Source organism: Anaerovibrio lipolyticus DSM 3074, assembly GCF_900141865.1.
Taxonomy (GTDB): Bacteria; Bacillota; Negativicutes; order Selenomonadales; family Selenomonadaceae; genus Anaerovibrio; species Anaerovibrio lipolyticus.
The window spans coordinates 1-81,081 of the sequence record NZ_FQYW01000017.1 but is presented as its reverse complement, the minus strand read 5'-3'; the positions used below and the strand labels follow the sequence as shown (position 1 = coordinate 81,081).

Sequence of the window (81,081 nt, the reverse complement as noted above, 5' to 3'; positions counted from 1 at the left end):
TCCCAATTTCTGAACAAGGCGTTGGACCTTCTTATGATTGACTAAAAAGCCCTCTTGGCGGAGCTTGCCATAAATTCGACGATAACCGAAGTCCTTGTCGCTCTGCCGAATTGCTTTGATTTTTGCCTCTAATTCGGCATCCGGATTTTCCCGGTCAAATCGCTTCTGCCAATACATATAGGTGGCTTTTGGAAGTTTAATAGCTGCAAGGATATCTTTTAATTTGAATGATCCTCGGAGACTGTGGGCGATCCTTGCTTTCGCTTCTGCGCCTCTTGCTCCAGGCGCAATCTCCTCAGTTCTTTTAAATAGGCTACCTCAATGCGTAGCTTGAGATTTTCTTCTTCTAGCTGCTTAAGTCTCTCATCTTGATTAATATTACATTCAGGTGTAATGCTGGTTTTGTCTGGCACCTTTGGCCGCCTGCCTTTCCGTTGCGGTTTGAGACCTTCTATACCAACAGCACGATAGCGTCGAACCCAGTTTACTAAAATCCCGTCAGATTTTAATTTTAGTCTAAGTGCTAATTCGTGGTAAGAAATCTCTGTACTTAAATATAACTCTACAGCATGTAACTTGAATTGGAAAGGATATGTTTCGTTTTTTCTTGACCGTTTAAGCCCTTCTTCTCCCTTTACTCGATATTGTCCGACCCAATGTCGAATGCGTTTTGTGCTAGGTATGCCATATTTATGGGCTAAAGCAAGGTATCCAATATCTCCTCTCAAATATTCCTGAACTATCTTCAATTTGAAATCAGCAGTATATTTTGCCATAAAAAGACCCCCATAAGTTAGATTACTTAGTCTAACTTATGGGGGTCTCTACACCTTGGAGGGCATTTTATTGTGTATACTTGCTTTTCTGATTAATTTGTTTGCAGGAGTTCTGGATGTCGTACAAGCCAACCTGTCAGCGCACTAAAGCCATCAGATTCTTTCTTGTATGGATTTTCTCCGTTAAAAGTATGGGTTTCCATGGTGGTGGTCTGAACAATTGTGGACTGATAGGTTAATTCCTCAATTTTTCCCACATTATCATTGTTAATCCAATGATATGGAGAAACAATGTGATCTAAAGGTGTCAGCATTGAGGGGAGGAGAGAATAGTATTTAAAACCCCTTGGGGCGATAAGTTCAAATATGGTTGGCAAAATATTCATGTGACTTGCAATGACATTGCCTGATAATATGGACTCATCAAAATCTCTGTGATACATTGCAAAGGAGGTACAAATGGTTTCTCTAAAGGAAAAGTCTCTGCGCTCTGTAACTGTAGCTGGAGGTATAGGAAGACTTGAATGATCACCGGTGACAATTACAAGACTGTCCGGATAGGTATCGATTATGTCATCTACAAATTTTTGTAGTGCCTTATCGGCATACCAGTATGTACCAGCGGCCTTATGCTCTCTTTTGCTAAGTTTATCTGCAATATCAGACATAACAGTTTTTGCGTCAAACCCCAGTTTTTTTAGTGGCATTTTGTAGGGACCGTGATTTGAAGTTGTGTAAATGTAATGGAATGTAGGTTCATCTATGTCTTTTAAAAGCTCAGCGGTTTTTTCGAGGAAGATATGATCATAAATGCCTACCCAAGTTTTAGGGGAATCTTTTGGGCAGAATTCTGTGGCCCCCATTACCTTGTCAAAGCCTACAGCAGGTGCAAATTTGTGAAAACTTCCATAGGTAGGATTGCCTCCATACCAATAAATGGATTTATAGCCTAGTTTTTTTAACTGAATTGGTAAAGCTGCCGGCGTTGCTCCAGCCCAAAAATTCTCCCGCTCATTCAATTCCAGTCTGGCATCAAAAATGCCGGACATAAGACTTACAATAGAGGGCCTTGAAAGGGGGCCGGCAGGGATGAAATTATCTACGGAAACGGTGTGAGGATTTTTGCGGAATTTTTTCCCCCCATCCATTATGTGCAGCTTTTCGTATGGTTTATCAAGAAGATATTGAGTATAGCTTTCACCAACAATAAGAAAGATGTTTTTTGGTTTTTTTATGCGTGGCCCCTGGGCCGTTCGGCAAAAGGCCTCAATAGGGGAACTAAGTTCTTTCCATTTTAGATTTTTGTATTTTTCTGGCATAATAGAATCAATAAGAGGCTCATCATCTTCATCGGTATGAGTTAGGAGAGCGTCCAATGGATTATGCCAAACATTTTCAAGGGCGCATAGGTCGTCGATGCAAGCTCTGGAAAGGAAAATATCTTTTTTTACGACACTTGGAATTTCATCCCATTCTGGCTTATCATCATGATTAAAGGTACCACCATAACGGCAGTAATAGAAAAAAAGAATGGTTCCAATAAAACAACAGGAATTAAATGTATAATATGAAACAGTACCCTCCTCAAAGATAGATGGTATCATAGGGATATTTAATAATAGGATAATAGCTCCATATAATAAGGCTCCAACAGGCAGATAGCTTAATAATAGAATGGCACCATGATATTGTTTAAAGAACACATCCAGCAGATTATGTTTTTCTGCGTTTCGTCCAAGCCATAGAAGTTTGTTGTATGTATCGTTAAACTGGCGGTAGAAAATCATCTTGCCTATAAAGGCTGTGTATAAAACTAAGGCATAAATCAATAGTCCGGTCAGTCGTAAAGAGTCACCTATCTGGAACCAAGTATTATTGAAGACTCCAGGTATGGTTACAAAGATCATGGATAGAAGCAGTACGTACGCATTAAAGTCCATGCCCCACCAGAAACCATAACGATAGCAATGATATAGAGCTACCTCTTTACCTTTAAAACTAGGATATGGTTTATACACTAAAATAAAAATGGTACGAAAAATGGCGCATAAAATAGGTGCCAATAAGAATATGTGGTAATCTTGCTGCAGCCCTTGCCAAAAATAATTCATTTGTTTCCTTCCCCTTGACTCTAAAAAAAATAATAGTAAAATCTATTTAGTATGTGAGTAAAAAACTCACGCCTTATTATAACAAAAAATAGTTGTTTTTGTTAGTCCAATATGGATTAGTAGTTGGATGTGAAAGGACTAAGTATGGCATACTATATTATGAAATTTGTTAGTTGGTTGGCTTGTCTTTTTTCTATGGAAAGCTGTAATGGCTTTGGAAAAGTGCTGGGGAAACTCACTTGGATTGTAGTGCCTAAAAAGAGAAAGTTCATGGCCTACGATAACATTATCCGTTGTCTGGGGGTGGATGCCGGGGAGGCAGAGAGAATTGCCAAAGCCTCTTGGGTACAGTTTGGACCCATGCTAATGGAGGTGCTTCGTTACCCTGAGCTTATTAAGGGTGATTACATAAAAAAATATGTTACTATTGATGGCCTGGAGTATTTGCAGGAGGCCATTGATAAGAAGCAGGGTGCTGTAATTGCCACATCCCACAGTGATAGCTGGGAGCTTATGGGGGCTGCACTGGCCCAGTATGGAGTACCACTTGTAGGTGTTGCCAGAAAGCAGAAGGATAGTGCCATGGATCGGTTTATAAATGAGTACCGTACTCTTGTGGGAATGCACATTACATACACCAGTGGAGTAAGGGAAATGTTTAAGATGATAAAGGAAGGTTGGATGATTGGTCTGATTACAGATCAGGATCCAAGCTTACGAGATGGAATAATCCTTAATTTCTTTAATAGAAAGACTAATTGCTTTGTTGGTCCTGCCACTATTGCTCGTTCCCAAAAGGCTCCAATTTTTCATGGGCAGATAACTCATCGTTCTGATGGGGGACATCATATTACTATTTACCCGCCAATATATGTGGATCAAACAAAGGATAAAAAAGCTGATATTGAAAAAGCAACCCAGCAAGTGATGAATCTTTTGGAGAGCCACATTCGGGAATATCCTGAGGACTGGTTTTGGCTTCATGACCGTTGGAAATCTGTGCGGAATATAGGACTGGACTAGGATTTTTGCACTATTGCCTATTATTTTGTATAATTGAAAATGAAGTATTGTGTCATTGAAAATAATGTATGATGTCAAGGAGGGCTGAATTTGATAAAACAGACTACCCTTAACTCCGAAATTAGTTATGTGGGAGTGGGGTTGCACTCTGGTGTAGATGTACATATGACCTTACAGCCGACGGAGGCGGATACGGGGATCGTATTTGTGAGAAACGACCTGGAGGGTTCACCTCAGGTGGAGGCCAAGGCGGTAAATGTTACCTCTACTCTCAGGGCTACTACGATTGAAGATAATGGCATCAAGATGTTCACTATTGAGCATCTCATGTCTGCATTTAATGCAATGAAAATAGATAATTGTCGTGTGCTTATTGACTCTGAGGAGCCACCGGTGGCTGACGGAAGTTCAAAGGTTTTTTGCGAGCTCATTGCTCAGGCCGGCGTAAAGGAGCTGGAGGCTCCACGCCATGAAATAATTATTGATAAGCTGTATCGGGTGGATGATGGTGACAAGTTTATTCTGGCTGTGCCTTATGATGGTTTCAGGGTAAGCTTCACCTCCATTAATCCTCATCCTCTTATTGGCATTCAGTATGGTGACTATGAGATTACCACTGAGGAGTATATCAAAGAGGTAGGGGCTGCCAGAACTATTGCCTATGAGGCAGAGGTGGAGGCCTTACGTAAAATGGGCTTGGGATTAGGCGGTACCATGGAAAATGTTATCGTCTATAATGATGAGGGCTGGATGAATAAACTGAGATACCCGGATGAGCTGGTTCGCCACAAGATTTTGGATATTGTGGGAGATCTCAGACTGGCTGGCTTCATCAGGGGGCATTTTATCGCCGTTAAATCAGGCCATGCCTTGAATACCACCATGTCAAAGCATTTGGCTGAGAAATTTTGCAAGTAAGATATTTTAGTAATAAACTTATTTAGAATTGGAAAGAGGAAGAAGGTATTAATATGGTATTGGAAATCGATGAAATCAAGAAAATTTTGCCACATCGCGCACCATTTTTATTGGTTGACCGTATTATTGAGATTGATCCATTTAAGTCTGCCACCGGCATTAAGAATGTAACCTATAATGAGCCACAGTTCCGTGGTCATTTCCCTCATCAGGCTATTATGCCAGGGGTGCTCATTCTGGAGGCTATGGCCCAGGTGGGTGGTATTGCTATGCTTTATCCTGAGGAAAATCGCGGAAAGATTGCTCTTTTCGGCGGCATGGATAATATTAAGTTCAAGAAGCCTGTTGTGCCTGGAGACCAGCTTGTGATGAAGGCTGAGCTGATGAAGGTTCATGGTGACTACGGCAGACTTCACGCTGAATCCTTTGTAGATGGCGTTTTTGCCGCTCAGGGTGATTTCACTTTTGCTCTGCAGCAGCCAGCAAATGAGTAATTTAGAAGAAAAATAGAGAAAAACAGAGAAAAGATTTAGTATTTGCCCGAAATTCGTTTAAAACGAGTGAAAATCACATGTAGCAATATGGGGCTGTTCCATGACTTATACACTATAGCAGTGAGTTTGGACTGTTTTAGGCCCTGGGGGCATACTAAAGGAGTGTAATTTTTTATGACAGATAATAATAATTCTGTTGCTGATATACATAAGTTTTCCGTGGTTCATCCCAACGCAAAGCTGGGAAAAAATGTAAAAATTGGGCCATTTACGGTTATTGGTGAACATGTAGAGATTGGTGACGGCACAGAGATAGGCCCTAACGTTGTTATTACGGGCTGGACAAAGATTGGTCAGGATTGCCATATTTTCCAGGGTGCCTCCATTGGCGAGGAGCCACAGGACCTTAAATTTAAAGGGGAGCGCAGCTTTGTGGAGATTGGTAATCGTACCAAAATCCACGAGTTCTGCACCATTCACCGCGCCTGTGGTGAGGATGAGGTTACCCGTATTGGTGATGATTGTCTGCTGATGGCCTATGTGCATGTGGCTCATAACTGTGTTTTAGGCAACAATATTGTCATGGCTAATGCCGCTATGGTGGCTGGTCATGTAATCGTAGAGGACAGGGCTGTTATCGGTGGTATGGCTGGCGTGCATCAGTTTGTGCGTATCGGCCGTAATGCTATGGTCAGTGGCATGTCCCGTAATATTCATGATATTGTTCCATTTACTATTGTGGATGGTTCCCCTGCAAGGGCCTGTGGTCTTAACAGCGTGGGGATGTCCAGAGCGGGCATTAGCGCTGAGAACCGCAGCAAGATAAAGCAGGCTTATAAATTCCTATATCGCTCAGGACTTCGTTTGCCGGAGGCTATTGAGGCCATTGAGGAGCAGGTTGACTCCTGTGAAGAAATTGAGCATTTGTTAAACTTCCTCAGAAATGCGGATCGTGGTATTTGCCGTCCGAATGTCAAGCACAGCTCCAAGGCTGGGGACGATTCTGAGGGATAATATCGGAGGATGGGTATGGAAAAGATTGGTCTTTTGGCTGGTGTGGGCAGATTGCCGGTGGAATGTGCAATGGCTGCTAAGGCTATGGGCTATGAGGTATATTGTGTGGGTCTGGTTCCTGGAGTGGATGAGGAGCTTAAAAGCTGTACTGCAGGCTATAAGGATATAAATGTGGCTCAGCTGCAGGCTATCATTGACTATCTGAAGGAAAATGGAGTTCAGAAGGTAACTATGATTGGTAAGGTTACCAAGGAGATTCTATACAGTGGACAGCACGTTCAGCCTGATTTGAGAATGCTCTCTTTGATATTTACTTTGCCTGACCGCAAGGATGATACTTTGATGCTGGCCTTTATTAAAGAGTTGGCCAAGGATAATCTGGAGGCTTTTGATCAGACAGCTCTTATAAAGTCCTTGATGCCGGAGGTGGGGGTTCTTACCAAAAGACAGCCTACTGATGAGGAAATCAAGGACATGAAGTTCGGTATGGAGATGGCCCGGGAAATCGGCCGTCTGGATGTGGGGCAGACTGCTGTGGTAAAACAGCTGGGTGTTATGGCCTTGGAAGCAATCGAAGGTACAGATGCCTGCATTCGCCGTGGTGGTGAGTTGGCCCGAGGTGGTGCTGTGGTGGCCAAGGTGGCAAAGCCAAATCAGGATTTGCGCTTTGATGTTCCAGCCGTGGGCACTACTACTCTTGAAAGTATGATTTCTGTGGGAGCCAAGGCTTTGGTTATTGAAGCCGGCAGAACCTTGCTGGTGGACAGGGCAAAGGTTATTGAAATGGCGGATGCCAATGACATTGCCATCGCTGTTATGGAATAAAATATTGTGCGGAATATTTTAGGGACTGGAAGATTTCGGTCCCTTTTGTGTTGTATGTAAGAATAAAATATGCGATAATATATTGTAATGCTTTTTTAATGGATTTTTATGCGCAAATTTAGGGAGGGGGGCTACAATGAAAATAATGTTTTCTGCGGGAGAACCCTCTGGGGATGTGCATGGGGAGAGTCTTGCCAGGGCTGTTTTGGAAAAATGTCCTGAGGCTGAGCTTATTGGCTTCGGTGGTCCTAAGATGGCGGCGGCAGGTGTTCGTATATGCTCTGATATGCGTGAATACAGTATTATGGGGGTTTGGGAGGTCATAAAAAACCTTCGCAGGATATTCGCTCTTTTGGATAAGCTGGAGGCTTTCATGAAGGCGGAGAGGCCAGACATTCTGGTGCTGATAGATTATCCTGATTTTAACTGGCGTTTGGCAAAAAAAGCCAAGGCTATGGGAATACCGGTATTTTCTTACATCCCACCGTCGGCTTGGGCATGGCGTAAGGGTCGTGCCAAGAAATGTGCCGCCATTGCCGATGAATTTGCGGCTATATTCCCCTTTGAATTGCCTGTATATGAGGCGGCAGGAGCCAATATTTCCTTCAATGGCAATCCACTGGTGGATACGGTTAAGCCGAGTATGACCAAGGCGGAGGCCAGAGAGTATTTTGGAGTAGCCGAGGGAAAAAATCCCGTAATTCTGTTGCCGGGATCCCGCAAGCAGGAGATTAATATGCTGTTGCCGGCTATGCTTAGTGCAGCAGAGCTTTTAAAGCAGGAAAATGACAGCCTGGAGTTTTATTTGCCGGTGGCACCGGGGATAGACAAGGGGCTGATTACAGATATTGCCTCCCAATATAAGGTGAATATTCATTACACTGAGGATAAGAATTATGATTTGATGATTATTGGGGAGTTTGCCATTGCTGCTTCTGGTACTGTAGTTATGGAGGCGGCTCTATTAGGGCTTCCATGCGTATGCCTTTATAAAATGGCAGCCTTGAACTATGCCATTGGCAAGCTGTTGGTGGATATTGAATTCTTTACTTTGCCCAATATTTTAGTGGGGCGTCAGGTGCAAAGAGAGCTTTTGCAGGATGAGGTTACCGGGGAGAGAATTTTTGATGAAGCAAGGAAATATTATGCTGAAGAAGGCTTCCGTGACAAGGTTCTTGATGGGCTGAAGGAGGCTGTGTCCAAGCTGGGGAAGCCCGGTGCGGCAGTCAGAGTAGCAGAGAAAATTTTAGCGGCGGCAGAGAGATATGGTAAAAGCCGCCTGGAGGTTAGTTAGTAAATGAAGAATTATAAGCGTTTGCTTATGTATATAAAGCCATATACCAGAAGACTGGTGGCGGCAGTATTTTGTATTATTATGGCTGCAGGAGCCAATCTGTATCTTCCATGGATTATCAAGGACATGATTGATAAGGTGCTCATGGAAAGGGATATGTACATGCTGAACCTTATTGCCCTTGGTATTTTGGTAGTAATGTTCATTAGAGGTGTGTTTTACTACGGCCAAAGCTATTTGGTTTCTTATGTTGGTGAGAAGGTTATTATCGATGTGCGCAGCATTTTGTTCCGCAAGTTCCAGAAAATGCCTCTTTCCTACTATGATAAGCAGCAGACTGGTACTGTAATGAGCTATATTACCAACGATGTATCGGCCATGCAAAGTGCCATTGTTAATAACCTGATTGAGATGGTTACAGAGGCCTCCATACTGGTGGGTTCCCTGGTAATGATGGTTTATTTGGATTGGCGTCTCAGCTTGTTGACTTTGATGACCATTCCTTTAGTTGGTTATGCCATGAAGATTTTTGGCCGGAAGCTGAAATCCTCCGGTTCTCTTATTCAGGAGCGTATGGCGGATATTACTTCCATGCTTCAGGAAAGTATAGCGGCCATTCGAGTGGTAAAATCCTTTGTTCGTGAAGCCTATGAGATTAAGCGCTTTGATCATCAGAATGTGCTGAATTTTCAGGCGGCCATGAAGAATGTTAAGCTCATGAGCTTACTTACCCCAACTGTGGAGTTTTTGGCGGCTGTGGCTGTAACCTTCATCGTGTGGTTCGGTGGCTATGAGGTTGTTAATGGAACCATTACCGCCGGTGAGCTGGTGGCATTCCTTACCTATGCCGTTAATTTGGCAAATCCTGTAAAGCGTCTTAGCCGTGTTTATGGTGCAATTCAGAAGGCTATGGCGGCAGCTGAGCGTGTATTTGGCGTTATGGATATGGACGAGCAGATTAAGGATGGTCCTGATTCCAAGGTTCTTCCTAAAATAGAGGGCAAGGTGGTATTTGATAATGTTACCTTCTCCTATAAGGAAGGGCAGGCGGCTCTTTCCAATGTGAGTCTTACTGCAGAGCCTGGTCAGATGATTGCCTTGGTGGGACCAAGCGGCAGCGGTAAATCCACTATTGCTAATTTGATACCTAGATTTTATGATATAGATTCCGGCTCCATTTCCATTGATGGTTATGATGTGCGGGAGGTTACCACTGATTCTCTTCGTGAGCAGATTGGTCTGGTACCACAGGAAACCATGCTTTTTAGCACTACAGTGATGGAAAATATCCGTTATGGACGATTAGACGCCACCGACGAGGAAATCATCGAGGCTTCCAAGGCTGCCAATGCTGATGAGTTTATTCAGGAGTTGCCTGAGGGCTATAATACCAAAATCGGTGAGCGCGGATTGAATCTGTCAGGTGGTCAACGCCAGCGTTTGGCCATTGCCAGAGCCATTTTGAAAAATCCACGGGTTCTGATTTTGGACGAGGCCACCTCTGCCCTTGATACAGAAAGTGAGAAAATCGTACAGGATGCTTTGGACAAGCTGATGGTGGGGAGAACCTCCTTCGTTATTGCCCATCGCCTGTCTACTATATTTAATGCAGACCAGATTTTTGTTGTGGAAAATGGCCATGTTATTGAGCATGGTACCCATGAGGAGCTGCTGGCCAAGGATGGTCTTTACAGTAATCTTTACAACATTCAGTTCCGCAACAGTAATGCATAACTATTGGTAATTTTGAGGAGAAAACTATTCTATGCTCCATTTAGTGTACAATATTGTAGGTGTACTGGTGGTCATTTTGATGATACCGGTATTCTGCATACGGGGAGTCCGGGAAAAGGGATTCGTGGAACGAATCAAACAGCAGCTGGGATTTTTGCCCAAGCATGCCCTTGATAAGGTTGCCCGCAAAAATTGTATATGGGTTCATGCCGCCTCCGTTGGGGAGATTGTGGCGGCCAGCCCACTGATAAAGGAATTTCACAAGGAATTTCCTCAGAGTCCTATACTTGTATCTGTATTTACAAACAGTGGCTATGAAATGGCTAACCGCATCATTAAGGATGCGGACAGCATAATTCACTTTCCGTTTGATTTACCATGGCTCTCGGCCAATCTTTTGTATAGAGTTCGTCCACGGGTTTTTATGCCGGTGGAAACGGAGCTGTGGCCAAATTTTCTTAGGGCCTGCAAAAAGCTGGATATTCCGGTGCTCATGGTAAATGGCCGCATCAGTGATAAGAGTACAAAACGCTATCGCTATATGATGGGCCTTTGGGATGAAATCCTCAGCTCCATAAAGGTATTTGCCATGCAGTCCAATGTGGACGCAGAAAATATTCTAAAGCTGGGGGCTGACCCGGATTTGGTAACCGTTACCGGAAATACCAAGTTTGACCAAACTTACACTGATGTCAGTCCAGAGGAAAAGCATAATTTGCTGTTAGAGCTGGGGCTCAAGGATAATCAGGGGGTATTTTTGGCAGGCTCCACCCATAAGGGGGAAGAGGAGCATGTGTTAAAGGCCTTTAATGAAATACGCCGTATTTATCCTAAGGCGAAGCTGGTAATAGCTCCCCGAGCCATTCTTCGTACAAACGCCATATTGGCACTTTGTGATGAGTATTGCTTTAAGGCTGTAACCAGAACTCAGCTGCAGGAGAATTTTACCACTGATCATGATGTGGTTATTCTTAACACCATTGGTGAGTTGGGAAAGATGTACAGCGTAGGTGATGTTATTTTTGTTGGTGGTACCTTGATTCCTCACGGTGGTCATAACATACTGGAGCCTGCGGCCCACGGAAAGGCTATTATTGTGGGAGAAAATATGCAGAATTTCAAGGATACTCATCTACTTTTTAAGAACCGCAATGCTGTAATTACTGTTAAGTCTGGGGATGATTTGGCGGTGGAGGCCTTGCACCTCTTTAGGGATGATGAGGAGCGCCATCGCATGGAAGCAGAAACCTTGGCCATATGTAAGGAAAACAAGGGTGCAGCCCATAGAACGGCTGTGATTCTCAATGATCTCCTTACCAAGGTGGAAATGAACAAGGTCAAGGCCACTGATAAATTGGAAAACTTCCAGACCTATTTCATGCAGATTATCCATAATAAGGAGCCACAGGGCTTTTTTACCCGTTGTGTAATGGCAATTCTGTTTATCCTTTCCAAGGTTTACAGTATGCTTGTAAACTTAAAGCTGGACAGCTATAAGTTTGGAATTTTAAAGACAAACAAGCTGGGCTGCTTTGTAATCAGCTTGGGTAATATTACTGTAGGTGGTACTGGTAAGACCCCTACGGCCCAGCGCCTGGCCAAATATATCCGTGATATGGGCTATAAGGTAGTTATTCTTAACCGGGGCTATCGTGCCAAGTGGCAGGGAGAGGTTGGTCTGGTATCTGATGGCAATCATATTTATATGGAGGCTGATCAGGCCGGTGATGAAGCCTATATGTTGGCCAAGCATTTGCCGGAGGTGCCAGTGTTGATTGGTCGTGACCGTTATAAAACCGGTCAGTACGCCATAGAGCATTTTGGGGCTGAAGTGGCTATTCTTGATGATGGCTTCCAGCATTGGAAGCTGGCCCGTGACCTTGATGTGGTGCTTATTGACTCCGTAAATCTTTTTGGTAATGGGCATGTATTGCCAAGGGGCACTCTCCGTGAGCCTATTACTCATTTGGAGCGTGCAGATGTATGTCTTATGACCAAGGTGGACCAAGGTCTGCCAGGGTTTAAGAAATATATTAGGGACCAAATTGCCAAGTATGGCAGCAATCCTACTGTAGTGGAAAGTATTCATCATCCTCAGTCCTGCATTGAGCTGTGTGATTGGAAGCGCAATGTGGCCAGTGAGGGAATGTCCATTTCTGCTATTAAGGATAAGAAGGTGGTGGCCCTTTCGGCAATTGGTAATCCTGCTTCCTTTGAGCAGACTGTGGCCAGTGCTGGTGCGGAAATCATTGAGAGCTTCCGTTTCCCAGACCATCATGAATACACCCAGGAGGAAATGGTGGATGCTATGGAGCAGGCTGTCCGTCAGGGGGCTGAGGCTATTGTAACCACTGAAAAGGATGCTGTTAAGCTGCCAATGGAATTTTTGGCGGCGGTGCCTGATGAAAAGCAGATTCCTGTACTTATCCTCACTGTTGAGGTTGTACTTCAGAATGGCAAGGATGAATTTGAAGAGATGCTGCGGAGAAAAATTGCTGAAAAGCTGGGGCAGCATAAGTCTAATTGATAAAGAGAGGCTGATATGTCAATGAATACACTTTGTGTTATTCCGGCTCGTTTTGCATCTACCCGTCTTCCAGGGAAACCTTTGGCGGATATATGTGGAAAGCCTATGATTTCCAGAGTTTATGAGCAGGCAGCCAAGGCAAAGCGCCTTACAGGTGTTATTGCGGCTGTAGATGATGAGCGGGTATATGATGCTGTGGTAAAAAATGGTGGTAAGGCCATGATGACAGCCAAGGACCATCCAACGGGCACCGACCGTTTGGCAGAGGTGGCAGCAGCCCACCCCGAGGCAGAGCTTATTATCAATGTTCAGGGTGATGAGCCAATGATAGAGCCTGCCCTTATTGACGAATTGGCAGCAGCCTTTGATGATGATCCGGATTTGCAGATGGCCACAGTAAAGTCGCCAATGACAAATCCAGAGGATATAAAAAATCCCAACAACGTAAAGGTTGTTACTGATAAAAATGGTTATGCACTGTATTTTTCCAGAAGTGTCCTGCCTTATCCAAGGGAGAATACGGGGGTAACGGTGTATAAGCACATCGGCATTTATGCCTACAAGCGGGACTTTCTGCTGAATTATGCCAAGATGGAGCCAACTTCTCTGGAAACTACTGAATCTCTGGAGCAGCTTCGGGCTTTGGAAAATGGTTATAAAATTAAGGTTATCAAAACTGACTTCCATTTCGTTGGAGTGGATACAAGGGCAGATCTGGAAGCAGTCAATAAAGCATATAAACAGCGTTTAAATGGGCAAAATGCCTAAGGAAGAAGGGTGGTAGCATTATGAATACTGTTCAGGTGGGTAATTTTGAAATTGGTAATGGCAAACCGCTGGCTCTGTTGGCTGGCCCATGTGTTTTGGAGGAGATGGACCGTTGTCTGCTGATTGGCCGCACAATCAAGGAAATCTGTGGCAAGCTGGGGATTCCGTACGTTTTCAAGGCTTCCTTTGACAAGGCCAACCGTTCTTCCTTTAACGGTTTCAGAGGTCCTGGTTTGAAGAAGGGACTTGAAATGCTGCAGCACATCAAGGATGAATTGCAGGTACCTATCGTTACGGATATTCACACCGAGGAGCAGGTGAAGCCTGTGGCCAAGGTGGCAGATATAATTCAGATTCCGGCGTTTCTGTGCCGTCAGACTGATTTGCTTTATGCTGCTGCCAAAAGCGGTGCTGTTGTAAATGTAAAGAAGGGGCAGTTTATGGCCCCGGCAGATATGCGCAATGTGGTGGACAAACTCCATGAGGGTGGCTGCTCCCAGATTATGCTGACAGAGCGCGGTGCCACCTTCGGCTACAACAATTTGGTTGTGGATATGCGCGCCTTCCCTATTATGCGGTCCTTTGGTTACCCTGTAGTTTTTGATGGTACCCATAGCGTTCAACTGCCAGGTGGTGCCGGTACCTGTTCAGCAGGCAACCGTGAATATGTGCCAAATCTGGTACGGGCTGCTGTCGGTGCAGGTGTGGATGCTCTCTTTATGGAGGTACATGATAATCCAGAGGAGGCTCTCTGTGATGGTCCTAATATGATTTATCTGGACAAGCTGGAGGAGCTTTTGAAGGATGCTATTGCGATTCATGATATTGTAAGAAAACAGTTGTAATTTTGTGAGGCTTTTATTAAATGATTAAGGATTCTGCAATTGAGACACTTCGTATTGAGGCGGACTCAGTATTGAAGCTGATTGATCATGTTGACGAGGAATTTGTCCAGGCAGTTCAGTGTATACTGGAGTGCAAGGCAAGGGTTATTGTTACGGGCATGGGTAAGTCCGGTCATGTGGGCAGAAAGATTGCTGCCAGCTTGGCCAGCACAGGAACTCCAGCCTTTTTCATGCATCCAGCTGAGGCATTCCATGGCGATTTGGGAATGGTTACAGCTGATGATGTGGTTATAGCTATTTCCAACAGCGGTGAAAGCACTGAGGTGGTAAATATTCTGCCGGTGGTAAAGCGCATTGGTGCTAAGATTATCGCCATGTCAGGCCGTAGGGAATCTGCTCTGGGGAGGAATGCTGATTTCTTTATTGATGTCAGCGTTGAAAAGGAGGCCTGTCCTTTGGGATTGGCTCCTACTGCCAGTACCACTGCAACCCTGGCCATGGGGGATGCCATTACGGTGGCACTGCTGGAGGCCAGAAACTTCACCAGACAGGACTTTGCCCTGTTTCATCCGGGTGGTTCCTTGGGACGCCGTTTGCTTTTGACTGTGGAAAATGTTATGCATAGTGGTGAGGACAATCCTATTATTCACTACAGTGCCACCGCCAAGGAAGCCCTCTTTATGATGACTGACAAGGGCCTTGGTGCAACATCTGTGGTGGATGATGATGGTAATTTTATTGGATTGGTAACAGATGGTGATATTCGTCGCTGTCTGGCCAAGGGCAGTCAGTTTTTGGATGAGCCGGTGGAGGAGCTTATGACCAAGAATCCTCATACCATTACCCAGGAGAAGCTGGCGGCATCAGCCTTAAGTATTATGGAAAAGCATAAGCCACGGCCAATTACGGTTTTGCCGGTGGTAAGTGCTGATAATAAACCCGTCGGTATTGTGCATTTGACAGACCTTTTGCGTCAGGGAGTTGTATAATATGAAAACTAAAAAAGGTGCTTCTGAAATTGCCAAGAAAATTAAGCTGATTATTTTTGATGTGGATGGAACCCTTACGGATGGATGTATCTATATGGGACCTGACGGGGAGGCCATGAAGGCTTTTTCTGCCCGGGATGGTATGGGTATTGCACTGGCTCACAAGTGTGATATTAAGAGTGCCATTATCACCGGCCGCAGCTCCAGAATTATGACCAAGCGTGCCAATGAGCTGAAGCTTGATGCCCTTTATCAGGGCTGCGTTGATAAGCGTGGTGCTTATGAAGAGATTAAGCTGAAATTCTCCCTTAAGGATGAGGAAATTGCCTATGTGGGAGACGATATCAATGATATTCCTCTTATTCAGCAGGCAGGTCTTGGCTGTTGCGTAGGAGATGCTGTGGCAGAGGTTAAGGATTTGGCCCAGGTGGTGGCTGAATACCCTGGCGGCAAAGGGGCAGTTCGGGAAATCCTTGAGTTTATCTTAAAGGAGCAGGGGAAATGGGATTCCCTTGTGGGCACTTTTACTGGGAAAAAAGCAGTTGACGGTGTAAGACAGTAAATAAAAGTATTCTTTGTAATAGGGATAGGAGATTTGGATTTTTATGGTATACAAGCTTCTTATGTTTCTGAGCTGGGTGTCCTGCAGAACTCCTTATAGCTGGTTGTTGGCAGCGGGCAAGGGATTGGGCATTCTGTATTACAAGTTAATAAAGAAACAGAGAAATCTGGCGATAAAGCAGATGCGGGAGTCTTTAAAAATATCTCAGGAAGAGGCTGAAAAGCTGGTTCGTGAGTCCTTCATCAATATGGGCCGTAATTTCTTTGAAGTGCTGTATATGCCTGCCCTTAACAAGGATAATTTTAAAGAGCATATTGAAATTGACCATCTGGAAAGGATGGAGGCGGCCTTGGCAGAAAAGCACGGTGTTGTGGTGCTTACAGGTCATGTGGGCAATTGGGAGTGGCTGTCCGCCGCTTTTACCATGAATGATATGCCTGTAAGTGCAATTGCCAAGCAGCAGCCTAATATGGATTATACAAACGCCCTAAATGATTTGCGGGCAACTATTAACGTAGAGATATTTTCCCGTGGTACCAGTGAGCTTCTGGCAGCAGCCAAGGCACTGAAAAAAGGGAGAATACTAGGATTTTTGGCAGATCAGGATGCTGGTCCTGGTGGTGCCTTTATTGAATTTTTGGGTAAGACGGCTTCAACTCCCATGGGGGCTGCGGTTTTTGCAAAAAAATTTAATTCTCCGATTTTGCCAGCCTTTATATTACGCCAGCCCGATGGCCATCACAAGGTTGTGATTGGTGAGGTGCTTCGTTATGAAGACACTGGGGACAGCGATAAGGATTTGTTTGATTTAACCTATAAAATGACTAAAATTCTTGAGAAAATTATTATTGAAAATCCAACTCAGTGGCTCTGGTTCCAGAAACGCTGGAACACAGCTCCTGAACAGCAGGTGCATAAGCATCATATAGTAAAATCAGAGGTAACTGACAATGAATAAAAAAGGAAAGGCCTTGGCAGGTATATTTGCAGTTTTGTTGGTAGGCCTTATTGTATGGGCTGTAAATGGTATACCAGAGCCACCTGATGTGGTAGACACGCCATCACAGCGTATAGTTAATTTTGATGGCAATACTATCAGCGAGGAAAAAAATGGTAAAATCATTTGGACAGTAACTGCCGAAAATATAGAAATGGATATTGATACCAAGGATGCTTCTCTTATCAACGTGAAGGCTGTATATAATTTTGAGGACGGCCGCACTGTTGAATTGAAGGCTCCAAAGGCTATATATAAGGAAAAGGATCATCATTTGGAAATTACCGATGGTGTTGAAGGAAAATCCAGTGATGGCGGAAAGTTCTCCTGTAAGGAAGTGGAGTGGCTGTCCGATAAGGATATGCTGGCCATGAAGGGAGACGCAAAGATTGAGTACGAAAAGGAACATATAAAGGCTTCTGGCGACCGCATAGAGAGTACTAACGGTTTTACCAAGTTCAAGGCCATTGGAAAAGCCCATCTGGAAAAGGGTAAAAAGGAATAGGAGAATAAGCTATGAGAATGAGATTGAACATAAAAAAAGCAATTGTTATGGCTGGTATTGCTACCATGGCGGTTTCAGGCACTATTTATGCAGCAGATAATAACGAGCCGGCAACCCTTGATGCAGAGGAAGTAGAATATGATATGGCAAGTGGTCTGGCCTCTGCCAAGGGTAATGTGGTAATGACCAAGGGTAATGCCACTGTTACAGGTAATTATGCAGAGTATAATTCCAAGACCCAGGAAGGCAAGGTAAGGGGCAATGTGGTGGCCACAAAGGAAGACATGCGGGTAACTGCTGATTTGGTAACCACTGATGGTCCTGACCACATGATTGCCGTAGGCTCTGTAAACGGCACCAAGGCTGACAAGCATTTTATGGGGCCTAAGGTGGAATACTTCCAAAAGGATGAGTATGTGTTGATTCCAAGTGGTGGCAGCATCACTTCAGCGGATGGGACCTTTAGAGCTGATCTGATTCGCGGATTTATGAAGGAAGATCACATCGTAGGTAATGGTAATGCATATATGGTAAGCCCTAAGAATAACATGGAGGCCGGTGGCGACCAGGTGGATTATTGGGGCAAGGAAAAGGGCAAGGCTATTATAACTGGCAACGCCTGGGCTGTTCAGGATAACAATACACTGAAGAGCAAAAAACTGACCGTATATTTGGCTGATGACGGCAAGACATCTGTGAAGTAACTGGGAGGTCTATTGAGTTGCATATTGAGGCCAGAAATTTAGTTAAAACATTTAAAAAAAGAAATGTGGTGGATGGTGTTTCCCTTAAGGTAAGTACGGGGGAAATCGTAGGCTTGCTGGGGCCAAATGGTGCTGGTAAAACCACCACTTTCTATATGATTGTTGGTTTGGAGCGACCAACCTCCGGAGAGGTTTTTTTATCTGATTTTCCCATTGGTGATATGCCAATGTACAAGCGTTCCCGTCTGGGAATCAGCTATTTGGCCCAGGAGGCATCAATTTTCCGTAATATGACCGTTGAGGAAAATATTATGTCCATTCTGGAGGGCACCATCAAGGATAAGGCCACCCGTCAGAAGAAGGTTAAGGAGCTGCTGGAGGAATTCCATGTATCTCATGTTATTGACAGATTGGGTACAGAGCTTTCCGGCGGTGAGCGTCGCCGCGTGGAGATTGCCCGTTGTCTGGCGTTGGAGCCACAGTTTATTCTGCTGGATGAGCCCTTTGCCGGTGTAGATCCATTGGCAGTAGCGGATATTCAGGGAATTATAAAATATCTTCAGGAGCGTGGAATGGGAATTCTCATTACTGACCATAATGTAAGAGAAACTCTGCACATCGTTGACAGGGCATATATCCTTAATAACGGTAAGATTCTCCTGGAGGGTGACAGCAACACTATTGCAAACAGTGAGCTGGCCAAGAAATTCTATCTTGGTAATGATTTCACATTATAATAGAGGTAAGAAGATGCAGATTAGAATATTAGATAAATACATATTTAAAGAGGTTTTTAAGACCTTTATATTTGGTATATGTGCATTTTCTGCCGTATTTATCGGTTCCGGAACCTTGTTCCGAATTGCACAGTATATCACTGAATATGGTGCCTCACTGGCATCAGTGGCCAAGATTTTTGTGCTGAGTCTTCCAGGCGTTGTCATCTGGACTTTTCCAATGTCCATGTTGCTGTCCGGCCTGTTGACCATTGGCCGTTTGTCCGGCAATAGCGAAATAACAGCCATGAAGTCATGCGGTATCAGCTTTTATCGCATTGCGGCACCAGCCATTGTTTTAGGCGCATTTGTAAGTGTATTTGCTGTTTATTTCAGTGAATACATAGTGCCATGGTCCAATGAAGCGTATAGTAATGTGCTCAATTATGAGATTAAGGGAAATTTGGCACCCCAGTCTCAGGAGCATATCATTATCAAGGACATAAAGAACGGCAATATTGAAAATCTTATCTATGCCCGTCAGTATGACGCTACCACCAATCAGATGCTGGGCATAACCATGCAATCCTTTGAGAAGGGTGAGCTGAGTCATGTGGAAAATGCGGAGTACGCTGATTGGAAGGACAATCAGTGGACCATGCATGAAGGCATTATTTATGATGTATCCCAGGGAGAGTCCCGCCATACCATGCATTTTGATACCCAAGTGCTTCCCGTAAATGAAAGTCCAAAGGAAATTATCCGTGAGCAGAAGAAGCCAGAGGAAATGTCCATGGCAGAGCTGACGGCCCAGATAAAAATTATGAAAAGCCAGTATGTTAATACTGCAAAGCTGGAAACGGAGCTTTATCAGCGTGTTACTATACCAATGGCCAGCCTTATATTTACTTTGGTGGCGGTTCCGTTGGGTATGCAGCCAAATCGCAACAGTTCATCTCGTGGCTTTGTTATAAGTATAGTAATAATCTTTATTTACTATAGCTTAATGACCATGGCCGGGGCCATTGCCCAAGGGGGAACTGTTCCACCGATTATAGCTGTATGGCTGCCTAATATAGTAGGCCTTATTGCAGGTGGCTGGCTTATGCACAGGGCTTCCAAGTGATGAAAACTATGTAGTCATTAAATGATGCTTCTGTTGTTTGTATTTTTTGAAGGGATGTGACTTCGCCGTGTATGGTCTGTTTTTGATTATGGTTCTGGTTGTAGTGGGCGGAGCCATAGCCTTTATTGGCGATAGATTAGGGTCCAAGGTTGGCAAGAAAAAGCTGACTATTTTTGGGCTTAGACCGAAGCATACATCTGTTTTGGTAACAATTCTTACAGGTATCAGCATTACCACCATGACCTTGGCAGTAATGACCACTGTGTCTGACAATGTTCGTACTGCTCTTTTCGGTATGGAACAGCTTCGCCAGACCATGGCGGAAACGGAAAACCGTCTGGCTTATGCTTCCAAGGAACTGGAAAATTCCAAAGCAGAGCAGGCCAAGACTGATGCGACCTTGGCTCAGACCCGCAAGGATTTGGATCAGCTTATGGAACAACGTCGTGAGCTGGAACAGAGAGCAGATGAGCTGCAAAGGGGCAATGATGCTTTGGAGGCAGCCAAGGCGGAACTGATGGCAGAAAATAATAATTTGGCCTCCCAAAATCAGGGCTTGGCAGATGATAATGCCAAGCTGGTTAACGATAATAAGCAGCTTGAGGACAGAAATGACTATCTGACTACAGGCATTCAGATTATGCGCGAAGGGGATATTACCTTCCGCGCCGGAGAAGTTTTGTCCGGTGGAGTAGTTAAGTGTGGTCGTAGCACCGAGGACACCATGAATGATCTGAGCGTGCTTACAGATATGGCAAGAGAGAATATTGCCCATCGTTTGGGTGATAAGGCTACGGAGCAGGAAAAGCAGATATGGATTTTGCAGTCTGATTATGAACAGGCAGCCCAGATTATTTCTGAAAGTCAGGATGATATGATTGTGCGTATTGTATCCATTGGCAATCTAGTTCGTGGTGAGGATGTTCGCACAGTGCTGCAGCTTTATCGTAATAAGCGGGTATTTAATGACGGTGAGCTGATTGCTACCAAGAGACTCCATGTCAACGTTAATAACGAGGAGGAAGTGGATGCAGAAATAACCAGCTTCCTTCAGGAGGTTAACGGCATTGCTACCCAAAAGGGTGTATTGCCTGATCCTATTTCCGGTAATGTGGGTATTATCGAAGGTGAAGAAATTTATAATACCATTAATGACCTTAGGGCAGCCCGTGGGAATGCAACAATCTATGCCTACGCCAAGGGGGCCTGTGAGGTATTCGGCCCACTGCGGGTAAGATTGAAGATTATAGCCTCCGGGGTCATAGGGGCATTTTAAACATTATGATAATTAACTATAAATTATAAGTATAAGGTAGAGGCTGATTGTCTTGAGCATTAAGTTTCAGAGCGTTAAAAAGCGATTTTTTGCTTACTTACACAGCGAGAAAACATCCGTTGTTTGAGCGAAGCGAGTTCGGATTTTTCTTGCTGCTAATTATTATGCAAAAAATAGCTTTAGCGATGAAACTGAGCGAAAGACAACAGCTTCTACCTTTATTTCATTAGGAGTAATTGTCTTGAATATGGAAATATTAGGGAAAAGTATATTGGCAGTTGATCCGGGACGGGATAAATGTGGTGTGGCCGCCTTGTCAACAGATGGTACAGTCCTTTATCAGCGGGTGGTGGATACGGCGTCCCTGCCCAATATTATTGGCAATTTGAAGAGAGACTATGAAGCTGATATACTTGTAATTGGTAATGGTACTACCTCCGGTGAGGCACAGGCCCGTATAAAAAATGAGTGCCCGGAGCTTCACCTGGAGGAGGTCGATGAGTACTATACCACACAGCTGGCCCGTGGTGAATATTGGAAGGTAAAGCCCCCAAAGGGGTGGAGAAGGCTGATACCTACAAGTATGCAGGTGCCACCAGAGCCAGTGGACGACTTCGTGGCGGTAATTTTAGCCAGAAGATTTCTGGAAGAACATAAATAATAAAGAGAATGGGAAAAGAAACAAGAGAAGGGGAGAAAGAAATGGCTGATGCTTCAAAGAGACCGGAATGGAATGATTATTTTCTTGATATTTCAAAGGCAGTAGGAAAACGCTCCACCTGCCTTAGACGCAAATATGGGGCAATTATCGTTAAGGATAAAATTATCATCAGCACAGGATATAATGGCGCACCTAGAGGTGAGGCCAACTGTATTGATACGGGCCTTTGTGAGCGTCAGCGCCTGGGGATCAAGCCAGGACAGAATTATGAGCTGTGCGTGGCGGTTCACGCAGAGCAGAATGCCATTATTAATGGTGATCCTGAGAAAATGAAGGGTGCCACAGCCTATATTGTGGGCTACAATGCAGACGGAACCCTGGCCAGCGGCAAGCCATGTCTGCTCTGCAGGCGTATGCTTAGAAATGCCATGCTGGATAAGGTAATTTATTTGGAGTCAGACGGCTCTACAGTGGAAGTGGCACCAAAGGATATAAAGTAAGCCAATAGATGGGCATACTAGTGGAACAATTAGGGCATGAGCCGTTAAGAAGCTCTTTTGTCCGTTCCTTTGTATTAGTGGAAAAAATCATTTGTTTGAGCGAAGCGAGTTATGATTTTTTTCACTATATAAATCGGACAAAAAGCTTTAGGCTCATGACCGACGTTACACTAGTATGCCCATCTATTTTTCCTTTATACCTGCTTTTAATCTTGTTGACAGAGCGTATTTAGTGCAGTAAAATTGGTATGTTCTAAAGAAAGCAGGTGACTTTTTATGCCAAATTTCGTTTGGGCATTACTTATAGCTTTGGTGGTATCACTGGTGATTACCCCGGCTGTTATATTATTTGCAGATAAAACTGGTGCTATGGATGCACCTGATGCCAGAAAAGTACATAAAAAACCTATTCCCCGTATTGGAGGTTTAGGTATTTATATTGCCTTTATGGCAGGTGTGCTGGCTACGTTACAGTTGGATATGCTGCCTGAGGATGTTCAGTCAGGTGTTATTGGCCTTTTGATTGGTGCAACCCTGATTGTTATCCTTGGTTTAGTGGACGATTATAAGAATCTTCCCCCTAAGGTGAAGCTGCTGGGGCAGATTGTTGCTGCGGGAGTGCTGGTTGCCTTTGGGGTACAGATTGATTTCATAGCAGATCCCTTTGGTGATTATTTCTATCTGGAATACTTTGCCATTCCTGCAACCCTTTTTTGGATTGTGGGTCTGACCAATACTGTTAATCTTATTGATGGTTTGGATGGTTTGGCCGCAGGTGTGGCCACTATTGCTTCCATTACGATACTTTTGGTGGCTATTCAGAATGCCTTTGTGCTGGTGACTATTATTACGGCAGCATTGGCCGGAGCAGCTATTGGATTCCTTTGGTATAATTTTAACCCGGCAAAGATTTTTATGGGAGATACAGGCAGTATGCTCCTGGGTTTTGTGTTGGCGGGAATTTCTGTAATTGGTGCGGTTAAGAGCGCGGCGACCATCGCCCTTATTGTGCCTATTTTGGCCTTGGGTGTGCCAATTCTTGATACATCATTCGCTATTATCCGCCGTTATCGCGGTGGTGTTCCTATTTTTAAGCCAGACAAGGGACATTTGCATCATCGTCTTTTGGATATGGGCTTTAACCAGCGTCAGGCTGTGCTGTTGATGTATGTTATCAGCGCCATGCTGGGACTTAGTGCTGTTCTTCTTAATGAAGTGTCCGGTGGTATTGCTGTTGCCATTGTAGTGGCTGTTATACTGCTGGTATTTTTCGGTGCCAAAAAACTTGGTATTCTTAGAATGAAGAATCCTTGATACTTAATAATATATTCGTAATTATCTCATGTGTGGAAGGGGATTAAGATGGGGAAAAAGATTAAAGTAATGACTGTGTTTGGTACCCGTCCAGAGGCAATTAAAATGGCTCCTGTAGTGCTGGAGCTGGCCAAACATCCTGAGGAGATTAAGCCAGTAGTGGCTGTTACTGCCCAGCATCGTGATATGCTGGATCAGGTATTAAATCTTTTTCATATTAAACCAGATTATGATCTGGATATTATGGCCGCTGGCCAGACATTGTTTGATATTACATCCAGGGCTATGATGGGTCTGGATAAGGTATTGCAGAAGGAAAAGCCTGATATTGTGCTGGTGCATGGTGATACCACCACCACCTTTGCCGGGGCTTTGGCTGCATATTATCATCAGACTGCTGTTGGCCATGTGGAGGCAGGTCTGAGAACTCACAACAAGTATTCACCATTCCCAGAGGAAATGAACCGCAAGCTCACTGGCTCCATCGCCGATATGCATTTTGCTCCTACTAACACCTCTGAGAGCAACCTTTTGGCAGAATCCATCAATAAGGAAGGCATTTTTGTTACAGGTAACACTGTTATTGATGCTCTTCATAAAACTGTTCGGGAGGATTTTGTATTTGAAAACGAAAACCTTCAGAATATTGACTACAAAAATAAACGGATAATTTTGGTTACTACTCACCGCCGTGAGAATCTGGGTGAACCAATGCGCAACGTATACAAGGCTCTGCGTCAGCTCACTGAGGAATTTGAGGATGTGGAGATTGTCTTCCCTGTTCATAAGAACCCGAAGGTGCGTGAGGTAGTTAAGGAAGAACTTGGCGGACACGATAAGGTTTATCTCATTGATCCGTTGGACTATGAGCCTTTTGCCAACCTTATGCACAGAGCTTATATGATTCTCACTGACTCCGGTGGAGTTCAGGAGGAGGCACCAGCTTTAGGCAAGCCGGTTCTGGTACTCCGTGATACCACAGAACGCCCTGAGGCGGTGGAGGCAGGTACTGTCAAGCTCATTGGTACTGATGAAAAGGTTGTATATGAGGAAGCCAAGAAGCTGTTGACTGATAAAAACGAGTACAACAGTATGGCAGAGGCATGCAACCCTTATGGTGATGGCCAGGCATCCCGCCGTATTGTGGAGGCTATTCTCCATAAATATGGAAAGGGCCATGCAAAGCCAGACAGCTTTGTGGCCAAATAATTTTATAAATTTTAGGACTGCGTTATTCGTAGTCCTTTTTTTTATTTGTTACAATGTGGGTCCTGTCATGGAATAGGCCATTCATTTTCTTCGCTAGTGCCACATCAATTTATTTATCGGCTTAAAGATGGTATGGACGGACTTCGTAACCGTCCGCCACATCACAGTGGCTTCGATGAGTTTATTACGGATGTGTCATTTTGAGCTTCGCATGCTTCATGTCCTTATTCCATGCCACCCACAGTTATTGCACATAAGGACAGGGGTGCTTACTGGAGCAATTAGGTCATGAGTCGTTAAGAAACGCTTTTGTCCGCACATCTATTTTAGTGACAAAAATCATCTGTTTGAGAGAAGCGAGTTATGATTTTTTTCACTATTTAATTAGGACAAAAAGTTTTAGGCCCATGACCGTCGCGACAGAAAACAGCCCTTCCCATTTGCATAAAAGTATAAATAGAAATTATGAAAACATTAGCATGAAATTATTTTCATAAATTTAACAGAATTGTTTCACAATGGAGGAATATTTGCTATAATTTCAAGTGTTGTTGATATTTCAAGGGGCAGAGGAAGGTGAAACACTTGAAGGCGGCGAATAATAACAAAGATAAGCATAAAGAGAAAGAAGCCAGTGGCTTGGCTCAGGCTTTGAAGGCCTTCGGTGTTTTAGGGGGCGTAGGAATTTTCTTTGCTGTAGTCATCGGAATCTGTATTTTTATAGGGGCTATGGTAGATGATTTTCTGGGTCTTGAATACGGTGGAAAGCTGACGGGAATTGTTCTTGGATTCCCCATTGCCTTTTATCTGACCTACAAACAGCTTAAAGGAATTATTTAGGTTACAACGCAGTTCAAGTTCATAGCGTGTTGAAACGCTAATAATGAATATTTTGCTTATAGCAAAATATGAACAACTGCGTTATAATTATTCTGTATCGGATTTTTTCTGGTGCAGAGAATACTATATTCAACGAAGACGGGTAAATATAAAACTTGTCGGAGGAGGAATATGCGGGAAGTTATATTGACTAACATCATCAAGATGTTAAAAATACTGGGAGTGTTGACTGCCATGGTGGCGGTTTCGCTTTCGGTATATCAGCAGATGGTCCTGCTTTGTGGCTTGGCAGCCGGTTATCTCATGGGCTTTGCCTGGTATGGTGTCATGCTGGGAAGACTGTGGCGCAGTGCAGATATGACTGTGGCACAGGCGAAAAGCACCATGGCAATGGGACTTATTTTACGGTTGGTGCTGCTTTTGGTGGTATTTGGCACGGCTATCCAGATTTCGGTGGAACAGTTTGCAGCTGTGTTTGCAGGCTTCGCCATTGTTTATTTATTGGGGATGGTGCTGCTGGTACAGACCAATTACAACAGGTATCTGTAGGTTAATATAAATTCTCATGTTGTGTCCGGCATGGGCCGGATACATTAGAAGGGGGTATAGGTTATGCATGAAATCGGTGTTCGCGAAACAGTGCAGTTTGCCGGCCTGACCTTCAATTGGGAGACACTGGTGATGACCTGGATAAGTATGGCCATTGTTTTATTAATAGCTATACTTGCCACCAGGAACCTCAAAATGGTACCAACTGGTGCCCAGAACATTGTTGAGGGACTCATCGTGTGGCTTAGGGAACAGACGCTTACCAGTCTTGGGCCAAAGGGAGAATTCCTTTGTCCATTGATTGTAACATTGTTCCTTTTCCTGATTGTAGCCAATTGGCTTGGTCTGGTGCCTACTATGGCATCGCCGACAAATGATCTGAACACCACCTTGGGCCTGGCACTTTTCATTATCGTTATGGTACACACTTTGGGCGTGTACATGAAGGGAATGCATTATATTAAGCATTTCTTCCAGCCGTTCCCAATTTTTGTTATCATTAACGTTATTGAGGAAATCGCCAAGCCAATCACACTGGCCTTCCGTCTATTTGGTAACATTCTGGCAGGTGAGATTCTCATCATTATTTTGCTTATGCTGGCTAAATGGGCAATTCTCCCATCTGTAGCATGGCTGGCTTTCAGTTTGTTTATCGGCGGAGTACAGGCATTTATCTTCACCAGCCTTTCCTTGGCTTATTTGGCCAATGCAGTAAAGGACAGTGAGGAGTAAGAACGTTTTCTCGTTATGTTATCATGACGAAAACAGAAAAAATCGTTATTTATTTTAAGGAGGATTATCTAATGGAACATTCAGTTATGGTAGCGGCAGCTATGATCGGTGTAGGTATTATTATGGGTTTGGCAGCAGTTGGTGCAGCTTTAGGTGATGCACTGGTAACCAGTAAGTTTATTGAGGGCTTGACCCGTCAGCCAGAGGCAAAGAACGCACTCTTCACTAACACCCTGATCTCCGTAGGTCTGATCGAGGCAATGTGTATTATCGCCACCGTTATTGCCCTGATTATTCTCTACGCTAATCCACTCATCAAGTAATTTAACGCTACCGATGAGGCTATTAAGTAGAGGGGGCAATAGAATTGATTGATATTAACGCAACATTAATTGCGCAGATGCTGAACTTCTTGGTTCTTGTTGTTCTTCTCCGTATTTTTGCGTACAAGCCTATTGTTAAGATGTTAAAAGAGCGTGAGGAAAGAATCGCCGGCAGCATTAAGAAGGCTGACGACGATGCTGCAGCTGCTGAAGCTACCCTGAAGCAGTATCAGGAACAGCTGGCAGGTGCCCGTGTAAAGGCTCAGGAGATCATTGACAAGGCAGAAAAGCGCACTCGTGAAGATCATGAGGCCAGCATGCAGACAACAAAAGCTGAAATCGATCAGATGAAGCATGCTGCCCAGCAGGAAATTCAGAGGGAACGCGCTCTGGCAGTTGAAAAGCTCAAGGGACAGGTTGCTGCACTTTCCATTGCCGCAGCTGAGAAAATCGTTTCCAAAAATATTGATGCTGCTGAGAATGAAGCACTTATCAAGGAGTTTATCGACCAGCTCGATAAGGACAAGATTGGTGATTTGCCATGTTAAATATACAGCTTGCCCGTAAATACGGGGTTGCAATCTTTGAGATTGCCAAAGAGGAAAATCAGCTTGAAAAATACGGCAAGGAGCTTGCTCAGGTGAGCCACGACCTTTTTTCACAGGCTGATCTTAAGGGCTTCCTGACCAACCCGCAGGTACAGCCTCAAGCCAAGAAGGACCTTATTACCAAGCTTTTGCAGGGTGAGGTTTCTGACTTGATGTTTAAGTTTTTGCTGCTTCTGGTGGACAAGCGTCGTATTGTGCTGCTGGAAGCCATTAACGAGTGCTATCAGGAAATGTCCAACAAAGCACAGGGCATTGTAATCGCTGATGTAACCAGTGCATTTGATTTGAAGTCAGAACTCAAGGCAAGTCTTGGCAGCAAATTGGAAGAGGTGACCGGCAAAAAGGTACAGCTTCGCATGCACGAGGACAAGGGAATCATTGGCGGCGTAGTTGTAAAAATCGGTGACAGACGCATCGACGGCAGTGTAACCGGTCGTTTGCAGGCACTGAAGGCTGAATTGATGGCAAGTAATTGAGAAAATGGGGTGACAGCGAAGTATGAAAATGAATCCGGAAGAAATAACAGCCATTATCAAGGATCAAATCAAGAACTACAATGTTGATTTGAATGTTGATGATGTAGGCACTGTTATCGAAATCGGTGATGGTATCGCCCACGTACATGGCCTCAGCAAGGCTATGGCCGGTGAGCTACTTGATTTCGGTAACGATATATATGGTCTTGTTCTTAATCTGGAGCAGGACAACGTTGGTGCAGTTATTCTTGGTGGCGATACTGCCATCAAGGAAGGCGATATGGTAAAACGTACCGGCACCATCATGCAGGTTCCTGTAGGCGAAGCCATGGTTGGCCGTGTAGTTGATGCACTGGGTCGCCCTGTTGATGGCAAGGGACCTATCAACACAACTGAATATCGTCCAGTAGAGTATAAGGCTCCTGGTATCGCTGACAGAAAGTCAGTACATGAGCCACTCCAGACTGGTCTGAAGGCAATTGATGCTCTGGTACCAATTGGCCGTGGTCAGCGTGAGCTGATTATCGGTGACCGTGGTACTGGTAAGACTGCTATTGCTGTAGATACTATTCTGAACCAGAAGGGCCAGAACTGTATCTGCGTATATGTGGCAATTGGTCAGAAGGCATCCACCGTTGCCCGTGTAGTTAAGACATTGGAAGATGCCGGTGCTATGGAATACACCATCGTAGTTGTTGCTACAGCTTCTGATAGTGCTCCGCTTCAGTACCTGGCTCCTTACTCCGGCGTAGCTATGGCCGAGTATTTCATGTACAAGGGCGGTCACTGCCTCTGCGTATATGATGACCTTACCAAGCATGCGGCTGCATATCGTGCCATGTCTCTGCTGCTACGTCGTCCACCAGGACGTGAGGCATATCCAGGTGATGTATTCTACTTACATTCCCGTCTGTTGGAGCGTGCTGCCAAGCTCTCCGATAATTTAGGTGCTGGTTCCATTACCGCTCTGCCGATTATCGAGACTCTGGCAGGTGACGTTTCTGCATATATTCCTACCAACGTAATCTCCATCACCGATGGTCAGATTATGCTGGAGACTGATGCGTTCTATTCTGGTATCCGTCCTGCCATCAGCGTAGGTCTGTCTGTATCCCGTGTAGGTGGTAGTGCTCAGATCAAGGCTATGAAACAGGTCGCTGGTACCATGCGTCTGGATCTGGCTCAGTATCGTGAGTTGGCTGCATTCGCACAGTTCGCTTCCGATTTGGATAAGGCTACCAAGGCTCAGTTGGACCGTGGTGCCCGTATGGTTGAGACTTTGAAGCAGGCTCAGTATTCTCCACTGGCTGTAGAGGAACAGGTTGTAGTAATCTTCTCCGCAGTTCGTGGCTTCTTGACCGATATTCCAGTGGACAAGGTAGTTACCTTCCAGGGTGACCTTTTGAAGTTTATGCACAACGAGCATGAGGCTGTTCTTCAGAAGATTGCAGATCAGAAAAAGCTGGATGATGCTTTAGAGGCTGAGATTTCCAAGGCTATTGAGGAATTTAAGGAAACTGTAACCTACAAAATGGCATAAGGCAGCGAGGTGATTTTATTTGGCTAGTTTACAGGACATACGCCGTCGTATCAAGAGCGTAAAGAGTATACAGCAAATCACAAATGCCATGAACATGGTAGCAACCTCCCGCCTTCGTCAGGCTAAAGAGGCTGCTGTTGCCAATAAGCCTTATGCAGATAAAATGGCTCAGGTCGTATCTGATGTTGCCGCCAATGTGACTGACTTCAGTCATCCACTTCTGGAGGTTTATCCGGGAGGAAAGCGCCTTATTCTGGTAATCGCTTCCGATAAGGGACTTGCTGGAGCATATTCCAGTAATGCCATCAAGGAGGCCGTTGCCCAGGTGGCTGATAAGGGCAATACTCAGCTTATAACTGTGGGCCGTAAAGCAAGAGATTATTTTTCCAACCGTAGCTATGATGTTTCCGGTGAATATATTGGCATCAGCGAACGTCCTAAGTTCGAAAATGCCAAGGATATAGCGGAGGATATCATTGAGCGTTTCAAGTCCGGTGAAATTGAGGAAGTGTACATGGTTTATACCAGATTCATTTCTGCAATTAACTGTGTTCCTGAAACTGTTAAGCTGCTTCCTTTTGGCAATCTTGCCACTAAGGAGGGCGAAGAGAAGAAAATTCGTTCAGAATACATCTATGAGCCTAATGCAGCTGAGGTGCTGGGGTATCTTCTGCCACAGTACCTTGTTACCACCATTTATGCGGCGCTTTTACAGGCAGCAGCCAGTGAGCTCAGCTCCCGCATGAATGCCATGAGTAACGCTACGGATAATGCTCAGGAGCTTATCGCAAAACTTGATTTGCACTATAATAAAGTTCGTCAGGCCGGCATAACCCGCGAGATCACAGAGATCGTGGGCGGTGCTGAGGCACTTAAATAAGGGGGTTTACCATTGGCAAAAGGTAAAGTCGTACAGGTAATCGGACCTGTCGTAGATATTGAATTTCCCGCAGGTGAACTGCCAGAGATTCTTAATGCAATTACAATCCAGGGTAAAGCCGGCGACGTGGAAATAGATCTGGTGGTAGAGGTTATGCAGCATTTGGGTGACAGTGTTACCCGTTGTATCGCCATGAGCTCTACTGATGGTCTTACCCGTGGCATGGAAGCTGTAGATACTGGATCTCCTATTAAGGTTCCAGTGGGTGATGCTTGCCTTGGCCGTGTATTTAACGTATTGGGTCAGACAGTTGACAATAATCCGGCACCAGTTGGCAACAAGGAGTTCTGGCCAATTCATCGTCCAGCTCCTAAATTTGATGAGCAGGAAACTGCAACCCAGATTCTGGAGACCGGTATCAAGGTCGTTGACCTTATTGCTCCATATTCCCGCGGTGGTAAAATCGGCTTGTTCGGTGGTGCCGGCGTAGGTAAGACAGTTCTTATCATGGAGCTGATTCATAACATTGCAACCCAGCATGGTGGTTATTCCGTATTTGCTGGTGTAGGTGAGCGTACCCGTGAGGGTAACGATTTGTGGTCTGAGATGACCGAGTCTGGCGTTATTGACAAGACTGCTCTTGTTTATGGCCAGATGAATGAGCCACCTGGAGCCCGTATGCGTGTAGGTCTTACCGGCCTTACCATGGCGGAGTATTTCCGTGATGTTCAGGGTCAGGACGTGCTTCTCTTTATTGATAACATTTTCCGTTTCATTCAGGCTGGTTCTGAGGTATCCGCACTGCTGGGACGTATGCCATCTGCAGTAGGTTATCAGCCAACTCTGACTACGGATATCGGTGCCCTTCAGGAGCGTATTACCTCCACCAACAAGGGTTCCATTACTTCTGTACAGGCTGTATATGTACCAGCCGATGACTTGACAGACCCTGCACCAGCCGGCACCTTTACCCATCTGGATGCAACCACAGTTCTGTCCCGTCAGATTGCTGAGCTGGGTATTTATCCAGCAGTGGACCCACTGGATTCCACTTCCCGTATTCTGGATCCAAATGTTATTGGCTCCGAGCATTACGAGGTTGCCCGTGGCGTTCAGGCAGTTCTCCAGAAGTACAAGGAATTGCAGGATATCATCGCAATTCTTGGTATGGAAGAACTTTCCGATGATGATAAGCTGACAGTAGCCCGTGCCCGTAAGATTCAGAGATTCCTGTCCCAGCCATTTGCTGTAGCAGAAATCTTTACTGGCACACCTGGTAAGTATGTTCCACTTCGTGATACCATCCGTGGTTTCAAGGAGATTTTGGAGGGTAAATATGATGAACTGCCAGAGGCTGCTTTCTATATGGTAGGCGGTATCGAAGAGGTTCTGGAGAAGGCAGAGAAGATGAAAAAGGAGGGATAATCCATGGCTACAATAAAGCTAGAGATTGTATCTCCGGATAAGGTTGTTTATTCTGCTGATATTGATATGCTGATTGTCCGTTCCACTGATGGCGAGCTTGGTATTCTGCCTCATCATGCTCCGCTGGTAACAGGCCTTGTGCCTCATGCCATGCGGGTGAAAATGGAAGGCACCGAGAAGCTGGTGGCGGTAGGCGGTGGCTTTATGGAGGTTCAGCCAGAAAAGATTTCTGTGCTGGCGTCCGTGGCAGAGCTTCCTGAGGACATTGATGCAGATCGTGCCCCGTAAGTCCATGGAACGTGCCAAGCAGCGTATTGAGGCTTATAAGGCCGGTGGCGCAGCTCGGGAGGATATCAATCTCCTTCGTGCTGAGGCTTCACTGCAGCGTGCGTTGGCTCGTCTTAAGGCTCTGGGAACCAAAGGCGAAATTTAATAAAAATGAAAAAAAGACTGGTTTTCGGACCAGTCTTTTTTACATATAAAAAATCGGCTCTCCGAAGAAAGCCGATTTGAATTGACGTTATAACGCCATTGTTCAAATTTTTCTTCTTTAGAAGAAAAATCTTCCAATTAGCGTTTCAACGAGCTGGGAGATATACTCACCAGCTGTTGTAGTTTGTTTTCCCCCACCTAAAGAGGAAGGGGACATCTTAAAGCTCGTTATTATGCAAAATATTGCATGTATACGCTGAGGCCTAAGAGGCCAACGGAAGCAAAGAGTGTGCCCATGCTTACACCAACTAAAATTCTGTGAACCTTGTCGGTGAAGTTGCCGTGACGGTTAATGTAAACAACAACCATACCAATCATAAGGCAGGTGTACATAGCCACGCCGATCTGATCAAGGGTCTGCCAGCCCAAGGCCATAACAAACATGGTAAGGGCAATCATGATGAGAAGAAGTAAATCCCTGGAAGCCTTTGGCTTCATATTGGACTTGCTGTTTGCTCCATCAGCAGATGGGGATAAATTCTTCTGAATTTTCTTATATTGAGTAGACATCTATAAACCACCATTCTCCTTTTTATTCTAATACATTATTGTACAGACAATGAGATTATATCATAATTAACAACTTGAAAAAAGTCACCAAACAAAATATTACAATATATAGGACAGAATTGAGGTTTGATTGTAACTTTTAGGTCGGAAAATTTGCAGAGAAAAATCACTAATGCTAAAATAGGTGTATATGTATAGTTTTAGAATCGTTTTACTTTTGAACTAACTTATTATGATAGATTGGAGAGTGAAAGCTTTATGATTAGGGAACGTCGCAGTCGTGAAAAGCTGGAAGCATATTACCATAGATTTATCGAAACAGGAGAAATAGATCCTAATGTACATCCTTGGGTGGCCAAGTCCTGGGAAAAAAGTGCTGCCTTAAAGGTGCCATCGGATAAAATGTCCACAGCCAAGCACCTTTCTGAGGCTGAGCTGAAGGAGGCTCAAAAGCTCCATGGCCCAGCTATAAAGTATTTGGAGGATATCAGTGGCAATGTTCGGGAATTCTTCCAGAAATACAATATCAGTCTGCTTATATTGGATGCAAACTGTACCGTGTTAAAGAGTTATTCAATGCCATTTTATCAGATGACCCCAGGTGAAATTGAGGGGGTTCGGGTGGGCATTGAGGAGGTTGGCACTTCCTCCATTAGTATTGCTTATGAACACAGGGCACCATTTTGGCTCTTTGGCCCTGAGATGTGGGCAGCAGAATGCCAGCAAAGCGATGCCTGCTCAGCACCTATAATTGTGGATAATGAGCTGCAGTATATCATTTCTTTGGTGGCGGTGGAACAGACTGATATGCCTCAGGATGCTATTATTGCCATGCTTCTTACCATTAAAGAATCCTTGGAGGTTTATCTCCATCAGTTTACCCGCATCAAGGCCCAGGAGGCTATATTGGATGCAACTCCTTTCGCGGTATATCATGTTATGGCGGGAGATGAGGTGGCCTATGCCAATAAGCTGGGCATGAGCCGTCTTATGGGTATTGGCGCCCAGCCTCAGGATAATAATGAGGTGAAGACAAACCTTAACGAGGTTATAATGAATTACCGCCACACCCCTATATATCGCGGATTTAAAGGTGTGCCTTCCTACAATAAAGAGGTTACCTGGATTACTCAGGCCAAGACCTACGAGGATATTACCACCGTAGTGCCTTTGGATTACAATGGAGATGAAACTGTTCACAGTGTAGTAGCAGTGTCCATGCCTATTGAGGATTTGCGTACTTTGGTGGCTCATGCGGCAGGCTTTACAGCAAAATACAGTCTGAATTCCTTGGTAAGTGCCGGCACCAACTTTAGCTCCATTAAGGATAAGGCTTTGCGCATCGCCAGAAATAAGCATCACATGTTGATTCAGGGTGAAGCGGGAACAGGAAAGCAGCGTATGGCCCATGGTATTCATCAGGCCAGCCCTCGGGCAGCAGGACCACTCATTACCATTCATTGTGGTGATACAACTCCGGAAATTCTGGAACAGGAGCTCTTTGGTGTAGCCCTTAATTCGGAAATCAGCCATCCTGGTAAATTGGAGCTGGCTTCCGGTGGTACTCTCTTTATTGATGAAATAGAGAAAATGCCTAAAAATATTGCCATAGAGCTGGCAGCAGCCCTCAATACCTCTCAGTCCAACCGTGTAGGTGAGGATGTGGACCGCTCTATCGATGTGCGCATTGTGGGGGCATGTGACAGCGATTTGAAGCGTCTTACTGAAAGAGGCTTGTTTGCAAGAGAATTATATGATATCATTTCGAGAAGTGTGATTCGTATACCGTCCCTGAGAAACCGTCGGGAGGATATACGGGATTTGGCAGTTCATATTGTAAATGAGCTGGCCAGTCAGCATCAGATGCCGCAAAAGACCATTGCGGAGGAAACTGTGAATATCCTTACCAATTATGATTGGCCGGGGAATATCAAGCAGCTTCAGGGGGTGCTGGAGGTGGCCTTCTTCAAGACCACAGATGGTGTTATCAGACCTGAGGACATTAACCTTATGGGTGATGTGAAGCCTGATAATAAGTGGAAGGAAGACAAGGATATTTTCGTAAAGGCGTGGAAGGCCGCGGGGGGCAATGTATCCCGTATGGCAAATCTCCTTCACGTAAGCCGTGTTACCCTGTACCGCTATCTAAAAAAGTATGGCTTTGAGAAAAAGTAATTTTGAATAGGAGCGATAAGTTTGCGTTTACGTAGAAAGCCTTGGGTTGACCAGGCTATTCATGATTTTGATGATTTTGTGTTCCCTAAGGATAATCCAGCCTCTGAGGAGCAGAAGGGGAAATGGCATGAGGTATTTGGTCGCCAGGCCAACCTTCATGTGGAGCTGGGTACCGGCAAGGGAGACTTTATAAGTCAGATGGCTCTCCGTCATCCTGATATAAATTTCATTGGCATTGAGGCACAGCAGGATGTGCTTTACATGGCTGCAAAAAAAATTCGGGAGCTGGGTATTACCAATGTGAAGCTCCTGGTATTTGATATTAATAATATTGAGACGATTTTTTCTGAAGGCGAGGTAGATCAGTTCTACATCAATTTCTGTGATCCTTGGCCAAAGGCAAGACATGCCAAGCGCCGCCTTACCCATGTGGGCTTTTTGAAGCGCTATTCCAAGCTGCTTAAGCACCCGGGGAAGCTGGTGTTTAAGACGGATAATCGCCCCCTCTTTGATTTCTCACTGGAGCAGTTTGAGGAGGCCGGCCTTCAGGTGGATGATGTGTCCTTTGACCTTCATGCGGAAAATAGACCAGATAATATTATGACTGAGTATGAGCGTAAATTTAGTGGATTTGGTGAAAAAATTAATCGTTGTGAGGTAACCTTCCCTTGAGTAAAGTAGAGCCACTGACACCGCGCAGACAGGGCGTCAAATTATGGAAAAACAACCATGAAGCCATTATGACTCTGGTGATAATATTGCTTATTGCAGGACTTTTTAATGTGTTCAGTTCAACCTTTGTTATGGCTGAAAGGGACTATGGGAGTCCTTATGCATTTTTGCTAAGGCACGCTGTCAGCATGATTTTGGGGCTGCTTTTATGCTATGTGGGAGCCAGGGTGGATTATCACAAATGGCGTTCTTTGATAATGCCAGTAACCGTTATATTGATGGCTTGCCTTTTAGTGGTGCTGCTCTTTACGGATCCTGTTAATGGTGCCCGCCGCTGGATTCCCCTCCCGGGCTTTTCCTTCCAGCCTGCGGAATTTGCCAAGCTGGTAAGTATTATGCTGGCTGGTTATTATATTTCCTTTAGAAATGGACAGGGCAAGGAAGTAAATCTCTTCAATCGGCAGCTGGGGGTGGTGGGAGCCATGGCCCTGCTGGTTTATGTTGAGCCGGATATGGGTACTGCCTGTATTGTTATGGGTATCCCTATATTGATGCTTGTGGTGGGGGGCCTGCATTTCAGCAAGCTAAAATGGTTGCTTTTGGGTGGACTGATATTGGTGGGCTTTATGATTTACATGCAGCCATACCGATTGGAGCGCCTGATGGTTACCTATGATCCATGGCCCTATGCCCAGGATCAGGGTTATCAGACGGTAAGGTCTCTGATGTCCATTGGTTCCGGAGGCCTTTTTGGTATGGGCATTGGTCAGGGGCTCAGTAAATATGATTATTTGCCGGAGGCCCATACGGACTTTGCCTTTGCGGTGTTTAGCCAGGAAATGGGCTTTTTTGTGGTTTTGGCTATTTTGATAGTATATATGCTGTTTTGTCGTTATGCGGCAGCTATTGCCATGCAGGCCCAGGATATGTATGGTCAGATGCTGGCTGTAGGGGTATTGCTCCTCATTGGAGGGCAGGCTGTGGCCAATCTCATTATGGTTAGTGGCATGATTCCGGTTGTTGGTGTACCATTGCCATTTATCAGTTATGGTGGTACATCTTTGGTTATGTCCCTTTTTGCCATAGGAATTCTGGTTAACATCAGCAGACAGACAACCATGATAAAGGAAAAGGAGCTTATTCGGGAGGCCCTGAGAAGGGAGCCTAAGCTGATAAGACGAACTGGGCCGCACCTCAGACGAGTGAAATAATTTTTGTATGACAGATGATAGAAGGTAGATGTTGCATGAAAAGGCAGAAGCGTATTGCGTTGGTTAATGATATTACGGGCTTTGGCAGATGTTCCGTTACCGTGGAGCTGCCACTGATTTCCGCCATGAAGATTCAGGCCTGTCCGTTGCCCACGGCTATATTATCTGTACATACTGGCTTCGAAAATCCCTTTATTGATGATTATACCCAGCGCATGACTCCTTATATGGATAGCTGGGCTCAGCATAAAATTGAATTCGATGGTATCTGCACTGGCTTTTTGGGAAGTCTGGATCAGATTAATCTGGTGGAGGATTTTATCCATCGTTTCAAGGGTGATAATACCCAGGTTATGGTGGACCCGGTAATGGGGGACTATGGACGGCTTTATTCATCATACACTCCTGAGATGTGCCGGGAAATGCGCCGGCTTTTAAAATGGGCCGATTTGGTAACTCCTAATCTCACAGAGGCCTGTCAGCTGCTGGATGTAGAATATCCGGAAAATGGCAGAATCTGTGAGGATGAACTGGCCAAAATGGCCAAGGCCCTTTCTGACCGTGGTCCTAAGCAGGTAGTAATCACAGGACTAAGTGATGATACCCATATAAAGAACTATCTTTTTGAAAAGGATGGTCTTCAGGGCATTATAAAGAAGGACAAGGTGGGGGATGATCGCTCCGGCACCGGCGATGCCTTTGCCGCCATTGTGGCGGGAAGTCTTGTGAATGGGGAATCTTTGGAGGAAGCGGTAATAAAGGCTGCTGATTTTATTAATAAGGTTCTGGAATACACCTGTGAGCTGGATTTGCCATGGAATTATGGATTGGCTTTTGAAGAATTTTTGACTGAGCTAAAATAAGTGTGATATACGGGGTGGCAGTATGATAGTTTATGCAACTCATGCCGGCGGCAGATATTTGCAAGTGGCCGACAGTTTAAAGGAACAGCCAGAGGGCAAGCGGGGAATATATATAAATCTCACAAATAAATGTAATTGTGCCTGTACCTTTTGTCTGCGGAATATGAAGGAAATGGCAGAGCAGAGCTCTCTTTGGCTAAAGGAAGAGCCTTCTGTCCCTGAGGTTAAGTCGCTTCTGGATGAGCTGCCTTGGGATATGGTATCGGAAATTGTTTTCTGCGGCTTTGGTGAGCCCACCTGCCGAATTGATGCAGTGGTGGAGCTTTTAAAGTATGTTAAGGACACACATCCTGAAGTTAAAACCCGTCTTAATACCAACGGCCTTTCTGATTTGATGTATGGGCGCAGCACAGCCGGTGATTTTGCCGGGGGAATTTTGGATACGGTTTCTATCAGCCTGAATGCTTCCAATAAGGAACGTTACTTGGAGCTGACCCGTGCCAAGTATGGTATTGAGTCCTTTGATGCCATGCTGAAATTTGCTGTGGACTGCAAGGAATATGTGCCCAATGTGGTAATGACCGTGGTGGAAAAGGTGGAAAATCAGCAGGAAATTGATCTTTGCCAGAAGATTTGTGATGACCGGGGGCTGAAGCTTCGGGTTCGTATATATGAGGACAGCTAAGAAATGAAACAACTTATTATGATTAGGGGTGGCGGTGAGCTGGCCACAGGCATTGCTCATCGACTGTATAACTGTGGCTATAAGGTGCTGATGCTGGAGCAGCAGTATCCTTCGGCCATTCGTAGAAATATTGTATTTTCTGAGGCCATTTATGACGGTGAGACCACCGTGGAAAGGGTTACCTGTTATAAAGCTGACGACGCCAAGGAGGCCAGCAAAATGCTTAAAGAGGGCAAGCTGGTTATCATGGTGGACCCGGGGTTGGAATCCCTGAAGGTGTTTAAGCCAAAGGTACTGGTAGATGCTATTTATGCTAAGCGCAATCTTGGCACCAATAAGGATATGGCCCCGTTGACTATTGGTATTGGTCCTGGATTTGTGGCAGGTCAGGATGTGACCTGTGTTATTGAAACTGCCAGAGGACACAATCTGGGGCGTATTCTTCACGATGGTATTGCACTGCCGGAGAAGGATATAGCTGAGGCCAGGGCTATTATGAGGGCATCCCACTCTATTAATTCTCCATGCGACGGTTATCTGGAGGCAGGCCATCCTACAGCTTATATTATCGATAAGGATGAGCTTATTGGCCGCCTTCATGTGGATGGTGGTCATGTATTGGAGATAAGAACCCCTATTGCCGGTGTACTCAGAGGTATGCTTCACGATAATTGCCCTGTGCGTACTGGACTTAAAATTGCGGAGATTGATCCCAGCACCAAGCCGGCCAACTGTATGAGTATTTCAGCCAAGACAAGATGTGTATCTGGTTCTGTCCTGGAGGTAATAGTGGGATGGGAGCATACCCATGTGAAGAAGTCACGGTTGTTACCATGGAAGAATAAATAGAGGATGATAAAATGGCTTATATTGTAACTAAGCTGCTGACCACCGAAAAGAGTACAGAATTCTTTTTGATAGGCAGTTTTTCGGACATGAAACAGGCAGCGGCTGCTGCAACGGATGAATACAAGGAGTACAACAAGCAGGCCTCCTTTATGAATCTGGAAATGATTAATGAATGGCTCAGTACCCGTGGCGAATATTCCTTCCGTAAGGATAGGAACAACCGCCTTCAGCTGGACATCAGTATAGCTGAGGAAAATCAGATCATTCAAAAGGATCATCAGCGTATTTTCACCTGTACCGATGCGGATTCGGAGTTCGTAAAGCTCAGTGGAGCCTTGGTTTCTGATGGTGAGAAAAAGGCTGAGATTTAAAAACTCAAAAAATATTTGACAAATATCATATATTGAGGTAATATATTCATGTTGGTTATTTAAGACCGACCATGACTCAGTAGCTCAGCTGGATTAGAGTACTTGACTACGAATCAAGGGGTCGGGGGTTCGAGTCCCTCCTGGGTCACCATTGCATATTAAGCGCAGAGCATTAGCTTTGCGCTTTTATTTTGTGCTGTTTTGTGTTATACTTAGAAAGCTGTTAAAAAGTGAATTGGATTCATTAATTGTGAATCTAAGGAGGTAATGTAATGGCAGGACATCCAGAGTCATTAGATAATACAGAGATGCAGGAAAATCGTGGCGAAAAGCTGGGCCGTCGTGAGCAGAAAAAGATTAAGGCCCGTAATGATATATTAAATGCAGCGGTGATTCAATTTAGTGAAAGGGGCTTTCAGGCCACCTCCATTGCAGACATTATGAATGCGGCGGATATGGGACTGGGAACCTTTTATAACTATTTTAATTCCAAGGAGGATATTCTCATTAGTCTGCTGAACCGCTTTGCAGGTACTATGTCCGAGGAGCTCCATGGATTGATGAAGACCAGTCCTGGCTATAAGGTAATTCTTAAGGAAATGGTAATGCTTACGGCAAGGCTGGTGGGAGAGAACAGATATCTTTTGCCTTTGCTTTTTACCGGGGCCATGACTCAGTCAAATCCACGGGGTGGGCACAAGATTGATATGCCGGCACCGGAATTTATGGGAAAGTTTCTTGATCTTCTGAAGGCCGGGCAGGCCAGTGGGGAGTTCAGAAATGATATTTCTCCGGAAATTATGGCGGAAATGTTTCACTCCATGTTTCAGGCGGCGGCCTTTAGTCATATACCAGTAACATTTGAGAAGAACATTGAAATGAAGCTGACCTTGCTTTTGGCGGGAATCTGCAGTAAAGAATAATATTGTGTGTGATTATTTTATATAGGGTTATATTTAGGTGATTTTAAGATGATTAGTGTTACAAAGCTGTTGTTTAAGAGAGAGTATTATGGGGATTCTTTAAGATATACAAAGAGTGCCCATGCTCAGAAAAATGGTGCCGGTGAGGGCATGGGGCCTGTTGTAGTGTGGAATTCCACCAAGACCTGCAATTTAAAATGCCGTCATTGTTACATGAGCTCCGACAACAAGAAGTATCAGAATGAGCTTACCACTGAGGAGGCCAAGAACTTTATCGATGATTTGGCTGACTTCAAGGTGCCTGTGCTGCTTTTCTCAGGTGGGGAGCCATTGATTCGCCCTGATTTTTTTGAGTTGGCAGAATATGCCCAGAAGAAGGGAGTTCGCCCTACCCTCTCCACCAACGGTACCATTATAACCCGTGAGGTGGCCCAGCGTATTAAGGATATTGGCGTGGGATATGTGGGGATTTCCCTGGATGGTTTAAAGGATGTAAATGACAAGTTCCGGGGCGTTGACGGCGCTTATGAGAAGGCCATGCAGGGCATTCAGAACTGCGTGGCTGTAGGCCAACGTGTAGGCCTTCGCTTTACCATTAATCATCATAATATTCAGGAGCTGGATAATATTTTCGACTTTATTGAGCGTGAAAATATTAACCGTGTATGCTTCTATCATCTTGTTTATTCCGGCCGTGGCAATGCCATGATGGATGAGGATGTTACTCCTGAGGAATCCCGTCGGGCTATGGATATTATTATCCGTCGTACCAAGGATTTTGAGGAGAGGGGACTTGAGAAGGAAATTCTCACTGTAGATAACCACTGTGATGGCGTTTACATGTACTTAAAGGCGTTGTCCGCAGGAGATGATAAGCTGGCCACTCAGATAAAGGAATTTATTTCCATGAACGGTGGTAACCGCTCTGGCATTGCCTTTGGCGAGGTGGATCCATTCGGCTATGTTCATCCTGATCAGTTTACCCAGCATCACACCTTTGGCAATGTTCGGGATAAGAAGTTCAGTGAAATTTGGACCGACACCAGTCATCCGATAATGGCAGGTCTGAAGGATAGGAAGCATCTCTTAAAGGGGCGTTGCAGCAAGTGTAAATTCCTTGAGAACTGCAATGGCAATTTCAGAACCCGTGCAGAGGCCCGTACCGGGGATTTTTGGGAGTCTGATCCTGCCTGCTATCTTACTGATGAAGAAATTGGCCTTGCCGGAGGTAATAAATAATGATAGTTTCTTGGAACGTAACAAATGCCTGCAATATGTTTTGTGACCACTGCTACCGCGAGGCGGGCTGCAAGGCGGAGGAGGAGCTTTCCACTGAGGAGGCCAAGACCTTGCTGGAGCAGATTGCCAGAGCAGGCTTTAAGATAATGATATTTTCCGGCGGTGAGCCTCTTATCCGCCCAGATATTTTAGAGCTGGTTTCTTATGCTACCTCTCTTGGACTTCGCAGTGTATTTGGTACCAATGGTACTCTGATTACTCTGGAAATGGCCCAGAAGCTAAAGGCTGCAGGCGCTATGGGCATGGGAATTTCCCTTGATTCCATGGATAAGAAGAAGCACAATGAGTTCCGTAAGTTTGATGGGGCCTGGGAAGGTGCTGTTCGGGGTATGAGAAACTGCCGCGCTGTGGGCCTGCCATTCCAGATTCATACCACTGTAATGGACTGGAATAACCATGAGCTGGAGGCAATTACGGATTTCGCTGTGGCAGAGGGGGCTGTGGCCCACCATTTCTTCTTCCTTGTGCCAGCGGGCCGGGCCAAGACAATTGAGGCTGAGTCCCTGCGGGCAGAGCAGTATGAGGAAACCCTTACCCGTATCATGAAAAAGCAAACTGAGGTGGATATTGAATTGAAGCCTACCTGTGCCCCACAGTTTATGCGCATTGCCGCTCAGATGGGAATAAAGACCCGCTTCCGTCGGGGATGTCTGGCAGGTACTGCATATTGTATTATCAGCCCACGGGGTAAGGTTCAGCCATGTGCATACCTTAACATGGAGCTGGGGGATGTACGGGAGACTCCATTTGATGAGATTTGGAAGAATAATGAGGTGCTGAATACCTTGCGTACCCTTGAATATAAGGGGGGCTGTGGTGAATGTGAGTTCAAGAGAGCCTGCGGTGGTTGCCGGGCAAGGGCAGCATATTACCATGACGGGGACTATATGGCAGAGGAGCCATGGTGTCTGTATCATGGACGTAAAGGGTAAAAAGAAAACTAATCATTTTTATCAAGTATTACAATATCATAGAAACGGGGCAGAAGCAGATTGTTTTTCACACGGTCACGCTGCTAAAACTTTTTCTTGCTCTATTAAATAGCGAAAAAAGTCGAAACTCGCTACGCTCAGACATCGACTTTTTCCACTAAGACGTAGTATACCAAGAAAAAGCTTTCTTCACGCAGCGATGCCGTACGTTCAAGACCATCTACCTCTGCCCCTTTTAGAAATTCCGCTAATAAAAGGGCAGAGGCTGTTGACTGAAGCATTAGGGCGAAGGGCGTTAATGAACTCTTTTTTGCCATACTGGAATTAGCAGGAAAAATCAATTGTCTGAGCGAGTCCTGAAAGGACGACGCGAGTTTTGATTTTTCATGCTATGTACTTAATAGGCAAAAAAAGTTCTAGCCCTGAGGCCCGAGCTGAAGTCAACAGTTTCTGACCTTTTTATAAAAAATGGCAGGAGCTAGTGGCTGTAAAATGTTTTTCTATTTTTTAGAAGAAAAAAATTAACAATTGCGTTATAATGGAATGTAATATTGATATATGCTTGAAAACTGGTGATTTTATGATAAAGATTATTTTTTCGGATATGGATGGGACACTGTTAGATGAAAATGGGGAGCTGCCCGAGGAATTTCCGGAGGTTATGGCAGAGCTGAAGAAGCGTGGCGTTATCTTTGCCCCTTCCAGCGGCCGCCAGTATTTTGCCCTTTTGGAGCAAATGGGGGAATACAAAAACGAGTTTATGTTTCTGGCGGAAAATGGTGCCTTTAACATATACAAGGAAAATGAGATTTGTTCCTCAGTCCTTGATATGGATTTGGTACATCGTGTAATCGCCGAAGCGGATAAGCATCATTTCTTTGCCATTCTTTGCGGCAAGAAAAATGCTTATGTGAGAAAGGAATGGGAGCCATATATCCATGAGGCCCGCCGTTTCTTTACCCACAGTATTTTTGTAGACAGCTTTGATGATGTGGATGATGAATTTGTCAAAATTGCCTTTGCAGATTGTGAGGGACTTGATGCAGAGCACAATCTTATGCCGGTATTAACACAGTTTGAGCCGGAGCAGCAGGTGTCACTTAGCAGCAACTACTGGGTGGATATACTCAACCCGGGCATCAACAAGGGCTGGGCCATAAAACACATTCAGGAAAGATTCGGTTTTAAGCCTGAGGAATGCGCCGCCTTTGGCGACTACATGAATGATTATGAAATGATGCAGTCGGTACATTACAGCTATGCCATGGAAAATGCCTATCCTGAGCTGAAAAAGGTGGCAAGGTTTACTACCAAGAGTAATGTAGAACACGGCGTTATATATCAGATAAAGGAATTTATTAAGCAGGGTTTGATTTAGGAGAGTTTAGATAAATAGATATTTGGGTATTTTAGTGGTAGAGGAGAAACGTGTATGAAATTTGACTATCATATGCATTTTGAAAAAGGCGATTATGATGTTGACTGGGCCAAGGGTTTTTTTGAGGCAGCAGCCGAAAGGGGCTTGGATGAAATCGGCATCTCCGAGCACAGCCACACCTTTCCGGAGTTTAAGCAGTTGTATTATGATGATTTGATTTTGGATGATTCCTTTGTGGGAAAATTCCAGCAGCAGTGGCTGAAGTCCAATAAGTTCAAGCACACCTTGGATGACTATTTTGAATTCATGGAAAAGCTAAAGTCTGCCGGTTATAATGCCAAGACTGGAATTGAGGTGTGCAATTTCCGGAATCAGGAGCAGGTGGCAGAGATTTTAAAGGAGTACGATTTTGATTACATTATCGGTTCTATTCACTTTATCCGTGGCTGGGCCTATGATTCTGAGGAAATTATGGCGGAATGGAACCATCACACTTTGGATGATATTTACGAGGCTTATACCCAGGAAATTGAGCACATGGTGACCAGTGGCCTTTATGATGTGCTGGGACATCCATATAATATCCGTCTTTACCGCATGATTCCTTACTTTGATGCCACTCCATATCTGGAAAGGGCAGTGGCGGCATTAAAGAAGGCCAATATGTGCGTTGATGTAAATACTGGTACAGTGTACCGGTATCCGATTGCGGAAATAACCCCGTACTACAAGTTTATGAAGCTGGCCGCCAAGGCTGATTTGCCAATAATAACCAGCTCCGATGCCCACAAGCCAGAGGACTGCGGCAGCTACATAGACGAAGCCATTGACTATGTAAAACGCTATGGATATACCCAGGGAGTAACCTTTGATAAGCGCAAGCGGACACTGGTTGATTTGGGATAAAATTAAAAAGCTGTTGCACATGGAGAGCATATCGCCTCCTTGTGCAGCAGCTTTTTGCGTTTCGTTTAAGTGTTTAGGGCTTAAATTCATATTTTGCTTTAATCCAATATTTAGTTCAAAACAGGTGGGGCAGGGATATTCATCTCCACGGTCTGCTTAATAAGGGCCTTGTCACTCATATCCTTGGAGCTGTGGTTTTTCCACACCCGCTGGAGGGTGGTAACGAAGGCACCAGGAGAAATGGAGCTTTCCAGCTGCTCCTGAACCTTTTTCTGGAGCATTTCATGGAAAGGCTGGTCCAAGGTTATGGTACGCTGGGCCAGAAGAATCTGCAAATTTGTATCCACCAGATAAAGGTGCATAACGGGATCATCCAAGTCGGCGATGCATGGCTTCATGCCCGGTGGCAGCAGATGGATGCCCAGAGGGGAATCTCCCCAGCCCTCTTTAAAGATGCCGTCAATTTTATAGAGGAAGAACACAATGCCCTCATCCTCAAACAGTCCCAGCTCCATGGCACCGGTGCGGAAGGCTTCGGTGGCAATCACATCTGTATGGCTCAGCTGCAGAATGAACATGGCACCGTTGGAATCAATCTGAAACAGTCCGCCGTCACCCTGATTATGGATAGGCAGCGGAAATTTTTCCCCCACCTGAAAATTTGTATAATTCATGGCTATACCCCCTATATTACTGAAAAGAAGTTTATCATATCCGGGAATATCCCACAAGGTTACGTTGGTTATCTGTAAAAAATTACCATTTTATGATAAAATATATACTGCTGAAGTATTTGTATCTCTTTATTCGTTTTTGAATTTAAGGGGATGATGAAGGAGTGATATATTATGATACGCCGATTCATAGCCAGCTTAGTTTTTATGTGCAGCCTCATGATGATGTTTGCTGTGGGTTATGCTGCCAATGATAGTGCAGAATGGTATTGGATTTCCTCCGATGATAAATACAGTAAGTTTTATGCCCCCGGTAAGGTGCAGGTGCTGCGCTCCTTTGGAAATATTGCGGTACAGATAAGTGCCTGGACCAAGACCACCTACAGTCCTGCGGGGGCTCAGGAGACACTTAATAATTACGGTATTAAGGATATTACCCCTGGGCAGCTGGCCTACAGTCTGGCTGAGGTGGAGGTTAATCCCCAGAACCGTACACTGGCCTATTTGAACGAGTCCTTTTACGATAAGGATGACAACAAGCTGTGGGAGAAGGTGTACAGCCCGGTTCGCCCAAAGGAAATGAATTCCCAGGAGTTTGATGAGGATTTCTATTGTTATATTGTGGACAGCATTTTCAGCCAGGGAGAAAATGAGCGCCGTAAGGCAGATGATCGTTGGCTCCAATTGTGGCAGGATGCCCCTAATGGCGGCGGTGTGGTTTACAGTATGGCAGATACATCCACCATGCGTCTGAAGGGTCAGAATATTATTTTTTGGGAATGGCAGGAGAAAAAGTCTTCTGCCAGCGAGGTGGAAAGTATTATCTTCCAGAAAAAGGCCGTAAATATTCCAATGTATACGGAAAAAGTGATTCGGGTTATGACCTGGAATGCCACCACTGGCTGGAAGGATATAACCAACACCACTGATGGTATGTACCATGTGATTGAGGCTGGTACCAACAGTGAAAAGGCCCTTAAAGCTCTCAAGGCTTATGAGGGCGGGCATGAAAGCTGGGTAAAGCGTTATAGCTTGGACAATGAATGACCGGCTTTCATAAATAGTTTTTGAGGTGATTTCGTGCCAATAAAGATACCGAATAACCTTCCAGCAACGAAGATTCTGGAGGGGGAAAATATTTTCGTTATGGATTCTGACCGTGCATACAGTCAGGATATACGACCACTGAAGTTATTGATTTTAAATCTTATGCCCATAAAGCAGGTGACGGAGACTCAGCTGCTGCGCCTGTTGGGTAACACCCCGCTTCAGGTGGAGGTGGATTTTATCTATACCGAGTCATACATGCCTACTCATACCACAACGGATTATTTAACTGAGTTTTATGGTACCTTTGCAGAGGTTCGTCATAAAAAATACGATGGATTTATTATAACCGGTGCCCCGGTGGAGCAGATGCCCTTTGAGGATGTGGCCTACTGGGAGGAGGTTGCGGAAATCATGGAGTGGAGCAAGTCCCATGCCTATTCCACCTTCCATATTTGCTGGGGAGCCCAGGCCGGGTTATATTACCATTATGGTATAAAAAAATATGATGTGGCACCGAAGATTTTCGGGGTATATAAGCATCACCTTTGTGTGGAGAATGAACGACTTTTCCGTGGCTTTGACGATGAGTTCTATGTTCCTCATTCCCGTCATACGGAGGTACGCAAGAAAGATATTGAACGGATTCCTGAGTTGACCATTATGGCTGAGTCCGACGAGGAGGCCGGAGTTTATGCCATTGCCAATCTGGATAAGCGTCAGTTCTTTATCACGGGCCATGCGGAGTATGATCCGTTGTCTTTGAAGGCAGAGTATGACCGGGATATGGCTGCGGGAATGCCAAATGTGAATGTACCATTAAATTATTATCCCGATGATGACCCTACCAAGCCACCTATTGTAAGATGGCGTTCGGTGGCCAATCTGCTTTTTGCCAACTGGCTTAACTATTATGTATATCAGGAGACTCCATATGAACTGGATACCCTTACTCCGTCGGATGACAGGGTTTAAGGGGGGCATTTTTTCATAAGCTTTTCATTTTGACGAGTTAAAGTAAACTTTTGAAGATGTATATATGGAGGCATATTTTGTTATGAAAAAGTCTGTAGTTATCTTATTTGCAATTCTGTGTACCTTGTGGACAGCTGTGGCTAGTGCCAGCCCACATATGGATGAATCAATATTTAAGTGGGTCCAGTCTTCTGCAAGGTGCGATTATTTCTTTAATATGCAGCAGATTTGCTATGGTAAGGATGATAAGGGAAATATCGATTTCAACAAGTTGGTCGTACCAGTAATAAAAATATACGACTATCTTATGATTGACGATGTTGTTTCTAAGCGCCGCTGGAACGGTAACTCCGTGGAGGGATTTAGCGATTTGGTAGGTGCTGCAGAGTATTATGAAATTAATCTTCAGGATATGACTGTTTATTTTAAGCAACAGGATTTCCTTGATTCCACCTTTACTGCATTGGCAGGAAATAGACCTGACCGCACCGTAAAGCTGGATACCCTCTCAGAAAAGAGCTTTGACCGTATGTTTTACAACAGAATCATTGATTATGCCATGCGCAATAGGGTGAAGTTGGCTCTACGGAGCAACAAGAATGCTGAAAGTGAGCTTTTGGCCAAAATGCAGGCAGAACAGGATGAATACAGGGCTCAAAACAAGGCTACTGATTCCCGGGACAATGAGGAACTGAACGAAGAGGATGCTGCCAAGGTTAAGGCAGCTGTTGAGGCTCAGAATAAAGATAATAAAAAGGAAAAAAGTAGGAAGGTCAAGAAAGAAGACGATGAGTAAGACATAGTCGGATGTTTTGTGTGACTGACCAAATGAGGGATGATGAGTATGTCAAATGAATTTACTTTTGTGGTGGAGAAGAAATGCCCTGTCTGCGGCAAGGAAACAAGAGTTGTAAAGGTTAAATCCAGACTGATGATTTCTCGTACAGATGATGATTATTGCAACCATTATCGGGATTTTAATCCTTATTATTACACTATCTGGGTGTGCGAGCATTGCGGCTTTGCTGCAGATGAAAAGCATTTTTTGATGCCGCTGCCTGAAAGGCATCGTGATTTAATGGCAAAATTCCTGCACGACAGGCGGGTGCGGTTTATCTTTTCACCAGAAAGAGGTTTGCCTGAGGCTATTGCTTCCTATCAGCTGGCTATTTATTGTGCTGAGGCTATTCAGGCGCCAGCATCCCGGGTTGGTGGTCTGTCGCTGCGTTTGGCTTGGGTGTTCCGCACCATGGGTATTAAGGATCAGGAGATGGAATGGACACGAAAGGCTGTACAGTTATATGAGCGTGCGCTTATGACAGAGCGCTTCCCAGTTGAGAGCCTCTCCGATAATATGGTGATGTATCTTTTGGCAACGATGTTTAATCGTCTTGGTGATCGGGAGCATTGTACCCAGTATTTGGGCAGAATGATTAATGACAAAGAGCTTAAGATAAGTGACAACAAGCTTTATAATGATGCCCGCAAGCTGTGGCAGGACATTCGTGCTGAAGAGGCTGAGCTGCAGAATGCCATGGAAGCTTCTGCAAAAAAGTAATTTGATAATTAAGGGATGACCAATAATGGATTTACCTGTAGCTATAATAGAAGCTGCACAGAATATTGACTGGGGTCAGGTTTCGGAAGTTATAGAGGACTACGGCCCGGTGGTTCAGGTGATACAGCATACCTGGAGTCATCAGTCACTGATGGACATTATGAATGGCAGTATTTCTGTACCAGATTCTGTTATTAATGATGCTTTGGAGCATCGTTTAAGCAACGGCGACTATAATGTAAAAGCTATGACGGTTGCTTCCCATGAAAACGGGAAGATAGATATTAAAGCAGATACCAAAAAACTGGGACGTATTGAGGTTTCCGGTACTATTGAGGAAATGGTCCATAATATGGATGATTCTCATGTTACCTTCAAGGTGAAGGAAAGAGCCCTGAAGGATCACGGCTTGGCCTCGTGGTTTATTTCGCGTATGTCCCTGTCAATGGTGCAGAATATCTTTGGCAAGATTGAAGTGGAGGATATTCCAACCACCATTAAGGGCAATCAGGTGACTGTGGATTTAAAGCCAGTACTGGAAAATACAGAGCTGGCCACTACAGAGCTTAGGGGCCATCGCCTGTTGGATTTGTTTAGAGTTGAGTCAGCCACTCCCCACGAAGGGTATATTACCGTTAAGACCAAGGTGGATGTACCTGACGATGTTAAGGAAATGGCGTTAAATGTTTTGCGTTGATAAGAGTGTTTAATGTAGAGAGAATATGAAAAAATTATTTGTGTTATTTATATGCCTTATATGTCTGTTTGGGGCAACAGACACTACGGATGCCAAGAAGGTAAATAACAGCACATCCAAGGGCAAAATCGTATTTATTCCACATGATAACAGACCAGTATCAGATGAGATGGCGGCTGATACCATCAGAAAGCTGGGCTATGAGGTGATAGTACCTCCCGATGACCTTTTGGGCAATAAGGATAATATGGGGAACCCAGAAAATCTTTGGATGTGGCTGGAAAAAAATACAACAGTAAAGAGAAGCCCAAGTAAACTTGAGCAGAAGCGTTTTCATACCGGCGGTAAGATTTGGGGTCTGGATCCTGAAATTAAGGCCATTGTAATTTCTGCTGACAGCATGATCTACGGTAGTTTGGTCAGCTCCAGAAAGCACGATATTACAGAACGAAAGCTGAAGGAAAGAGTGGCAAATTTTGCCGATTATAAGTATCGCCATGATGATGCCAAGCTTTACGTATTTTCTTCTGTAATGAGAACACCTACCTCTGGGGAAAATTCCGGTTCCCAGGAGCCAGAGTATTACAAGGCCTACGGCTATGACATTTTCCGCTATACGGCCCTAAAGGACAAGGCTGATGCCAAGGGCCTCACCTCCAGGGAGAAGAAGGAACTGGAATTTCTGATGGAGCTCATTCCTTCTGCTTATCTTAGGGATTGGGATAATCGTCGTGGCAAGAACTATCGCGTAAATGAAGGACTGATAGATTTGGCCGCTAAGGGCAAATTTGAATGTCTTGCTTTGGGAAGGGATGATAATGCAGCCTGGTCACAGACCCACATGGAGGCACGTCATCTCAGGGATTACACCCAGAAGAAGAGCGCTGAAACGGTACAGAACATTGCTGGCATAGATGAGCTGGGACTGCTGCTTTTGACCAGAGCGGTGAATGCAATTGAGAAAAAGCAGCCAGTTGTTACAGCTGATTATAATTGGGGCAGTGGCAAATATCTTATTCCTGCCTATTCAGATGAACCTGTGGATACCACGGTGCGTGCCCAGGTACAGCTATTGGGCGGCCAATATGTGGATAACGGGAAAAATGTGGACTTGCTGTTGATGGTGAACACAAACCCTACAGGAGCAAATCTGGGTGCCAACTGGTACAGCAACAATAAAAAGATTCGTCCTGATGTGAAAACCTTTGTCTCCTATATGGAGCGGGCCATTAATCGGGGAGAACCAGTGGGGGTTGCGGACGTTTCCTTTGTAAATGGCTCTGATAATTCCCTTATGGAGGAATTACGGGATAAGGATATGCTTTATAAGCTCCAGTCCTATTCTGGTTGGAATACCCCAACCAACAGTATTGGCTATGCCCTGGCTCAGGGCGTACTGGCCAAGGATATGAAAAAGGCGGATAAGGATGAGCTCCTTACCATTCGTTATTTGGATGATTGGCTGTATCAGGCAAATATTCGTCAGATGGTAAGCCGTCAGCTTTCATGGTTTAAGGAGGGCGGCGTGTATTCTGAGTTGGGATCAGACAAGGCACAGGTGGAGCTGAGAGCTACTTCCCTCATGCATACCTTTGCCGTGGACAACCTGCCTGCAAGCAAAAGTGATTTTATCAAGAAAATAAGGGTATCCTGCCCATGGAACAGACTCTTTGAGGCTAAAATCAGCCCTGAAAAATAATAAAGACATATTAGATAATACAAAAGCCAGCGACCTTCGCTAAGATGAAGGAAGCTGGCTTATTTTGTTATAGCTTTATATGGTCTTTATATTACTTATTTGCTTTCTGGAATTTCTCCATGAAGTCTGCCAATTTTTCGCAGCCCTCATAAGGCATGGCATTGTAGATGGAGGTGCGCATACCACCTACGCTGCGGTGACCCTTTACACCACTAAGGCCATTTTCAAGAGCTTCAGCTACGAATTTTTTCTCCAGCTCTTCACTAGGAAGTCTGAAGGTTACGTTCATAAAGGAGCGGCTATCCTTATCTGCGTGGCCCTTGTAGAAGCCGTCACTGCTATCGATTACACCGTATACCAGATCTGCCTTTTTCTTGTTGACCTTGGCAAGAGCCTCAAGACCGCCCTGGGCCTTAATCCATTTTGCAGTCTTGCCCACCATGTAAATACAGAAGGCTGGTGGAGTGTTATAAAGTGAGTTCTTGTTGTAGAAGGTGTCATAGCGCAGCATGCTAGGCAGAGCCTCAGGACTCTTTTCCAGCATGGACTTTCTGGCTACCACTAATACAACACCTGCAGGTCCAAGATTTTTCTGAACGCCGGCATAGATGAAGCTGAACTTTTTAAAGTCCAGTGGACGGGAAAGAATGTCAGAGGACATATCGGCAATCAAAGGTACATCTCCGGTTTCAGGAATATAGTGGTACTCAGTGCCGTAGATGGTGTTGTTGTAGCAGAGATGGAGATAAGCTGCATCGTCACTCATTTTTATCTCATCCTGGGTAGGAATGTGCTTATAATCTACATCCTTACTGGAGGCAGCAGAATAGCCCACACCTAAAATCTGTGCTTCCTTGAACGCCTTGGAAGCGAAGCTGCCGGATTGAACGTAATTGCCACGTTTTTCCTTTGTGGCAAAATTCATAGGAATCATGGCGAACTGTAGGCTGGCTCCACCCTGGATGAACAATACTTCATAGTCATCACCTAAGCCCATCAGATCCTTGATATCTGCCTTGGCCTGATTATGAACCTCGTCATAGGCCTTGGCACGGTGGCTGATTTCCAATATGGACATGCCGGTATTCTGAAAATTTAAAAACTCTGCCTGAGCTTCCTTTAAAACCTCCAAGGGTAACATTGAAGGGCCAGGATTAAAGTTATAGATACGATTTGCTTCCATGGGACAACCTCCTAAAAAGTATAAGAATTTTTAAAACGTCTATTTTTTAATTTTACATCAGAGTTTGGAAAAGGGTCAAGAAAGATTAAAACTTTGTTACAAAAAGTTTTGCTCCAGAATACACTTGATTTTTTAGTGTAAATAAAATAAGATGTAAGACAGAGTGAAATCAGTATATATTTTATCTTAATATTACAGGAGGCTTACCATGAAAGTATTAATTGCAGACGGCGTATCTCAGATGGCCGTTGATATTCTTAAGGACGATTTTGAATGTGTTATTAAGGATAAGCTGCCGGCTGAGGAACTTTTACAGATTATTCCGGAGTTTGACGCTCTGATTGTACGCTCTGCCTCCAAGGTTACTGCAGAGGTTATCGATGCGGCAACTAATCTGAAGATTATAGGACGTGCAGGTGTAGGTGTGGATAACATTGATGTTCCAGCAGCAACTGCCAGAGGTATTATCGTTATTAACTCTCCAGGTGGTAATACCAATGCAGCAACCGAGCATACATGTGCTATGATGTTGTCTATGGCCCGTAATATTCCAATAGCCAATGAGACACTGCAGAAGGGCGAGTGGAATCGCAAGCAGTATACTGGCGTGGAGCTTAAGGATAAGACTTTGGGCGTTATCGGTATGGGACGTATCGGCAGCGGTGTGGCCAAGCGTGCACTGGCCTTTGAGATGAAGGTTATTGGCTACGATCCTTACATAAATGAAGAACGTGCCAAGGATATGGGCATTGAGGTAGGTACCTTTGAGGATGTCATTGCCAAGTCCGATTTTATTACTGTGCACATGCCTCTTACGGATTCCACACGTGGAATGATTAATAAAGAGGTAATGTATAAGATGAAGAAGGGGGTTCGCCTCATTAACTGTGCCCGTGGTGGCATTATTGTTGAGGAAGACCTTAGGGATGCTGTTCTTGACGGTCAGGTGGCCGGAGCAGCAGTGGATGTTTTTACCAGTGAACCAATTCCAGCAGATCATCCACTTTTGGGCGTAAAGAATATCTTTGTCACTCCTCATCTTGGGGCTTCCACTGTTGAGGCTCAGGTGGGTGTGGCTGTGGATGTGGCCCAGGGAATTAAAGCAGCTCTTCATGGTGATCCGGTTATGACAGCCGTTAATATGGCTCCGGTATCCAAGTCTGTAATGCAGGTGATTGCACCTTATTTCGATTTAGCAGAGCGTCTGGGGTGTGCAGCCCGTGCTTTGGTAGAGGGCGGCATCAAGAAGCTGGATGTTACATATAATGGCGAAATTGCTGATGTAAGCACCCGTATGATTACAACAGCTGTCTTAAAGGGAATTTTGAGTGCTGAGTTGGATGATGTGGTAAACTTTGTCAATGCTCCTGGTTTGGCAAAGGAGCGCAATATTAAAGTCAGCGAGGTTAAGAACAAGAATACGGAGCGTTTTGCCAATACTGTTACAGTTACTGTTACTGCCAGCAAGAATCAGGCTGTCAGCATTCAGGGTACTCTCTTTGGTGACAAGGCACGTATTGTACAGATTAATGATAATAGAGTGGATGTGGCTCCTCGTCGTTGTCTGCTTTTATGCCCTCATAATAACCGTCCTGGCGTTATCGGACAGGTGGGTTCTATTATGGGCGCAGCTGGTGTTAATATCTCTGGCATGCAGGTTTCTACCACCTCCAAGGAGGACGTAAATCTGATGATTCTTACCCTGGACAGCGAAGTACCGGCTGATGTACTTAAGCTCATCACCTCTATGGAAGAAATATACGATGCAAAGATGATTATGTTTAAGTAAAAAGGATAGTTGAATTTTTACAGGGGTTAAGGAACTTAGCCCCTGTTTTTTATTGCCATGCACCCTGAAACTAAGCTATAATTATACTAGGTATGTGTACTCATAATTGTTGTTTTCTACATTTAGGGATGACAGGTGATAAATATGAAAATAGAAGGCTTAGGAACTAGAGGAACAATGCCTGCCATGGGTAGCAGCTCCAACAGAAAAGCCAATGCCATGGAGTCTGATTTTTCCTCTGAGTTCGAGGATCAGCGAAGCAGTGCTTCCCATGAACAGCTACAGCGTCTTCTTGATCAGATTGATGAGCAGGGTGCCAAACTTACCAAGACCCCAACCTATGATGAGCTTATTGAATATCGCAGCCTCATCAAAAATTTCGTGGGCACTGTGGTAAGCCAGATGTATGATGTAAGCACTCAGTCCGGTTGGGACCGCATGGGCCGTCAGAAGGTGTACACCACAGTACGAAAGATTGATACTGAGCTGGAAAACATGGCGGAGAAAATTCGTCTGGGCCAGTCGGATCAGCTTGATGTGGTGGCTAGTCATGATGCTATTCGTGGTATGCTGGTAGATTTATATATGTAATGAATATTTCTTGGGATAATATTACAGGTCACAAATCAAATATTGAGCGTTTGAAAACCCTTTGCAGGGAAGATATGGTGCCCCATTCCATGTTGTTTTGCGGCATTGATGGTATAGGTAAGAAGCTGGCTGCCCAGGCTATGGCAGCCACTCTTTTATGCCATCAACCGGTGGATGGCAGTGCCTGTGGTCAGTGTCCTTCCTGTAAGGCTCTTATGGCGGGAACCCATCCTGATTTTTTCACTGTGGAGCCGGAGGTCAAAAACGGCAATGGCACTATAGTTATTGATTTAATCCGTGAAATGCAGGGGAAGATTGCCAGAGTGCCTATCATGTCCAAGGTTCGGGCGGTGATTATCGACGATGCCCAGACCATGAATGATGCGGCGGCTAATAGCCTTTTAAAGACTATCGAGGAGCCTGGAGGGCAGATTTATTTTATTTTGGTCACCAATTCTATAATGGCTCTTCTGGATACCATCATTTCCCGATGTATGCGGGAGGAATTTGCGGGATTAAGTCCTGAGGATATAAGCTCTGTACTGGTAAAACAGGGGATCCCGTTGCATCAGGCCAACTATTTGTCCACCTTTGCCGATGGCAGTATCCGTCAGGCTATGCTCCTCAATGATGAGGAAGGTGCTTCACTGCAGAAATCTGCAGTGGATTTTTTCGGGGCTTGTGCCAGTGGCGATCTGGATATGGAAAAGGTTTGGAATGAAGGTAAAAGCCTTGGTGCTATGGGGAAAAAAGACAAACTAAAGCTCAGACAATGGTTTGGCTTTTTGGCTATGGTTGTTCGTGATCAGCTGGTGCTTTATAGTGGCAGTGAGGTTACCCTTTACAATCAGACAGATATTTCAAGAATTAACATATTGACAGGACAGCTTACACAGAATCAGCTGATTGCCATATTGAAGCTGGTGCGGGAGTATCAGGGCAGACTTAGATACAGTGTCAATCCACAGCTGATGGTGGAAAGCTTTATTATAAAGGTTAAAACATTATTGGAGGATTAAGGTGCAGACAGTAGTAGGTGTTCGCTTTAAGCGGGCTGGAAAGATATATTATTTTAGTCCAGGAAAGCTGGAGATTGAAACAAATGATGATGTTATTGTGGAGACTGCCAGAGGTGTTGAGTACGGCACAGCTGTAATCGGACCAAGGGAGGTGCCGGACAGTGATGTGGTATTGCCTCTGAAGGAAGTGCTGCGCAAGGCCACCGAGGCAGACAAGAATAAGGTTATTGACAATGGCCAGAAGGAGCAGGAGGCCTTTGGTATCTGTGAGGAGAAAATCAAAGCCCATGGCCTTCCTATGAAGCTGGTGCAGGTGGAGTATACCTTTGATGTAAATAAGATAATTTTCTACTTTACAGCTGATGGACGTATCGATTTCAGGGAGCTGGTAAAGGATTTGGCTGCAGTGTTCCGCACACGTATTGAGCTCCGACAGATTGGAGTAAGGGATGAGGCCAAGCTCATGGGGGGTATCGGCTGCTGTGGTCGTTCCCTTTGCTGTCATACCTTCTTGGGAGAATTTGAGCCTGTATCCATACGTATGGCCAAGGAACAGAATTTGTCACTTAACCCTACAAAAATTTCCGGTATTTGTGGTCGCCTTATGTGCTGTCTGAAGTATGAAAATGAGTGCTACTGTGGCAAGTCTCAGAAGCGGGTTAAGGTTAAGCCACCAACTCAGGGTAGCAAGGTGGTTACAGCTGAAGGTGAGGGCAAGGTTATTAATCTCAACCAGCAACGCCGTACGGCCACCATCCTGCTGGATAACAGCAAGACTATTGTGGCCTCCTGGGAGGATGTAATCGAGAAGGACGAAGATGATATTTAATGAAGAGGGCCTTGGCGATATGGAAATAGAGCTGGGGCCTGATGAACGCTTGGATGATTTACTTTTGGGTGGCAGGAAAATAATCCAAAATACTAAGGAATTCTGCTTTTCTATTGATGCAGTGCTCCTTGCTCATTATCCCAAGTACCATAAAAACTGGCGGGTATTTGATTTGGGCACTGGTACTGGGGTGATGCCTCTTTTAATAGCCGATGAGGTTAAGGAGGTTCACGGCGTGGAGCTGAATCCAGTCATGGCAGAGCTGGCCCAGCGTAATGTAAAGCTGAATCATCTGGAGAACAAGATTACCGTCAGTCAAGGGGACTATCGCAAAATCAGAGAGCTTTATCCGCCGGAGTCCTTTGACTGTGTTATCGCAAATCCGCCATACCGACCGCTTAATCAGGGCACTTTAAGTGCTGAGGATGGTGTGGCCAGAGCACGGCATGAGATAACAGCTACCCTTGATGATGTGGTGAAGGCTGCCAGATATCTTTTGAGATTTCGCGGAAAGTTTGCCATGGTTCATCTGCCGGAGCGGCTAGGGGAAATCATTGTGGCCATGCACGAAAATCAGATAGAGGTGAAGCGGCTGCAGCTGGTACAGCCTAAGCCCGGCAAGCCTTCAAATCTTATGCTTATTGAGGGCATCGTGGGGGCAGTGCCGGGAGGCATGAAGGCAGAGCTTCCTCTTATGGTCCATAAGGAAGATGGCGGATACACTGATGAAATATTACGAATTTACAACATTAAACGGGATTAGGATAAAGGAATGACACATTTATGTCAGAGGAATGTAATAACAAAATAGGTATGCTGTATTTGTCGGCAACTCCTATTGGCAATTTGGAGGATATGACCTACAGAAGTGTGCGGATATTGGGGGAGGCGGACCTTATTGCCGCTGAGGATACACGGCATTCACGCAAGCTGCTGTCCCACTTTGATATCCATACCCCCTTGACCAGCTATCATGAACATAACAAGCTGGAAAAAGGTCCTGAATTGGTGGAGAAAATGCTGGCGGGGGATACCATAGTGTGTATCAGTGATGCAGGATTGCCAGGGATTTCTGACCCAGGAGCTCATTTGGCTATGCTGGCTATTGAAGCGGGTATTAATGTGAGCCCACTGCCGGGAGCCAATGCCGCATTGTCTGCCCTTATATGCTCCGGCCTTGATACCACCGCCTTTACCTTTTATGGCTTTTTGCCAAGGACCGGCAAAAAACGGCGGGAGTTGTTGGAACGTATTAACCAGAGTCCTGAGACTCTGATTTTTTATGAGGCGCCTCACCATTTAAAGGGAACCCTCAGTGATTTGATTAAGGCTTTGGGTCCTCAGCGTAGGGCTGTAACGGCCAGAGAGCTTACTAAGACCTTTGAGGAATTCAATCGACGAACCTTGGGGGAACTGGCAGGGTATTATGATGAACATGACCCTAAGGGTGAGTTCGTCATTATTATAGAAGGCTTCGACGCAGAAAATGAAGTCGCAGCTGAGCCGGAACAACAGCTTTCACCAGTGGAAATGGTGGCCAGGCTGGAGGCGGAAGGCATGGGACATAAGGACGCCATGCGGGAAACAGCAAAGAAGCTAGGTATCAGTCGCCGTGATGTTTATCAGGCACTGCTGAATACCTCATCCACCGCTCTTACAGAACCAGCTTCTCATTGTAGCGGTCCCCCTTCCCCGGAGGGGAAGGCTTAATAATTATAGGAGGAATTATTTCATGAGTAACAAGAGTTTTTATATAACTACCCCAATTTATTATCCAAGTGCCAAGCTGCATATTGGCCACGCATATTGCACCACTATTGCTGACGCTGTGGCACGTTTTCATCGTTTGGCCGGTGAAGATGTGTTCTTCCTTACAGGCAGCGACGAGCATGGCCAGAAAATCCAGGAAAAAGCAGAGGCAGAGGGAATTAAGCCTATTGAATACACTGATAAAATTGTGGCCGGCTTTCAGAATCTCTGGAAGCTGCTGAATATTTCCAATGATGATTTTATCCGTACCACCCAGCCTCGCCATGAGAAGGTGGTTCAGGAGATATTCCGTCGTGTTTATGCCAAGGGGGATATTTACAAGGGTTCTTACAAGGGACTGTACTGTACTCCATGTGAGAGCTTTTGGACAGAGCTTCAGCTGGATGAAAATGGCTGTTGCCCAGATTGCGGACGCCCTGTTAAGGAAGTGGCTGAGGAGGCCTACTTCTTTAAGATGTCCAGATATGCAGATAAGATTTTAAAGCACATTGAGGATAATCCTGACTTTATACAGCCAGTATCCCGTCGTAATGAGATGATTAATTTTATTAAGCAGGGGCTGGATGATCTTTGTATTTCCCGTACATCCTTTGACTGGGGGATTCCTGTGCCAATTGATGAGAAGCACGTTATTTATGTATGGTTTGATGCACTTACAAATTACCTGACACCTATTGGCTTTCTTGATGATCCGGAGAAATTTGAAAAATTCTGGCCAGCCAATATTCATCTTGTAGGCAAGGAAATCGTCCGCTTCCATTCTATTATTTGGCCTTGTATCCTTATGGCATTGGATTTACCATTGCCTAAGCAGATTTATGGCCATGGTTGGCTGGTTGTGGACGGCACAAAAATGTCCAAGTCCTTGGGCAATGTGATTGACCCTATTGAGCTGATTGAAAAATACGGTCCTGATGCTATCCGTTACTTCCTGCTCCGTGAAATCAATTTGGGACAGGATGGTAACTTCTCTGAGCTGGCGTTGGTACAGCGTATAAATGCCGATTTGGCAAATGATTTGGGCAATCTGCTCCACCGCAGCCTTAACATGGTTGGTAAGTTCCAGAATGGTGAGGTATTGGCCCCACAGGGCAAGTCTGAAATTGATGAGTCCCTTATTAGTGATGCCATGGATGCAGTAAAGGCCTTTGAGGAAGGCATGGCTGACATGAAAATCAGCAATGCAGTAAAGGCTGTATGGTCATTTATTGGCAGAGCCAATAAATATATTGATGAGACAGCTCCATGGGCTTTGGCGAAGGATGAATCCAAAAAGCAGGAGCTGGCCAATGTTATGTACAATCTCATTGAGTCTATGCGTATTATCAGCGTAATGATTGCTCCGTATATGCCTGTAACTGCTGAAAAGGTTTGGCAGCAGCTGAATATTCCTGGTGACTTCAAGGATGTACGTCTGGATGACATTAAGACTTGGGGCGGCACACCTGCGGGAATGCATATCGGTGAGGCTCAGCAGCTGTTCCCACGTATTGAGCTTGATGCGGAGGACAAGGCTCAGGCCCAGACTCCTAAGAAGGAAAAGCAGTCAAAGAAGGAAAAGGCAGAGAAAAAGCAGGAAGCTCCTGCTGATGGCTTCATTACCATCGATGATTTTGGCAAGGTGAAGCTGCAGGTGGTGGAAATTGTTGAGGCAGAGCCGGTACCAAAGGCTGATAAACTCCTGAAGCTAATCGTAGACACTGGTACTGAAAAGAGACAGGTGGTATCAGGTATTGCCAAGCATTATGAGATAAGTGAACTTATTGGCAAAAGGGTTATTCTCGTGATGAATTTAAAGCCTGCCAAGCTCCGTGGGGTAGAATCCCAGGGAATGATTCTTGCTGCAACCAAGGGCGATGAGCTGGAGGTTGTTACTGTTGATATGCCTGTAGGCAGTATTGTTCGATAAATAATTTTTATAGGGTTGCTGCTTTTTGGTGGCAACCCTTATTTATATAGTAGAGATTAATTAAAATGTGGGAACTAAAGTAAATAGGAAATAACATGAAAAAATGTTGTAACTAAAGTAAAATATAACGAGCTTTAAGATGTCCCCTTATTCTTTAAGTTGGGGAAACAAACTGCAACAGCTGGCGGGTATATCTCCCAGCTCGTTGCGACGCGAAGCTAGTCCTGTAAGGGAAACGCTAATTGGAAGATTTTTCTTATAAAGAAGAAAAATTTGAACAATGGCGTTATAAAGTTAAATTATTAAGCTTATTAGGAGAAATATATAAGGATGAAGGAAAATTATATAATTGATACACATTCACACATAAATAGTGAAAAATTTGACCAGGATAGAGGAAAAATTATTACCAACGCAAAAGAGAATGGAGTTGGAGGAATCATAAATATGGGGGATACTATGGAATCCTCCAAATGCGTTCTGCAGTTGGCTCAGGAGTATGATATTTGCTATGCAGGAGTGGGGGTTCACCCCGAGGAAGCCTTTGAGATGCAAAAGGATGATTTTGATAAGTTGGCAATTTGGACAAAAAATAATAAAGTTGTATGTATTGGCGAGATTGGATTGGATTATTATTGGGAAAAGGATGGGGACAAAAGAGCTCTGCAAAAACGTATTTTTATTCAGCAGCTGGACCTGGCCAGACAGCTGCATTTACCGGTGTGTGTACACAATCGTGATGCCCACGGTGATACCATGGAAATTCTAAAAAAAGAAGGCAAGGGAATCCGTGGAGTGATGCATTGCTTTTCAGGAAGCCTGGAAATAGCCAGAGAGCTGGTTAAAATGGACTGGTATATTGGGGTAGATGGACCGTTGACCTTCAAAAATGCCGCCAAGCTTCCGGAAATTGTAAAAGAAATTCCTCTGGAAAAAATTTTGGTGGAAACTGACTGTCCTTATATGGCACCTTCGCCCATGCGTGGAAAGAGGAATGAACCGGCTTTTGTAAGGTATGTTGCGGAAAAATTGGCTGAATTGAAGGGCATTGATTATCAGACTGTTGCAAGGCAAACTACAATTAATGCAAAGGCACTGTACACAAGGCTGAAATAGGTCTAAAAGGGCAAAAATATACTAATGTGGGAGACGGCTGTCATTTTGCAGCCGTTTTTTCATATTTTTTTCATATTTGGAGTATAATATTACCCCAAAAGTGGTGATTGTGAATTTTAAAAATTTGACAAGGCTATTTTTTGCTGATATACTTACAAACATGTTTTTAAAACAAAGGGAGGAATTTAATGAATTATGATAAGTTCCATGTCCGATGTATCCGGGATATCCGGTTCCTGATTTGCATTGGCTTACTGGCTGTGATGACAATGGTAACAGGCTTTGTGTCTCACAGGCATGTAACAATTTCAGTGGATGGTCAGCGTATCGAGCTGAGCACTCCATATCACGTTGTGGACAATATCCTTACTCAGGCTGGTGTTACCAGAAATGAAAAGGATATATACAAAGTAACTGCTGATGAAAATGGTGACGAGGTCATCCACATCAGAAGAGCTGTACCAGTTGTTGTCGAATACAAGGGCGAGCAGAAAGAATTGATTACTGCCAATGCCACTGTGGATGACATTATGATAGAGCTTGGTTATGTAGGTAACAGATATAAGATTGATAAGCCCGGAGAAACAGACGTTGTAGCTGGTATGCACATCAAGGTAACTGATGTACCAGTTGTTCCGGTAAATGTAGTAAATACCCCACAGGGGTCCATGACTTATAAGAGTCATATGAAGATGGAAGCTACAGCATATATTCCAAGTGACGGTGGCGGCAGCGGTATAACTGCTACTGGCATGGTTGCACAGCATGGAGTTATCGCTGTTGATCCAAATGTGATACCGCTGGGAAGTCGCGTGTTTATTCCAGGTTATGGAATGGCAGTAGCCGCAGATACTGGCGGAGCTATCCGAGGCAATAGAATAGACTTGTGCATGAATACTTACCGTGAGGCAATAAACTTTGGCCGTGGTGTAGTAGAGGTGTACATATTGAACTAAAACCGGAGATTGTTTCCTGAATGGAGGCAATAGAAAGCGGGGATTAGTAAGGGTAACAACGGCCTTTACTATTCCCCGCTTTCTATTTGTGTAAACAGTTGATTTTCGTAATAATTCTTTGTAAGAATACAATATTGATAAAAAGTTTTATTTGTTTTAAAATATAGATTATCGATTGAATTGTGCGTTTATATAAATGGGGTTTCTATATGGCGTTAAGAGTAGAGATAGATAATCTTCAAAAAGCGACAGAAAAATTAATAAAGCGGCTTTTTACTGAAGGCGTTGTTGATGCCATAGCGGACGTATTGGATGAAAATGTTATCGGCTTTAGCCCTTCTGGGCATTATTACTCTCGTGGCAGCTGGGAGGTAAAGCGCTTTCTTCAGGGAGAGTATGAGCGCCTTGCTCCATGTAATATCAGTAAGATTCGCAGCCGCCAGTTTGTCAGGGAAGGGCAGCTTTCAATAGAGTCACATGTTATTATGACCAGCCTCCAGCAACGAAAGCTGCTGCTTTTAAATATTACTACCATGTACCGGATGGTGCCTGATGGTTTCATGATTAATGGCGTCAATATGGCTCTGGATTATGATAGGGAGAGAACATACAAGGTATTGACTGAGAGAGCCGTGAGTGATTTGGATTTTCTGGCATCCTATGATGGCGCCACGGGGCTTTTGAATCGTGAGGCCTTTTGCAGTCGGGCAGCAGACATGATGACAGATTATCCAGATAAGTCATTTGATATTCTCCGTATAAATATTGAGCGCTTTAAGGTAATTAATGAAGTGTTTGGTGAGCAGCAGGGGGATAAGCTGCTTAATTATATTGCGGGATTTTTAAAAAGTATTGATTTGGAGCTGTGTCTTTCTGCCAGGCTGTATGCGGATAATTTTGTGATGTGCTTTGAGGCAGTAGAAGGGGAAGCAGAGCGGCTCATCTATACTATGCAGATTGTGGCTAACAGCTTTGAAATATCTCACCATACTGTGCTGACCTTTGGACTTTATCATGTGGATGACAAGAGCATTCCTGTAAAGACAATGATAGAGCGTGCTAATATGGCCCTAAATCAGGCAAAGGGCAATCATGTAACCCCTTATTTTGTTTATGATAACAAGATGCGTGACCAAATGCTGCTGGAGCAGCAAATAGTCAATGAATTTGATGCGGCTCTGGAGCATGGAGGGTTTAAGCTGTTCCTTCAGCCCAAATATGATTTGGAAACTGAGCAGATTATGGGCTCTGAGGCATTGGTACGCTGGATTAAGGCTGATGGCTCTTACGTGTTGCCATCTTTGTTTATCCCGGTTTTGGAAAAGAATGGTTCTGTTTACGCTGTGGACCGTTTTATTTGGGAAGAAACCTGTAAGTGCCTTAGAAGATGGATTGATGCAGGGAAAAATGTAAAGCCTGTATCTGTAAATGTTTCCCGCATAGATTTATATGACCCGGAGCTAGTAAATGTGTTGGTAGGACTTACAGCGAAGTATAAAATCCCTAAGTATTTATTGGAGCTGGAAATAACAGAGTCAGCATATACCGATGATCCGAGAATGATTATGGGGGTTACGGAAAAACTCCAAAGTGAGGGATTCCTGATTCTTATGGATGACTTTGGCAGTGGATATTCATCACTGAATATGCTGAAGGATATACATATTGATATACTGAAGCTGGATATGGAATTTCTAAGAAGTACGGACCAGACAGGCAGGGGGGGCAATATTCTCAGTGCTATGGTGCAGATGGCCCGTAGCTTAAATATCCATACCATTGCAGAAGGGGTTGAAACAAGGGATCAGGCGAATTTCCTTAAATCAATAGGATGCAATTGGGTGCAGGGGTACTTTTTCTCTCAACCGATTACAGTGGAAGAATTTGAAAAGCTTATTTAAAGTATAAAAAAACAGGGGCCATAACAGTCCCTGTTATTTTTATGCTTAATGAGTTAAAGCAATGCCTTTAACTGTTCAACTTTTCGTTGGTGTGCCTTAATGGCAAAGTCCATTCTGGCATTTTCCTCATCGGAGAATTTACCACTTTCAAGGGATTTGCGGATGCGATCCGCTCTGTCCTCGATATCCTTTATTTCGTCCTCCAGAGGTTTCTTCTCCTTAAGGGCAATGCCGTAAACGGTGTGAATGTTGTCGATGATATGCTGTGCATAGCCCCTTTCGGCAGAAACATCCTCCAGAAAGTTGGCTACCTCATAAAGTATGTCATAGGGACTGGCGGCCTGCTGAATCATTTCCAACATTTTCATTTTTATATCTTCCTGCATGCCATGGGCCATATCGATAAGCTGCTGATTGTTATTTTCCTCCATAATAGTCACCTCTGAGGTAATTAAATCACATGATGATGTATACAGCAAGAGGTTATTTATTTCCAATCTGAAAATATGTTATAATACTGATTGTCATTTGTCACATATTTATCCACAGAAAAAAGTGAAAAGTTGACAAAAGCATAGCTGTAATACAGGGTTATCCACTGAGTTATTCACAAAATAGGTTATCTTGTGAATAAGTTATTAACAATATCCACAGGAAAATGGATATGGAAAAATGTTCAATATTAGGAGTTGTGTTTATGGAAAGCAAGAATCTTAAACGAGGTTTGAAGAACCGGCACCTGCAAATGATGGCACTGGGGAGTGCTATCGGTACAGGGCTTTTTTACGGTTCAGCCTCAACTATTGCCCTGACTGGACCGTCAGTAATGCTGGCATACCTGGTTAGTGGCATAGTTATTTATTTCATTATGCGAATGCTGGGAGAAATGTCAGTGCATGAGCCAGTGGCAGGTTCCTTCAGCTATTATGCCACTAAATACTGGGGGGGCTTTCCTGGATTTTTGGCAGGCTGGAATTATTGGTATTGCTATATCATGGTAAGTATGGCAGAGATTACTGCCGTTGGTATATATGTGAATTACTGGTGGCCAGATGTGCCCCAGTGGTTATCGGCACTTATTTGTCTTATTGTTATTACTGCAATTAATCTGGTCAATGTAAGTGCTTACGGCGAAACTGAATTTTGGATGGCACTTGTAAAAGTAGTTGCTATTCTCAGTATGTTTTTTTTGGGAGCATATTTAATTATTACCAATCCATTGGGCTATCCAGCCAATATTAGTAATTTGTGGAACTATGGTGGCTTCATGCCAAACGGCGTTTGGGGTTTGGCTATGGCCTGTGTAGTGGTTATGTTTTCCTATGGCGGAATTGAGCTTTTGGGGATTACAGCCGGCGAGGCAGAGGATCCTGACCGCTCCATTCCCAAGGCAATTAATCAGGTTATCTGGAGAATCTTGATATTCTATGTGGGCACCATGTTTGTGCTGATGTGCCTCTGGCCTTGGAATCAGGTGGGCATGGAATCATCACCCTTTGTACAGATTTTCGACAATGTGGGGATTCCTGCGGCAGCTCATATTTTGAACTTTGTGGTATTGTCAGCGGCGGTTTCAGTTTATAACTCTGCTATTTACAGTAATGCCCGTATGCTTTATGGATTGGCAGAAAAGGGAGACGCACCTAAGGTGTTTATGATGCTGTCTGCCCGTGGAGTGCCAATAGTGGGAACCTTGGTATCATCATGTATTACCTTGATTATTGTGGTTATGAATTATTTATTCCCAAGCCAGATTTTTATGTATCTTTTTGCAGTGGTGGTCATTTCAGCAGTAATCAACTGGGTATGCATTACTTTGACTCACATGAAATTCAGAAAGTATTGCGAGGAAAATGGTGTCCATTCCAAGTTTAAATCCATTCTTTATCCGTTGACCAATTATGTGAGCCTTGCCTTTTTGGTAGGCGTAATCGTAATGATGACACAGATTCCAGATATGAGACTGGCAGTTATTGCCCTTCCTATCTGGCTGTGCATTCTTTATGCAGGATATCGCTTTAAGGTGAGCCGTCATAACAAGAGTAATGTGGAATAATTAAAATCATATTATGGGTATACAAGGGGAATATACGATGTCAGAGAATTTATCAATTTATAACAGAATTAAGGAAGCACTGCTGCCTGATGGCACATTGCCTGAAGATTTTGTATTGCGTCAGATGCCGGAGCAGGGCCTTCGTTTTGCAGATGGTGCCATAGATGGAACAGTGCGTTATCATATGGGCCCTACCAAGAATCCAGATATCAGTGCGCTGACTCTGGTGCTGGAAATGGCTTCCCAGGAACGGTTTAAGGATTCGGCAAATGCACTGATTACTCATTTCCAGAATGGTGGTGTGATGCTGCCAGTAATGGATGCTCTTCAGGATTGGGTGTTTGATCACCCGGAAAAGCTATCTCCGGAGGCATTGGGACGCTTTTGTATGACTCTTTTGGTACAGAGCGAGGATGTGGAATCCGTAAAGTTTGCCATTACCATTTTGGAGCTTCTGGATCGAGAGGAAACCCAGGAGCTGAAGGATATTCTTTTGGTATTGGCAGCTTCTGAGGAGCTGACCCTGTTCTGTCTGTTCCTGTTAAGCTCCTTTGAGGATGGCAATGCCTTGATTTATTCCGTGGCAAAGCGTCTTAAAGGATGGGGCAGAATTCATGCAGTAAGTATGCTGAAGCCAGAAAACGATGAGATGGCTCAGTGGCTGTTAAATGAGGGCTGGAGAAATGAGATTATGCCGGAATATTCTGCCATCGTGGCCATTAAAAGAGGCGGTCTCCTGGATAGACTGGTAGGAGATAATGCAACCAAGGAGGATTTCCAGTTGGCTGGTGAGCTGATTGGTGCATCTTTGGAGGATAATCCGGTTCCTGGTTTAAACAAATACAAAAAATCCAATGAGCTTTTGGGTGCATATTTAAAGCTTGCTGATAAATATGCTGAGGACCTGGAAGATTACAGCAATATTTTTGATATCCGTGATTTTCTGGAGAAGGGGGAGCTGGCAGAAAAAGACAATCTCTTAAAGAGTGCCGGTTCTATCCTTGATTCTAAGGAATGTATTGATTGCGTTGAAGCATCTATGGATGGCGGCGAGGGCTTCTATCTTGGTAAGGCTCTTGGCCTTGATTATGCTGCTCGCGCAATGGATACTCTGCGCCATGAATGGCAGACTAAGTATGATATTATTGATCTGCTGTTGCCTGAAAAACAGTATGTTGATGAGATAATTGAGCTTTTTGAGGATGAACTTCCTTTGGAGGATATGGCCTCCGGTCCTGAAAATGAAATGGGCAATGACGAGAGATTTGCTGATTATGGCATTCTTTCCTATGTTATTCAGGGCTTACAGTCAGTACCGGGCAAGGGCGAAAGGCTCATTTGTGCGGGCCTTTATTCTCCGGTTATTGGTACCAGAAATATTGCCTTGAATACTGTCGATAAGTGGAGGAAGTCTGATTTCCAGCTCACAACGACCATGGAAAACACCTTGATGAAGCTAAAAAGCTCCGAGGTAAACGAACAGACCAAAAAGAGATTGGAAAAATTCTGATAAAGAGATTGAAACCTCAATGACCATGGAGTATAATTACATAGTGTTGCTGACATAGCACAGTTGGTAGTGCATCGGATTCGTAACCCGAAGGTCGCCAGTTCGATCCTGGCTGTCAGCACCAGAATATTATGCCCCTGCCGTTTTGGCAGGGGCTTTTTTTTACAATTTTTTTTAGCATAAATTAAAGAAAATGCAGGAGTTATTCTTTTAAATGGAGAATAAGAAAAAAAGTATAGCTATTACTTTTTTGAGGATAACCTGAGGGGTGCATTGAAGTGCGTCGTGGACATAAATTGTTTTTTAAATATATTACGCTAAAGAATATTTTTTGTCTTATTACCATATTATCCTGCCTGCTGGGGGCATTTAAAAGTATGCCGATTACACCGGCGGTGGCCAATAATGAAAAAATCGTCCGTATAGGTTATTATGAAAATCCGCCATTCCAGATTGGGGCGACGGTTGATATGACTAAGGACGGCTATGCCTATGATTATTTGCAGCGTCTGAAATTATACAACAACTGGAAATATGAATATGTATACGGCTCTTATGGCAAGCTATATGGCAAGCTGCTAAACGGGGAAATAGACCTGTTGGCTGGGTTGGCCTACACGCCGGAGCGGGCTTCCATCATTAACTATCCCCGGGATGCCATGGGGAATACCAAGTATTATTTCCTAAAGCTGTCCTCCAACAGCCAGATTACTTCGGAGCTTTCCACCATAAATGGCAAGAGAATTGGTGTCCTAAAAGGGGCACAGGTTGGTGTGGTAAATCAGTATCTGGCGGAGCATAATCTAAGTGCCCAGCTGATAGAGTTCGGTGATATAAAGGAACGGGACGAGGCCATTATTGACGGACAAATTGATATTATGATGGCTGAAAGTGACGGTACCTTCCCAGATGTGGGGATTGAAGTGTTTGCCGACGTGGGCTCCAGTGCTTATTATCTGGTGGCAAATAAGGCACGGCCGGATATTTTGGAGGATTTAAACAAATCCCAGGAGCTGATGAATCGGGAAAATCCCCATTTTCTAAATGACCTGTCCAGAAAATGGTTCAAAAAATCCGTTCTGACTACCACCCTGCTGCCGAATGAGCGAAAATGGCTGGCGGAGCATGATACCTTTAAGGTTGGGTATTTAACGACGTTTCTTCCGTACAGTGCCAAAGATAAAAGTGGTAATGTTGTAGGTGTTATTACGGATATTGTGCCGGAGATATTCAGAGTTCTTGGGGATGCGGACATTAAGATTGAATATATTGGTTATTCTACAGCCGAGGAATTAATAAATGCCCTGCACAATCAGGAAGTGGATGTGGTTTTTCCAGGTTTGTCCAATGCCTGGATTTCTGAGCAGCATGATATTATCACCAGTGAGCCGGTGGTAAATTCCAATTTTAATATTTTATATGCCGGAGCCTACCCTGATATGAGCCGGGCCCGGATTGCCATATCCCGCCGCAATGGTATCATGGATCCATTCAGAAAATTATTTTATCCTAAGAATGAAGTCCTGTATTTTGATGATATTGATGACTGTATGGATGCCGTTAAACGGGGCGAGGCAGATGTTATTATCGTCAGTGAGCTCAGAACAGAGTATCTGCTGCGGCGGAAGGAAAGCTACAAGGATTTAAATACAGCTCAGCTGACTAATGATGTGGATCTTGGCTTTGCCGGGCTTACTACAAATCCGGAAATTATTCGGCTCATAAACCATGGACTTAGTCTGATAGATGATGATTTTGCCCTGACCCATGCTTACAGCTACATGCCAAAGCATGAGGTATCTTTACTAAATTTCTTCAAAAATAATATATGGGTTCCGTTATTGGGACTGATGTTGTTCTTTTCGGTGATTTTCTACTTTGTTATACGGGAAAATCGGAAGAACAGGGAACATCTTGCAGAATCTGAGGCTCATCGTATGGAATTGTCTGACAAGGTGGAGGAGATTTCCGTTCTTAATAATGAATTACAGGATCGGCAGGCCCGCCTTGAGGAGTACGCTTCTGAGACGGAGACTCATCTGATGGAAACCAAGGCTTTAAATGCTCTGCTACAGGAGCAGCAGACCAAGCTGGAGGAATCCATAGAGGCGGCTGAGGCAGCCAATAAAGCCAAGTCTACCTTCCTGTTCAACATGAGCCACGATATCCGTACTCCGTTAAATGCCATAATAGGCTTCACGGAGCTGGGGGAACGGGATCCGGACAATATAGCCAAAAATACTGAATATCGGCAAAAGATAAAAAATGCCAGCCATCAATTATTGGATATTTTGAACAGTATTTTGGAAATGGCCCGGATTGAAAACAAAAATATGTTCATTGAAGAGGAAATAACTGATGCCAATGAGCTGTTTGATTCCTGCCTGATAATGTTTGAGGGTGATATGAGGAAGAAGAATCTCACCCTGACATCATCCTTTGATATACAGCACCGATTTTTGTACATTGATGGTACTCACATGTCAGAGGTGGTAATGAATGTTATCAGCAATGCGGTGAAATATACCCCAGATGGGGGGAATATCTATGTTACGGTTAAGGAGTTGCCGGGAGATACCGATGGGGAGTGTATTTTGGAAATCCGGGTACAGGATACTGGTATTGGTATGTCCAAGGAATTCGTCACCCATATCTTTGAACAATTCTCCCGGGATCGTAACAGTACCCAGAGCGGTATCCAGGGCACGGGCCTTGGCATGGCCATAGTTAAGTCCCTTGTGGATAAAATGAAGGGCACTATTAAGGTCAATAGTGAGCTGGGAGTGGGTACAGAAATTATTATTTCTACACCACACCGTATAGGTGAGCTGCCGTCGTCGGAAGAAAATGACCAAAACGATGAGGAAAAGGCTGACTTTAGCGGAAAGCGTATTCTCATGGCAGAGGACAACGACCTTAACGCAGAAATTGCCACCTTTGTTTTGGAGGACGCCGGCTTTGAGGTGGAAAGGGCAGTGGATGGTATTGAATGCTTCAATATGCTGATGAAGCACGATATAGGGTATTATGACCTGATTCTTATGGATATTCAGATGCCAAATCTGGATGGCTACGGTGCCACTGAGAAAATACGGCGACTGGCGGATGGTGCCCGTTCGAAGATTCCAATAGTGGCCCTGACGGCCAATGCTTTCAAGGAGGATCAGGAAAAGGCCTTTGCCGTGGGAATGAATGCTCATTTGGCAAAACCTATTGATGTGGAAAAGACCCTTGCCACACTGCAGGAAATATTAGGATAAGGATGGAAGCTTTTCAGAAAAAATTCATATTGGAAAAGGAATTTTTATATTAGTGTAGAAATAAATCCATATATATCCTGTAACATTAGATTTTTTAGCTGCGGATATAGTTAAAAGGACGAATGAATATATAGGGGGTGTCATGAATGAGTTTTAAGGATATTGGTGTAAAGTACAAGTTGGCCCTAATTGGGGCGCTGGCCTTTGTGGCTACAGTATTCGTAGGAATATTGGGATATGTGTATTTACGTTCTGCTCAGGAAGATATGGAAGCACTCTATAGAGAGCATACCATGGGTATCTTCTATTGCGCGCGTGTGAGAAATGATACTCGTGTAATGCAGGTTCAGGCATCGTTGATGCCTTTTACCATCGACCCTACCAGAAGGCAGGATCGCATGACCAAGTATAACAGCAATATTGAAGAGTCGGAACAGTGCATGCAGGAATATGAGCGTCTGAACTCAAATCACCCACAGCGTGCCTCCATGGCGGCCAAGGTGCGGAGCGACTATGAGAACTTTAAAGCAAGGTCTTCCGAATTGATGAAAATGCAGGTTACCGATGAGGCGAGCCGCCGGGCAGTTATGGACTATTATGAAAAAGAAGTTATGCCATTGGCAGTCAGCATGAGTAACGATTTAGGTGAAGTTCAGAAGCTGAACATGGAAAAGGCCGAGGAAGCTCTGGTAAAAGGAGAAGATGGAGTCAAGGCAGCCATTCGCAACATGATTATTACCTGCGTGGTTATTATCGTTGTCCTGACGATTTTCATTGCCTTTATTACTTCTCAGATTACCGGACCATTGAATTTGGTTATTCGGGTTTGTGATAAGTTATCCAATGGTGATTTCCGCAATGATGGCCTTATCGGTGAAGTAGAACGTGGTGATGAATTCGGCCACATGGAAGTTGCAGTTCGTGATATGCGTAACACGGTTAATAATCTTATACAGAAGGTTATTGGTTCCACGGAGCAGCTGGCAGCTTCCTCCCAGGAGCTTACTGCTACAGCCCATCAGTGTGCGTTGGCCTCCGAGCAGGTGGCTCAGCGTGTCAGCAGTTCGGCCAGTGCTGTTATTGAGCAGCAGAGCGATGTTGAAATGGCCATGGAATCCATTGATAATACAATGCACTCCATTGATAATCTTAATCATACGGCCAGTGATGTGACAGCAAACGTATTGGATTCCCACAAGCAGGCTCAGGAAGGCAGCGATGCCATTGAGGATGCAGTAAATAAGATTGTCAGCGTGGAAGAAATAGTTAACAGCTCCTCTATGACTGTAGATAAGCTGGGCAAGCGTTCTCAGGAAATTGGCCAGATTGTAGAGGCTATCTCCGGTATTGCCGATCAGACCAACCTGCTGGCTCTTAATGCAGCAATTGAGGCTGCCAGAGCAGGTGAGCATGGTCGTGGCTTTGCCGTTGTAGCTGATGAAGTTCGTAAGCTGGCTGAGGAATCACAAAATTCTGCCAAGCGTATTGCAGACCTTATCAGTGCTATTCAGAGTGATACCATCGATGCCGTTGATTCCATGCAAAAGGGTAACATTGCTGTTAAAGAAGGTACCGCTTCTGTTGGTCAGCTTAAAGAATCCTTTAATAGAATTTTGGAGGCTTCGGACGCTGTAGCTGAAAAGGCTAAGGGCATGAGTGATGACCTGAAGGTTGTTTCCGGCGATACGGAAAATGTTCGTACCCGTTCCAACAAGATTTCTGAAAACAGCCGTCAGGTAGCAACGGATATGGAAAGTGTTTCGGCAGCAGCTCAGGAACAGTCTGCTGCGGCTGAAGAAATTGCTTCCGCAAGTGAGGCTCTGTCCCAGTTGGCACACAGCTTACAGACTGCTGTAGGTAAATTTAAGGCATAGACCATTATCCAGTATTAAACAAAATAACAAGCAAAATAAGAAGCTCCCCTGCAACGCCTTTGATGGTGTTACAGGGGAGCTTTTCGTGTGGCAGGAACACAACTACATGGGCGAAATTTCTGGCAAGATCTTCGCTATGCCATACTTTCATATTTTGTGTAAGAGACGGCGGATTGTTTTGCTAGATTAAGAGTGAGTTGAATGCTCATCTCTGTTTGGGCGGCTGGGGAGCTTTCTATGCTAAATGCTCCCTCCATTAGGTTTACAAGGTGTTTGGTTATGGATATTCGCTGATCCATACTTAGTTTATCCATGCGTTCCTTGTCGGCGGTAAAATTAACCTTTAGCTCATAATCAGCACATAATCGGGAAGAAACACCAAGCTCACCTTTATTTTCCAACCGTCGATGAGCAAAGCCCTTTTGAGTAACCGATACGGATATTTTGCCTCCCATAGGGCTCACATCGTAGGCAAGACTGATTAGATTTAGCAGCATTCGCTGGATTCGATTTTCGTCACAATATACATAGGAATTATCCAGCTGGCTTGAATCAACCTGAAAATCCAGATTCTTATCCTGCATTTGAATAACAAAGATGTTTTTGACCTGCTGGAGACTATAGTGAATGTCTGTGGCTCTTGGATACAATACCAGATGGTTGGAGGTTATTTGCTCTACCAACCCCATTTCTCTCACAAGGTTGAGGAAATAGTGGCTTACGGAATCTGTATGGCGAAGGGCCTGCCATAGACTGTCCAACCTGTCCTGGGGACAATTGCCCTTTATGGTCTCATATTCCTTGCCAGTATTTCTGGCCAACCTCACATAGCTCATTATGGATTGCATCATCAGCCCAATATCGTGGGTCATGCCAATAAGGAAGGAATTTCTTACCTGGCTGGTATGCTGTTCTTCCTGTACCTTAATATTTAGCTGATATTCTCGTTGTCGCATGATAGTAAAGATATCACCCATAAAGACAAGGATAAGGATGATAATTACAATCTGAATAATACTGCTGGTATTAAGCACCTCATGGATGGCGGCATACCCACTTTGGCGCAGGAGAGGCAGCTTGGTTACCATCATTTGCCGCAGCCATAAGGAGGAAGTGAAGAAATTTAAGAACAATAACACGGTGCACATGGAAAAGGACTTGCCAAAATGGTCATGTTTATCATGTTTAAAGATGTACCAGTAATAGATAAGCCCTATAATGCTCCACACCGCCAACAGTAAATACGACTCTGTATTCAGGGTGGTGCCAATCAGCAGGTTTGGAATTATCGGGCAGAAGAAGAAAAATATGGAGATAATAAAACCGGTGATACCAAGGAATTTTCCAGCTGAATCCTTACTTACTGTGGCCTCCCGGTAGCGACAAAGGGAAACATAGGCATAAGCGATGGAACCGCTTATGGTAATGGCATCCACCAGCCACACAATGGCTGTACGGCCCAGCAGGGGAATAAGCAGTGATACTATCATAATTGAGATAATAGCATTGCGGGGAGTGCCATCCTTGGTTTCTTCGGCTATTGCCGCTGGCAGGAGATTATCCTGAGCCATGGCCTGCAGCAAATAGGAGGCTCCCCGATACAGACCGATAATCCCGGTAAGAATACCGGCGAGGATGGCTGCTGTCAAAATGCCTAAACCCGTGCTTCCCAAAAGGGATTTCACACTGTAAAACAAAGGTAATGCTTTGAGCCCCTCCAGATTGCCCAGGTTGTTGATATACTCATTCCATCCGTGATATTCCGGCGGAATGCCCATAACGGCAATTGCGATTGGTAAGCAATAAGCCAATACAGTGGACACAACGGTTGCAATAATAAGAGGAAACATGTATTGGGTTGGGAAGTGGAACTGCTGGCTGCCATGGGTTATGGATTCGTAGCCAAAGAACATCCATGGTGCTACCATCAATATACTCAGCAACTGCAAAAATGGCGTACCGCCTACATCAGGGGCAAAGGCAGGATAAAAGCTGGCGTGCTGTGGACTCATGGCCAGTACCCCACAGAATAGGATGACAATTCCACCAATTAATATAAAGGCAAGTATGGTGTTGGCGGCCTGTTTTATCCCTCCTCCAAAGGCGGAAAATAAACCAAAGAGAATAATGACTCCCCAGGTAGCAATGATTTCACCACCATAAACGTCAAAACCGGCCACTTGGTAGTGAAAACCCCATTGAAGCACATCCCCAATGGTAAAGCGAACCAGTACAATTACGGCAGTGGCATTGGCCCACATAATTGACAGATATGTAATGATAAGGGCCCAGCCAGCAAGAAAAGCATGGTCATGACCCATAATTTCCCGGGTATAGGCGAAAAAACCACCGCTATCCTGCATTTTTCCAGCCAACATACAGAAATTGGACCCAATAATCAGCATAATCAGGCCACCAAGAATAATGGCCAATATACTTCCTACTGGGCCTGCGTTGGGCAGAAAAAGATTGCCGGGCAGCATGAAAGCTCCCCAACCGACAGCACAGCCGAAGGACAGGCCCCACACATTAAGGAGTGTGAGCAGGTGTCCCTTGTTGGTTTCCTGTGGCGTATTCATAAGCACATCTCCTTTGCTACGATAGGAAGGGTGAATTTTACAACGATATCCTTGCCAGGCTGTTCCGAGGCAGAGTCAACTTCTATAGTGCCTCCCATGGACTGTACAATGCTGCGGGAAATATATAGGCCGCTCATGTCGCTATAATCCGGGTGATAATCCTCCGTCAAGCTTTTTACTATGATTGGTGGGATGTTAATACCGGTGTCGTGAACATGAAATTCATAATCTCCGTAGAGGGCTCGTTCCCCTTCCGGCATGGATGAAACTTCCACTAAAGTTACCATAACCCCACCATTAGCTGAGCAATACTCATAGGCATTGCTCAGTAAATTGATTAACAGGCGTTTTAGCTGGATTCGGTCGCAGAACACCATCGGGTGCTGTAAATCTACAGGATAAACTTCAAAAAAGAGGTTTTTTTCCTGCATTTGCAGGGAAAACAGGTCTTTCATCTGTTGGAGCAGTTCCCGCAAATCCACCGTGACGGAGTCGATAGGTATCTTATCCATGTGCGTATTGTGCATAATACTGCCTTTTTTAAGCATATTATCGATTAGTCCTACCAGAAGCTGACTGTGGGTATCCAGTTTACCCAAACAATCCGTCAGGCGGTCAGGGATTCGCCGTTGACAATTTTCTTCTGGACATCCGGCACAGATTGTGCAATTTTCCAAAGCAAGATGGACTGATGTTTGAGCTGCTTCCATAGGAATGCGAATATCGTGGGAAAGATTGCCCAAGAAGGTATTTTTGGCCTGATTGATTTCATGCTGATGCTGAAAGGTCTGAAACAGCTTTTTTTCACGCCTCTTTATGGTGATAAATATATCTGCCATCAGCAGTAAAATAAATAAAATCATCAGCATTTGCATCATGCTGTCCTTTACTAAGCTGTCAGCGGCCAATTCACTGTAGGAAATAGACTCCCATTCGGAAGGAATAATACTTATCCAGCCCTCCAGCCTTTGACGGAGCCATAAACTGCTGGAGAAAAAGTTAAGGAAAAGAATCATAATAAACATGGAGGTACTGTTACCAAAGCGGTGCTGTTCGTCGTTTTTGAATACATACCAGTAGTAAACAAATCCAAAAAGACTCCAGCCTGATAACATAAGATAGGATTCTGTTTCCAATGAGCCACCCAGCAGCAGTCCAGGAATAAGAGGGAAGAAGAAAAACATGGCGGAAACAGCCACGCCAATTCCACCTAGCCATTTACCACGCTGATCATTCTCCCGCCGGGCGGTGATATAGGAGCACAAGGAAGCATAGCCATAGGCTATTGCACCTGCAACAGTAATAACATCGCATAACCAAACTACCGATACCCGCCCCAGGAAAGGAATCAGCATGGAAATTAACATAACGAAAATAATTCCATTTTGTGGGGTGCCATCTTTGGCCTCTTTGCTGAACCATTCCGGCAATATTTTATGGGTCCCATAATATTGGATAATTGTACCTGTAATGCGGTATAGACCCAAAAGGCTGGTGGATATGGCTGCAAGAATGGAAAGAAACAGTATAACGAGACCTTCCTGCCCGAAAACATTGTATACGCTGTTAAATACCGGCAGCCCTTTTATACCGTCCAATGAATTTTTCTGGGCAATGTAACTGGTCCAGGAGGAAAATTCCGCTGGAATAGCCATAACCGCCATGGCGGCCAGTAAAACATAGATAATACCGCCGGCCACTATTGAGGCTGCCATAATAGGAAATAGCCTACGGGTGGAAAAATTAAAAAGGCTCCTTGTATGGGTGACGGCCTCAAAACCAAAGAACATCCATGGCGCCAGCATGACCATGCTAAAGATCTGCATAGCCGGGGAGGTTACATTCTGGAAAGGCGGGTAAAAAACATCAGTAGGCGTGTAGATGTATAGGGCAACAAATAACATTACCACCGTAGCAAAAAACAGCACTGCCAGGCAGGTGTTTATAATTTTGCGGAGGATATCGCCGTAGCAGGAAAAGAGACCAAATACGAAAAATACCATCCATGTGAAAAGAATCTCACCGAAGTTTATGTCAAATCCGGCAACGGTATACATATATCCCCAGGCGAGAACATCCCCAAACAGAAATCGTGATAATAAAATGGTGGCGGTGGCATTTGCCCACATGATAGACAGGTAGGCGATAATTAAAATCCACCCAGCCAAAAAGGCATGATCATATCCCAATATGTTGCGTGTATAGGCCACGATTCCACCATCGTCATTATATCGATTGACCAGCTGGGAAAAATTGTAGGCAATAATGAGAAGAAGTACAGTGGAAAGCCCCATGGAAATGACGGTGCCCAATGGACCTGCCGTAGGTATAAAAAGATTGGCCGGTACCATAAAAGCACCCCAGCCTACGGCACAGCCAAGGGACAATCCCCAGATATTCAATGCTGACAAATGTCTTTTGTTATCCATAGTCCTGCTCCTTTATCTGGCAATCTTATGTATAGCTTCTGGTATGCTGGAAAGAGGCAATTGTTGCTGTACTGCCCCCATACTAAAGGCAACCTTTGGCATACCGTAAACTGTGCAGGTGGCCGCATCCTGCCCAATGGTAGGTGAGCCTTTTTTGCGCATTTTTAAAAGGCCTGCTGCGCCATCCTTACCTATACCCGTTAGGATAACTCCCATAGCCTTATTTCCAGCTACGTCAGCTACGCTGTCAAAGAGTATATCCACGGCAGGGCATACACTGTGTACTGGTGGCCCGGCTTTGCACTCGATAACATAATTACTTCCTTGACGAATAATTGACATGTGCTTGCCACCTGGGGCAATATACACATGGTTGGGTTTTACCACATCTCCGTTAGCAGCCTCTTTTATGGTCAGGGCACATACCCCATTAAGACGTTCCGAAAACAGCCGTGAAAACATAGGGGGGATATGCTGCACAATGACGATACCCGGTAGTGGGGGCTTTAGGGCGGGGAGAATGGCGGACAAAGCCTCCGTTCCCCCGGTGGAGGCTCCAATGGCAATAAGATCGATGGTGCCATGCCCAGCTGGTATGCTGATAACAGGCTCACCTGATGGTGTAGAGGAGCTTTGCGAAGGTGAACTCTGGCGTGCTGGCGCAGGTGGCGCAATTTTTGTTGCCGTGACAACACCAGCCTGCTTTTGAGGTAATCTGACAGAGGCACTGTTGTCCTGCAGGGCTTTTATGATACCATCAAAAAAAGGCTGGGTGGGCTCACCGAAACTAGGCTTTTTAAAATAAGCAGAAGCTCCAAGGAATTTGGCTGTCTGGGAAACATTATTTGATATGCCATAAACTATAATAGGAACATTTGGGTGTTGTTTAACCAGCATAGGCAGAAACTTATCCTGATTTATCATCATAGCGCCCAAAGCCAGATTTAAGATAATAGCTGTTGGCTTAAAGGCGGACAGCTTCTTTTGAGCCTCTGCCGGCTGGGTGGCACTGTCAATAATACTGCCGGCTGGCAGTAGGTCGCTTAGCTTCTGAACCAAGGCATTCTGAAAAGATATGGAATTGTCTATCACAAATACTCGCAGATTGCCCATAAAATTCTCCTTATTCTTTAAGTAATATTAAGTTTATACTTCTATATTGGTCAGTAAAATCCTTTTTAAAAACAATATTTTTTGCTATGAATTCTTAGTAAATCAAATCTGAAAGATAAATATGGACTTTAGATTTCGTGTGAGGATGATGAAAGCATATATACTATTATCATGCTGTGCAGTAATGAATATTTTTATAGGTAGGAAAATGGGTAAATGACTCCTTTAATGATTAATAAAATGATAACCTGTTCAGATGAAGTTATCTGTCAACATCGGACAAAATGAAAAAAATATAAAAAAGTGTTGACAAGTATATCTGAAAACAGTAGAATATGTTTTGTCAGTCAGCGAGACACCGAGGCGGTGGGATTGCTGATAACTACATAAAAAGTGCGGAAATAGCTCAGTTGGTAGAGCATCACCTTGCCAAGGTGGGGGTCGCGAGTTCGAGTCTCGTTTTCCGCTCCATATAATGATTGCGATTCTCGCATTGGTTAAACAGTGCGAGATTTTCTATCAGTAGATAAAGGGCCTATAGCTCAGTTGGTTAGAGCAACCGGCTCATAACCGGTCGGTCCCAGGTTCAAGTCCTGGTGGGCCCACCATTTCACTGATTAGCAACAAACCTTTTTAACATGACTCAGTAGCTCAGCTGGATTAGAGTACTTGACTACGAATCAAGGGGTCGGGGGTTCGAGTCCCTCCTGGGTCACCATATTATATTGGGTAGGTGCCCGAGTGGTTAAAGGGAACGGACTGTAAATCCGTCGCCGTAGGCTACGATGGTTCGAATCCATCCCTGCCCACCATTTTCTTTTTAATCAACTTCAAGACTTTTATAAAATGTTTTAAAAAGTGCTTGACAAGAGAGATTATAAAAGATATACTAAACAAGCTGACTCACGAAGCAAATGCTTCTGAGACAACTTGAACACGAAGTAATTTTTGGTCGTAGCGAGGCGCGACGCAGCAAAACGACGAAGACGTACATAAACTGGTACGTCGAGGAATTTTGCA

General features: G+C 44.5%; 74 protein-coding genes, 6 tRNA genes and 1 pseudogene. 70 read left to right on the top strand and 11 right to left on the bottom strand.

What is annotated here, in order from left to right:
* From B6K08_RS14340 to B6K08_RS10315, 3 genes are all read right to left on the bottom strand, one after another.
* On the bottom strand, window positions 1–177 hold a 177-nt coding region (locus tag B6K08_RS14340; protein ID WP_143254903.1), incomplete at its 3' end, for an IS3 family transposase.
* A gap of 41 nt (window positions 178–218) precedes the next feature.
* Window positions 219–776 (bottom strand): helix-turn-helix domain-containing protein, encoded by a 558-nt coding sequence (locus tag B6K08_RS10320; RefSeq protein ID WP_080326088.1) that lies wholly within the window; start codon window positions 774–776, stop codon window positions 219–221.
* Window positions 777–868: 92 nt separating this feature from the next.
* Window positions 869–2,887 (bottom strand): LTA synthase family protein, encoded by a 2,019-nt coding sequence (locus tag B6K08_RS10315; protein WP_080326087.1) that lies wholly within the window; start codon window positions 2,885–2,887, stop codon window positions 869–871.
* A gap of 159 nt (window positions 2,888–3,046) precedes the next feature.
* Here B6K08_RS10315 and B6K08_RS10310 point away from each other — a divergent pair, with 159 nt between their 5' ends.
* The 32 genes and pseudogenes from B6K08_RS10310 to atpC all read left to right on the top strand — a co-directional run bounded on the left by B6K08_RS10310 (window position 3,047) and on the right by atpC (window position 32,694).
* Complete coding sequence (locus tag B6K08_RS10310; RefSeq protein ID WP_234985348.1) at window positions 3,047–3,910, top strand: lysophospholipid acyltransferase family protein; 864 nt, start codon at window positions 3,047–3,049, stop codon at window positions 3,908–3,910.
* 90 nt (window positions 3,911–4,000) lie between these two features.
* Complete coding sequence (gene lpxC / locus B6K08_RS10305; RefSeq protein ID WP_039212271.1) at window positions 4,001–4,828, top strand: UDP-3-O-acyl-N-acetylglucosamine deacetylase; 828 nt, start codon at window positions 4,001–4,003, stop codon at window positions 4,826–4,828.
* A 53-nt stretch (window positions 4,829–4,881) separates the two neighbouring features.
* A complete protein-coding gene (gene fabZ / locus B6K08_RS10300) occupies window positions 4,882–5,322 on the top strand; it encodes a 3-hydroxyacyl-ACP dehydratase FabZ (RefSeq protein WP_039212269.1) in 441 nt (146 codons plus the stop codon).
* Window positions 5,323–5,496: 174 nt separating this feature from the next.
* The gene (gene lpxA / locus B6K08_RS10295) at window positions 5,497–6,336 is read left to right on the top strand and encodes an acyl-ACP--UDP-N-acetylglucosamine O-acyltransferase (protein ID WP_039209431.1); all 840 of its coding nucleotides are present in this window, start codon (window positions 5,497–5,499) and stop codon (window positions 6,334–6,336) included.
* Between the two features lie 15 nt (window positions 6,337–6,351).
* Window positions 6,352–7,161, top strand: coding sequence for an LpxI family protein (locus B6K08_RS10290; RefSeq protein ID WP_039209429.1), 810 nt, complete (start codon window positions 6,352–6,354; stop codon window positions 7,159–7,161).
* A gap of 136 nt (window positions 7,162–7,297) precedes the next feature.
* Entirely contained in the window at window positions 7,298–8,455 is a 1,158-nt protein-coding gene (gene lpxB / locus B6K08_RS10285; protein WP_039209427.1) for a lipid-A-disaccharide synthase, read from the top strand.
* A 3-nt stretch (window positions 8,456–8,458) separates the two neighbouring features.
* Window positions 8,459–10,189 carry a lipid A export permease/ATP-binding protein MsbA gene (gene msbA / locus B6K08_RS10280; RefSeq protein ID WP_039209426.1) on the top strand — a complete coding sequence of 577 codons (1,731 nt, stop codon included), beginning with the start codon at window positions 8,459–8,461 and terminating at the stop codon, window positions 10,187–10,189.
* Between the two features lie 31 nt (window positions 10,190–10,220).
* The gene (lpxK, locus tag B6K08_RS10275) at window positions 10,221–12,716 is read left to right on the top strand and encodes a tetraacyldisaccharide 4'-kinase (protein ID WP_039209424.1); all 2,496 of its coding nucleotides are present in this window, start codon (window positions 10,221–10,223) and stop codon (window positions 12,714–12,716) included.
* 21 nt (window positions 12,717–12,737) lie between these two features.
* Window positions 12,738–13,484: a 3-deoxy-manno-octulosonate cytidylyltransferase gene (kdsB, locus tag B6K08_RS10270; RefSeq protein ID WP_039209436.1), complete on the top strand. Its 747-nt coding sequence runs from the start codon at window positions 12,738–12,740 to the stop codon at window positions 13,482–13,484.
* A gap of 20 nt (window positions 13,485–13,504) precedes the next feature.
* A complete protein-coding gene (gene kdsA, locus B6K08_RS10265; protein ID WP_027397644.1) occupies window positions 13,505–14,329 on the top strand; it encodes a 3-deoxy-8-phosphooctulonate synthase in 825 nt (274 codons plus the stop codon).
* Window positions 14,330–14,349: 20 nt separating this feature from the next.
* A complete protein-coding gene (locus B6K08_RS10260; protein ID WP_039209422.1) occupies window positions 14,350–15,318 on the top strand; it encodes a KpsF/GutQ family sugar-phosphate isomerase in 969 nt (322 codons plus the stop codon).
* A gap of 1 nt (window position 15,319) precedes the next feature.
* Entirely contained in the window at window positions 15,320–15,880 is a 561-nt protein-coding gene (locus B6K08_RS10255; RefSeq protein WP_039209420.1) for a KdsC family phosphatase, read from the top strand.
* A gap of 43 nt (window positions 15,881–15,923) precedes the next feature.
* A complete protein-coding gene (locus tag B6K08_RS10250; RefSeq protein ID WP_039209417.1) occupies window positions 15,924–16,838 on the top strand; it encodes a lysophospholipid acyltransferase family protein in 915 nt (304 codons plus the stop codon).
* Window positions 16,831–17,382 carry an LPS export ABC transporter periplasmic protein LptC gene (gene lptC / locus B6K08_RS10245; RefSeq protein WP_027397640.1) on the top strand — a complete coding sequence of 184 codons (552 nt, stop codon included), beginning with the start codon at window positions 16,831–16,833 and terminating at the stop codon, window positions 17,380–17,382. The genes B6K08_RS10250 and lptC overlap by 8 nt, the downstream gene beginning before the upstream one ends.
* An 11-nt stretch (window positions 17,383–17,393) precedes the next feature.
* Window positions 17,394–18,086 (top strand): LptA/OstA family protein, encoded by a 693-nt coding sequence (locus B6K08_RS10240; protein WP_231483020.1) that lies wholly within the window; start codon window positions 17,394–17,396, stop codon window positions 18,084–18,086.
* A 17-nt stretch (window positions 18,087–18,103) separates the two neighbouring features.
* On the top strand, window positions 18,104–18,823 hold the full coding sequence (gene lptB / locus B6K08_RS10235; RefSeq protein ID WP_039209414.1) for an LPS export ABC transporter ATP-binding protein: 720 nt from the start codon (window positions 18,104–18,106) through the stop codon (window positions 18,821–18,823).
* A gap of 13 nt (window positions 18,824–18,836) precedes the next feature.
* Window positions 18,837–19,928, top strand: coding sequence for an LptF/LptG family permease (locus tag B6K08_RS10230; RefSeq protein WP_039209411.1), 1,092 nt, complete (start codon window positions 18,837–18,839; stop codon window positions 19,926–19,928).
* Between the two features lie 67 nt (window positions 19,929–19,995).
* Complete coding sequence (locus tag B6K08_RS10225) at window positions 19,996–21,204, top strand: DUF3084 domain-containing protein (protein WP_080326086.1); 1,209 nt, start codon at window positions 19,996–19,998, stop codon at window positions 21,202–21,204.
* A 247-nt stretch (window positions 21,205–21,451) separates the two neighbouring features.
* Window positions 21,452–21,865 (top strand): RuvC family protein, encoded by a 414-nt coding sequence (locus B6K08_RS10220; protein ID WP_039209434.1) that lies wholly within the window; start codon window positions 21,452–21,454, stop codon window positions 21,863–21,865.
* A gap of 8 nt (window positions 21,866–21,873) precedes the next feature.
* The gene (locus B6K08_RS10215; protein WP_234985347.1) at window positions 21,874–22,365 is read left to right on the top strand and encodes a deoxycytidylate deaminase; all 492 of its coding nucleotides are present in this window, start codon (window positions 21,874–21,876) and stop codon (window positions 22,363–22,365) included.
* A gap of 276 nt (window positions 22,366–22,641) precedes the next feature.
* Window positions 22,642–23,679 carry a glycosyltransferase family 4 protein gene (locus B6K08_RS10210; protein WP_027397633.1) on the top strand — a complete coding sequence of 346 codons (1,038 nt, stop codon included), beginning with the start codon at window positions 22,642–22,644 and terminating at the stop codon, window positions 23,677–23,679.
* Between the two features lie 48 nt (window positions 23,680–23,727).
* Window positions 23,728–24,888, top strand: a complete 1,161-nt coding sequence (gene wecB / locus B6K08_RS10205) for a non-hydrolyzing UDP-N-acetylglucosamine 2-epimerase (RefSeq protein ID WP_039207164.1) — start codon at window positions 23,728–23,730, stop codon at window positions 24,886–24,888.
* 576 nt (window positions 24,889–25,464) lie between these two features.
* The gene (locus B6K08_RS10200) at window positions 25,465–25,728 is read left to right on the top strand and encodes an AtpZ/AtpI family protein (RefSeq protein WP_327078477.1); all 264 of its coding nucleotides are present in this window, start codon (window positions 25,465–25,467) and stop codon (window positions 25,726–25,728) included.
* A gap of 171 nt (window positions 25,729–25,899) precedes the next feature.
* Window positions 25,900–26,277: a hypothetical protein gene (locus tag B6K08_RS10195; RefSeq protein ID WP_052212018.1), complete on the top strand. Its 378-nt coding sequence runs from the start codon at window positions 25,900–25,902 to the stop codon at window positions 26,275–26,277.
* A gap of 63 nt (window positions 26,278–26,340) precedes the next feature.
* Complete coding sequence (atpB, locus tag B6K08_RS10190) at window positions 26,341–27,009, top strand: F0F1 ATP synthase subunit A (protein WP_027397630.1); 669 nt, start codon at window positions 26,341–26,343, stop codon at window positions 27,007–27,009.
* 71 nt (window positions 27,010–27,080) lie between these two features.
* Window positions 27,081–27,332, top strand: coding sequence for a F0F1 ATP synthase subunit C (gene atpE / locus B6K08_RS10185; protein ID WP_027397629.1), 252 nt, complete (start codon window positions 27,081–27,083; stop codon window positions 27,330–27,332).
* A 44-nt stretch (window positions 27,333–27,376) separates the two neighbouring features.
* Window positions 27,377–27,880, top strand: coding sequence for a F0F1 ATP synthase subunit B (gene atpF / locus B6K08_RS10180; RefSeq protein ID WP_027397628.1), 504 nt, complete (start codon window positions 27,377–27,379; stop codon window positions 27,878–27,880).
* Window positions 27,874–28,416: an ATP synthase F1 subunit delta gene (gene atpH, locus B6K08_RS10175; RefSeq protein ID WP_027397627.1), complete on the top strand. Its 543-nt coding sequence runs from the start codon at window positions 27,874–27,876 to the stop codon at window positions 28,414–28,416. Before atpF ends, atpH begins: the two co-directional genes overlap by 7 nt.
* 22 nt (window positions 28,417–28,438) lie before the next feature.
* Window positions 28,439–29,956, top strand: coding sequence for a F0F1 ATP synthase subunit alpha (gene atpA, locus B6K08_RS10170; protein WP_027397626.1), 1,518 nt, complete (start codon window positions 28,439–28,441; stop codon window positions 29,954–29,956).
* Between the two features lie 19 nt (window positions 29,957–29,975).
* The gene (gene atpG, locus B6K08_RS10165) at window positions 29,976–30,836 is read left to right on the top strand and encodes an ATP synthase F1 subunit gamma (protein WP_080326085.1); all 861 of its coding nucleotides are present in this window, start codon (window positions 29,976–29,978) and stop codon (window positions 30,834–30,836) included.
* A 12-nt stretch (window positions 30,837–30,848) separates the two neighbouring features.
* Window positions 30,849–32,261 (top strand): F0F1 ATP synthase subunit beta, encoded by a 1,413-nt coding sequence (atpD, locus tag B6K08_RS10160; protein ID WP_080326084.1) that lies wholly within the window; start codon window positions 30,849–30,851, stop codon window positions 32,259–32,261.
* A 3-nt stretch (window positions 32,262–32,264) separates the two neighbouring features.
* Window positions 32,265–32,694: pseudogene (atpC, locus tag B6K08_RS10155) on the top strand (ATP synthase F1 subunit epsilon).
* Window positions 32,695–32,924: 230 nt separating this feature from the next.
* Here atpC and B6K08_RS10150 read toward each other — a convergent pair.
* The gene (locus tag B6K08_RS10150) at window positions 32,925–33,263 is read right to left on the bottom strand and encodes a hypothetical protein (RefSeq protein WP_080326083.1); all 339 of its coding nucleotides are present in this window, start codon (window positions 33,261–33,263) and stop codon (window positions 32,925–32,927) included.
* Window positions 33,264–33,521: 258 nt separating this feature from the next.
* Here B6K08_RS10150 and B6K08_RS10145 point away from each other — a divergent pair, with 258 nt between their 5' ends.
* From B6K08_RS10145 to nirJ2, 11 genes are all read left to right on the top strand, one after another.
* Window positions 33,522–35,438, top strand: a complete 1,917-nt coding sequence (locus B6K08_RS10145) for a sigma 54-interacting transcriptional regulator (protein WP_080326082.1) — start codon at window positions 33,522–33,524, stop codon at window positions 35,436–35,438.
* 21 nt (window positions 35,439–35,459) lie between these two features.
* The gene (trmB, locus tag B6K08_RS10140; protein ID WP_080326081.1) at window positions 35,460–36,110 is read left to right on the top strand and encodes a tRNA (guanosine(46)-N7)-methyltransferase TrmB; all 651 of its coding nucleotides are present in this window, start codon (window positions 35,460–35,462) and stop codon (window positions 36,108–36,110) included.
* Window positions 36,107–37,321 (top strand): FtsW/RodA/SpoVE family cell cycle protein, encoded by a 1,215-nt coding sequence (locus B6K08_RS10135; protein WP_080326080.1) that lies wholly within the window; start codon window positions 36,107–36,109, stop codon window positions 37,319–37,321. The genes trmB and B6K08_RS10135 overlap by 4 nt, the downstream gene beginning before the upstream one ends.
* 35 nt (window positions 37,322–37,356) lie before the next feature.
* The gene (locus tag B6K08_RS10130) at window positions 37,357–38,184 is read left to right on the top strand and encodes a pyridoxamine kinase (RefSeq protein ID WP_039207179.1); all 828 of its coding nucleotides are present in this window, start codon (window positions 37,357–37,359) and stop codon (window positions 38,182–38,184) included.
* A 22-nt stretch (window positions 38,185–38,206) separates the two neighbouring features.
* Window positions 38,207–38,869: a TatD family nuclease-associated radical SAM protein gene (locus tag B6K08_RS10125; protein ID WP_039207181.1), complete on the top strand. Its 663-nt coding sequence runs from the start codon at window positions 38,207–38,209 to the stop codon at window positions 38,867–38,869.
* A 3-nt stretch (window positions 38,870–38,872) separates the two neighbouring features.
* A complete protein-coding gene (yqeB, locus tag B6K08_RS10120) occupies window positions 38,873–39,718 on the top strand; it encodes a selenium-dependent molybdenum cofactor biosynthesis protein YqeB (protein ID WP_039207184.1) in 846 nt (281 codons plus the stop codon).
* 11 nt (window positions 39,719–39,729) lie between these two features.
* Complete coding sequence (locus tag B6K08_RS10115) at window positions 39,730–40,089, top strand: hypothetical protein (RefSeq protein WP_037330096.1); 360 nt, start codon at window positions 39,730–39,732, stop codon at window positions 40,087–40,089.
* Between the two features lie 73 nt (window positions 40,090–40,162).
* Window positions 40,163–40,240 (top strand) — tRNA-Arg (locus tag B6K08_RS10110).
* 121 nt (window positions 40,241–40,361) lie between these two features.
* The gene (locus B6K08_RS10105; protein WP_051555522.1) at window positions 40,362–41,012 is read left to right on the top strand and encodes a TetR/AcrR family transcriptional regulator; all 651 of its coding nucleotides are present in this window, start codon (window positions 40,362–40,364) and stop codon (window positions 41,010–41,012) included.
* 48 nt (window positions 41,013–41,060) lie between these two features.
* Window positions 41,061–42,251, top strand: coding sequence for a putative heme d1 biosynthesis radical SAM protein NirJ1 (gene nirJ1, locus B6K08_RS10100; RefSeq protein WP_039207186.1), 1,191 nt, complete (start codon window positions 41,061–41,063; stop codon window positions 42,249–42,251).
* A complete protein-coding gene (gene nirJ2 / locus B6K08_RS10095) occupies window positions 42,251–43,243 on the top strand; it encodes a putative heme d1 biosynthesis radical SAM protein NirJ2 (protein ID WP_039207187.1) in 993 nt (330 codons plus the stop codon). Before nirJ1 ends, nirJ2 begins: the two co-directional genes overlap by 1 nt.
* Window positions 43,244–43,380: 137 nt before the next feature.
* On the opposite strand, the gene B6K08_RS13830 is transcribed toward nirJ2, so the two are convergent.
* Window positions 43,381–43,560 carry a hypothetical protein gene (locus B6K08_RS13830; RefSeq protein WP_159446765.1) on the bottom strand — a complete coding sequence of 60 codons (180 nt, stop codon included), beginning with the start codon at window positions 43,558–43,560 and terminating at the stop codon, window positions 43,381–43,383.
* Between the two features lie 221 nt (window positions 43,561–43,781).
* Between B6K08_RS13830 and B6K08_RS10090 the strand changes: the two genes are divergently transcribed.
* Together B6K08_RS10090 and B6K08_RS10085 are read left to right on the top strand one after the other, a co-directional pair.
* Window positions 43,782–44,621, top strand: coding sequence for an HAD family hydrolase (locus B6K08_RS10090; protein WP_234985346.1), 840 nt, complete (start codon window positions 43,782–43,784; stop codon window positions 44,619–44,621).
* A 54-nt stretch (window positions 44,622–44,675) separates the two neighbouring features.
* Complete coding sequence (locus B6K08_RS10085) at window positions 44,676–45,527, top strand: PHP domain-containing protein (protein WP_080326079.1); 852 nt, start codon at window positions 44,676–44,678, stop codon at window positions 45,525–45,527.
* Between the two features lie 110 nt (window positions 45,528–45,637).
* On the opposite strand, the gene B6K08_RS10080 is transcribed toward B6K08_RS10085, so the two are convergent.
* On the bottom strand, window positions 45,638–46,201 hold the full coding sequence (locus B6K08_RS10080) for a hypothetical protein (protein ID WP_080326078.1): 564 nt from the start codon (window positions 46,199–46,201) through the stop codon (window positions 45,638–45,640).
* Between the two features lie 174 nt (window positions 46,202–46,375).
* Here B6K08_RS10080 and B6K08_RS10075 point away from each other — a divergent pair, with 174 nt between their 5' ends.
* From B6K08_RS10075 to B6K08_RS10050, 6 genes are all read left to right on the top strand, one after another.
* On the top strand, window positions 46,376–47,248 hold the full coding sequence (locus B6K08_RS10075; protein ID WP_080326077.1) for a hypothetical protein: 873 nt from the start codon (window positions 46,376–46,378) through the stop codon (window positions 47,246–47,248).
* A gap of 33 nt (window positions 47,249–47,281) precedes the next feature.
* Window positions 47,282–48,223 carry a homoserine O-acetyltransferase MetA gene (gene metA / locus B6K08_RS10070; RefSeq protein WP_080326076.1) on the top strand — a complete coding sequence of 314 codons (942 nt, stop codon included), beginning with the start codon at window positions 47,282–47,284 and terminating at the stop codon, window positions 48,221–48,223.
* A gap of 82 nt (window positions 48,224–48,305) precedes the next feature.
* Window positions 48,306–49,019: a hypothetical protein gene (locus B6K08_RS10065; protein WP_080326075.1), complete on the top strand. Its 714-nt coding sequence runs from the start codon at window positions 48,306–48,308 to the stop codon at window positions 49,017–49,019.
* Between the two features lie 48 nt (window positions 49,020–49,067).
* The gene (locus tag B6K08_RS10060) at window positions 49,068–49,781 is read left to right on the top strand and encodes a DUF2225 domain-containing protein (RefSeq protein WP_080326074.1); all 714 of its coding nucleotides are present in this window, start codon (window positions 49,068–49,070) and stop codon (window positions 49,779–49,781) included.
* A 25-nt stretch (window positions 49,782–49,806) separates the two neighbouring features.
* Window positions 49,807–50,478 carry a hypothetical protein gene (locus B6K08_RS10055; protein WP_080326073.1) on the top strand — a complete coding sequence of 224 codons (672 nt, stop codon included), beginning with the start codon at window positions 49,807–49,809 and terminating at the stop codon, window positions 50,476–50,478.
* Between the two features lie 40 nt (window positions 50,479–50,518).
* On the top strand, window positions 50,519–52,177 hold the full coding sequence (locus B6K08_RS10050; protein ID WP_234985345.1) for a DUF4127 family protein: 1,659 nt from the start codon (window positions 50,519–50,521) through the stop codon (window positions 52,175–52,177).
* A 91-nt stretch (window positions 52,178–52,268) separates the two neighbouring features.
* On the opposite strand, the gene serC is transcribed toward B6K08_RS10050, so the two are convergent.
* A complete protein-coding gene (serC, locus tag B6K08_RS10045) occupies window positions 52,269–53,360 on the bottom strand; it encodes a 3-phosphoserine/phosphohydroxythreonine transaminase (protein WP_027397598.1) in 1,092 nt (363 codons plus the stop codon).
* A gap of 208 nt (window positions 53,361–53,568) precedes the next feature.
* Between serC and serA the strand changes: the two genes are divergently transcribed.
* The 10 genes from serA to B6K08_RS09995 all read left to right on the top strand — a co-directional run bounded on the left by serA (window position 53,569) and on the right by B6K08_RS09995 (window position 65,240).
* Window positions 53,569–55,149: a phosphoglycerate dehydrogenase gene (gene serA / locus B6K08_RS10040; RefSeq protein WP_080326071.1), complete on the top strand. Its 1,581-nt coding sequence runs from the start codon at window positions 53,569–53,571 to the stop codon at window positions 55,147–55,149.
* 138 nt (window positions 55,150–55,287) lie between these two features.
* Window positions 55,288–55,740, top strand: coding sequence for a YaaR family protein (locus B6K08_RS10035; protein ID WP_027397596.1), 453 nt, complete (start codon window positions 55,288–55,290; stop codon window positions 55,738–55,740).
* Window positions 55,740–56,759, top strand: coding sequence for a DNA polymerase III subunit delta' (gene holB, locus B6K08_RS10030; RefSeq protein WP_080326069.1), 1,020 nt, complete (start codon window positions 55,740–55,742; stop codon window positions 56,757–56,759). The genes B6K08_RS10035 and holB overlap by 1 nt, the downstream gene beginning before the upstream one ends.
* 1 nt (window position 56,760) lies before the next feature.
* Window positions 56,761–57,588: a PSP1 domain-containing protein gene (locus B6K08_RS10025; RefSeq protein WP_080326068.1), complete on the top strand. Its 828-nt coding sequence runs from the start codon at window positions 56,761–56,763 to the stop codon at window positions 57,586–57,588.
* Complete coding sequence (locus B6K08_RS10020; protein WP_234985344.1) at window positions 57,578–58,351, top strand: tRNA1(Val) (adenine(37)-N6)-methyltransferase; 774 nt, start codon at window positions 57,578–57,580, stop codon at window positions 58,349–58,351. The genes B6K08_RS10025 and B6K08_RS10020 overlap by 11 nt, the downstream gene beginning before the upstream one ends.
* Window positions 58,352–58,371: 20 nt before the next feature.
* Window positions 58,372–59,298: a 16S rRNA (cytidine(1402)-2'-O)-methyltransferase gene (gene rsmI, locus B6K08_RS10015; protein WP_080326067.1), complete on the top strand. Its 927-nt coding sequence runs from the start codon at window positions 58,372–58,374 to the stop codon at window positions 59,296–59,298.
* Window positions 59,299–59,320: 22 nt separating this feature from the next.
* Window positions 59,321–61,267 (top strand): methionine--tRNA ligase, encoded by a 1,947-nt coding sequence (metG, locus tag B6K08_RS10010; RefSeq protein WP_080326066.1) that lies wholly within the window; start codon window positions 59,321–59,323, stop codon window positions 61,265–61,267.
* 330 nt (window positions 61,268–61,597) lie between these two features.
* Window positions 61,598–62,383 (top strand): TatD family hydrolase, encoded by a 786-nt coding sequence (locus B6K08_RS10005; protein ID WP_080326065.1) that lies wholly within the window; start codon window positions 61,598–61,600, stop codon window positions 62,381–62,383.
* A gap of 188 nt (window positions 62,384–62,571) precedes the next feature.
* Window positions 62,572–63,339, top strand: a complete 768-nt coding sequence (locus B6K08_RS10000) for a G5 and 3D domain-containing protein (RefSeq protein WP_080326064.1) — start codon at window positions 62,572–62,574, stop codon at window positions 63,337–63,339.
* 209 nt (window positions 63,340–63,548) lie between these two features.
* Window positions 63,549–65,240 (top strand): putative bifunctional diguanylate cyclase/phosphodiesterase, encoded by a 1,692-nt coding sequence (locus tag B6K08_RS09995; protein ID WP_080326063.1) that lies wholly within the window; start codon window positions 63,549–63,551, stop codon window positions 65,238–65,240.
* Between the two features lie 53 nt (window positions 65,241–65,293).
* On the opposite strand, the gene B6K08_RS09990 is transcribed toward B6K08_RS09995, so the two are convergent.
* Window positions 65,294–65,671, bottom strand: coding sequence for a hypothetical protein (locus B6K08_RS09990; RefSeq protein WP_080326062.1), 378 nt, complete (start codon window positions 65,669–65,671; stop codon window positions 65,294–65,296).
* A 266-nt stretch (window positions 65,672–65,937) separates the two neighbouring features.
* Here B6K08_RS09990 and B6K08_RS09985 point away from each other — a divergent pair, with 266 nt between their 5' ends.
* The 5 genes from B6K08_RS09985 to B6K08_RS09965 all read left to right on the top strand — a co-directional run bounded on the left by B6K08_RS09985 (window position 65,938) and on the right by B6K08_RS09965 (window position 73,940).
* Entirely contained in the window at window positions 65,938–67,296 is a 1,359-nt protein-coding gene (locus tag B6K08_RS09985; protein ID WP_080326061.1) for an amino acid permease, read from the top strand.
* Between the two features lie 37 nt (window positions 67,297–67,333).
* On the top strand, window positions 67,334–68,806 hold the full coding sequence (locus tag B6K08_RS09980; RefSeq protein WP_080326060.1) for a hypothetical protein: 1,473 nt from the start codon (window positions 67,334–67,336) through the stop codon (window positions 68,804–68,806).
* 48 nt (window positions 68,807–68,854) lie between these two features.
* Window positions 68,855–68,930, top strand: a tRNA-Thr gene (locus B6K08_RS09975).
* Between the two features lie 253 nt (window positions 68,931–69,183).
* Window positions 69,184–72,066 (top strand): ATP-binding protein, encoded by a 2,883-nt coding sequence (locus B6K08_RS09970; protein ID WP_143254902.1) that lies wholly within the window; start codon window positions 69,184–69,186, stop codon window positions 72,064–72,066.
* Between the two features lie 146 nt (window positions 72,067–72,212).
* On the top strand, window positions 72,213–73,940 hold the full coding sequence (locus B6K08_RS09965; RefSeq protein WP_080326058.1) for a HAMP domain-containing methyl-accepting chemotaxis protein: 1,728 nt from the start codon (window positions 72,213–72,215) through the stop codon (window positions 73,938–73,940).
* 134 nt (window positions 73,941–74,074) lie between these two features.
* Here the strand turns inward: B6K08_RS09965 and B6K08_RS09960 are convergent, their stop codons facing one another.
* From B6K08_RS09960 to B6K08_RS09950, 3 genes are read right to left on the bottom strand one after another with little or no spacing between them, the layout of a single operon-like run.
* Window positions 74,075–76,519, bottom strand: a complete 2,445-nt coding sequence (locus tag B6K08_RS09960) for an amino acid permease (RefSeq protein WP_080326057.1) — start codon at window positions 76,517–76,519, stop codon at window positions 74,075–74,077.
* Entirely contained in the window at window positions 76,516–78,948 is a 2,433-nt protein-coding gene (locus tag B6K08_RS09955; RefSeq protein ID WP_039205655.1) for an amino acid permease, read from the bottom strand. Before B6K08_RS09955 ends, B6K08_RS09960 begins: the two co-directional genes overlap by 4 nt.
* Before the next feature lie 12 nt (window positions 78,949–78,960).
* Window positions 78,961–80,061 carry a chemotaxis protein CheB gene (locus tag B6K08_RS09950; protein ID WP_039205654.1) on the bottom strand — a complete coding sequence of 367 codons (1,101 nt, stop codon included), beginning with the start codon at window positions 80,059–80,061 and terminating at the stop codon, window positions 78,961–78,963.
* 395 nt (window positions 80,062–80,456) lie between these two features.
* Here B6K08_RS09950 and B6K08_RS09945 point away from each other — a divergent pair.
* From B6K08_RS09945 to B6K08_RS09930, 4 genes are all read left to right on the top strand, one after another.
* A tRNA-Gly gene (locus B6K08_RS09945) sits at window positions 80,457–80,532 on the top strand.
* Window positions 80,533–80,592: 60 nt separating this feature from the next.
* Window positions 80,593–80,669 (top strand) — tRNA-Ile (locus B6K08_RS09940).
* Between the two features lie 32 nt (window positions 80,670–80,701).
* Window positions 80,702–80,779: transfer RNA gene (locus tag B6K08_RS09935), tRNA-Arg, on the top strand.
* A gap of 9 nt (window positions 80,780–80,788) precedes the next feature.
* Window positions 80,789–80,873, top strand: a tRNA-Tyr gene (locus B6K08_RS09930).
* Window positions 80,874–81,081: the final 208 nt, after the last annotated feature.

What these genes read in the sequence shown, in the direction of transcription:
- B6K08_RS10320 (WP_080326088.1), bottom strand. Translation starts at nt 776, where the DNA reads ATGGCAAAATATACTGCTGATTTCAAATTGAAGATAGTTCAGGAATAT.
- B6K08_RS10315 (WP_080326087.1), bottom strand. Translation starts at nt 2,887, where the DNA reads ATGAATTATTTTTGGCAAGGGCTGCAGCAAGATTACCACATATTCTTA.
- B6K08_RS10310 (WP_234985348.1), top strand. Translation starts at nt 3,047, where the DNA reads ATGAAATTTGTTAGTTGGTTGGCTTGTCTTTTTTCTATGGAAAGCTGT.
- fabZ (WP_039212269.1), top strand. Translation starts at nt 4,882, where the DNA reads ATGGTATTGGAAATCGATGAAATCAAGAAAATTTTGCCACATCGCGCA.
- lpxA (WP_039209431.1), top strand. Translation starts at nt 5,497, where the DNA reads ATGACAGATAATAATAATTCTGTTGCTGATATACATAAGTTTTCCGTG.
- B6K08_RS10290 (WP_039209429.1), top strand. Translation starts at nt 6,352, where the DNA reads ATGGAAAAGATTGGTCTTTTGGCTGGTGTGGGCAGATTGCCGGTGGAA.
- lpxB (WP_039209427.1), top strand. Translation starts at nt 7,298, where the DNA reads ATGAAAATAATGTTTTCTGCGGGAGAACCCTCTGGGGATGTGCATGGG.
- msbA (WP_039209426.1), top strand. Translation starts at nt 8,459, where the DNA reads ATGAAGAATTATAAGCGTTTGCTTATGTATATAAAGCCATATACCAGA.
- lpxK (WP_039209424.1), top strand. Translation starts at nt 10,221, where the DNA reads ATGCTCCATTTAGTGTACAATATTGTAGGTGTACTGGTGGTCATTTTG.
- kdsB (WP_039209436.1), top strand. Translation starts at nt 12,738, where the DNA reads ATGAATACACTTTGTGTTATTCCGGCTCGTTTTGCATCTACCCGTCTT.
- kdsA (WP_027397644.1), top strand. Translation starts at nt 13,505, where the DNA reads ATGAATACTGTTCAGGTGGGTAATTTTGAAATTGGTAATGGCAAACCG.
- B6K08_RS10260 (WP_039209422.1), top strand. Translation starts at nt 14,350, where the DNA reads ATGATTAAGGATTCTGCAATTGAGACACTTCGTATTGAGGCGGACTCA.
- B6K08_RS10255 (WP_039209420.1), top strand. Translation starts at nt 15,320, where the DNA reads ATGAAAACTAAAAAAGGTGCTTCTGAAATTGCCAAGAAAATTAAGCTG.
- B6K08_RS10250 (WP_039209417.1), top strand. Translation starts at nt 15,924, where the DNA reads ATGGTATACAAGCTTCTTATGTTTCTGAGCTGGGTGTCCTGCAGAACT.
- lptC (WP_027397640.1), top strand. Translation starts at nt 16,831, where the DNA reads ATGAATAAAAAAGGAAAGGCCTTGGCAGGTATATTTGCAGTTTTGTTG.
- B6K08_RS10240 (WP_231483020.1), top strand. Translation starts at nt 17,394, where the DNA reads ATGAGAATGAGATTGAACATAAAAAAAGCAATTGTTATGGCTGGTATT.
- B6K08_RS10230 (WP_039209411.1), top strand. Translation starts at nt 18,837, where the DNA reads ATGCAGATTAGAATATTAGATAAATACATATTTAAAGAGGTTTTTAAG.
- B6K08_RS10220 (WP_039209434.1), top strand. Translation starts at nt 21,452, where the DNA reads ATGGAAATATTAGGGAAAAGTATATTGGCAGTTGATCCGGGACGGGAT.
- B6K08_RS10215 (WP_234985347.1), top strand. Translation starts at nt 21,874, where the DNA reads ATGGGAAAAGAAACAAGAGAAGGGGAGAAAGAAATGGCTGATGCTTCA.
- B6K08_RS10210 (WP_027397633.1), top strand. Translation starts at nt 22,642, where the DNA reads ATGCCAAATTTCGTTTGGGCATTACTTATAGCTTTGGTGGTATCACTG.
- wecB (WP_039207164.1), top strand. Translation starts at nt 23,728, where the DNA reads ATGGGGAAAAAGATTAAAGTAATGACTGTGTTTGGTACCCGTCCAGAG.
- B6K08_RS10195 (WP_052212018.1), top strand. Translation starts at nt 25,900, where the DNA reads ATGCGGGAAGTTATATTGACTAACATCATCAAGATGTTAAAAATACTG.
- atpB (WP_027397630.1), top strand. Translation starts at nt 26,341, where the DNA reads ATGCATGAAATCGGTGTTCGCGAAACAGTGCAGTTTGCCGGCCTGACC.
- atpE (WP_027397629.1), top strand. Translation starts at nt 27,081, where the DNA reads ATGGAACATTCAGTTATGGTAGCGGCAGCTATGATCGGTGTAGGTATT.
- atpH (WP_027397627.1), top strand. Translation starts at nt 27,874, where the DNA reads ATGTTAAATATACAGCTTGCCCGTAAATACGGGGTTGCAATCTTTGAG.
- atpA (WP_027397626.1), top strand. Translation starts at nt 28,439, where the DNA reads ATGAAAATGAATCCGGAAGAAATAACAGCCATTATCAAGGATCAAATC.
- B6K08_RS10150 (WP_080326083.1), bottom strand. Translation starts at nt 33,263, where the DNA reads ATGTCTACTCAATATAAGAAAATTCAGAAGAATTTATCCCCATCTGCT.
- B6K08_RS10145 (WP_080326082.1), top strand. Translation starts at nt 33,522, where the DNA reads ATGATTAGGGAACGTCGCAGTCGTGAAAAGCTGGAAGCATATTACCAT.
- B6K08_RS10130 (WP_039207179.1), top strand. Translation starts at nt 37,357, where the DNA reads ATGAAAAGGCAGAAGCGTATTGCGTTGGTTAATGATATTACGGGCTTT.
- B6K08_RS10125 (WP_039207181.1), top strand. Translation starts at nt 38,207, where the DNA reads ATGATAGTTTATGCAACTCATGCCGGCGGCAGATATTTGCAAGTGGCC.
- yqeB (WP_039207184.1), top strand. Translation starts at nt 38,873, where the DNA reads ATGAAACAACTTATTATGATTAGGGGTGGCGGTGAGCTGGCCACAGGC.
- B6K08_RS10115 (WP_037330096.1), top strand. Translation starts at nt 39,730, where the DNA reads ATGGCTTATATTGTAACTAAGCTGCTGACCACCGAAAAGAGTACAGAA.
- B6K08_RS10105 (WP_051555522.1), top strand. Translation starts at nt 40,362, where the DNA reads ATGGCAGGACATCCAGAGTCATTAGATAATACAGAGATGCAGGAAAAT.
- nirJ1 (WP_039207186.1), top strand. Translation starts at nt 41,061, where the DNA reads ATGATTAGTGTTACAAAGCTGTTGTTTAAGAGAGAGTATTATGGGGAT.
- nirJ2 (WP_039207187.1), top strand. Translation starts at nt 42,251, where the DNA reads ATGATAGTTTCTTGGAACGTAACAAATGCCTGCAATATGTTTTGTGAC.
- B6K08_RS13830 (WP_159446765.1), bottom strand. Translation starts at nt 43,560, where the DNA reads ATGGCAAAAAAGAGTTCATTAACGCCCTTCGCCCTAATGCTTCAGTCA.
- B6K08_RS10090 (WP_234985346.1), top strand. Translation starts at nt 43,782, where the DNA reads ATGGAATGTAATATTGATATATGCTTGAAAACTGGTGATTTTATGATA.
- B6K08_RS10085 (WP_080326079.1), top strand. Translation starts at nt 44,676, where the DNA reads ATGAAATTTGACTATCATATGCATTTTGAAAAAGGCGATTATGATGTT.
- B6K08_RS10080 (WP_080326078.1), bottom strand. Translation starts at nt 46,201, where the DNA reads ATGAATTATACAAATTTTCAGGTGGGGGAAAAATTTCCGCTGCCTATC.
- B6K08_RS10075 (WP_080326077.1), top strand. Translation starts at nt 46,376, where the DNA reads ATGATACGCCGATTCATAGCCAGCTTAGTTTTTATGTGCAGCCTCATG.
- B6K08_RS10065 (WP_080326075.1), top strand. Translation starts at nt 48,306, where the DNA reads ATGAAAAAGTCTGTAGTTATCTTATTTGCAATTCTGTGTACCTTGTGG.
- B6K08_RS10060 (WP_080326074.1), top strand. Translation starts at nt 49,068, where the DNA reads ATGTCAAATGAATTTACTTTTGTGGTGGAGAAGAAATGCCCTGTCTGC.
- B6K08_RS10055 (WP_080326073.1), top strand. Translation starts at nt 49,807, where the DNA reads ATGGATTTACCTGTAGCTATAATAGAAGCTGCACAGAATATTGACTGG.
- serC (WP_027397598.1), bottom strand. Translation starts at nt 53,360, where the DNA reads ATGGAAGCAAATCGTATCTATAACTTTAATCCTGGCCCTTCAATGTTA.
- serA (WP_080326071.1), top strand. Translation starts at nt 53,569, where the DNA reads ATGAAAGTATTAATTGCAGACGGCGTATCTCAGATGGCCGTTGATATT.
- holB (WP_080326069.1), top strand. Translation starts at nt 55,740, where the DNA reads ATGAATATTTCTTGGGATAATATTACAGGTCACAAATCAAATATTGAG.
- B6K08_RS10020 (WP_234985344.1), top strand. Translation starts at nt 57,578, where the DNA reads ATGATATTTAATGAAGAGGGCCTTGGCGATATGGAAATAGAGCTGGGG.
- rsmI (WP_080326067.1), top strand. Translation starts at nt 58,372, where the DNA reads ATGTCAGAGGAATGTAATAACAAAATAGGTATGCTGTATTTGTCGGCA.
- metG (WP_080326066.1), top strand. Translation starts at nt 59,321, where the DNA reads ATGAGTAACAAGAGTTTTTATATAACTACCCCAATTTATTATCCAAGT.
- B6K08_RS10005 (WP_080326065.1), top strand. Translation starts at nt 61,598, where the DNA reads ATGAAGGAAAATTATATAATTGATACACATTCACACATAAATAGTGAA.
- B6K08_RS10000 (WP_080326064.1), top strand. Translation starts at nt 62,572, where the DNA reads ATGAATTATGATAAGTTCCATGTCCGATGTATCCGGGATATCCGGTTC.
- B6K08_RS09995 (WP_080326063.1), top strand. Translation starts at nt 63,549, where the DNA reads ATGGCGTTAAGAGTAGAGATAGATAATCTTCAAAAAGCGACAGAAAAA.
- B6K08_RS09990 (WP_080326062.1), bottom strand. Translation starts at nt 65,671, where the DNA reads ATGGAGGAAAATAACAATCAGCAGCTTATCGATATGGCCCATGGCATG.
- B6K08_RS09985 (WP_080326061.1), top strand. Translation starts at nt 65,938, where the DNA reads ATGGAAAGCAAGAATCTTAAACGAGGTTTGAAGAACCGGCACCTGCAA.
- B6K08_RS09980 (WP_080326060.1), top strand. Translation starts at nt 67,334, where the DNA reads ATGTCAGAGAATTTATCAATTTATAACAGAATTAAGGAAGCACTGCTG.
- B6K08_RS09970 (WP_143254902.1), top strand. Translation starts at nt 69,184, where the DNA reads ATGCCGATTACACCGGCGGTGGCCAATAATGAAAAAATCGTCCGTATA.
- B6K08_RS09965 (WP_080326058.1), top strand. Translation starts at nt 72,213, where the DNA reads ATGAGTTTTAAGGATATTGGTGTAAAGTACAAGTTGGCCCTAATTGGG.
- B6K08_RS09960 (WP_080326057.1), bottom strand. Translation starts at nt 76,519, where the DNA reads ATGAATACGCCACAGGAAACCAACAAGGGACACCTGCTCACACTCCTT.
- B6K08_RS09955 (WP_039205655.1), bottom strand. Translation starts at nt 78,948, where the DNA reads ATGGATAACAAAAGACATTTGTCAGCATTGAATATCTGGGGATTGTCC.
- B6K08_RS09950 (WP_039205654.1), bottom strand. Translation starts at nt 80,061, where the DNA reads ATGGGCAATCTGCGAGTATTTGTGATAGACAATTCCATATCTTTTCAG.